The sequence below is a fragment of the Mycobacterium sp. genome, assembly GCF_046330795.1.
Lineage (GTDB): Bacteria > Actinomycetota > Actinomycetes > Mycobacteriales > Mycobacteriaceae > Mycobacterium.
In genome coordinates this window covers 1-115,343 of sequence record NZ_JAXLSA010000006.1, presented here as the reverse complement: position 1 = coordinate 115,343, position 115,343 = coordinate 1, and the positions used below count along the sequence as shown (strand labels likewise).

Sequence of the window (115,343 nt, the reverse complement as noted above, 5' to 3'; positions counted from 1 at the left end):
CTACGAGGCGGTCATCGCGGCGCGCGCGGCGGCCTGACCACTAGTCTCACCGAGCAACCGATCGGGGTGGTGGTAATCATTGACCCCGCCGCCGGGTAACGCGAGTTGCGGTGGCGGTATCCACTCCATCCGCCCGTCCTCGCGCCTTCGGACCTTCCATCCGCCGGTGGCTTTCAGCTTGTGGTGCGGACCGCATCCTGTCCAGTTTGTTGCCACGGAGGCCAAAGTGGCGCATGGGCCTTCTGGTTGCCCCTTCCAAGGACCTTCGTCCCCTTGACCACGATACCCACTGGGGTATATTCGAACCGAGAAGTAGATACCCCAGTGGGTATATCGGAGGAAGGTCGAGAATGAAACTCATCCAGTACTACCTGGACTGCCTGTCACACGCGTCGTACCTGCTCGGCGACGAGAACACCGGCCGCGCCGTGGTGATCGACCCCCAGCGCGACGTGTCGGAGTACCTGGCCGACGCCGCGGAACTCGGCATGACGATCGAGTTGGTCATCGAGACCCACTTCCACGCGGATTTCCTGTCGGGCCACCTCGAACTCGCCGATGCCACCGGGGCAAAGATCGTGTACTCCGCTGTCGCGCAGCCCGAGTTCGACTTCCTGCCGGCCGCCGACGGGCAGCGCTACTCACTCGGCGACGTGACGCTGGAGTTCCGCCACACGCCCGGTCACACCCCTGAGTCGATGAGCATCGTGGTGTACGAGCATGCCGACGACGCCACCCCCTACGGCGTGTTCACCGGCGACACCCTCTTCATCGGCGACGTCGGGCGGCCCGACCTGCTGGCCTCCATCGGCTTCACCCGCGAGGAGCTGGCCGACAAGCTGTACGACTCACTACACACGAAGCTGATGACGCTGCCCGAGGCCACCCGGGTGTACCCGGCCCACGGTGCCGGCTCGGCCTGCGGCAAGAACCTGTCCACCGATCTGGTGTCGACCATCGGCGAGCAGAACCGGACGAACTACGCGCTGCGCGCCCCCGACAAGGCGACCTTCATGGACCTGGTCACCGCGGGCCAGCCGCCGGCGCCCGGCTATTTCGTCTACGACGCCATCCTCAACCGAAAGGACCGGCAGCTGCTGGACGAGCACGCCGCCCCGCCGGTGATGTCCTTCGATGAGGCCATGCGAGCGGTCGAGAAGGGCGCGATCCTGGTCGACGGGCGCAGCCCCGAGGAGTTCGCCCTCGGTCACCTGAAGGGCGCGGTCAACATCGGCCTGGAGGGCCGTTACGCCGAATTCGCCGGATCCGTCGTCAAACCCGACATCGACATCGTCCTGATGACCGATCCCGGTCAGGAGCTCGAGGGTAAGAACCGGTTGGCGCGCATCGGTTTCGACCGGGTCGTCGGCTGCCTGCCCGACCCCGAGCGGGTGATGTTCACCCACCGCGGCGAGGTGCGCACGGCATCGCGGTTGACCACCACCGCGTTCGGCGAACGACGGGCCGATGTGCCCGGTCTGCAGATCGTCGACGTCCGGAATCCGGGCGAGGCCGAGGCCGGCATGATCCCCGGCGCCGTCAACATCCCGGTGGGCCAGCTCCCGGACCGCACCGGCGAACTGGACCCGGCCCGGCCCACCGTCGTCTACTGCGCCGGCGGCTACCGGTCCTCGGTGGCGGCCAGCCTGCTGCGTCAGCGCGGCTTCACCGACGTCAGCGACATCCTGGGTGGCTACAACGCCTGGGCCGAGGCGGTCCAGAATGCCTGAGCCACAGCGAAATAACGGCCAGCACCGGATCCTGATCGTCGGCGGCGGCACCGCCGGCATCACCGTCGCGGCCCGGATGCTCCGCAAGGGCCACCACGACGTCGCGGTCATCGAACCCTCGGAATCGCACTACTACCAACCGCTGTGGACGTTGGTCGGCGGCGGCGAGGCCACGGCGGGCGAAACCCGCCGGGCCGAAGCCGCGGTGATGCCGAAGCACGCCACCTGGATCAAGAACACCGCGTCGTCGGTCGACCCGGACAACAATCAGGTCACCTGCGCGGACGGCGCGGTCTACGGCTACGACGCACTCGTCGTATGCCCCGGCATCCAGCTGGACTGGAACCGGACCGACGGGCTCGAGGAAGCCATCGCGTCCGACGGCGTATCGTCGAACTACCGCTTCGACCTCGCCCCCAAGACGTGGGACCTGGTCCGCCGTACCCGAAGCGGTTCAGCGGTTTTCATGATGCCGTCGGGCCCCATCAAGTGCGCCGGGGCACCGCAGAAGATCGCCTATCTGGCCGCTGATCATTGGCGCCGCCAGGGCGTGCTCGACAACATCGACGTGCATCTGGTACTGCCGACCCCGCGCACCTTCGGCATCGCGCCGATCGCCGACAACCTCGACAAGGTGGCCGCCGGCTACGGCATCACGGTGCACACCAACTCCGAGATCACCGGCATCGACGCGGCCACCCAGAAGGTCACGCTGTCGGCGACGGCCGAAGGCGGAACCGATGCGACACTCGGCTTCGACATGCTCCACGTGGTGCCCAAACAGTCGGCGCCCGATTGGATCAAGGCCAGTCCCCTGTCCACCGGCGACGCGAACGGGTACGTCGACGTCGACAAGCACACGCTGCAGCACGTGCGTTACCCGAACGTGTTCGCCCTCGGCGACGCCGGCTCGACGCCCAACTCGAAAACCGGTGCGGCGATTCGCAAACAGGCGCCCGTCGTCGTCGCGAACGTCGATGCGGCGCTGGCCGGCCGACCTCTGCCCGCACGCTATGACGGCTATGCGTCCTGCCCCATCGTGACGTCATCGCACGACATGCTGCTGGCCGAGTTCGACTACGACTTCCAGCTGAAACCGTCCTTCCCCCTGCTGGATCCGACCAGACCGCACCGCGCGTACTGGTACCTGAAGCGCTACGGGCTGCCCGCCCTCTACTGGAACCTGATGTTGAAGGGACTCGCGTGATGACCGCACCCACCCTCGACGGCGGGATCCGCGCCTGGCAGGACCAGGGTTTCGACGTGGCTCGACTCACCGACGCCCGGCCGGCGAAATGATCGCGCTCACCGTCGCTCTGGCGGTCCTGGTCGGCGTCTCGCTGGGACTCCTGGGCGGCGGCGGATCGATCCTGCTGGTGCCGTTGCTGACCTACGTCGCGGGGCTCCCGGCCAAGGATGCCATCGCGGTCTCGCTGCTGGTGGTCGCGGTCACCAGCGCGGTGGCCGCCATCAGCCACGCACGGGCCGGCCGAGTGCAGTGGCGCACCGCCCTGTTGTTCGGCTCGGCCGGTATCGTCGGCGCATATGCCGGCGGCCTGCTGAGCCACCTGGTGCCGGGCACCGTGTTACTGATCGCTTTCGCGGCGGTGATGGTGGCCGCCGGTCTCGCAATGCTGCGCGGCCGCCGGGAATGTCCTGCCGGTCACCGTATTCCGGTGGCCAAGGCGATCGGCCAGGGTGCCGCGGTGGGCATGCTCACCGGACTGCTCGGAGCCGGCGGCGGCTTCCTGGTGGTGCCCGCCCTGGCGCTGCTGGGTGGGCTGGCCATGCCCGCCGCGATCGGGACGTCACTGGTGGTCATCGCGATGAATTGCGTTGCGGGACTTGCCGGGCACCTGTCCGGAGCCGCGCTGGACTGGCGGCTGGCGGGCGTGGTGACCGCGGCGGCCGTCGTTGGCGCCCTGCTCGGATCACGCCTGGCCGCCCGCATCGACCCGGACAGCCTGCGGGCGGGCTTCGGCTGGTTCGTCCTGCTGATGGCGTCGCTGATCCTGGCCGAGGAGGTGGACCCGGCCCTCGGGCTGACGACCGCGGGCCTGACGGCGGTGGCCGCGGCGATGTGGTTGGGCTGCCGCACCGACGTGTACTGCCCGATCAGGACACTCCTGCACCGGACGTCCGCCGCGGCCGTGCGCTGACCGGGGTCAGGCGTCGGCCAGCACCTCGCCGACGGGCGCAACCTGCGCATCGCCCGCGATCGGCGGAACTCGGGTGGCCCGCACATAGACCGTCTCGCCGGCCTTGATACCCAACGCCTCCGCGTCACCGCGGGTGATCTGCGCGGTGAACGGTGCACCCGTTGTGGCACTGGTCAATTCGACCCGAACCTCGAAGCCGAGATAGACGACGCGGTCGACGGTTGCCTTGGTGACCCCGGTGGACTCCGCGGTGCCGTCGCCGGCGGCGATCGCCATCTCCGGGTTGCGGCCAACGCGAATGTCATGCGGGCGCACGAGGATTCCGTTCAACGAGGACACCGTGCCCAGGAACGACATGACGAAGGCGTTGGCCGGTGAGTCGTACACCTCGGTAGGCGTGCCGACCTGCTCCACCCGACCCTTGTTGAGCACCGCGATCCGGTCGGCGACGTCGAGCGCCTCGGCCTGATCGTGCGTGACCAGCACGGTGGTGACGTGGACCTCGTCGTGCAGCCGGCGCAGCCAGGCGCGCAGATCCTCGCGCACCTTGGCATCCAGCGCGCCGAACGGCTCGTCGAGCAGCAGCACCTCGGGATCGACGGCCAGTGCGCGCGCCAGCGCCATGCGCTGACGCTGGCCACCGGAGAGCTGATTGGGGTAACGAGTCTGGAATCCGGCGAGGCCGACCACCTCGAGCAGGTTGTCCACCTTCTCGGCGATCTCGGCCTTGGGACGCTTACGAATCTTCAGGCCGAAGGCGACGTTGTCGCGCACCGTCAGATGCTTGAACGCCGCATAGTGCTGGAAGACGAAGCCGATGCCGCGCTTCTGCGGCGGCACATGCGTGACGTCCCGACCGTTGATCACGATGCTGCCGGTGTCGGGTTCGTCGAGGCCCGCGATGGTCCGCAGCAGGGTGGACTTACCCGAGCCCGACGGCCCCAACAACGCGGTCAGCGACCCGGACGGCACCACGAAGTCGACGTTGTCGAGCGCGGCGAACTCGCCGTAGTGCTTGTTGGCACCGCTGACGGTGATCGCGTTGGTCATGAAGTCTCCTTGCAACATCGCTATTTTGCCGCCCTTGCCCGCCGCGCGTCGAGCACCACCTGAACGATCAACACCAGCACCGCCACCGCCATCAACACCGTCGACACCGCGTAGGCGCCGTACTCGTTGCCGCGGTTGTAGCGATCCGCCACCAGCAGGGTCAGGGTCTGCGACTTGCCCGGCAGGTTGGACGAGACCATGATCACCGCGCCGAACTCCCCGAGGGTGCGGGCGATGGTCAGCACGATGCCGTAGGTCAGACCCCAGCGGATCGACGGCAGGGTGATGCGCCAGAACGTCTGCCACCACTGGGCGCCCAGGGTCGAGGAGGCCTCTTCCTGCTCGGTGCCCAGCTCGTGCAGCACCGGCTCGACCTCGCGGATGACGAAGGGCACGGTGACGAAGATGCTCGCCAGCACGATGCCCGGGAAGCTGAAGATGATCTTGAGCCCGAAGTCGTTCTCGACGAAGCCGAACAGCCCGGCCGATCCCCACAGCAGGATCAGCGCCACACCGACGACGATCGGGGACACCGCGAACGGAAGGTCGATGACGGCCTGCAGAACGTTCTTTCCACGGAACTTGTTGCGCGCCAGCACAAGTGCGGTGGGAACACCGAAGATGACGTTCAGCGGCACGACGATCGCGACAACCAGCACCGAGAGCTGCAGCGCGGAGATCGCCGCCGGGGTGGAGATCGACGCGAAGAACTCACCGACCCCCGGGGCGAACGTGCGCCACAGGATCAGCGCGACCGGCACGATCACCAGCACGCCCACATAGGCCAGCGCCGTCCAGCGCAGCAGGTGCTTGACCCACGGCGAGAGCGTCACGGCGCCAGCTCCTCACGACGGGCGGCCCGCGATCCGACGGCCCGCAGGATGAACAGCACGACGAACGAGATCAACAGCAACACGATGGAGATGGCAGCCGCACCGGTGCGATCGTCGTTCTCGATCAGGGTGCGGATCCACTGCGAGGACACCTCGGTCTCCCCCGGCACCGCGCCGCCGATCAGCACCACCGAACCGAACTCGCCGATGGCGCGGGAGAACGCGAGTCCGGCACCGGACAGCAGCGACGGCAGCAGGGCGGGCAGCACGACGTGGGTGAAGATGGTCGGGTTGTTGGCGCCCAGCGAGGCGGCCGCCTGCTCGACCTCCTGGTCGAGCTCGAGCAGGACCGGCTGCACCGACCGGACCACGAACGGCAGCGTGACGAAGAGCAGGGCGATCCCGACGCCCCAGCGGGTGTGCTGCAGGTGCAGGTCGATCGGGCTGTTGGGCCCGTAGAGGGCCAGCATCACCAGGCTGGCCACGATGGTCGGCAGCGCGAACGGCAGATCGATGACCGCGTCGACCAGACGCTTGCCGGGAAAGTCGTCCCGCGTCAGCACCCAGGCCACCAGCAGCCCGAACACCGCGTTGATCAGCGTCACGCCGATCGAGATGGTGAGGGTGACCCGGAACGACTCCAGGGCCGAATGCGATGTCACCGCCGCCCAGAACGCCGCCCAGCCGCCCTTGGCCGACTGCCACACGATGGCGGCCAGTGGCAGCAACACGATCACCGACAGCCACAGTGTCGCCGCGCCCACCCGCAGCGTCGTGCTGCCGTGACGGGTGCCCAGGAAGGCCGGACGGGAGGGCGGCGGACTGCCACCCTCCCCGCCCGTGCCGGTGATCAGAGTGGATGTCATCCAGTGGCCTGCTTGTAGATCTTGGTAATGGTGCCGTTCTCCTTGTCGAACAGCGCGGGGTCGACCTGGCTCCAGCCGCCCAGATCATCGATCGTCCACAACTTCTCCGGGGTCGGGAAGTCCTTGGCGAAATCCGCGGCCACCGCCGGGTCCACCGGGCGGAACCCGGCCTCGGCCCACAGTTTCTGGCCATCGGGCGTGAAGAGGAAGTTCTTCAGCGCGGTGGCCTTGTCCTGATGGCTCGACGAGGTCACCACGGCCACCGGGTTCTCGATCTTGAACGTCTGCGGCGGGTTCACGTGCTCGACGGGCTTGCCCTGCCGTTCGACGTTGATGGCCTCGTTCTCGTAGCTGATCAGCACGTCGCCGGTGCCCTGGAGGAACACGTCGGTGGCCTCCCGGCCCGACCCCGGACGGGTCTTGACGTGCTCGTTGACCAGCTTGGTGACGAAGTCGACGCCGGCCTGCGCGTCCTTGCCGCCGTTGCTCTTGGCCGCGTACGGCGCCAGCAGGTTCCACTTGGCCGAACCGGAGCTCAGCGGGCTGGGGGTGACCACCTCGACGCCGGGCTGCAGCAGGTCGTCCCAGTCCTTGATGTTCTTCGGATTGCCCTGGCGCACCACCAGTGACACCACCGAGCCGAACGGGACGCCCTTGGTGGCGTCGGCGTTCCAGTCCTTGGCCACCTTGTCCGCCTTGACCAGACGCGTGACGTCAGGCTCGACCGAGAAGTTCACGATGTCGGCGGGCTTACCGTCGACCACCGCGCGGGACTGGTCGCCCGAGGCGCCGTAAGAGGTCGTGACGGCGACGCCCTTGCCCTCGGGGGTGGCCGCGAACGCCGGGATGATCTTGCTCCAGCCGGGCTCGGGCACCGCGTAGGCGACCAGCGTCAGCGTGGTGTCGGCCTTGGCGCCGCCGGTATCGCCGGCGACATCGCTCGCGCCGCCGCCGCAGGCCGCCAGGACCGATGCGGACAGGGCGAGCGCGGCGGCTGCTTGCAGCCGGCGCGGCCGGGACACCTTGGTCGTGATCTTCATCAATTGCCTTTCCGGGGTGAGTACACAGGTGAACGGGTTTGATCGGGGTTACCCGTACTCGCGAAAAGGGGGGCGGATCAGTCCTCGGGCGTACGCGCCCCAGCCGTCACCGACACCAGACCGCGAACGGGCTGAGAGTCAGCGACAACAACAGACATCGGCGACGGCGGAAAAACCCACGGCAATGAGGGCCAGGATGTGGCCACTCTTGTTGCCGGACGCCGTTTGCATGGCGGGAAGCCTAACAGGTCAGCGGGTGAGCAACCACATGACGACCACCAGTAACAGCAGCAGCACCAGCGCCGCTGTAACCCGTGACCGGGGCATTCCCGTCATGGCTGATTTTCCTCACGACGACCGAAACGCCGCGCGAGAACCCGGCGAGCGGTGATCGACCGGCCGAGCAGCCCGTCGAGGACCACCGCGGTGCCGTAGGCGAGGGCCAGCACCACCGGCATGACGACGATGACCTGCAGGACGAACCCGCGACCCGTCAGCCACAGCTCGACGCCGTCCCACCAACTCAGAATCCCGGTCATCACCGTCCACCTTAGAACCATCTGTTCAGCGGTCCCTGCGAGATCCACTCGACGTTCGTGTCGGTGCCGGCTGAGCAGATCCCGGGGAGCGCTCCGCCGATTCCGCTGGCGCGCCCCGTGTCACCGGCAGATGATGTCCGGATGACCACAGACGCCCTGAACGGGGAACTGCCCGAGACCGCGCCGCTGATCAGCAGTGCACCCGCGGCGCACACCTCCGACGGGCCACTGCGCAACCCGTTCCCGCCGATCGCCGACTACGGCTTCCTGTCGGATTGCGAGAACACCTGTCTGATCTCATCGAGCGGGTCGGTGGAGTGGCTCTGCGTCCCCCGGCCCGATTCCCCCAGCGTGTTCGGCGCCATCCTCGACCGCGGAGCAGGGCATTTCCGGCTGGCGCCCTACGGGGTGTCGGTCCCCTCGGCCCGCCGCTACCTCCCCGGCAGCCTGATCCTGGAGACCACCTGGCAGACGCACACCGGCTGGCTGGTGGTCCGCGAGGCCCTGGTGATGGGCCCGTGGCACGACCTGGAGGCCCGGTCGCGCACCCACCGGCGCACCCCGATGGACTGGGACGCCGAGCACATCCTGCTGCGCACCGTGCGCTGTGTGTCGGGCACGGTCGAGTTGGTGATGAACTGCGAGCCGTCGTTCGACTACCACCGCATCCCGGCCACCTGGGAGTACTCGGCGCAGGCGTACGGCGAGGCCATTGCGCGGGCGTCGCGCAATCCCGATGCGCATCCGACGCTGCGGCTCACCACCAATCTGCGCCTCGGCCTCGAGGGCCACGAGGCCCGCGCCCGCACCCGGATGACCGAGGGCGACACGGTGTTCGTCGCGCTGAGCTGGTCCAAACACCCGGCGCCGCAGACCTTCGACGAGGCCGCCGACAAGATGTGGAAGACCAGCGAGAGCTGGCGGCAGTGGATCAACATCGGTGACTTCCCCGATCATCCGTGGCGGTCCTATCTACAGCGCAGCGCGTTGACGCTCAAGGGCCTGACCTACTCGCCCACCGGCGCACTGCTGGCGGCCAGCACCACGTCGTTGCCGGAAACCCCTCAGGGCGAACGCAATTGGGACTACCGCTATGCGTGGGTGCGCGACTCCACGTTCGCGCTGTGGGGCCTGTACACCCTCGGACTGGATCGCGAGGCCGACGACTTCTTCGCCTTCATCGCCGATGTCTCGGGCGCCAACAACGGTGAGCGGCACCCGCTGCAGGTGATGTACGCCGTCGGCGGCGAACGCAGCCTCGAGGAATCCGAACTGCACCACCTGTCCGGCTACGACTACTCGCGGCCGGTCCGGATCGGCAACGGCGCCTTCAATCAGATGCAGCACGACATCTGGGGAACGATGCTCGATTCGGTGTACCTGCACGCCAAGTCGCGTGAACAGATCCCGGAGAACCTGTGGCCGGTGCTCAAGGAGCAGGTCGAGGAGGCCATCAAACACTGGCGCGAACCCGACCGCGGGATCTGGGAGGTCCGCGGCGAACCACAGCACTTCACGTCGAGCAAGATCATGTGCTGGGTGGCCCTGGACCGCGGCTCCAAACTCGCCGAGGTGCAGGGCGAGAAGTCCTACGCCCAGCAGTGGCACGCCATCGCCGAGGAGATCAAGGACGACATCCTCGCCCACGGCGTCGACGACCGCGGTGTGCTGACCCAGCGGTACGGCGACGACGCGCTGGACGCCTCACTGCTGCTGGCCGTGCTGACCCGGTTCCTGCCGCCCGACGACCCGCGGATCCGGGCGACGGTCATGGCGATCGCCGAGGAACTCACCGAGGACGGGCTGGTCCTGCGCTACCGCGTCCAGGAGACCGACGACGGGTTGTCCGGCGAGGAGGGCACTTTCACCATCTGTTCGTTCTGGCTGGTGTCGGCCCTGGTCGAGATCGGCGAGATCCATCAGGCCCGGCACCTGTGCGAGCGGCTCCTGGGCTTCGCCTCACCGCTGCACCTCTACGCCGAGGAGATCGAGCCGCGCACCGGCCGGCACCTGGGCAACTTCCCGCAGGCGTTCACCCATCTGGCGTTGATCAACGCCGTCGTGCACGTGATCCGTGCCGAGGAGGAGGCCGACAGCTCCGGGGTGTTCCAGCCCGCCAACGCCCCCATGTAGCACCTGCTCCTCTCCCCGCGAGCGGCCGTGTCTGTACACCGACACGCCGCGGTTTGCGTACAAAGGCGGACGCTCGCGGGCCGAATTCGGCTCACCGCGATCACAATTCGCCCGGCGGGCGCCGCGGTGGCGCAATCGCCGCACCCGTCCCGATCTGCCCAGGTCCGCCCGATGGCCGGGCGGCGCAATGCCGCGCGGCGAGATCGCCGGGTCGTTCCGGCGATTCACCGCGGGCAGTTCGCAGACCTAGCGTTTGAGCATGGCCGAAGCCGACTACGCCGCAGCTAGCCCGCTGCGCCGCCCGCGCGCCGACCAGGCCCGGCTGGTCGCAGACGTCCTGCGGCACCAGATCCACTCGGGGGGCTATCCGGACGGCCTGCCCGCCGAGGCCGAACTGGCGGCCGAATTCGCCGTCTCGCGCAACGCGATACGCGAGGCGCTGTCGACGCTGAAGGATGAGGGTCTGATCGGCCGCGCCACCAAGGTCGGCACCCACGTCGCCGTCCGCAAGTACGACCACGGCCTGGATGCACTGGTCGGCCTCAAGGACACCTTCAAGGACTACGGCGAGGTCCGCAATCAGGTGCGCGCGGCCATCACCGTCGCCGCTCCACCGTCGGTGGCCAGCCGGCTGAACCTGGCGCCCGGTGACCCCGTCGTCTTCGTCGAACGCCTGCGCTATCTCGGAGACCTGCCGCTGAGTCTGGACATGACCTACCTGTCATCCGACATCGGCGCCCGGGTGCTCGAACATTCGCTGGAGAGCAACGACGTATTCAGTCTCATCGAGCACGTCACCGCGCAGCGGCTCGGTGCGGCGGCGCTGGCCGTTGAAGCGGTCAGCGCCGATCCGCACACCGCGGCGATCCTGCAGGTGCCCCATAGTGCCGCGGTCCTGCTCCTGGAGCGTCTCACTCATCTGGACGACGGCCGTCCGGTCGATCTCGAATACATCCGAATGCGTGGGGACCGAATCACCCTGCGCGGCAACATTTCGAGGGGAGACACATGACCCTGGTCAACAACCGCGTGGACGTGCCCGTCACGATCGACGAGTCGCTGTGCATCGACGGCTGCACCCTGTGCGTCGACGTCTGTCCGCTGGATTCCCTGGCCATCAACCCGGCCAACGGCAAGGCCTTCATGCATGTCGACGAGTGCTGGTACTGCGGCCCGTGCGCCGTCCGATGCCCCACCGGCGCCGTGACCGTCAACATGCCCTATCTGCTCCGCTGAAAAGAAGGACGTCCATGAAGAAACCGCTCGCCATCCTGCTCGCCGGAGCCACCGTGGCCGCCGCCGGCTGCTCGCTGGATTCCGAACCGAAGGCCGACGGCCAGGTCGACGTGGTGGTCGGCTACCAGTCCAAGACCATCAACACCGTGACCGCCGGAACACTGCTGCGCGCCAAGGGATTCCTGGAGAACCGGCTGGCCGACATCACCAAGCGGACCAACACCAAGTACAACGTCACCTGGCCGGATTACGACACCGGTGCACCGATCACCGCGCAGATGGTCGCCGAGAAGATCGACATCGGCTCGATGGGTGACTACCCGCTGCTGATCAACGGCTCGAAGACACAGGCCAACCCGCGCGCCAGGACGGAACTGGTGTCGATCACCGGCTACAACCCCAGGGGCGGCCTCAACATGGTTGTGGTGCCGCCCGGTTCACCGGCCAGAACACTGACCGATCTGCGCGGACAGAAGATCTCTGCCAGTGTCGGATCGGCCGGACACGGCACCCTGGTGCAGGCACTGTCCCGCGCCGGCATCGATCCCACGAGCGGCGTCGAGGTGCTCAACCAGCAGCCACAGGTGGGCGCCTCGGCACTGGAATCCGGTCAGGCCCAAGCCCTCTCACAATTCGTGGCATGGCCGGGACTGCTGGTGTTCCAGAACAAGGCGAATCTACTCTACGACGGTGCGGAGCTGAACGTACCGACCTTCCACGGCGTGGTGGTGCGCCGCGACTACGCCGGTCAGCATCCGGAGGTGCTCGACGCCTTCCTGCAGGCGCAGTTGGACGCCAACCAGTTCCTGCACGACAAACCCCTGGAGGCGGCGCAGCTCGTCGCCGAAGGCAGCGGGCTGCCCGAGGAAGTCGTCTATCTCTACAACGGGCCCGGTGGGACGTCATTCGACCCCACCGTCAAACCGTCCCTGGTGACGGCGTTCAAAGGTGATGTGCCGTACCTGAAGTCGATCGGCGACTTCGCCGATCTCGACATCGACGGCTTCGTCTCCGACACCGCCCTGCGCAAGGCGTACGCCGATCGAGGCCTGAACTATGAGCAGGCACTCAACGCGACCGCCAACCCGTTGCCGATCGGCGGGCAGGATCCCGTGTGCAACACCGCGGTCACCGACGCGGCCACCGCCGGCGAGCTCTGGATCGACGGCCGTGCCTCGACCCAGCCGGCCGCCAACCCGAATTGCCTGCTCAAGGCCATCCGCGAAGCCACTGCGCACGGCCAGAAGGTCCGCGCCGCCTACGTTTCCGACGCGGAACTGGGCACCCGCTGGTTCGCCGACCACGCCGTGTGGGTCCAGGACGGCCCGAACTACCTGCCGTTCGGCACGCCGGCCGGCGCACAGCGATACTCGAGCGCACACCCCGGGGCCGTCGCCGTCGACTATCAGCAAGCGCTGGCGGGTGCGGTGTGACCGCCCCGGCAGCGGCCCTGGACGCGGTGGCACCGCGGCTCACCGATGCCGCCGCCATCCCTCGGCGAACGCGGCGTCCGTCGTGGGCCTGGGCGGTTCGAACTGTCTCCGTTCTCGCCGCCGTCGCACTCTGGCAGGTGTTGACCGCCAACGACATCCGGCTCTGGCTGCGGTTCGACACACTCCCCACCGTCAGCGAGATCGTCGCGGCGTTCACGCACCAGCTCGGCACCCAGCAGTACTGGCTGGACCTCGGGCAGTCACTGATCCGCATCCTGACCGGTTTCGCGCTGGCGGCGATCGCCGGTGTGGTGACCGGCATCCTGCTCGGCCGTTCGCCGTTGTTCGCCAACATCTTCGGGCCGTTGACCGAATTGGCCCGGCCCATCCCGGCCATCGCCATCGTCCCCGTCGCCATCCTGCTGTTCCCCACGGACGAGGCCGGCATCGTGTTCATCACCTTCCTGGCGGCGTTCTTCCCGATCATGGTCAGCACCCGGCACGCGGTCCGGGCGCTACCCACCCTGTGGGAGGACTCGGTGCGCACGCTCGGTGGCAGCCGGTGGGACGTCCTGGTCCGCGTGGTACTTCCGGGCGTCCTGCCCGGTGTGTTCGGCGGACTGTCCGTCGGCATCGGTGTTGCCTGGATCTGCGTGATCTCCGCCGAGATGATCTCGGGACGACTGGGCGTCGGGTACCGGACCTGGCAGGCGTACACCGTGCTGGCCTATCCCGAAGTGTTCGTGGGCATCATCACCATCGGTGTGCTCGGATTCCTGACGTCCGCCGCGGTGGAACTGGTCGGCCGCCGCGTCACCCGCTGGCTGCCCCGGGGTGGGGAGAGCAATCGATGACGGCGACCGGCATGGGCCTACAACTGCACGACGTCACGCTGTCCTACGGCGGCCCAGCCGTCGTGCGCGACCTGAACCTGACCGTGACCCCGGGTGAGATCCTGGTGCTCACCGGACCGTCGGGCTGCGGGAAATCGACGGTACTGCGCGCCGTGGCGGGACTCCTCCATCCCGACGCGGGAACGATCACCGCCGACGGCAGCCCTGTCACCACCACCTCGCGCGACCGTGCCGTTGTCTTCCAGGACAACGCGCTGTTGCCCTGGCGCACAGTGCAATCCAATATCGAACTGGCCCTGAAGCTTTCCGGGCAGCCACGCTCCGGACGACGTGAACGGGCGCGCCGCTGGGTGGCCGACGTCGGGCTCGCGGAGTTCGCGGACTATCTGCCCAAGAGCCTGTCCGGCGGTATGCGTCAACGGGTGCAGCTGGCCCGGGGCCTGGCCGGCGCGCCGCGGGCGGTTCTGATGGACGAACCGTTCGGCGCTCTGGACGCCCAGACGCGAGGCACCATGCAGCGACTCCTGATCGACACCTGGCGGGCGCACCCCACCACGGTGGTGTTCGTCACCCATGACGTCGACGAGGCGCTGCTCATCGGTGACCGGGTCGCGGTGCTCGGCCGTGCGGGCCAGCCGCTGCGGGCCGTGCTGGAGGTGCCGGACCCCCGCACTCCCGGCGCGGACCGAGCTGCGCTACGCACACAAGTCTTTGCCGCCCTGGACCATTCGGAGTTGGTGCACTGATGGAGATTCCCGCAATCACGGACGCCATCCGGCTGGACTGTGACGTCCTGGTTATCGGGGGCGGCACCGCCGGCACCATGGCCGCGCTGACCGCGGCGGAGAACGGCGCCCAGGTCCTGCTGCTGGAGAAGGCGCACGTGCGCCATTCAGGCGCCCTGGCAATGGGAATGGACGGCGTCAACAACGCCGTCATTCCCGGTAAGGCCGAGCCCGAGGACTACGTCGCCGAGATCACCCGCGCCAATGACGGAATCGTCAACCAGCGCACGGTGTATCAGACCGCCACGCGTGGTTTCGCGATGGTGCAGCGACTCGAACGTTACGGCGTGAAGTTCGAGAAGGACGAACACGGCGAGTACGCCGTGCGCCAGGTCCACCGGTCGGGCTCCTACGTCCTGCCGATGCCGGAGGGCAAGGACGTCAAGAAGGCGCTCTACCGGGTGTTGAGGCAGCGCAGCATGCGGGAGAAGATCCGCATCGAGAACCGCTTCATGCCGGTGCGCGTGCTGACCTCGCAGGGCCGCGCCGTGGGTGCGGTCGCCTTCAACAGCAGGACCGGGGAATTCGTCATCGTCGGCGCCAAGGCCGTCATCCTGGCCACCGGTCCGTGCGGCCGCCTCGGACTACCGGCGTCGGGATATCTGTATGGGACGTACGAGAATCCGACCAATGCCGGCGACGGCTACTCGATGGCCTACCACGCGGGCGCCGAACTGTCGGGCATCGAATGCTTCCAGATCAATCCGCTGATCAAGGACTACAACGGTCCGGCGTGCGCCTATGTGGCCAACCCGTTCGGCGGCTATCAGGTGAACGCCCTCGGCGAGCGGTTCGTCGACTCCGACTACTGGTCGGGCCAGATGATGGCCGAGGTGAAGACGGAGATCGAATCGGCGCGTGGGCCGATCTACCTCAAGGTAACCCATCTGCCCGATGAGACGCTGACGTCGCTGGAGAACATCCTGCACACCACCGAGCGCCCGACCCGCGGCACCTTCCACGCCAATCGCGGACACGACTACCGCACCCACGACATCGAGATGCACATCTCCGAGATCGGTTTGTGCAGCGGGCATTCCGCATCCGGAGTGTGGGTGGACGAACATGCGCGGACCACCGTGCCGGGCCTCTACGCGGCCGGCGACCTGGCGTGCGTGCCGCACAACTATATGATCGGCGCGTTCGTCTACGGTGAGCTGGCCGGCGAACACGCGGCCGGCATCTCCGCCGATCTGCCAGCCCCGCAACACCTCCCAGCGAATCAGATCGCCGATGCGCATGAGCTGATCTACCGGGCGGCCCGGCAACCCGACGGTCCCCCGCAGCCGCAGGTCGAGTACAAGCTGCGCCGGTTCGTCAACGACTACGTGGCGCCGCCGAAGACCGCGACCAAACTGTCGCTGGCCGTGCAGTCATTCGAACGCATGCGTGCGGAGGTCGCCGCCATCGGGGCACGCACCCCGCACGAATTGATGCGGGCGGTCGAAGTGTCGTTCATCCGGGACTGCGCGGAGATGGCCTCGCGGTCGTCACTGACCCGTGACGAATCTCGTTGGGGGCTCTACCACGACCGTTCCGACGCCCCGGAGCGCGACGACGAAGGCTGGCGCTACCACCTGAACCTGCGCAAGGCCGCCGACGGGTCGATGGAGTTCCGGAAGCGTCCGGTGGCACCGTATTTCGTACCGGTACCCGAACTCGACGGACTGCCCAGCGGTGAGACCGAGCCGATACCCGTCGCCCAGCCGGAGCTGATCGAGTCGCATGCGCCGGCCACCGAGCGATCTCGCATTCGCGAGGCGACCCAGCCGCCGTCGCCGCGCATTGCCGCCGTACTGGGTCTGGAGTCCCCCACCCTCGACGACCTCGCCGCCTTCCTGGCCGACGACGACCCCGGCGTGCGTCGAACCGCGGTGAACACACTGACCGAACATCTGCCGGACGGATATTCCGCCGCCCTGGTGCCCGCGCTGGGCGATCCGGATGTCACGGTTCGGCGGGAGGCCGCCAGCGGATTGCGCGAGCTCGTGGAGGTGATCCCGAATCCCACGGCGACGGCGGCATTCCTGGGATCGACCGACCCGGTGGTCCGCGCGATCGCCGTGTACGTGCTGAGCTTCCGCGGCGCCGGCGATCCGCAGCAGTACCGCGCCGCGCTGACCGACGACGATCACCACGTCCGCATCGAAGCCGTCCGCGCGCTGGTGTCGGTGGACGACGTGGCCGGCGTGGAACAGGCCGGGTCGGACGCCAACCGTGAGGTCCGGATCGCCGCGGCCAATGGCCTGGCCACTCTGGGTGGCGGCGGCGACGTCGTGCGCGCATTGCTCGCCGACCGCGATCCGTTGGTCCGGGCCGCCGCCCTGGCCGCACTGGCCTCCGTGGGTTACACCGACTCCGATGCGACCGCGATGCAACGAGCGCTGACCGACAACGCGTGGCAGATCCGTCAGGGCGCGGCCCGGGGAATGGCGGGCGCACCGGCCGATATCGCCGTGCCGGCGTTGAGCGGAGCGATCACCGATCCGCACCTGGATGTCCGCAAGGCTGCCGTATTGAGCCTGACCCGTTGGGCGGCAGCCCAATCCGGTGCCCGCGATGCGCTGAGCACCGCCCTGGACGACGGTGACGCCGATGTTCGGGCCTACGCGCGGCACGCGCTGACCCCCACTTCTCACGTCGCGAGCGGCTGACTACTCCAGCACGACGTGGGGGCGGCGCGCCGCGATGCCGGCTCCCACTGCGAACACCGCCACCAACAACACGACAACTCCGATGGCGATCGGCGTCGAATTGCCGACCAGGCCGGGCAGGTTCTTCAGGATCAGCGCGAAGGAGAAGACCAGACCGACCAGGCCGAGACCGGGCGCGACGAACGCCCGCCAGGCCGAAACCTCGAGGTCGCCGGCCCGTCTCCGGCGCGCGAAGAACACCAGCACCGCGACCGTCGTCGCGATCAGCAGGATCACGATGCCGACCGTGGAGATGCCGGCCAGCCAGGTGTAGAACTGCGTCACCGGGTCGATCCCGATCAGCGCGGCCACGACGATGAACACCGCCACCACGATCGAGTCCGCCCCGGACGCCAGGTGCGGGGATCCGTGGTTGGCGTGCGCCTCCCCGAGTCGACCGGGGAAGACCTGGCGGTTGGACAGGGTGAAGACGTACCGGGCGACGATGTTGTGGAACGACAGGATGCAGGCGAAAAGGCTTGTCACGAACAGCACCTGGACGATATGCAGACCTACCAGCCCGAGGTACTGCTCGGTGGCGCCGGGCAGCAGGCCGGACGGATCGGCGACCGCCTTGTCGACCACCTGGCTCTCACCCCACGCGGTGATCAGCGCCCACGTCGAAACCGTGTAGAACACGCCGATCAGGATCACCGACAGGTACGTGGCCCGCGGGATGGTGCGCAGCGGATTGCGAGCCTCGTCGCGAAAGACGGCGGTGGCCTCGAATCCGATGAAGCTGAGGATCGCGAACAGCAGGGCGATTCCGGGTGCGCCCGACACGATCTGCGCCGGGTGCAGGAATCCGGTCGAGAGCCCCTCGTGTCCGCCGGTGAACACGACGGCGGCGTCCAGCGCCAGGACGATCGCGACCTCGGCGATCAGCAGGACGCCGAGCACGTTGCGCGACAGGTCGATGTTGAAGTGGCCCAGGGAGGTCACGATCGCAAACGCGGCCAACGCCCAGACTCCCCAGTGGATCTGGGGCAGGCCGTAGGAGGCGAACAACGCCTGAGCGCCCTGGCCGATCAGGCCGTAGACGGCGATCTCCAGAGCCAGGTAGGAAATCAGCGCGACGAATGCGAACCCGAAACCGGTCACCCGGCCCAGGCCCTTGCCGATGTAGGAGTAGAACGCGCCGGCATCCGGCACGTACGGCGTCAGCGCGGTGAATCCGACCGCGAACAGCAGGATGATCACGGTGCTGACGACGAAGATGGCGGGGAACCCGACGCCGTTGCCGCCGGCGATACCCAGGGGCACCGGACCGCCGATGACGCCGAGCGGCGACGCCGCGGCCACCACCAGGAACACGATCCCCCAGACTCCCAGGGTGCCGCGCAGTTTGCGGTGCGGGCGATCCACGGCCACCGTGTCACCCGCGACCGGCGCTACGCCGGAGGCCTCATCGATCTGATTCGACATGCTCATCTCCCTGCTGTTCTCCTGCGACGCAGGAAGTTTGATTGCCCGAACGGTAGGACCGCGTCGTGATCGCGGAAATGGTTGCGCTCAGCGCGATTGCAGATGACTCAGAAATACCCGCTGGCCGGCGGCGGAGTGTCGTTTACGACGTAGTCGCCGACGGCGTGCGCCTTGTAGTCCAGCGGGCTGTGGCTGCCGATGGCACGGGCATTGCGCCAGTGCCGGTCGAGGTTCAGCTTGCGCGCGGTGGCCGACGCTCCTCCGGTGTCGAAGAGTCGTTCGGCCGCGGCGATGGTCAACCGTTCGGTCACCAGCTGGGCCTGCGCGACAGTGACAGCGGCCTGTGCCACCGCGTCGGCATCCAGCTGGGAATTGCTGTCCACCAACGCATCCAAGGCATCGGCGGCAGCCAGCACCAGCGTTTCGGCGGCCGTCGCCGATGCGGTGATCTCCCCGACGGCACGCAACACGAACGGGTCCTGCGCGGCCTTCTCGGCCAGCGAATGCGCGGCGGGCCGCGCCCGGTGCCGGACGAAGTCGACCGCGTCGTTGCACACCGCGGCGGCGATGCCGGCCGTCACCGCGGCCAGATACAGCTGCAGGAACGCGGTGCCGTGGCCCAGGAACATGCCGCTGCTCACCGTGGTCACCTCATCGGGATGCACAACCACATCGGTGAACCGACTGGTTCCCGTGGCCGTGGTGCGCTGACCGAAACCATCCCAGTCGTCGAGCAATTCGACACCGGCACGGTCGGTGGGCACGATCACCTGCAGATCATTTCCGGCCGCATCGACGGCCGATACCGCAACCACATCGGTGAACAGCGTTCCGGTGGAATAGAACTTCACGCCGTTGAGCCGCAACACACCGTCGGCGTCGGCCAGCACCGTGGTCGCGCCGCTACCGGGCGTGCGTCCGACGCTGTCGGTCACGGCGTTGCCGACCACCAGGCCGACGTTGATCCGCGGGTACCACGTCTGGCGCTCGGTCTCGGTGGCCCGGTTGCTCAGCAGGCGTTCGACGAACCCGAAGTGCGGCCGAAGCGCCTGCGCCACATTGGAGCTACCGCTGGCGATATGGATGACGGCGGTCAGGACATCGCGGACCCGTCCTCCCGGGCCACCGTAGCGGGTGGGGACCCGGATGTTGAGCACCCCGGTCGCCCGCAACGCGCGGATCGCGTCGTACTGCAGCACCCGGTCACGTTCGGCAACGGGATCGCCGGCCCGGAGTTCGTCGACGATGCCGGTGATCGCGGCCAGGCGCTCGGACACCGACAGGCTGTCCACCTGATCGAGAACGGTCATGAAAGCTCCTGACTATCAACGGAATCGGGGGATGATGTGCTCGGCGAAGCGGTGCAGCTCGGCCTCCAGGGGCTGGAACTGGAGCATGAACAGTTCGATCCCGGCATCGTGGAACACCGCGATGCGCTCGGCCACCTGTTCGTGACTGCCCACCAACCCGGCCAGGGTGCCGCCGTTGGAACCGACCCGGCTGGTGTCGGCCAGCACCCGGTACATCTGGGTCTTCGGATCGGTGCCGCCGGAGATCTCCGGTCGCCGTTCGGCGTCCACCAGCGACTGCAGGTGCCGCAGTTCGGCCAAGGCCTCCTCCTCGGTGTCCCGGGCGATGACGAACGCCGACAGCCCGAACCGCAGCGGGACGCCGTCGCGGGGACGGGAGCGCAGATCGTCGATGACATCCACGACGTCACCGAACGGGCGGCCGTTGATGAAGAACACATCCGCGGTCGCGGCGGCCAGCGCGCGGCCGGGCTCGGATTCACCACCCACATAGACGGGCGGCACTACCGCGGGAGCCGGGCGCACCAGGGCGGGCTGACGGTCACCGCCACCGATGGTCACCGGCTTTCCCGCCCACAGCGCGGTCACGGTCTGCAGCCACTGCCGGGTGTGGACGTAGCGGTCGTCGTGCTCGGGCACCTCGATACCGAGTGCCTCCAACTCGGGCAGGAACCAGCCGGACACCACGTTGATCGACAGCCGGCCCTCCGCGATCTCAGCGATGTTGCCCGCCAGCTTGGCGAACACCAGCGGATTGAACAGCAGCGGCTTGATCGCGCCGATCAGTTCGATCCGCGAGGTGGCTTCGGCCAGACCGGCCAGCGTGGACCAGGTTTCGAGGACATCGTCCTCGACGGCGCTGGGGTGCACGACGTGCTGGGCCACCAGGGTGGAGTCGAACCCGGCGGCCTCGGCGGTGACGATCAGATCGCGGGTGCGCCGATAGCTCGCGTCGGGCGCGTCCTCGGGATGATCCCGGGCGCCGTGGTTGCCGTAGACGGGCGCCCAGACCCCGAATCGCGGGCCGGTCATGATCGGGTCAGGTAGCGGTCGCGCTCCCAGTCACTGACGTGGCCGATGTACTGCAGCCATTCACTGCGGGCCAGCGCGGCGAAGTCGTGTACCGAGTCGGCGCCCAGGATCTCCAGGATGGTGTCGTCCTGGGTGGCCAGGGCCACCGCGGTGCCCAGCGAATCCGGCAGCGGCGCACCCTTTCCGTAGAGGTTGCCGGTGGCGGCCTGCGGCGGCTGTCGGCCGGCTTCCAGGCCCGCGATGACGGCGGCCAGTGCCGACGCGATCAGCCAGTACGGGTTGGAATCGGATGCCCCCGAGCGCAATTCGATACGCGACGCTTCCGGTGTCTCCTCGACCAGTGAGCGGATCGCGGCGCTGCGATTGTCGCGGCTCCAGTTGACGGTGTCGGGAGCGAAGGTGTCCGGGGCGAACCGGCGGTAGGCGTTGACCGACTGCGCGCCGAACAGTGCAATGGAGGGCAGGTGCTCGAGCAGCCCGGCGATCGCATGCAGCGCCACCGGACTCTCGGAGCCGTCGACCGCGGCGAAAGCCGGCCGGCCATCCTGCCAGAGCGAAATGTGCAGGTGCGCCGAACTACCCGAGTGGTTCGAGAACGGCTTGGCCATGAAGCTGGCCAGCTTGCCGTGCCGGCGAGCCACCTCCTTGGCGGCGTACTTCAGTCGGGCACTGTCGTCGGCGGCGGCCAGCGCATCGGTGTACACCAGGTTGGTCTCCACCTGGCCGGGCCCGTACTCGGTCTGGATGCCCTCCAATCGGGTGAAGGCGGCCAATGTTTCGTTCAGTTCACTGATCAACGGCTCGAGCGCGTTGGCGTTCTCCAGCGAATAGGCCTGGATCGCCTCGATGATCGGTGACCCGTCGGCCTCGAGCAGATAGAACTCGAACTCGACCCCGATCTTGGCGGTGTAGCCGAGACCGGCCAGCCGGTCGAGCACCCGGCGCAACACGGCGCGGGGGTCGAGCAGCGACGGAGTTCGGTGGTGCGTGACGACGTCGGAGATGACGTGGCCCACGCCGGGACGCCACGGCAGCGGGGTGAAGGTCGAGAAGTCCGGCACCGCATAGACATCCGGATACCCACCGTCCCAGTTGGTCAGGCGCAGGGAGTCGATGACCGTGCCGTCGGTGTTCCAGCCCAGCGCCGCCTCGCAGAACGCGAATCCGGTTCCGGTGGCCCGCTCGAGGAACTGCGCGGCCGGGATCCGCTTTCCGGCTGCGTGGCCGAACGGATCGCTCCAGGCCACCTCGATCTCGCGCAGCGAACCGTCGGCGATGCCCTGCCGCAGAGCGGCTTCGGCGCCCCGGCCGGCGGTCTCCAGAGCCGTTGCGGACAGCGTTGTTTCCGACATGCCGAGGACCTTAGGTCCGTCGGGCGGACCCGGCCACGGTTGCGGTCAGCGTGAATCGATCTACGCCTGGGCGCGCTTCAGTGCCTCGAGCACCTGGGCCACCAGTTCCTCGATGTCGGCACCCGCGGTGTCGAGAACGAGATCGGCATCATCCGGTGGCTCGTAGGGCGCATCCACCCCGGTGAGTCCCCTCAGCTCCCCGGCGCGCGCCCGCGCGTAAAGCCCCTTGGGATCCCGTCGTTCGCACTCGGCCGCCGCGGTGGCGATGTACACCTCGACGAAGGGCAGCTTGGCGGCCTCGTTGAGCTGCCGGGCGATCTCGCGGTCGGACTTCAGCGGCGAGACCAGGGCAGCCAGTGCCACCACGCCGGAGTCGGCCAGCAATCGGGTGAGATGCCCGACCCGGCGGATGTTCTCGGCCCGGTCGCCGGCGGAGAACCCGAGATCGTCGGACAGGCCGTGCCGCAGGTTGTCGCCGTCGAGCAGGTACGCCACCTGACCCGACTCGACCAGCGCACGTTCGACCGCAACCGCGACGGTGGACTTGCCGGAGGCCGGCAACCCGGTGAACCAGATGGTCGCACCACGCTGTCCCGTCTTGCCCCAGCGATAGTCGCGGTCCAATGACGAGGGATGCCAACGGATGTCGTTGCGGGTGGCCGCACCGGGTTTGACCTCCCGGGCCTCGGCGATGGTGCCCGCGCCCACGGTGTCGTTCGAGGTTTCGTCGATCAGGATGAACGCACCGTTGTCCCGGTTGTCGGTGTAGGTGTCCGCGACGATCACCGAGCTGGTGCGCAGCGTCACCAGCCCGATGTCGTTGAGCGCCAACTCGACCGGGCCGTCGAGATCGTCGAGCGTTTCTGGGTCGAGTCGGGTGTGCAGTGCCTGCACGGTCGCCCGCACGGTCCGGGTGCCCTGCTTGAGCGCGACGCGATCACCCGCTCGCAGCGGGGTCTCGTTGAACCAGCACACCGTGGCGTCCACCTCACGGGCCAGGACCGGTAGCACCGCGTGCTCGGCGGCGCTGACGAACACGTCACCGCGCCCGACGTCGATGTCGTCGGCCAGCTCTATCGACACCGACAGCGGCGCCACCCCGGTGGTCCGGGCATCGTCGAGGGTGTCCAGAGCGGTGACGGTGGACCGGGTACCGGCAGGCAGCGAGACGACCTCGTCCCCGACCCGCAGCGTGCCCGCCGCCAGCCGGCCCGTGTAGCGGCGGCGTTGTTGTGCGGTGGGTCGCGACACCCACTGCACCGGCAGGCGCAGATGTCCGGGTTCTGGCTGGGGTGCCGTCAGTTCGATGGCCTCGAGGTACCCCAGCAGTGTGGGTCCGGTGTACCACGGGGTGTTCTGCGAGCGGTGCACGACATTGTCGCCGAGCTTGGCGGCGATCGGGATCACCGTCAGTTCCGCTTCCGAACCGCTGATGCCGAGCCGGTCGGCCAGCAGCCGCAGTTCGCGCTCCACCTCACCGAACCGCACAGGGTCGAAACCGACCAGGTCGATCTTGTTGACCGTTGCCACAAAGTGTTTGATGCCAAGTAGTTTCGCGATGCGGGCGTGCCGGCGGGTCTGGCGCAGCACCCCGGCACGAGCATCGACGAGCAGAATGGCCACGTGCGCGTTGGACGCGCCGGTGAACATGTTGCGCGTGTAGCGCTCGTGCCCGGGTGTGTCGGCCAGGATGTAGCTGCGGGACTCGGTGGAGAAGAACCGGTATGCCACGTCGATGGTGATGCCCTGTTCGCGTTCGGCCCGCAACCCGTCGGACAGCGCCGCGAGATCGGCGACGCCTTCGTCGTCGGTGACGGCCTCCAGATGATCCAGGGGCAGGCTGTCGGTGTCGTGCAGCAGGCGACCGATCAGCGTGCTCTTGCCGTCGTCCACCGAACCCGCGGTGGCGATGCGCAATAGTTGGCGTGTCATCAGAAGTACCCCTCACGCTTGCGGTCTTCCATCGCGGCCACCGAGGTCCGGTCGTCGGCGCGGGTTTCGCCGCGCTCGGAGACCGTCGCCGCCGAGATCTCGGCGATAACCCCGGCAATGTCGGTTGCCCGCGACCGCACCGCGCCGGTGATGGTCAGATCCCCCACCGTGCGGTAGCGCACCCACTCCACCGCTGAGGCTTCATCACCCTGCGGCACAACGTATTCCGACACCGCCAGCAGGATGCCGTCGCGTTCGAGCACCTCCCGTTCGTGCGCGAAGTAGATCGACGGCAGCTCGAGGCCTTCGAGTTCGATGTAACGCCAGATGTCCAGTTCGGTCCAGTTCGACAGCGGAAAGACCCGGACCTGCTCCCCCTTGCGGATCCGGCCGTTGTACAGCGACCAGGGCTCGGGACGCTGGGCCCGCGGATCCCACTGCCCGAACTCATCACGGAAGCTCAGGATCCGCTCCTTGGCCCGGGCGCGTTCCTCGTCACGTCGCGCTCCGCCGAACGCCGCATCGAAACCGCCGGCCTCCAGGGCATCGAGCAGGGTTCGGGTCTGCTGCCGGTTGCGCGACGCTCCCGGACCCGGATCGGCGACCCGGCCGGCGTCGATGGTCTCCTGCACCGAGCCGACGATGAGCGTGTGCCCCTGCTCACTCACCCGGCGATCCCGGAACGCGATGACCTCGTCGAAGTTGTGCCCGGTGTCGACATGCAGCACCTGGAACGGAAGCGGTGCCGGCCGAAATGCCTTCTCCGCCAACCGGAGCAGGACGATGGAATCCTTACCGGCGGAGAACAACAGCACCGGTTTGGTGAGTTCGGCGACGACCTCGCGGATGATGTGGACGGCTTCGGCTTCCAGCAGCCGCAGCTCATCGACGTGGGTCGAGTCATGGGTGGTGTCCAATGTGGTACTCACACCGGCAGTCCTTCCTTCTCGGCATCGACGCGGTAGCGCTCCACCCATTCGTCGGAGCGCTGATCGGCCTGACGTTCCAACACCGGCGCCGGCGCCAGCCGGCGGTCCTGGCCGATCGCCTCCAGCACATCCCCGACCACCTGGGTCAGGTTGCGCCACAACACCGGATAGGGCACATCGATGTAGTCGACGTCCTCCTCGACGAACCAGGTGCGCCAGCCCTCCTCCTGGTCGCGCAGCATCTTCACGACATGTGCGATGGCACCGGCGTGATACTCCGCACGCGCATCGCGGACCGGGTCCGGACGACCCCGCCAGACCCGGGTCTGAACCGCGCGCCAGAACGACACCGCCTGGGACACCACGTCGGGCCGATAGATGTGCACCAGCACCGGATCGGACCCCACGACGTCGCGGATCGCCGCGAGCAGGCCGTCGCCCGAACGATTCGGCAGATCCTCGGCGCGCTGCAGCAGCAGTGGCGCCTGATTCCACATCAGCTTGCCGCCCCACACCCCGTTGGGCGTCCGCCCGACCGTGCGGATGTAGTCCCGCCAGATCTCGGCGGGCGCAATATCGGGCTTGCCCTCCACCAGCGGATCGAGCAGCCGCAGGATCGACTCGTCGGTCACATCGGCGAACCACTCCCGCGGCTGCGGGGACATCGACGTCTCGGGCAGATACTGGAAGAACTCCTGCGGTTCCCCGGCGACGCCGGTTGCCCGCAGCGATTCCACCAAGAGTGTGCTGCCGCTGCGCTGCGACGCGAGCACCAGATAGGCGGTGGGATTGTCCGGCATGATGGCAGCCTAATGGCAACCGAAATCATATGCAGCCCAAGGGTTTTAATTCTCCCCGATCGAAACTATTGTTCCGTCTCGCTCAGGATGCCGCGATGAACGGCATCGGCCGCCCGGCTCGGATACTCAATCTCGTTGATCCGAGCATAGGTCTGGGTGTAGCGCTCGGAGATCCGGTTCCCAGCGAACTCCGAGGGAATGACGTCGTTGGTCTTGGTGCGCCAGTCGTTCAACTGCACTGCCAGATCCTTGGCGAACAGTTCCGCATTTTCGGCATCTCCCGAGGTAAGGAGGTTGTTCTGCTCGGTCGGGTCGGCCACCAGATCATAGAGTTCACGGGCAGGGCGGGGTCCGGCGACGTCCGCCGCCACCGCCTCACCCGGCGCGCTCTCCTCGATGTCCCACGGCAGGTCCAGTAACGGTCGCTGCGCGTAATTCTCGATATAGCTGTATTCCTTGGTCCGGATTGCACGGATCGGGTCGAAAGAATCGTGATACGTCTTCGTCGTATATACCGCCGAACGGATTTCGCCCGAATACTCCAGCAAATTCGCGGCGTGCGAAAGCCCCTGGACCTCATCGGGAATCGGCACACCCAGCAGGCCCAGCAGGGTGGGTAGCAGGTCCACCCCGCTGAACAGATCGTCGTAGACGACCGGCGCGATGCGGCGGCCGCGCGGCGGCCGGATGATCAACGCGATCCCGGTGCCGGCGTCGTACAGCGTGGATTTGGCCCGGGGCAGCGCCGCGCCGTGGTCGGTCAGGAACACCACCCAGGTGTTCTCCGCCAGCCCGGTCTCGTCCAGCACGTCGAGCAGCCGGCCCACCGCCGCGTCGGCAACGGTGATCGATCCGTGGAAGTCGGCGAGGTCCTGACGGACCTGCGGGGTGTCGGGCAGGCTGTCGGGCACCCGTACCCCGGCTGGGTCGGCGGGTTCGTAACGGTCATGCGGGTATGGCCGGTGGGTCTCGAAAAAGCCGGTGGTGAGCAGGAATTTTCGGCCGGCCGGTGCCGCGCGCAGCCATCCGGCGGCGCGCTCGACCACGTACTCGCAGTACGAGTTGGTGACATCGAACTCGTCGAACCCCAGCCGGGCCGGCCAGCTGGTTTCGTGCTGCATTCCGAAAAGTGCTGTGCGCCAACCAGCCTCACTCAACAGCGCAGGCAGGGTTCGGACGCCGTCACGGTATTCCCAGCCGTGGTGGGCCAGCCCGATCAGTCCGTTGGATTGCGGATAGCGGCCGGTGAACAGCGATCCTCGCGACGGTGAGCACAGCGGCGCGGTCGCGTGCGCGCGGGTGAACAGGATGCCCTCGGCGGCCAGCGCGTCCATCCGCGGGCTGCGGACATCCGGGTGTCCATAGACACCCAGGTAGCGGCCCAGATCGTGCCAGTGCACGAACAACACGTTGTCGTCGGAACTCACCGCCCCAGCTTGCCCCAACCGGCGCCCGGCACGCTCAACCGGCCAGCCCGAGGCGGCGGTCGGTCGCCCGCTCGCGGGCGGTCATGGCACCCCAGATTCCGTGCTTCTCGCCCACCTTCAGGGCGTGCTCGCGGCAGGTGGCCAGCACCGGGCAGCCGCGGCAGATCGACTTGGCCAACCGTTCGCGTTCGCGCCGTACCGTCTTGCGGGTCTCCTCCTCGGGGAAGAACCATTCACTGGGATGATCCAGGCAGCTGCCGTGCATCTGCCAGCCAACGTAATCGTCCCCCGGTTCTGCCCACGCACTCATCAGGAGATGCTCCAGCCGAGCACGCGCGACGTCAGCAGTACCAGGCCCAGCGACACCGCCGCAACGACCACCAGTCCGATGACCGCCACCACCAACGGGCGCCAGCCGGCGCGCGCGATGGCCCGGATGTCGGTGTTGAGACCGACGCCGGCGAAGGTCAGCAGGAACGCCCACCGCGACACGTTGGCCAGGTTGGTCAGCTGCCCCTTGTTCAGCCAGCCCAGGGTCGCCACCGCCGAGACGGCCAGGAACCCGAGGACGAACTTCGGGAACTTCGCCCAGATGAACGCGGCCCGCGCACGCACGCCCGGTGCCACCTGGTCGGCTTCGCCGCGCGATGCCCAGTACAACGCGAATCCCAGTACCACGAACCCGATCAACGCGTTGCGCACCGACTTCACCAGGACCGCGATCTTGCCGGCCTCGTCGGAGAACAGGTAGCCGGTGGCCGTCGTCTCAGCGGTGTTGTCGACCGCCAGGCCCGCCCAGAGGCCGAACTCGTGGTCGGTCAGGCCGATGGCGTGGCCCAATGGCGGCAGCGTGAACAACGCCACCGCGCCCAGACCGAGAATGGCTGCGATCGCATAGCTGACGTCGGAGTTGCGCGCGCGAATCGCACCCTTCGACGCGACGATCGCCGATACTCCGCAGATCGAGGTTCCGATCGCCAGCAAGGACCCGAGCTTGCCGGACAATCCGAAAAGCCTGGCGGCGAAGAGAATTATCGCTCCCGCGATGGTCATGTCGATGAGAATCTGCACCAGGATCGGACCGCCGAGCTTGCCGATGTCACCGAGCAGGAACCGGGAGCCCAGGGCCACGATGCCAACCTTGAGCCAGAACTCGTACGTCGCGACGCCGGCCCGGAAGATCGGGTGCAGGCCGATCGTGTTGGTGATCAACAAGCCGATCACGATGGCCCACAACACATATTCAATGTCGGGCACTGTCCAGTGCTGGTGCTTGGCCAGCGCCAGCCAGCCCTTCTCGGCGTACTTGCCGGCCAGCCCGACGGCAATCAGCAGCAGAATACCGGGCAGGTAGTCCAGGGGGCGCCGACTGGTGAACGCGGAATGGTCGGCCTCGTCGGCGGTTTCGGCGATCTCGCGCGCATTATCGGTGACGCTCATCGGATCACCACGGAATCTTCGGCAGCAGATTGGCGATCGCCAGTACCACGACGATCCCCACCAGCAAATTGGCCCAGCCGTCCACGCCGAGGCGCAGGCCCGGCGAGCGTGGTTCGGCCACGGCGGAATGATCGGGTATGTCGGTGTCGGCCACGTTGGTTCTCCCCTCGGTCACGTTGTGCGGAACCGCAATTCGCGGTCGATCTCATCGTGCCGGTCGGCCCGTCGTCCGCCCAGATATCCGATCCGCCTGAGCTTTTGGTCGATCAGGACCAGTCGATCTCGAAGTCGACCACCAGATCAGCGGGGATCGCCAACGCCAGAGGCGTGTAGCGGCTGGAGGATTCGTCCCGCGCGACACCGGTGAGCACCCGTCCGCCGTAGCCGTCCGGGTTACCCGGCACGGTCATGGTCACCGTGGCCGACGTGACCCCGTGCTCGACCCGCAGGTAGAACCCCGCGCCCGGCTGCACCGGTCCGACAAGTTCAGCGCGGGATGCGTTGTCCACCAACACCGCATCGGTGGTCCGCAGCGCCACCTGATCGGTCGCAGCGAGCCGGAACGGCCCGATGAGGCCGTCGGATGCGGAGGCATGTCCCGCCGTCAGCCGCGGCCCCGTGGTCCGGGCCCGCGCCCGGGCGGCACCGGCCAGCAGGTAGTCGTAGAGATGCACGATGCGTGCTGGGTTGCGGTAGGTGCCGCTGCCGTGCAGCGAGAAGCGGACGGCGGCGACGGTGGCGCCACCCGTCACGGTCAGGCGGTAGTGCCGATAGCCGACATGACCGCTGCCCCGGGTGGCACCGGAGACCGTCGACCCGACGCCCAGCCCCTTGTGGTGGGTCCCGGTACCAGCCGCGAGCGTCAGCCGGGACCCGTCGACCGGCTGCCACACCGAACCGTCATCGGAGCGGTGTAGTTCCACTTCGACCACCGAACCCGCCGCGATCAGATCAACCTCGTAGCCGCCCAACACGCGTTCTCCGTCGAACTCGACCGTGACTCCCTCGGGGCCGTGCACCACCGAGGCGGGCACGTTCAACGGACGGTTGTCGAGCTCCAGTGAGTTGGTGAATCTCCAGATGGCAGCCTGCGTCCCGGCGATCGCCTCATGCTCGCTGATGTTGGCCGCACCCAGCGGGTAGCCGGCGGCGCGCAACCGGCGACTCAGCTCGGCCGCGGTCAGCCGCGGGAACGAGTTGCGCAGGATCCAGTCGACCTCGGCCTCGAACGCGTGCGCCCGCAGGTTCGGCACCGCCGACCAGGTGTCCATCCGGTAGTGCGACGGACGTGTCGGCGACTCCCCCGTGAAGTCCAGCGAGTACGCGTCGACACCCGGGTTGAGCCGAATCAGGTCGGTGCGGGCGGTGCTGCCGTCGACGAAGGTGACGGTGTCGACGGTCGCCGAGTAGGTGCCGCCGCGATAGCGCGTCAGGCGGGGCAGGTCGACGGTGGGCCGTGGGCGTACGCGGCGACGCACGGTGACCGCAGGACGGGAGGGCGCGAGCGGGTGGCCCGCGGGTATGGCGGAAAGATGTGGACGGATCATGCGAAGTTGACTTTCTGGGTTCTGAGCAGCGCGTTCGAGCGAACCGCCGGATACGGGCGGGCGAACGCAGAAGGGGATCGCAGCGTCAGAAAATCAACAACAACAGCGCACGACGAGGCAGCGCGAGAAGACCATGCGCGGCTGTGCGAGCTGATGCATGGGTCACACCCTACGGCACCCACGTCGTGACGAGCAAAGAGTTCGGCTCACGGTGCGCGGTTATGTTGTGCGCCGCAATCGCGCGTGCATGATCATGGGGGCACAAATTCACACGGTCGGGAGAGGACTTTTCATGACGTCGGCTCAGAACGAATCACAGGCACTCGGTGATCTCGCCGCACGGCAGCTCGCCAATGCCACCAAGACCGTTCCGCAGCTCTCGACCATCACGCCGAGGTGGCTGCTGCACCTGTTGAGCTGGGTCCCGGTCGAGGCCGGCATCTACCGGGTGAACCGGGTGGTCAACCCCGAGCGGGTGGCGATTCACGCCGAGGAGGCCGGGGAGGGCGAGGCGCCCCTGCCGCAGACCTACGTCGACTACGAGACCGCACCGCGCGAGTACACGCTGCGCTCCATCTCGACCCTGCTCGACGTGCACACCCGGGTTTCGGACCTGTATTCGAGCCCGCACGACCAGATCGCCCAGCAGCTGCGGCTGACTATCGAGACCATCAAGGAACGCCAGGAATCCGAGCTGGTCAACAATCCCGAGTACGGGCTATTGGCGCAGGTCACCCCCGAGCAGACCATCGCCTCGCGCGACGGCCGTCCCACCCCGGACGACCTGGACTCACTGATCACCAAGGTGTGGAAGACCCCGGGCTTCTTCGTGACCCACCCGCTGGGAGTGGCCGCGTTCGGCCGCGAGGCCACCCGCCGCGGCGTCCCGCCGGTGGTGGTCAGCCTGTTCGGCGCGCAGTTCCTGACCTGGCGCGGCATCCCGATCATCCCCAGCGACAAGGTGCCGGTGGAGAAGGGCAAGACCAAGTTCATCCTGGTGCGCACCGGCGAGGAGCGCCAAGGCGTCGTCGGCCTTTTCCAGCCCGGCCTGGTCGGCGAGCAGGCCCCGGGTCTGTCGGTCAGGTTCACGGGCATCAACCGCTCGGCAATCGCCTCCTACCTGGTGACCCTCTACAACTCGTTGGCCGTGCTGACCGACGACGCGCTCGCGGTGCTCGACGACGTCGCCGTGGACAAGTTCTATGAGTACAAGTGAGTACCGCTCGCTGAACGCCGAGAGCGAACTGCCGATCAGCGAGGCCGAACTGGCCGCGCTGGCCGGTCAGCTCTTGGCGGCGAGCTTCCGGCCGGGACCCGACACCCCGCCGCAGAGCGCCCCGGTGGCACCGCGCGGCAACGTGCCCGACGTGACTGCGGCGACGTCCGCGGGCACGAGTGCGGTCGGCGCCGCGAACCCGCTGACCCCGGCGGCACCGTTGGTACCCGCGGGCGGGGCCGAGTTCGCCGCGATCCCCAGCCCGACCTCCCCGGGTCCGGAAGCCGTTCCACCGCAGACGGTTCCGGTCGCCCCGCGCGGCCAGGTGCCCGATCTGACTTCGTTCGCGGTGCCCACGGGAATCGTCCCGACGACACCGGGTGTGATCGCCGGCGGCAGCCCGTCGGTGCCCGTCACCCAGCGCGGGCTGGCCACACCGGGCTGGCCGGCTTCGGCGCCGACCCTCGAAGAACGGAACCGGTTTGCCGACCCATCGACGGCCGAGCACAGCGATCCGGGGGACGAGCCGGACTATTACTTCCTGTCCCGGCCGAGTGCACCGGACCCGGTCTCCGTTCCGCAGATCCCCGACCAGCACGAGATCTTCGACGTCGACACGTTGCGCGCCGACTTCCCGATCCTGGCCGAAACGGTCAACGGCAAACCGCTGATCTGGTTCGACAACGCGGCCACGACGCAGAAGCCGCAATCGGTGATCGACCGGCTGAGCTACTTCTACGCGCACGAGAACTCCAACATCCACCGCGCCGCGCACGAGCTGGCGGCCAGGGCCACCGATGCCTACGAGGACGCCCGCGAGTCGGTCCGGCGATTCATCAATGCCCCGCGCAGCGAACAGGTCATCTTCGTGCGGGGAACCACCGAGGCCATCAACCTGGTGGCCGCATCGTGGGGCCGCAAGCACCTCGGTCCGGGTGACGAGATCGTGATCACCCACCTCGAGCACCACGCCAACATCGTGCCGTGGCAGGCGATCACCCAGCAGACCGGCGCGGTGCTGCGGGTGGCCCCGGTCGACGACGACGGCAACCTGCTGATGAACGAGTTCGAGCAACTGCTCGGCCCGCACACCAAACTCGTTGCCGCAACCCAGGTTTCCAACGCCCTGGGCACCATCACCCCGGTACAGCAGATCGTCGAACTCGGACACCGCTATGGCGCCCGGGTGCTCATCGACGGCGCGCAGTCCATCCCGCACATCCCGATCGACGTCCAAGCCCTGGGCGCGGACTTCTTCGTCTTCTCCGGGCACAAGATCTTCGGGCCCACCGGCATCGGAGTGCTCTACGGCACCGAGGAGGCCCTGGCCGACACTCCGCCGTATCAGCTGGGCGGCAACATGATCGCCGATGTGACGCTGGAACGGGCGATCTACCAGGGCATCCCGAACAAGTTCGAGGCCGGCACCGGCAACATCGCCGACGCCGTCGGGCTGGGAGAGGCGATCCGCTACGTCGAGAAGGTCGGCATCGAGCGGATCGCGGCCTACGAGCACGCGCTGCTCGAGTACGCCACTCCCCGGCTGGCCGACATCCCGGGGGTACGGCTGGTCGGCACCGCCCGGGAGAAGGCCAGTGTGCTGAGCTTCGTGCTCGCCGGTCACGAACCGCTGGACGTCGGTAAAGCGCTCAACGCCGAGGGCATCGCGGTGCGCGCGGGCCATCATTGCGCGCAGCCGATCCTGCGGCGGATGGGCCTCGAGGCCACGGTGCGGCCGTCGTTCGCGTTCTACAACACCTTCGACGAGATCGACGTGTTCATCCGGGCAGTTCGGCGCCTCGCCGAAGGCGGCGCATAACATCGGAAGAGTTCCGCGTATTCGCGGGTTGTTGCTTGAAGACTCGAGACGGGCACGGCGAGGAGACCTCAGCTATGGGCAAGATCTACGACAACGTCACCGAACTGGTGGGGCGCACCCCGCTGGTCCGGCTCAACCGGCTGGCCGACGGCCTGGGCGCTCAGGTGGTGGCCAAGCTCGAGTTCTACAACCCCGCCAACAGCGTCAAGGACCGGATCGGGGTGGCGATCATCGACGCCGCCGAGGCGTCCGGCGAGTTGCGGCCCGGCGGCACCATCGTCGAGGCCACCAGCGGTAACACCGGTATCGCCCTGGCCATGGTCGGGGCGGCGCGCGGCTACAAGGTCATCCTGACCATGCCCGAGACCATGTCGGTGGAACGCCGGGTGCTGCTGCGGGCGTTCGGCGCCGAGATCGTGCTGACCCCCGGTTCCGAGGGAATGGCCGGCGCGGTGGCAAAGGCCAAGCAGATCATCGCCGACACCCACAACGCGGTGGCGGCCGATCAGTTCGCCAACCCGGCCAACCCGGCCATCCACGAGAAGACCACGGCCGTCGAGGTCTGGGACGACACCGACGGCAAGGTCGACATCTTCGTCGCCGGCATCGGTACCGGTGGCACCCTGACCGGGGTCGGCCACGTCCTCAAGGAGCGCAAGCCCGGGGTGCAGATCGTCGGTGTGGAACCCAAGGACTCCCCGATCCTCAACGGCGGCGATCCCGGCCCGCACAAGATCCAGGGGCTCGGGCCGAACTTCATTCCCGAAATTCTCGACCGCGACGTCTACGACGAGATCGTCGATGTCCAGTTCGACGACGCGATCCGGGTGGCGCGCGCATTGGGCACCGACGAGGGCATCCTCGGCGGCATTTCGGCGGGCGCCAACGTGTGGGCGGCGCTGGAACTGGCGAAGCGCCCGGAGAACGCCGGCAAGCTGATCGTCGTCGTCGTGCCGGACCTCGGCGAGCGGTACATCTCCACCGCCCTCTTCGAACACATCAGGGACTGACCCACGGTGGCCCTGACCTCAGCGATCGCGTGCTTACGTGAGGATCTGGACAACGCGCGTTCGCACGACCCGGCCGCGCGCGGTGATCTGGAGAACGCGCTGGTCTATTCGGGTCTGCACGCCATCTGGTCCTATCGGATTGCGCACCGCCTGTGGGCGCGGCCGGCGACCAAGGGGTTGGCCCGGATTCTGGCCCAGGTGACCAGATTCCTCACGGGCATCGAGATTCATCCGGGAGCCACGATCGGGCGACGATTCTTCATCGACCACGGCATGGGCGTCGTCATCGGCGAGACCACCGAGATCGGCGACGACGTGATGGTCTATCACGGCGTGACGCTGGGCGGGCGGTCGCTGGCCCACGGAAAGCGCCACCCAACGATCGGCAATGGTGTCGCGGTCGGCGCCGGCGCGAAGGTGCTGGGGCCCATCACGATCGGCGACGGTAGCGCGATCGGTGCGAATTCCGTTGTCACCCACGATGTTCCGGCGGACTCGATCGCCACCGGCATCCCCGCAGTGGTCCGACACCGGACCGAGAAGCAGCGCGAGCCCCTGGTCGACCCCACCACCTACATCGACCCCGCGATGTATATCTGACACTCCGTCATCTCCATCTGTTCAGCGTCCTCTGCGAGGTTCACTCGCACAACGCCGCAGCCACCGCTGAACAGATGGAGATCCGGGTCAGCCCGGCGACACCAGCATCGACTGCCAGCTGCGCGGGCCGGGTTCCACCGCCAGATCACCCTGGGTGTGCGGCCTGCCGTCCGGCCCGGTGTAGTTGCCGGTCGCGGGATCGTAGGGCACCAGCGCCGGTCGGGAATCGATGGGCGGCGGCGGATCACCGGGGGCGGTCACGCCCGGCGGGTACTGCGGGATGGGCTGACCCGAGTACGTCGCGTTCGGGTCGCCCTTCCAGTTGTAGCCATCGTTGAGTGGCACGTACTGTTCGTCGCTCTCGCACATCTCCACCGTCGGAGCACGCTTGCCGGGCTTCGTCTCGCACGGAATGTTGCGCACACCACGGACATTCAGCGCGGAGTCCTGCGGCACCCGGCAGTACAGCTCACCGGCCGGCCGGTCGGGTGCGTCGACCTCGCTGGGCGCACGCTGCTGGCGCACCGGCAGGAACCCGGTGTTGCACGGCGGCGGCAGGTTCAGGTTCAGGTTGAAGTCCAGATAGATCCCGCGGTAATCCTGCTTGACACCGGAGTCGGCCAGGGCGATCGCCGACATCACGGCGGTGCCCTGCGGGTAGAGCACCAACAGCTGCTCGAGGTCCGACCGATACGTCACTGCGATATCGCCGAGGCTCACGAAGTTCGCCAGCAGCACCGGCAGGGCGGGCGCGATCCGGTCGAACAACTGCTCACCCTCGTTCAGCGCGGGGCCACCGGCGTCGAGCAGACCCGCGAATGCGGCGTCCTGCGCCCGCAGCTGACCGGTGATGTCGGCCATCCGGTTGGCCCAGGTTCGGATCGAATCCGCGGTTCGCACCTGGGAATCCAGCACCGGCGGCGACTGGTCGATCAATGTGGTGATCGGTCCGGTGTTCTTGCCGGCATCGATCGCCAGCGCGGAGAAGCCGTCGACGATGCGACCCAGCTCCGGGCCCAGCCCGCCGACCGCGCGGGCCGATTCGTCCACCACGGTCCGCAGGTTGTCCGGCGGGATCGCCGTCAGCGCGGTGTTGGTGGCATCGAGCAGATGGCCGATGTCGACCGGCACACTGACCCGGGCCGTCGGGATGACCGCGCCGTCGGCCAACAACTTCGAGCCGTCGGCATCGGCGGCCGGGGTCAGCTCCAGGAACTGCTCCCCGACGGCCGAGCGACTGTGCACCGACGCCGACACATCGGCGGGTACCTCGATGTCCGAGTTCAGGCTCAGCACGGCCCGCACCCCGGTGGCGGTGACGTCGACGGATTTCACCCGACCGATCTCCGAGCCGCGGTAGGTCACCACCGACGTCGGATACAGCCCGCCGCCGGCCGGCAGGTCGACGGTCACCGTATAGCGCCCGATGCCCAGCAGCGCAGGCACTTTCACGAATCCGAACGCCATTACCGCAGTCGCAACCACGGTGACCGTGGCGAGGATCGCCAGCTGGGTCCAGACCTTGCGGGACAGTCTCAGCATCTCAGTACCCGCCGAAATGGTAGGGCGCGATCAGCGGGTTGCCCGACGTGTACGGGCTGGGCATCTGGCCGATCGTGCGTCCCCACTGCATCTCGAGTTCGGTCAGATCGCCCTCCCAGCGGGTGCCCGTGAACAGGCTGCTGTCGAGCCGGCTGAGGGTCAGATCGATGACGAGGGTGATGTTGGCGAAGTCGCCGCGGAACCAGTTCGGGATCGTGCTCTTGACCCACGGGTACGTCGACAGGAAGTCCAGCCCCTTGGTCAGTGCCGGCCCCGCGTCGGCCAGCGACCGCAGCACCGGCGCGATGTTGCGCAGGTTGTCGACGAGGGCCTGCCGAGACTGCTGGATGGCCGAGGCCGCGATGGCACTGAACTTGCCGAGCGCATCGATGGCATCGGCGATCTTGGTCCGCTGCTCGGCGAGCACGGCCAGCGCCTGCGGAATGGTGGTCAGCGCGTGGTCGACGGTGGCGTCCCGGGCGGCGACCTGACCGGCCAGTGCGTTCAGGCTGTCGGTGGCGGCGATGATGTCGTCGGTCTGCGCATTGACGTTCGCGATGAACGTGTCCAGTTGGGTGAGCAGGCTTCGCATTTCGTCCTCGCGGCCGGCCAGCGCCCGCGCGAAGGTCTGGTTGATCTCCTGTAGCTGCGCCAGTCCCCCACCGTTGAGCAGCACCGACACCGAGGCGAGGGTTTGTTCGGTGGTCGGGTACGCCCCCGCCGATTCCAGGCCGATCACCGAGCCGTCGTGCAGCTGTCCCTGCGGGGCCAGGCCCACGGGCGGCGCGAGTTCGATGTGCATCGACCCCAGCAGGCTGGTCTGGCCGACCTTCGCGGTGCTGTTGGCCGGCAGCTGAATGTCGCCGTTGATGCGCATGGTCACCAGGGCATGCCAGTCCTGCACCTCCACCCTCGTGACATTGCCGACGTTGACGTCGCCGACGCGCACCCGGGTGTTGGGCTGGATGGCGACGACGTCGGAAAGTTGCGCGGAGATGGTGTAGGACCCCGGGCCGTTGCCCTGGGTTCCCGGCAGCGCCAAGGAATTCGGGCCCCGCCATTGGCAGCCGGGCAGCGCGACCAGTGCCGCCAGCGTCAGGATCGCGGCGAGCACACGCTTCATCGTGTGCCTGCCGGAATCATCAGGCCGGGTAGGCCGGCGGCCGGGTCGGTGCTGACCGCGGGCGGCGGCGGCTGATTCGTCGGGGGCGGCAGGTCGGGGCGCAACCGGTCTTCGCTGTAGGTCAGCTCATTGGGCCGCGCCGAGGCGCCCGCGAACGGGTTGACGCCCAGCGGCGGGAAGTTGTACTGCCGGTTCTTGACGATCGGGGCCAGATATTGCACGCACAGCTTCGACGACCGCTCGTAGTTCTCCCGGGACGCGGCTTGGATTGCGCTGCAGACGAATTCGACGGTATTGGCGAAGTTGACCGGCGCGAGGATGCCGGTGACCGCGCTCTGGGCCGGCTGATAGATGTTCATGAAGTTCTGGAACACCGTCGGCGCGATGTGCAGGACTTGCTTGACGTCGCCCTGGCGGTCGTTGAGCGCCGTGGTGATCGACGCCAGGTGGTCCACCGTGGTACCGATGCCCTCCCGGTTGTCGGCCACGAAGCCGCGCAGATCGTGCACGGCGGCGTCGAGTCCCTGTGTGGCGTAAGCGATTTCGCCGGGCGTGTTGGACAGCACGGTGCTGACCTGCGCCAGATTATCGTTGAAGGCGCCCAACAGATCGGCGCTGGACGACAAGGCCGACACCAGCAGTTGCAGGTTGCGCACGGTGCTGAAGATGTCGGAGCTGTGGTCACCCAGCGCGGAGGCGGCCTGCGACAGTTTCAGGACGGTGTCGCGGGCGGTGTCACCCTGGCCACGAAGGTTTGCCGCCGCGGTGTTGATGAATTCGCCCACCGGACTGGGTCCCCCCGGCGTCGTGGGCTGCAACGAGTCGGTGAGCTTTTCGAGTTGGCCGCGGAAGTCGTCCCATTCGACGGGAACCGCGGTGCGGCTCTGGGGGATGACACCGCCGGCGGCCAGTGTCGCGCCACCGGTATAAGCGGGGACGAGCTGGACCGCCCGCGCGCTGACCAAAGACGGCGACAGGATCGCCGCCTGCACGTCAGCCGGCAGCGATACGTCCCGGTCGACCGAGAAGGTGACCTTGGCGGCCGCGGGTTGCGGCTCGATGCGGTCGACGGTACCGACGGCGACGCCGAGAACACGGACCTCGTCGCCGACGTAGAGGCCGTTGGTGTTGGCGAAGTAGGCCACGAAACTGTTGCGGCTGGCACTCTTCCACCACGGGGTGGCCACCACCGTCACTGCGGCAACCAGTAGCACCGCCAGGGCAGTTCCCAGGACACCACGAATCACTCTGTGCGACAACGTCACTGCCCCTGTCCCGGACCGGCGGGAAGTGCGGGGGGTCCGGGTGGCGGCCCTCCCAGGGCCGGAGCCGGCTCGGGAGCGCGGTAGGGGTAGCGCGGATCCCCCGGATTGCCCGTGATCGCATCCGGCAGCGTCAGATGTGGTTCACCGCCCTGCCCCGTCCGGGGGTACGGCACCGGCAGCGGCGGGGTCCCGGGCTGGCCGGTCTGCGGTTCGTCGAGCTGGGACGGCAGCAGAACGTTGGGGTCCAGTCCGAGGTCGGAGAACGCGGCATCGATGAACGGCTGGCTGAATTGTCCCGGCGCCAGGTTCACCAGCGACGCCTTGAAGAACGGGCCGGACCCGAGCACCTCGCCGAACGACATCGCGTAGCGGCGCAGCAGATACATGGTGCGCTGCAGTTCCTGTTTGCGGTTGTCCAGGATGCCGAGCACGCCGTTGAGCTTGTCCAGCGCCGGCGTGATCCGGCTGCGGTTGTCGTCGACCACCCCGGAGATCTGATGGGTGGCGGCGGTGATGTTGGTCATCAGTGCGTCGACCGAATCCCGTTGGGAAACCAGCTCGGCCAGCAGCGCGTTGGCATTCACGACGAGTCTGGCGATCTGGTCACTACGCTTGGCCAGCACACCGGTGACGGTGTTCGCGTCGGCGAGCAGGGCGCGCAGTTTGGCGTCCCGGTTGTTCAGGGTGTCGGAAAATCGTGACACCCCCTCGAGCGCCAGCTTCAGGTTGGGCGGTGTGTCGGCGAACGTGTCGGCGATGGTGGTCAGCGCCTTGGACAACTGGGTGGTGTCCAGTCCACTGATCGTGGTGGTCAACTCACCCAGGGCGGTGGGCAGGTCATACGGCGAAGTGGTGCGTTCCAACGGGATCGGGCCGGACAGCCCGCCACCTCCCCGCGGCGTCAGTTCGAGCATCTTGGTGCCCAGCACCGTTTCGGTCTTGATGGCCGCCTCGGTACGGTCGCCGAGTTCCACCCCGTCGCGCACGGTGAAGTCGACCCGCACCTTGGCGCCCTCGAGGTGGGCGCCGGACACCTGCCCGACGTTCACCCCCGACACCCGGACCTGGCTGCCGGGTTTGATGCCGCCGGCCTCGGCGAAATACGCCGAATAGTCGCTGGTGCGTTTGATGAAGGGCAGTCTGTCGTACGAGAACGCGGCGGTCACCAGTCCGGCGAGGATCAGCGTCCCGACGATGCCGACCGCCACGCGGTTGCGCTCGGCCAGGGGTTTGATGCTGGGTCGTCTCATTTCGGTTGGCACCGTCCTGTGTCCTGGCCGGCGAGCTTGACGTAAACCGGTTGGCCGCCCTTGCCGTTGACCTTGAGAATCGCGTCGCACAGATAGAAGCCGAAGTAATCGCCGTAGAGGCCCTGCCGGGACAGGATCTGGTAGGCGTCCGGCAACGTCCTGACCAGATCGTCGACGTAGTCCCGATCGGCCATGATCTGCCCCGCGAACCGGTCGGTCTGCACCACGGTGTCGTGCAGCGGTTGACGGGCCTCGGCGAACAGGTCCGCCACCGTACCGGCCGCCGCGTTGACATAGGCCGTGCCGGTGGCGATATCGGAGCGGCGATCTGCCAGTCCCGCAACGAGTTCCGACAGCTTGTCCAGCCCTTCGGCGAACTGGTCGTCGCGCGTGGCGAAACGTGCGAGCACGGTGTTGAGGTTGGTGATCACCTGGCCGATCAACTCGTCGCGGTCGGCCAGGGTGGTGGTCAGCGCCGACGTCTGCCCCAGCACCGAGGAGATGGTGGCGCCCTGGCCCTGGAACACCTTCAGCAGTTCCCCGGACAGCGCGTTCACCTGATCGGGGTCCAGCGCCCGGAACAGCGGGCGGAAGCCGCCGATCAGTGCGTCGACGTCGAGCGCCGGTGCAGTCTGGCCCAACGGGATCGTCCCGCCCGGTTGGAGTTTGCGCACCGACCCGGGTCCTCCTTCGAGCGCCAGGTAGCGGTCGCCGATCAGGTTCTCATACCGCACGACCGCGCGGGTGCCCTCGGTGAGCGGCAGGTTCCGATCCACCGAGAAATCCACCGTGACAGTGCCGTCCCGATGCAGTTCGATTGCCGTGACCTTGCCGACCTCGACGCCGGCGATGCGCACGAAGTTGCCGCCCTCGAGTCCCGAGACGTTGCTGAACACCGCGTGGTACTGCGCCCGGGAGTCGAACCGGAACTGCCCGAAGACGGCGATCAGGGCGAAGGTGAACACCGCGCAGGCGACGCTGAAAATCAGCACCCGAACCAGGGTGCGCACGGTCCGGCCTCTCATGGTTGGCCGCCGGGCGGTGGCGGGTACAGCGGGGTGCCGTCGGGGCCGAATTGCGCTGCGCCGTAAGCGGGTCCACCCGGATAAGCCGGCGCCGGACCCGGCGCGGGCGGCCCGGGGTAACGGATTCGCGGGGGTTCGGGGTTGGCCTTGGTGACCGGGAAGTAGTTGGCGAAACCGGGGAAGCCGATGCCGGGGTTGGGCCGCAGATCCAGCCCGGTGCCGAAGCCGGTGTCGGTGACGAGGTACTTCACCGGGAAGTTCTTGCTGACGTCGGGCAGCGAGCCGCAACCCGGGCGGCCCCCGGGCCCCCCGGTGGCGTTGACGACCGGCAGGTTGTCCGGGAACCGGTATGGATCGTCACCGGCCAGCAGCGCGGCATCCATGATGACCGATTTCCCGTTGCCGCCCAACGCATCCCGGCCGCCGTTCTCCAGGAACCACTGCGCACCCTGGAACAGGCACGTGTAGGTGGGTGAGTACTTCGCCAGCAACGCGGTGGTCGGGTCCAGCGTGTTCATCGAACGCACCAGGTTCGGCTGGTTGCCACCGATGGTGTCGATGCCGGAGCGGGAGAAGCCGACCGCGGCGAGCAGCAACTCGTCGAGCGCCCCGGCATGGCCGCCGATGGTCGAACTCGTGGTCGAGAAGGAGTCCAGGATCGACAGGATGTCCTGCGCGGCATCGGAATACGTGCGGGCCGCTACACCGAATTTCTGCCAGTCCGCGCGTACGGTGTCCATCCGCGGATTGACCGCCGACAGCACGGCGTTGGCGCCGCTGATCGCCTGGCCGATGCGGTCGCCCTTGCCGCGCAGCGATTCCGCGACCGCACCGAGCACCGAGTTGAGCTTGGCCGGGTCGATGGCCTGCACCACGTTCTGCAGGTTCTCGAACACGGTGTTGACCTCGACGGTGACATTGCGCGACCGCAGGACGGCCCCTGCGGCCAACGGCCCGGGACTCGGATGATCCGGGGCGATCAGGTCGACGTACTTGGCACCGAATGCCGTGCTGGACTTGATCTCTGCTTCGACGTCGGCCGGCAGGTAGCGGAACGGGCCCGGGTCGATGTTCAGCGCGAGGCGCGCCTGGGTGCCCGCGACGACGGACTGCGCGCCGATGCTGCCCACCTCGCCGATCTGGACGCCGCGGAACTTGACCTTGGCGCCCGGTTCCATCACCAGCCCGGCCCGGTCGGACACCAGCGTCAGCGGCACCTGCGCGCGCAGCGTCCCGGAGAACAGCAGTGCGGTGAGGACAACCAGGGCCGCGATCACCAGCAGGAGCACCGGCGCCCACCAGATCGGGTCGATGCCGTCGCGGCGTCGTAATGTGTTGCTGTCCGGGGCCATATCCGTCAACCCGACAGGTGGAAGTTGCCGGACTGCCCGTACACCGACAGCGTGATGGTCAGCAGGACGAACACGGTCGCCGTCACCGAGGTGCGCACCGCGCGCCCGACGGCCTCACCCACCCCGGCCGGACCTCCGTCGGCGGTGAAGCCGTAATAGGTGTGGACCGCCATCACCGCGGCGGCCATCGACAGCGCCGCGATGAACGACCACATCAGGTCTGCCGGTTGCAGGAACGTCGAGAAGTAGTGGTCGTACACGCCGCGGGACTGTCCGTAGACCACCGTGGTGCCGAACCGGGTGGCCAGGAAGGACATCAGCACCGCCACGGTGTAGAGCGGGACCACCACCAGCACCCCGGCCACGATCCGGGTGGACGCCAGGTAGGTCACGGTGCGGATGCCCATCACCTCGAGGGCGTCGATCTCCTCGTTGATGCGCATGGCCCCCAGTTGTGCGGTGGCCCCGGCGCCGATGGTCGCGGCCAGCGCCACACCCGCGGTGGCCGGCGCGATGAAGCGGACGTTGAGGAAGGCGCCGAGAAAGCCCGTGAGCGCCTCGATCCCGACGTTGGACAGGGTGTTGTAGCCCTGCACCGCGATCAGCGCACCGGTGGACAGGGTGAGGAATCCGATGATCACCACGGTCCCGCCGATGACGGCCAGCGCGCCGGTCCCCATCCCCATCACCGCGATCAGCCGCAGCACCTCGGCCGGGTAGCGCCGGACCGCGTCGGCGGTGGCCACCAGTGCGTTGCCGTAGAAGGCGGTCTGCTCCCCCAGCTTGCGGGTGGCGTGGATGGCGTCGGAGACGATGGTCACGGCGCCACCTTGACGCCGAACGCGGTGGCCAGGATGTTGATCAGGAACAGGGCCATGAACGCGAACACCACCGTCTCGTTGACCGCGCTGCCCACACCGGTCGGGCCGCCGCCCACGTGCAGGCCCTTGTAGCAGGCGATCAGGCCCGCGGACAGGCCGAACAGCAGGGCCTTGACCAGAGAGACGATCACCTGCGGCAGGCCGGTCAACAGGGTCAGCCCGGCCACGAACGCTCCCGGGGTGACGTGCTGGACGAAGACCACGAACAGGTAGCTGCCCGTCAACCCGACGACGGCGACCACCGAGTAGAGCATCAGTGCGACGAAGGTGGCCGCGATCACCCGGGGTACCACGAGCGCCTGGATCGGGTTCACGCCAATAACTTTCATGGCGTCGATCTCCTCGCGGATGGTGCGGGCACCGAGATCGGCGCACATCGCGGTGGCACCCGCGCCGGAGACGACGATGGCCGTGACGACCGGACCCACCTGGGTGACCGACGCCAGGGCCGCGCCGGCGCCGGACAGATCACCGGCCCCGACCTCGAGCAGCACGATGTTGAGGGTGAACACGATCAGCACCGTGTAGGGGATGGACAGCATCAGAGTGGGGACGATGGATACCCGCGCCACGAACCAGATCTGGTCGATCAGTTCCCGCCAGGCCAGCGGCCGGCGGAACATCGCGCCGAACGTCTCACCGGCCAGGACGAAGAAGTCACCCATCGCCGTCATGGGTCGCCCGAACGGGCCTGCTGCCGTCGTCAAGGGGACTCCACTTCCATCGGTGCCGGGCGATGGGGAGTCTAGGAGCGCCCGCTGGCACCGGCGAACGGGCAAGCCGGCCCGACGGCCCGATTTCAGCAACGACAACTCGGTGTCACCGCCGGGCGCATGCTTCTACGCTGGCCGTACCCGGGCGGCGCCGGGCGCGGCACCCGGTGGTCGCCGGTACCGATCACGACGACTCGAAATGGTGGACCGACGGCCGCCGGCGTTGCGGGCGCACGCCGATGGCGGGGTGAAAGTGAGCTGTGGGCAACGTATTCGGGGCACGTCCTCCAGCTAAGTCCGCACACCACCTCGGCGCGGACGATGACACCCGTCGAGCATTGGTTCCCCACCGGTGTACGACGCCCGGTCCAGCGGAGTGCGCCACCGGCACCACAGCGCAGCACGTGCCGGAGCTTGGCGAGCGGCGCGCGGGCGGCCACCGGAAGGGTTCGGATCAGGCCGATCCGAATGAAGCTGCGCCGGCGCCCCCTTCGGCATGGCGTGTACGCGGCCCTGGATCTATGGGGCCACGCCCTCACCGGCGCCGTCTACCGCTGAATCACTTGATCTTCGAAGCGATCTCGGTCGCCAGCCGGAGGGCCTGACCGTCGGTGTCCGTGCTGCATGCCATCACCTCGACGATGTGATTGGTGGCCGCGCCCAGCGCGTGCTGGCATGCCCAATCCCCGGCGTCGCGCTGCCTGGCGGTCTGCGACATCATGTGGCCGTCGATGCCGATTCCCTCGATGCTGAACACGAATTCGCTGTCGGCGTCGTTCACCGTGACGTCCTTGCCGATGCAATTGGTCCATTTCTGCACCGAGCGGTCGAAGAAGTCGACGGCCTGCTGGGCCGAGCCGAATTCCACGACCGACTGCTGCACCCAGTGGCCCTGCTCGGCATCCTCGTCGTCAACCTGGTCGGCGAGCACCTGGTCGGCCACACCGGTCCAGCCGGTGCCGTCGTAGACCGACTGCTCGGCGTTGTACAGCGCGCCGAGGCACTCCGGGTCGGAGATGTTCGACTGGTTGTCGTCGAGCGTGGTGGCCGAATCGCTCACCTCGATGTCCTGCGAACCCACGATCTTGTCGACGCGATCGGGCGCCAGGAGGTAGCTCTCCAGATCGGCCACGGCCGTCGGATTGGTGCCGCCGGCACGGTGCGCCTGCCCGGCGGTGGTGTGCACGCAACCGCTCAGGGTCACGGCCGACGTCACGGCCATCGCCCCGATCAGCACCCTCACCGCTGTCCCCCGCATCGCCCCAGCCTATTTCTTCGGCTTGTCGGCAGCGGCGTCGGTGGACAGCGCGGCGACGAAGGCCTCCTGCGGAACGTCGACCCGCCCGATCGTCTTCATCCGCTTCTTGCCCTCCTTCTGCTTCTCCAACAGCTTGCGCTTGCGGGTGATGTCACCGCCATAGCACTTGCTCAACACATCCTTGCGGATCGCCCGGATGTTCTCGCGGGCAATGATCTTCGAGCCGATGGCCGCCTGCACGGGAACCTCGAACTGCTGGCGCGGGATCAGCTCCTTGAGCTTGGTGGTCATCTTGTTGCCGTAGGCGAACGCGCTCTCCTTGTGAACGATAGCGCTGAAGGCGTCGACGGCCTCGCCCTGCAGCAGGATGTCCACCTTGACCAACTGCGCCTCCTGCTCGCCGGCCTCCTCGTAGTCCAGCGATGCGTAGCCACGGGTGCGCGACTTCAGCGAGTCGAAGAAGTCGAAGATGATCTCGCCCAGCGGCATCGTGTAGCGCAGCTCGACGCGCTCGGGCGACAGGTAGTCCATGCCGCCGAGCTCACCGCGCCGGGACTGACACAGCTCCATGATGGTGCCGATGAACTCACTCGGCGCGATGATCGTCGTCTTGACCACCGGCTCGTACACCTCGCGCACCTTGCCCTCGGGCCAGTCCGACGGGTTCGTCACGACCATTTCGGTCCCGTCGTCCTTCACGACGCGATAGACGACGTTGGGCGAGGTGGAGATCAGGTCGAGGCCGAACTCGCGTTCCAGGCGCTCACGGGTGATCTCCATGTGCAGCAGGCCGAGAAAGCCGCAGCGGAAACCGAATCCGAGCGCCACCGACGTCTCCGGCTCGTACGTCAGGGCGGCGTCGTTGAGCTGGAGCTTGTCCAGCGCGTCGCGCAGGTTCGGATAGTCCGATCCGTCCACGGGGTACAGCCCGGAGTACACCATCGGCTTGGGTTCGCGGTACCCCGTCAGCGCCTCCTTCGCGCCGCCGCGGGCGGTGGTCACCGTGTCACCCACCTTGGACTGCCGGACGTCCTTCACCCCGGTGATGAGGTAGCCCACCTCCCCGACGCCGAGGCCCGCCGAGGCCTTGGGTTCCGGGGACACGATGCCCACCTCGAGCAGTTCGTGGGTGGCGCCGGTGGACATCATCGCGATGCGCTCGCGCGGCATGATCTTGCCGTCCACCACGCGGACGTAGGTGACCACGCCGCGGTAGATGTCGTAGACGGAGTCGAAGATCATCGCGCGGGTGGGGGCATCGGGATCGCCGACGGGGGCCGGAATCTGCCGGACCACCTCGTCGAGCAGCTCGGCCACACCCTCGCCGGTCTTGCCGGACACCCGCAGCACATCGGACGGCTCGCAACCGATGATGTGGGCGAGCTCGCCCGCGTACCGCTCGGGGTCGGCGGCGGGCAGGTCGATCTTGTTGAGCACCGGGATGACGGTCAGATCCCGGTCGAGTGCCAGGTACAGGTTGGCCAGCGTCTGCGCCTCGATACCCTGCGCGGCATCGACCAGCAGCACCGCACCCTCGCAGGCCTCGAGTGCACGCGACACCTCGTAGGTGAAATCGACATGCCCCGGAGTGTCGATCAGGTGCAGGACCACTTCCTGTCCGGCGGCGTCGCCACCCCGGACCTTCCACGGCAGCCGGACGTTCTGGGCCTTGATCGTGATGCCGCGTTCCCGCTCGATGTCCATCCGGTCCAGGTACTGCGCCCGCATCGAACGCTCGTCGACCACACCCGTCAGCTGCAGCATCCGGTCGGCCAGCGTGGATTTGCCGTGGTCGATATGGGCGATGATGCAGAAGTTCCGGATCTGCTCCGGCGCGGTGAACGTCTTGTCCGCGAAGCTGCTGATGGGAATCTCCTGGTCAGGGTGAGCACTGGGCCCGTTCAGCGTATCGACCCGGACCCGCTGCAGCACAATCACGCGGACGCGGGCGTCGCTATGCTTGGCGGCTATGGCGTCGCAGTGGAAGACGTTGCAGCAGGTTTTCCGGGTCACCGAGAATCTGGTGTTCAATGAGGCCCCCAAGTTCATCAAGCAACTGCAGAATCCGCAGGAACTGCAGCGCAACCTCCAGCAGGGGCTGGTGTTCGGCATCCGGCTGGGCCTCGAGGTGCTCGCCGGCGGGCAGTTCGACCCGCCCAAGGCCATCGCGGCCGGCCGGCCGATCACCGATCGGATGGTCCCCACCGCTCAGCGCGCCCGCCGGGTTTCCTACGCACCGGATCTCGACGGACAGGCCGACCCCGGCGAGATCGTGTGGACCTGGGTGGTGTTCGAGGACGATCCCACCCGCGGCAAGGACCGGCCCGTCCTGGTCGTCGGCCGCGACCAGCGCACGCTGCTGGGCCTGATGCTCTCGTCGCAGCACTATCACGCCGAGGATCCGCAGTGGGTGAGCATCGGCACCGGCACGTGGGACTACGAGGGCCGGCCGAGCTGGGTCCGGCTGGACCGCGTGCTCGACGTGCCCGAGGAGGGCATCCGGCGCGAGGGCGCCATCCTGGACCGCACCCGGTTCGAGGCCGTCGCGGCCCGGTTGCGCACCGAGTACTCCTGGAGCTGACCGCTCAGCGCGGCTGCCGCCACATGGCCCACATCGTGGGCCCATCGTCGGGCAGCTCCAACTCGCCGACGACCTCGAACCCGAACCGCTCGTAGTACGGCACGTTGTCGGGATTGCTGGATTCCAGGTACACCGGGGCGAACTCGGCGTCCGCGCGGGCCAGTCCGGACTCCATCAGCGCCTTGCCGTACCCCTCACCGCGATAGGTCGGGTCGCTGCCGATGACCGCCAGATACCAGTGCGGTTCCTCCGGGTGATGCCGCTTCATCATCACGTCGAGCTGCTGACCGCGCCGGTACTGCGAGCCGAAGGCGCGTAGGAACGCCGGCAGCATGCGCAGCTCCGCCATCCGCGACGACCGCCACTGCTGCGGCGGCGACCACAGGGCGGCCGCGGCGATGTGCGGGCCGTCGTCGGCGAACTCGACGCCGTCCGACGGCAAGTGGTGGTGGCGGGCCATGGTGGCGAACACCCGAGACAGCGCCCGGGCCCGCTCGCCCGGATCCGGCAGCACCCAGGTCATCACCGGGTCGTCGAAGAAGGCCCGGCCCAGGACATGGGCCAGCTCCTTGATGTCGGCCTTGCCGGCCGTCCGAACGGTGCGCGTAACCACGCGACCACTTTTACATACCGCACGGCCGGGTCAGCCCTGCGTGATGTACGCCTCCAACTGCTGACGCTCGGTCTGCAGCTCGTCCATCCGGGTCTTGACCACGTCGCCGATGCTGACGATGCCGGCCAGTCGGTCGTCGACGAGCACCGGAATGTGCCGGACCCGGTTCTGGGTCATCAGCTCGGCCAGGTCGTCGACGCTGGACTCCGGGCCGCAGGTGGCCACCACCGTCGACATGATCGAAGACACGGAACGTTTCAGCATGTCAGGGCCGTCGTGGTGCAATGTCCGCACGATGTCGCGCTCCGAGACGATGCCGACGACGGTGTCCCCGGCGTCGACGACCACCATCGCGCCGATGTTGCCCCAGGCCAGACCGGCGAGCAGCTCGGTGACCGTCGCGTCCGGGCCGATGGTCGCCACCTCCGATCCCTTGGCACGCAGCACGTCCACAATGCGCATCGGCAGCCTCCCCTTGTGTGACAGGAATCACATACCAGGCTAGGACGGTTCGGGCCGGCGGGAGGCCAACTCACCGAACAATCGGCCCGTGACGATCGAAATCACCCTTGTCGGCACCGGCAGCCCACTGCCCGACCCGCTGCGGGCGGGCCCCGCGACGCTGATCCGGGCCGGCGGGCAGAACCTACTGGTGGATTGCGGCCGCGGCGTGCTGATGCGACTGGCCGCCGCTGGTGTGGGCGCCAACGCCCTGACGGCCCTGCTGCTGACGCACCTGCACAGCGACCACATCGCCGACCTGGGCGATCTGATCATCACCCGCTGGGTCAGCACCTTCACGCCCGATCCGCCGCCGCTGCCGATCATCGGCCCTCCGGGCACCGCCGAGGTGGTGGAGGCGACGCTGCGCGCGTTCGGATTCGACATCGGCTACCGGATCGCGCATCACGCCGACCTGACCGCACCGCCGCCGGTCGAGGTGCACGAGTACACCGACGGCGTGGTGTGGGACGCCGCTGCTGAAGGACATGCCAGCGTGGTGGTCACCGCCGGACCCACCGACCACCGGCCCGTGGAACCGACGATCGGCTTCCGGGTCGAATTCGCCGGCACGGCGGTGGCACTGGCCGGCGACACCGTGCCGTGCGCGGGCCTGGACACCCTGGCACTGGGAGCAGATGCGTTGGTGCACACGGTGATTCGCGCTGACCTCGTCGAGGCGTTACCGATGCAACGGATCCGCGACATCCTCGACTACCACTCGTCGGTGCAGCAGGCCGCCGCCACCGCACAACGCGCCGGTGTCGGCACGCTGGTGCTCACCCATTACGTGCCCGCGATCGCCCCCGGGCAGGAGGACGCGTGGCGGGCGCTGGCCGCCGAGGAGTTCACCGGCCGCATCGAACTGGGCGACGACCTGCACACGGTGACGGTGTAGCCGTACCCCGACCTCCCTGGCGAGCGTCCGCATTTGTACAGCGGGACCGGCGTGCCCCTGTACCAACACGGTCGCTCGCGGGAAGTTGCTGGGCGAGCTACGCCAACCGGGTGATCTCCACGACGACGTCGAGGTCGGTGGACCCCTCCCCGGAATAGATGCCCTTGAGGGGCGTCACGTCGGCGTAGTCGCGGCCCACCCCGACACTGATGTACTGCTCGTTGACCTCGGTGTCGTTGGTCGGGTCATAGTTCCACCATTCGCCGGTCCAGGCCTGGATCCAGGCGTGGCTCTGGCCGTCGACGACGTCACCGACCCTGGCGTTGCGTTTGGGATGCAGATAGCCCGACACATACCGGGCCGGAATTCCCATGCCGCGCAACAGGATCAGCGATAGGTGGGCGAAATCCTGGCAAACGCCGTTGCCCTCGCGCAGGGCGTCCAGCCCGGAGGAGTGCACCCCGGTGGTGCCGGGCACGTAACTCAATTCGGCCTGCACCCAGCGGGCCGCCTCGATCACCGCCTGCTGCGGGTCGTTGTACTTCGCGATCCGCCGGCCCACCCGTTCGATGCGCTTGCTGGCCGGGGTGTACTCCGTCGGCGTGAGCAGTTCGTAGAACCGGTCGATCGCGGCCTCGGATCCCAGGTCGTCCCAGGACGCCTCGACCTCCGGCGGCTCCGGCTTCTCGGTCTCCACCACCGAGGACGCGGTGACCTCCAATTCGGTGTGCGGGGCGTGCAGATCGAACGACGTCACCGCGGTGCCCCAGTAGTCGGTGTACCGGTAGGACCGGGTGGCGGGCACCGTCTCGACCCGGTTGAGGATGACGTTCTGCCGCGAATCCGACCGCGGGGTGAGCCGGGCCTCGTTGAACGACGCGGTCACCGGCGACTTGTAGGCATAGCCCGTCGCGTGCACCACGCGCATGCGCCACATCAGATCTCCCCCTCTTCGATGACCAGCGAGCGATGCCCGGCGTCGGTCCAGGCCACCCACGGCGCGGAGTGGAAGTACTGCTTCGCCAGTGCCTCCCCGACGTCGAAGCAGGTCTTCTGCAGGCTGGCCAGCCGGCTCTCCAGGGACTCGAGCAGATGCCCGGGCGGCAGGAACTCGAGCTCGCTACGGGCCCGGCCGAGCAGGCGTTGGGCCTCGGCCGTGGAGCCCACCCGGTTGTGCTGGCGGTGCAGCAGTTCGTCCAGGCTGTGCTCGGCCAGCTTCAGCGAGTAGAACACCGATCGCGGAAAGAGCCGGTCCAGCAACATGAATTCGACGACCCGGACGGCGTCGAGCACACCCCGGTAGGTACGCAGATAGGTGTCATGCGCACCCGCGGACCGAAGCACCGTCACCCAGGCCGGCGATGACGCGCTGTCGCCCACCCGGGACAGCAGCATCCGGACCGTCATGTCCACCCGCTCGATCGCGCGGCCGAGCACCAGGAACCGGTACCCGTCGTCGCGCGACAACGTCGAATCGGCCAGCCCGGCGAACATGGCGGCCCGGTTCTCGATGAACCCCAGGAACTCGTGCGGGCCCAACCGGCGCGCGGCGCGTTCGCGCTCACCCAGCGCGTTGTAGGTGGTGTTGAGACACTCCCACATCTCCGTCGAGGTGACTTCCCTTGCGCCGCGGGCATTTTCCCGGGCCGCCGAGATCGCCTCGACGATCGAGCAGCCACCGGAGGTGTCCCGCGAGAACGCCACGATATCGGTCAACGACCAGACATCCAGCGGTTGGTCGGGCGCTTCCATGCCCAACACCTTCAACAGCACCCGGGAGGTCTGGTCGGGGTCGACACTGGAGTCCTCGAGCAGCTGGTGCACGGTGACGTCGAGGATGCGCGCGGTGTCATCGGCACGTTCGACATACCGCCCGATCCAGTACAGCGATTCGGCGTTGCGGGCGAGCATCAGCGCATCACCCCCTGCTGCTGCTGCTGGCTCTGCTTGACACCGGGGACGGTCGGCACGCTCTGCGCCTGCTGCTGTTGGCGCTGCCGGCCACCCCCATCGGAATCGGTTGCGGGCCGGGCCTTTCCGTTCCTGGAGTTGCTCTTGGCAGCGGCCTTCTCGGACTTGGGTTTCTCGGTCACGTCCTCGTCGGGCAGCATGCGCACCACCTCGGCGGCCGCGAGCTCACGGTCGGCGACCGATGCCCGCGATGCCAGCACCCAGGTGTCCTTCGACCCGCCACCCTGGCTGGAGTTCACCACCAGCGAGCCCTCCGGCAGCGCCACCCGGGTGAGCCCGCCCGGCAGCACCCACACGTCGTCACCATCGTTGACGGCGAACGGGCGCAGGTCGACGTGCCGCGGCGCCAGGACGCCGTCGATCTTGGTGGGCACCGTGGACAGCTGCACGACCGGCTGGGCGATCCAGCCGCGCGGATCGTTCTGCACCTTGCGCCGGATGGTCGCGAGTTCCTTCTCGTTGGCGTCCGGACCGAACACGATGCCGTAGCCACCGGACCCCTCGACCGGTTTGATCACCAGTTCCGCGATCCGGTCGAGCACCTCCTCGCGCTCGTCGTCGAGCCAGCACCGGTAGGTGTCGACGTTCGCCAGCAGCGGCTTCTCCCCCAGGTAGTACTCGGTGATCGTGGGAACGTAGGTATAGACCAGCTTGTCGTCACCGATGCCGTTGCCGACCGCACTCGAGATCACCACGTTGCCGGCCCGGGCGGCATTGAGGACGCCGGCCACGCCCAGCACCGAGTCGGGCCGGAAGTGCATCGGATCCAGGTACTCGTCGTCGATGCGCCGGTAGATGACGTCGACCTGACGCTCACCCTCGGTGGTCCGCATGTAGACCGTGTTGTCCCGGCAGAACAGGTCGCGGCCCTCCACCAATTCCACGCCCATCTGGCGGGCCAGCAGCGAGTGTTCGAAGTAGGCCGAGTTGTAGACCCCGGGGGTGAGCACGACGACGGTGGGGTCGGCCTCGTTGGTGGCGGCGGCCTTGCGCAGCGCCCGCAGCAGGTGCGACGAATAGTCGCCGACGGCCCGCACCCGGTGGGTGGCGAACAGGTCCGGGAACACCCGGGCCATGGTCCGGCGGTTCTCCATCACATAGGACACCCCCGACGGTGAGCGCAGGTTGTCCTCGAGCACCCGGAAGGTGCCCTGGCCGTCCCGGATCAGATCGATCCCGGCGACGTGGATGCGCACCCCGTTCGGCGGCACGATGCCGGCGGCCTCGCGGTGGAAGTGCTCGCACGAGGTCACCAATCGGCGCGGGATCACGCCGTCGCGCAGGATCTCCTGGTCGCCGTAGATGTCGTCGAGGTACATCTCGAGGGCCTTGACCCGCTGTTTGATGCCCTTCTCCAGCCGCGACCATTCGGCGGCCGAGATGACCCGCGGCACCAGGTCGAGCGGGAAGGGCCGTTCCTGGCCGGACAGCGAGAACGTGATGCCCTGGTCGATGAAGGCCCGGCCCAGCGCGTCGGAGCGGGCCTCGAGGTCCTCGGCGTCGGCGGGTGACAATTCGGCGAAGATGCCCTTGTAGGGTCCGCGCACATTGCCCTGGGCGTCGAACATCTCGTCGAAGGCCTGCAGGTACTTGCCGCGTTTGTTGTAGCCGTCGAAAATCTTGTCGTGGTGCTTGGCCGCACGCGAGCTGCTCTGTGACTGGCGTCTGGCCTGACTGGGCAAGGTTCGAAGACTCACCTGTCACATGCTGCATCATGTCGGCCGTTTCGGCAGGCCAGGCGGCGCAGTCGGTGGGTCCTTCGCGGCCGCATTTTGGGAGTTGGCGGACCCGGCTGGTAACCTGAACAGTCGCTGCACACGGCGATGACCGAAGTGCGCACCCATCCAAGCTTTGAGAAACAGAAGGAACAAACGCGCGTGGCCAACATCAAGTCGCAGGAAAAGCGCATCCGCACCAATGAGCGCGCCCGTCTGCGCAATCAGTCGGTGAAGTCCGCGCTTCGCACGGCTGTCCGCGGGTTCCGTGAGGCCGTCGAGGCCGGCGAGAAGGACAAGGCAGCCGAGCTGCTGGTGTCCACCAGCCGCAAGCTCGACAAGGCGGCCAGCAAGGGCGTGATCCACAAGAACCAGGCGGCGAACAAGAAGTCCGCTCTGGCGGTGGCGCTCAACAAGCTCTGATCCCGCCCGGCCTCGAACGTGAGCCACCTCCCGTCGGTCGACGGAGGTGGCTTTCGTGTTTCGCGAGTGATTCTGGCCCGTCCTACCGGCCGCGGTCGGCCAGTTCGGCGACGCGGCGAACGGCGCTCTCGAGCGCATGATCGGCGTCCGCGGCGGCGCCCTTGACGTCGGCGTTGAGCGCCGCGACGATCCCCACCGCGGTGGCCACCGTGTCGCGGCTCCAGCGCCGGGCCTGTTTCTGGGCCTTCTGCACCCGCCAGGGCGGCATCTTCAGCTCCCCGGCCAGCCGGTACGGATCGCCGGACAACGGGCCGACCCGGGCGATGGTGTGAATCGCCTCGGCCAGCGCATCGGCCAGCACCACCCGCGGTTCGCCCGCCATCATGGCCCAGCGCAGGGATTCGGCGGCACCGGCCACGTCGCCGCTGACGGCCCGGTCGGCGATGTCGAAGCCCTTCACCTCGGCCTTGCCGCTGTGATATCGACGGACAGCGGCGACGTCGACCCGGCCCCCGGTGTCGGCCACCAGCTGCGAGCAGGCCGAGGCCAGCTCACGCAGATCGGAGCCGACAGCGTCGAGCACGACGGTGACGACGTCGTCGCTCACCTTCACCTTGTGTGCCCGGAATTCCGAACGCACGAAGTCGGCCCGTTCGGTGGCCTTGGTCAGCTTGGCGCACGCATGCACCTCGGCGTCGAGTCGGCGCAGCGTGTCGGCCAGCGCCTTGGCGCGGCCGCCGCCCGAATGCACCACGACCAGCACCGTGCCCTCGGGCAGTTCGGCGGCGGCCTCCTCGATGAGCGTCACCGCATCCTTGCCGGCCTCACCCGCGGCCTCGAGGACCACCACGCGCTCGTCGGCGAACAGCGACGGGCTGAGCAGCTCGGCCAGTTCGCTGGTGCTGACCTCGCCGGCCCGCAGCCGGTCCACCGGCACGTCGCCGGCACCGGCACCCGTGCCCGCATCGGCCCGGGCCGCGCGGAGCACGCCGGAGATCGCGCGCTCGACCAGGAGCTCTTCGTCCCCGAGAACCAGGTGCAGCTGACTGCTCACCCGACGATGGTGCCACGGGCGGCGGACACATCGGTGACCACCCAGGCCGCCGCACACAGTCCGGCCGCGCCGATCATCGCCCGGCGCCAGCGGGTCCGCCACAGCACCGGCACCGCCACCGCGGCCAGCCCCACCACGACGACACCGGCAGCCCCTGCCGGCACCGGGACGGTGGCCCCCGGGGCGGCCGCCGCCCACCGGGCGACCGTCAGCAGCCACCAGACGGCGGGTCCGCAGAACCGGATCAGCAGGGCCGCGCCGCCGGTCCACCACGTCGAGATGGCGGCCGCCGCGGTGCCGAGCACCGTGATCGGTGCGATCACCGGCGCCGCGGCCAGGTTCGCGGCCACCGCGACCAGACTGAACCGGCCCGAGATGCCGGCGATCAGCGGCGCGGTGACCAATTGTGCTGCCGCCGAGACGCTGACCGCGTCGGCGAGCGGTTTGGGCCAGCCCCGGCCGGTCAGCCGTGCCGACCATGCGGGGGCGATCACCACCAGGGCGGCCGTCGCCGACACCGACAGCGCGAAGCCGGCGTCGATCGCCAGCTGCGGTGCCACCGTGAGCAGCGCCAGCACGGTCCCGGCCAGCGCCGGGACGGCCTGGCGGCGCCGCGCCGTCAACACCGCCAACAACGACAAACCACCCATCAGGGCGGCGCGCAACACGCTGGCCGTGGGCTGGACCACCACGACGAAGGCCAGCAGCGCCACGCCCGCCAGCAGCACCGCGGCGCGCGGCCCGATGAACATCGCCGCCAGCAGCGCGGCACCGCAGACGATGGTCACATTGGCCCCCGAAACGGCCATCAGATGCGTCAGCCCGGCCGCCTTGAACTGCGCGGCGACCGGTGGACTGACACCACTGGTATCGCCGAGTACCAGACCCGGCAGGATGGCCGCCGGACCGGCGGGCAACGTCTCACGGGTGACCGCCGCGAACCGGTCGCGGACCACACCGGCCAGGCGTTGCACCGGCGAGGCGGTACCGAACGCCGGATCCCCCACCGCCGTCAGCGCGGCCACCGTGAGATCCCGGCGCCGCGGCCGGCCGACGCGCGCGCGGAAGCGCACCGGCCGGCCCGCCGTGACATCACCGAACGCCGTGCCCGAGGCAAAGACGACGACCATGCCGCCGGACCCCTGGGGGCCCAGCCGGTTCAGGTTCGCCCGGAACATCAACCGGCCGTTGCCCAGCGGGCGGGGATGCTCGCTGGGGGTCACGGTGACCTCCGCGGCCGCGCCGTAGCGTGCCGCCAACGGGTGGTCGCGGATCATGTTGTTGCGCACCATGATCGCCGCGCCGAAGCCGGCGCCCACGACACCGGCGGCCAACACCGCGGCGACCACCGGGGCAGGCAACCGGCGCCGTGCCAGCGCGGCCGCTGCGGCGGTGAGTGTGCACAGTGCCGTCAACGCGGGACCGGCGGGTGTCAGGACGCCCAGCGCGCTCATCAGCCAGCCGGTCAGCGCGGCGGGCACCAACCGGACGTCGAGTGCCGGGCCGTCGCGCGGGGCGGGGTGGCTCACACCCGAACCAGATCCCGCAGCCGGTCCAGCCGCGCCGGACCGATGCCGTCCACGTCGCCGAGCTGCTCGACGCTGGCGAACCGGCCGTTCTGCTCCCGCCAGGCGACGATGGCCGCCGCGGTCACCGGGCCGATTCCGGGCAGTGCGTCGAACTGCTCGACGGTGGCGGAGTTGAGGTCCAGCGGGGCGCCCGGGCCCGGCGACGCGGCGGTAGTGGTGGGTTTGGGTCCGGCCGAGGCCGGCGCCCCGCCGCCCACCGAGCTGCCCAGGACCCGCGGCCCGTCGGGTGCCGGTGCGATCCCGACGAGGACCTGCTCGCCATCGGACAACCGGCGAGCCAGGTTGAGCCCGACGCTGTCGGCGCCGGCCAGCGGACCACCGGCCGCCGACAGCGCGTCGGCCACCCGGGCGCCGGGCGCCAATGTCACCAGTCCCGGTGTCCGCACCAGGCCGACCACGCTGACCACAACGGGCACGCCGGCCGGGGGCGCCGCGGAGGTGGGCGGGCCGGGTCGCGAAGAGGTGGTCGAAATCGGTTGCACCGGAGGTAGTTTCGCCGATACGACCGGGTGTGGGTCGGATCGGACCAGCGTGAAGACGGTGACGAGCACCGCCACGACCGCCAGAGCGCCCAGGGCGAGTACACCGGCCCGGCCCGGATCGGCGCGAACCGCTGTGAGCCAGCTCGTGCCACTGCCCGGCGCGCTGTCGGGCAGCCACCGCGGCAGCAGCGACCGGCCGTCTTCCGCGGCACCGTCGGCACTGGACTCGGCGGCGTCGCCGGCACCGTCGTGTTCCCGATCCGGATGGTCCGCACCGGCAAGGCGGCGCCGCAGCAGGCGCGCGGGTGGTTCGGTTGGCATGCCCCGACCGTAGGGCCGGCCCGGGTCGCCGAAGGTCCCCGTCGCGGCGCGCGCGACCACGGCTGTGGAGAAGGTCCGAACTGTGCAACAAGCGACCGCGAAGTCCGCCCCGAAGTGCCGGTCACGGCGAGTAACGTCGGGTCTGTGGTGACCCATACGCAGCGGCGGAGCCCAGGACTGCGGGAGCGCAAGAAGCTCAAGACACGCAGCTGCCTCATCGAGGCGGCGCTGACCGTAGCGGAGCGGCAGGGTTACGAATCGACCACCGTGGAACAGATCGCCGACACCGCCGAGGTCTCGGCGCGGACCTTCGCCCGGTACTTCCCCACCAAGACCGGCGTGTTCGAGTCGCTGCTGCACGAAGTCACCGTCGCGACCACCGCCGAACTCGAACGCGTGCCCGCCGACGTCGCCCCGTTGCGCGCACTGCTCGCCGCGAAGCTCGCGGTGCTCCGGAGCAGTCCGGAGACACCCGGCCGGCTCTCACCGCACCGCCTGGTCCGACTGCTTCATATCCTGAGCAGTTCGCCCAGTCTGCGGCTGCTGGCCGTACAGGTGCGCACCCGGGACACCACCAGGGCCATCGCCCGGCGGCTGGACAAGCCCGTCCACGACCGCAGGGTGCGGCTGACCGCCGAGATCTGGGCCATCGTGGTCGGCGACGCTCTCGAAGGGCTCGGCGAAAAGCCATTCCGGACCGCCGACGACTCCGGGGTCATCGCCAAGTTCGAGCGGCTTCTCGTCGCGAACTTCGACGCGCTGATCGGGATCGCCGACGAACTACACGAGGAGACACGTGACCGGTAAGCCCCTCCGCGTCATTCAGTGGACCACGGGCAATATCGGGCGCCGCTCCCTGCACGCCATCATCGGCCGGCCCGATATGGAACTGGTGGGGGTGTATGCCCACGGCGCCGACAAGGTGGGCCGTGATGCCGCCGAGCTGGCCGGCCGGTCGGAGCCCACCGGTGTGCGGGCCACCAACTCCATCGACGACCTGATCGCCCTGGCACCCGACGCCTGCTGCTACAACCCGCTGTGGCCGGACATCGACGAGCTGGTCCGGTTGCTCGAGGCCGGGGTGAACGTGTGCTCCAGCGCGGCGTGGATCACCGGGGGCAAACAGACGCCGGCCGACCGGGAGCGCATCCTGATCGCCTGCGAGACCGGGAAGTCCACCATCTTCGGCAGCGGCGCGCACCCCGGGATGACCAATATGGTCGGGATGGTGCTCTCGGGCGCGTGCGAACGCGTCGACGAGATCCGCATCACCGAATCGGTGGACTGCTCCACGTACGAGTCGGCCGGCACCCAGTCCGCGATGGGCTTCGGCTGCGATCCGGACACCCCCGGGCTGGCCGACAGTGTCCGCCGGGAGAGCGAGGTGTTCGCCGAGTCCGCCGCCATGATGGCCGACGCGATCGGCGCCGACCTGGACCGGATGACGTTCGACGTCGAATTGACCACGGCCACGGGCGATTCCGACCTGGGCTTCATGAAGATTCCGGCGGGGACGGTCGGCGGTGTGTACGGCTATCACCGCGGCTGGGTCGGTGAGCGCAACGTCGTCTCCGTCGGCTTCAACTGGACCATGGGCCAGCACGTGACGCCGCCCAAGCCACTCGAGCACGGCCACGTCATCCAGGTGTTCGGGGTGCCCAACATGCGGACGGTGCTGCATTGCCTGCCCCCGCGGGACTGGACCGAGCCCGGCTTCATGGGGCTCGGCATGATCTACACCGCGATGCCGGTGACCAACGCCGTGCCCGCCGTCGTCGCCGCCGCGCCGGGCATCGTCACGCTGGCCGACCTGCCGCCGATCACCGGCCGCTTCGCACCCTGACCTCACACGCCGAAACGTACGAACGGGCGGAGAAGTACGAGAGCCGCCCGCCGAAACGTCGAACTCGGTCGGTGGATCCACCCGCGGCGCACGGTGGCAGCGTGGTGTGGGCGACCCCGAAATAGCGGATCAGACCGATCGGCCGGTCAGTCACTCCTCCAGGACGGCGACGGCCAGCGCCCCGGCACCCACGTGCAGAGCGAGTACCGGACCCAGGTCGGTGACGATCACCGGCGAGCAGGCCGGCAGCCGCCGCTCGAGCACCTCGGCGAGCCCCGCGGCACCCCCCGGGTCCGCGACGTGATGCACGGCGATGGCGGCGGATCGGTCCCCGACCACGCTCTGAACCTGGTCGAGCATTGTCGAGACCGCCTTGCTCGCCGTCCGGACCCGCTGCGCCAGAACGAGTTTCCCGTTGTCCACCCGCAGCAGTGGTTTCAATGAGAGCGCGGTTCCCAGCCAGGCCGCCGGACCGCCGAGCCGTCCGCTGCGCCGCAGGTTGTCCAGCCGTTGCACGACGATGTAGGCGTGCGTCCGATCGACGGCCGCACGGGCCACGCTCAGTACGGTCTGCAGGTCGGCGCCGCCGGCGGCTGCGCGCGCCGCGGCCAGCGCGATGAAGCCGGTGCCCATTGCCGCGGACCGCGAATCGACCACGGCCACGCCGTCCCCCAGCTGACGCGCGGCCTCCTCGGCGGCCGAGAAGGTGCTCGACAGCTCGGCCGACAGGTGCACACCCAGCACCCCGTCGCCACCGCTGGCCGCCAGCGCGCGTTCGTAGGCCGCGCAGAGTTCGGCGGGCGTCGCCCCGGCGGTGCTGGCGTGACGGTCGTGGATGTCGGCCGGGATCTGATCGACACCGTCGCGCAGATCGATACCGTCGACCAGGATGTGCAGCGGCACAACCCGAATCCCGTTGGTCGCCAACAGTTCTTCCGGCAGCCGGGCACTGGAGTCGGTAACCACCATGACGGCCATCTCAGGCCCCGGCACCGGGCGGAACGACGCCGGTTTCGGCCAAGGCCTTCAACATCAGGTCGGCGACGTTCTCGTGCGCGGCGAAGTTCCAGTGGATGCCATCCGGATTGCCCCGGCCGGCATACATCTCCGCGGCCACCGCGGCCTCGAGGTCCACCAGCGGAACATCGTGTTCGGCAGCCCACCCGGTGATCGCGGCCACGGTGCCCGCCCGCCCCCGGTGCGCCCGACCGTAGGTGTCGGCGACGTGCACACTCGGCAACGATGCCACCACCGGTATTCCCGGCCGGTTGAAATCGATTGCCGCCCGGGTCATTTCCAGATACTCGGCGGTAAGATGCGGTGGCAGCGCGGCACGTGCGATCGGGGACAGCCGGGGTTGCACCCAGCCGTAGCCGTCCCGGACCCATCGGCGCAGCGTCGCCGGACGGACATACCGGATCAGTTCGCGCATCGCCGTCGGCAGCGGTGAGGGCAGTGAATCCATCCCGCCGGTGGCGAACACCACCGCGCCGGCATGCCGCAACGCGGCCCACGACCGCGGGTCCTGGGTGGCGGCCCACCACACGTCGCGGCAGGTCCAGCCGATCCGCCCGATCAGCTCGACATCCCAACCGAGTTGGGCCGCAACGATATTCGGCCAGATTCGGGGGTCGTCGGACGGCAGACCGCCGGTGGGGCCGTAGTACGACAGCGAATCACAGAAGATGAGCAGCTTGGGCCGCTCGGGCGGCTCAGAGGACATCATTGGCGACCTGCGCCGAGGCGTTCCACACGTCCAGGCGCCACCTGATGTCGGTGAATTCGACCGGGCGGGCTGCTGTCGGACCGTGGCCCGAGAGTTGGACCCAGCTGGCGTTGCCCATCCCACCCAGGACGGGCCAGTTGTCCACCGGAAGGTCGAGCAGCGCCGCCGTGAGCGCCGCGATCAATCCGCCATGGGCGACCAGCACCACCGGACGGTCGGACTCGTCGGCACCCCATTCCGGCTGGCGTGCAACGAGTTCGGCGACCAGCGGTACGCTGCGCGCGGCGACGTCGACCCGGCTCTCCCCGCCGTGCGGGGCCAACCGCGCGTCGTCGCGCCAGGCCGCCCGGACTCCCGGCGACAGCGCGTCGACCTCGGCGTGGGTGAGCCCCTGCCAGTCCCCCAGATGGGTCTCGCGCAGCCGGGTGTCGACGTCGACCTCGACCCCGGCTCGCATCCCCAGCGCGATCGCCGTCTCATAGGCGCGGCGCAGATCCGAGGAGACGATCAGCAGTGGCCGGCGTTTGGCCAGCACGTCGGCGGCGGCGACAGCCTGCGCGCGCCCCAGGTCGGTCAGGTCGGTGTCCAGTTGGCCCTGCATGCGGCTGCCGGCATTCCATTCGGTCTGGCCATGCCGCAGCAGCACCAGACGACGGATCCTCACGACCCGTCCTGCGGCGGCGCACCGAGATCCACGTCGATCACCGGGCAGTCCCGCCACAACCGGTCCAGGGCGTAGAACGCCCGCTCTTCCTGGTGCTGGATGTGCACGACGATGTCGACGTAGTCCAGCAGGACCCAGCGTCCCTCCCGGGTGCCCTCGCGGCGGGCGGGCTTGTACCCGGCCAGGCGCATTTTCTCCTCGACCTCGTCGACGATCGCGATGACCTGCCGGTCGTTGCTACCCGAGGCCAGCACGAAGCAGTCGGTGATGACCAGCTGCTCGGACACGTCGATGACCAGGATGTCGTCGGCGAGTTTGGCGGCGGCGGCGCGGGCGGCCACCTCGGCCATCCGGACGGCTTCGGCGGATGCGGTCAATTGGTGCCGCTCCTCTCCTGTCGATAGAGCCCCCGTTTGGAGACGTACTGCACGACCCCGTCGGGAACCAGGTACCAGATCGGCCGGGAGCCCGCGGCGCGGCGGCGGCAGTCGGTGGACGAGATCGCCAGGGCCGGGATCTCGACGAGGGTCAGGGCTTCGGGCGGCAGCTCGGCCATGGCGTCGGAGATGTGCTTGCTGTCCAGTTCGAAGCCCGGCCGGCTGACGCCGACGAATCGGGCCATCGCGAACAGGTCCTCCCAGTTCTGCCAGCTCAGGATCGAGCCGAGGGCGTCGGCGCCGGTGATGAAGAACAGTTCGGCGTCGGGCTGCGCGGCCTGCAGATCCCGCAGGGTGTCCTTGGTGTAGGTGGGCCCGCCGCGATCGATATCGACCCGGCTGACGGAGAACCGCGGATTGGACGCCGTGGCGATGACGGTCATCAGGTACCGGTCCTCGGCGGCGGTGACGTGGCGTCCCTGCTTCTGCCAGGGCTCGCCGGTGGGCACGAACACCACCTCGTCGAGTCCGAAGAGATCGGCCACCTCACTGGCGGCGACCAGGTGCCCATGGTGGATGGGATCGAACGTCCCGCCCATCACGCCCAGCCGTCGGCCGGGGCCTGTCCTGGCCGTTTGCACGATAGGGCAGCTTACTGGAGCGCGCGCCCCCGCGGTCGGCGGCGACGGCCAGCAACGTCGTATGACTATGCTTGGGTCGTGCGATCACGGCTTCGCGCGTCCTGGTTCCAACAGCTGGGGATCTCCGCCGGTTTCGCGCTGCTCGTCTTCTCGGCATGTCTGGTCGGCATCTACAGCCGCTTGCCCGGGACACTTGCGGTCTTCTGGCCTGCGAATGCGCTCCTGCTGGGCCTGCTCGTGCGCTTTCCCTCGACGGCCACCGTCACCACCTGGCTGGCCGCGGCGGCGGGCTACCTCGGTGCCGATCTGGCGACCGGTTCGACGATGGTCAAGGCCGTTCTCCTGAACTCGGCAAATCTGGTGGGCGTGCTCGCCGGCTTCGTCATGGTCCGCCGGATCTTCACCGCCGATCTCCGACTCACCAGTATGAAATCGGTGGGGTGGCTGGCCATCGTGGCGTCACTGTCCGCCGCGACGGCCGGAGTGGTCGGCGGCATCGCGCAGACCGTGCTGTTTCGCGATCCGTTCGGGTCGGCATGGCTGGGCTGGTACGCCGAGGAGGTCCTCAACTACACGGTGATCCTCCCGGTCATCCTGACCTTCCCGACCCACGGCACCGCGCCGTGGCGCCGGGTCAACGGCCGCCGGTTGGTGGTTCCCACCGTCTTCCTGCTGACGTCCGCCATCCCCGCGTGGTTCATGCCGGGCATCGGAACGGTGGGGTTCAGCGTGCCGGCGATGATCATCGTGGCGTTGATGTCCTCCGTGTTCGTCACCACGCTGTTCCTGGTGGTGACCGCGGGGTGGTCCCTCAACCTGATCGTGCATCACGGCGCCGAACTGGCGGACGGGACGGCGATTCCGATCCAACCGTCGGCGATGATCGGCTTGGCCATGCTGAGTTTCGCCCCGTTGACCATCGCCGCCGTGACCGCGGAGCGCCGGCGCGCCTACCGGGTCCTGCGGACGGCCATGGAGCAGGACGATCTGACGGGAGCGTTCCGCCGTGGCGAGTTCCTGCGGCGCGCCGAGGCGGCCCTGCCGGTCGACGGCGGCCGTCCAGCGGCCCTGCTGATGATGGATCTCGACCACTTCAAGCGACTCAACGACACCCGGGGCCACCTCACGGGCGACCAGGCGCTGGTCGACTTCGCCACCGCGGTGCGGGAAATGATCGGCGACGAGGCGCTGTTCGCCCGGATGGGCGGCGAGGAGTTCGCCCTGCTGCTACCGGATACCGGTCGCGCGGGCGCCGTCGAGATCGCCGAACGCATTCGCTCGCGGCAGCAGAAGTACGCGGCCACCGATTTCGACGGTGAGACGGCGACGGTCAGCATCGGACTGGCGTGGACGGCGGGCAGGACGGTCGCGCTCGGCGAGCTGCTGGTGGTCTCCGACGAAGCGCTCTATCGGGCCAAGACGAACCAGCGCAACACCGTGGTGGTTGCCGAGATCACGCCGCGGAACTGACACCCACTCACACGGGCAGCAGTGCGTCGATCACCGACGCCAGCTGTTTGGCCGAGCGGCATTCGTGCATGGCGATGACGTCCTCGTAGCGTGGCACCGCCGAATCCCCACTGCCCCAGAGGTGCCGGGGCTCGGGGTTGAGCCAGTGCGCGTGCCGGCTGGCCGTCACCATGTGCGTGAGCAGCTCCGTCTCCGGATTTCGGAAGTTGTTGCGGGCGTCGCCGAGCACCAGCAGCGAGCTGCGTGGCGAGAGCACGTTGGGATACTTGTCCAGGAACGACACGAAGGCGTGCCCGTAGTCGCTGTGCCCGTCGCGGGTATAGACGCCGGCCTCCCGGGTGATGCGCTGCACCGCGACGGCCAGATCGGCGTCCGGGCCGAACAAGTGGGTGACCTCGTCGGTGGTGTCGATGAAGGCGAACACGCGGACCCGGGAGAACTGCTGGCGCAACGCGTGCACCAGCAGCAGCGTGAAGTGGCTGAATCCGGCCACCGATCCCGAGACATCGCACAGCACAACGAGTTCCGGGCGCGCCGGCCGCGGCTTGCGCAACACGACGTCGATCGGCACACCGCCGGTGGACATGGACTTGCGCAGTGTCTTGCGCAGGTCGATCTGCCCGGCCCGGTGCCGGCGGCGCTTGGCGGCCAGCCGGGTGGCCAGGGTGCGCGCCAGCGGCGCCACCGTTTTGCGCATCTGCTTGAGCTGTTCGCCGGAGGCGCGCAGGAACTCGACGTTCTCACTCAGCTGCGGGATGCCGTACATCTGGACGTGATCGCGACCCAGCTGTTCGGCGGTCCGGCGTTTGGTCTCCGCTTCGACCATCTTCCGCAATTGCGTGATGCGTTGGGCGGCAAGCGCTTTGGCAATCTCCTCCTGGGTGGGGGTCGCGTCGTCGCCGTAGGGTGCCAGCAGCCCGGCCAGCAACTTGCCCTCCAGCTCGTCCAGCGCCATCGCCTTGAGCGCCTGATAGCTCGAGTACGACGCGCCGCGGCTGGAGTTGTACTTGCCGTACTGCTCGACGATCTGGGCGATCATCGCGGTCATCCGCTCGTCCATGTTGGCCAGGTCTTCGTTCTGCGCCAACAGGTCGAGCAGCATCTTGCGCATGGCCTCGACGTCCTCGGGGGGCAGTTCGAGCGCGTCGGCGGCGGCCTCACCATCTTCGGCAACCAGCACCGTGCGCTCCCCCAGCGCGGCGGGCCACCACAGATCGAACATCGCGTCGTAGGTCTCGCGATGGTCGGCGCGGCGCAGCACCGCACACGCCAGGCCCTCCCGCAGCACGTCGCGGCCCGCCAGGCCGAGCGTCGCCAGCACCTGCCCGGCGTCCACCGTCTCCGACGGCCCGACCGAGATCCCCTGCGCACGCAGCGCGTCGACGAAGTTGACGAGATGTCCCGGCAGCCCGTGCGGGGCCAGCGGTTGCGGCGGGCGGGTGCGGCGCATCGGTTCGGCTCCTCTAGTTCAGGCGAAGCTCGCCGGAGGCCTTCTGCTGATCGGACTGATGCTTGAGGATCACACCCAGGGTCGCGGCGATGGTGGCGTCGTCGATGGTGTCCAGGCCCAGGGCCAGCACGGTGCGGCCCCAGTCGATGGTCTCGGCGACCGACGGCAGTTTCTTGAGCTGCATGCCGCGCAGCACGCCGATGATGCGCACCAGTTCCTCGGCCATCTTCTCGGGCAACTCCGGGACCCGGGACAACAGGATGCGCCGCTCGAGGTCGGCGTCGGGGAAATCGATGTGCAGGAACAGGCACCGACGTTTGAGCGCCTCGGACAGTTCGCGGGTGGCATTGGAGGTCAGCACGACGAACGGTTTGCGCTGCGCGGTCATGGTGCCCAGCTCGGGAACGGTGACCGCGAAGTCCGAGAGCACCTCGAGCAGCAGGCCCTCGATCTCGATGTCGGCCTTGTCGGTCTCGTCGATCAGCAACACGGTCGGGTCGGTGCGCCGGATGGCGGTCAGCAGCGGGCGCTGCAGCAGGAACTCCTCGCTGAAGACGTCCATCTTGGTCTGATCCCAGTCCCCCGAGCCCGCTTGGATGCGCAGGATCTGCTTCGCGTGGTTCCACTCGTAGAGCGCGCGGGCCTCGTCGACGCCCTCGTAGCATTGCAACCGGACCAGCCCCGAACCCGTGCACTGCGCCACCGCCCGGGCCAGTTCGGTCTTACCCACCCCGGCCGGTCCTTCGACCAGCAGCGGCTTGCCGAGCCGATCGGCCAGGAAAACCGCTGTGGCCGTTGCGGTGTCGGGCAGGTAGCCGGTCTCGGCCAGCCGGCGGGACACGTCGTCGATGTCGGCGAACAGCGGCGTCGTCGTTGCGGGGGTGTCCAATTGGGCTCCTCGGTTCGATATCCGTTCAGCGTTGCCTGCGAAGGTCACTCGCACATCGTCGCAGTGGGCGCTGAATAGATTGATGTTAAGCGGGTCGCACGTGGCCGTCTCCCCAGACGATCCACTTGGTCGAAGTCAGTTCCGGCAGACCCATCGGGCCGCGTGCGTGCAGTTTCTGGGTGGAGATGCCGATCTCGGCGCCGAAGCCGAACTGCTCGCCGTCGGTGAAAGAGGTTGCCGCGTTGACCATCACCGCGGCGGCATCGACGCGTTCGGTGAACCGTTGCGCCGCAGCCAGATCGCGCGTGACGATGGCCTCGGTGTGACCGGTGCCGTACTCGTTGACGTGTGCGATGGCCGCGTCCAGACCATCGACCACCGCCACCGCCAGGTCCATCGACAGGAATTCGGCGCGCAACTCGTCCTCGGACGGGTTGTCGTGCACCGTCACCCCGGCCCGCTGCAGTGCGGACACCAGCCGCGGCAGTGCCACGTCGGCGACGGCGCGGTCGACCAGCAGCGTCTCGGCGGCGTTGCACACGCTGGGCCTGCGGGTCTTGGAGTTCAGCAGGATCCGTTCTGCCACATCGAGATCCGCGGCTTCGTGGACGTAGACGTGACAGTTCCCGACCCCGGTCTCGATGGTCGGCACCATGGCGTCGCGGACCACCGCGTCGATCAGGCCGGCACCACCGCGCGGGATCACCACGTCGACCAGACCGCGGGCCTGGATCAGGTGCGTGACACTGGCGCGGTCGGCGCTGGACAGCAATTGCGCCGCATCCGGCGGCAGGCCCTCGGCGGTCAGGGCACCGCGCAGGGTCGACACGAGCGCCTCGTTGGAGCGGGCCGCCGAGGAGCTGCCGCGCAGCAGCACGGCGTTGCCGGATTTCAGGGTCAACCCGAAGGCGTCGACGGTGACGTTGGGCCGGCCCTCGTAGACGATGCCGACGACGCCCAGTGGGACGCGCTGTTGACGCAACTGCAGGCCGTTGGGCAGGGTCCGGCCGCGTAGCACCTCGCCGATCGGATCCGGCAGCCCGGCCACCTGCCGCAACCCGGCGGCGATCCCGTCGACCCGCTGCGGGTTGAGCGCCAGCCGGTCGAGCATCGCGTCCGGGGTGCCGGCGGCGCGGGCGGCATCGAGATCCTCGGCGTTGGCGGCCAGGATCGCATCGACCGCGCCGAGGACGGCGTCGGCGGCGGTGTGCAGCGCGCGGTCCTTGACCGTGGTGGTCAGGGTGTCCAGTTCGCGGGCGGCGGCGCGGGCGCGCCGCGCGGCGTCGTGCACCTCGGCCCGCCGATCGGTATCCGGAAGCGTCGATGCTCGCAGACTCATTAGTGCAGCTTATCGGCTCGCCGTCGGGTTCGGCGAGCGGTGCAGTTCCGCGAGCGCGAGGCCCGGCGACAACCACACCGGCGGGTTCGGCGAACGGTGCACTTCCGCGAGCGCGAGGCCCGGCGACAAGCACACCGGCCGGTTAGCCTGGGCAGGTGGCTCGGGTGGTCGTGGTGGGCAGTCTGAACATGGATCTGCTGTTCGACGTGACCGCGCTGCCGGGACCCGGCCAGACCGTCCTGGCGTCGGCGCTGCACCACCAGCCCGGGGGCAAGGGCGGCAATCAGGCGGTGGCCGCCGCCCGGGCCGGCGCCGACGTCGCGGTGGTGGCCGCGGTCGGCGACGATGCGGCCGGTCGCGCACTGCTGGACCACCTGAGTGGCAACGGTGTCGACGTGGGCGCGGTGGTCCGGCTGCCCGTTCCCAGCGGCACCGCGGCGGTGGTGGTCGGACGGTCGGCGGAGAACCTGATCGTGGTGGCGCCGGGTGCCAACGCACATCTGACGATGGGCTCGGCCCAGGTGCGCGACATCGTCGCGGCCGCCGATGTGCTGTTGATGCAGCTGGAGATCCCGCCGGCGACGGCGCTGGCCGCCGCGCGCCAGGCCCGCGCCGGCGGTGTCACCGTCATGCTGAACGCCTCGCCGGTGACGGACGATGATCTCGGCGAGTTGGCCGCGGTGTGCGACGTCGTCATCGTCAACGAGACGGAGGCTGCCGGTTGGCGCTGGCCGGTGCCCTACCTGGTGACCACACGCGGCCCCCGGGGTGCCGGCTGCGTGGGTCCCGAGGGTGAGCTCACGGTTGCCGCCCCCGGGGTCGAGGCGGTCGACACCACCGGCGCCGGTGATGTTTTCGCCGGCGTGCTGGCGGCGGGCTGGGGCGCCGACCCTCATCACGCACTGCGGCGCGCGGTCACCGCCGGCGCGCTGGCCACGCTGGTTCCGGGCGCCGGAGACTGCGCCCCGACGGACGAGGCGATCGAGGACGCACTCGTATAGTTCGCCCCCATGACACCGCGACCGCCCGACGGCGACTGGCTGGGCACCCCGTACCTGACATTCGAACGGCAGGGCCCGTTCGGTGTGGTGACGCTGGACCGCCCGGCGGCGCGCAATGCGATGACACCCGCGATGTATTTCGGGATCCGCTATGCGGTGGGTCTGGTGGACGCCGACGCCGACCTGGCCGGCCTGTTGATCACCGGCACCGGTGACGTGTTCGCCCCCGGCGGCGACCTCGGTGGTGGCGACGGCTCCGACAATTGGCTCGGTGCGGTGGGCACCGGCATGGACATGGACATCACGCCGTTCGAGAAGCTGCGCCAGTCGATCAAACCGGTGGTCAGCGCGGTCAACGGGCTGGCACAGGGTGGTGGGCTGCAGATCGCGCTGTGCAGCGACATGGCCGTCGTCAGCGAGCGCGCGACGTTCCGGGTGCCCGAGCTCTACCGCGGCATCGCCGACACCTACTACAGCCAGATGCTCGCCCGGTTGATCGGCCCGGTGCGGGCCCGGGACCTGATGTTCACCGGCCGGGTGCTCTCGGCGAAGGAGGCCCTCGACTGGGGCATGGTCGCGCGGGTGGTGCCGCACGATGATCTGATGCCGGCGGCCCACGAGGTGTTGACCGCGTGCTGTCGCACCGCACCGCGGGCCCGCGGGGTGGTGAAGGCCAGCCTGGATGCCTACCTGGGTCTCTACGACCGGATCGGGATGAAGGCCAGCTACAGCGGGGACGAGGCGCGGCAGGGCTTCATCGCGTTCAAGGAGCGCCGCTCCCCCGACTGGGTGCATCCCGATCTGCGTGGCGACGGCCGCCTTTGATTCAGCATTTTCTGAATACATCTTCTGCTGTACTGTCGGCAGTGTGCAGACGATCACGCAGCGCGATGGGCTGACCCGATTCGGGGCCGCATTGTCCGACCCCACCCGCGTCGAGATCCTCCTGGCGCTGCGCCAGGGCCCCGGCTACCCGGCCGACTTGGCCGACCGCATCGGCGTGTCCCGCCAGATCCTGTCGAACCATCTGGCCTGCCTGCGCGGCTGCGGACTGGTGGTGGTCGAACCCGAGGGCCGCCGGCAGCGCTACGAACTCTCCGACCCGCGAATCGGCCACGCGATCGATGATCTGCTGGGGCTTGTGCTCGCCGTCGATCCGGGATGCTGCCCGTGAGCAACACCGCCATTCGATCACGTCGGGAGCTGCTGAAACACCGGATCCGGCTGCTGGTGGCCGCCACCATCGCCTACAACGTCATCGAGGCCGTCATCGCGCTGACCGAAGGCACCCGGGCGTCCTCGGCAGCTCTGTTCGGCTTCGGCCTGGATTCGCTGATCGAAGTGTCCTCGGCCGCCGTGGTCGCCTGGCAATTCTCCACCAGCGACCCCGAAGCTCGCGAGCGAATCGCGTTGCGCCTCATTGCTTTTTCATTCTTCGCCCTGGCCGCTTACGTCTGCCTCGACGCCAGCCTGACGCTACTGGGCATCAGCAGCGAAGCCCAGCACTCGCCGATCGGCATCGGCCTGGCGGCCGCGAGCCTGCTGATCATGCCGATGCTCTCGTTCGCGCAGCGGCGCACCGGCGCCGAACTCGGATCCCGTTCTGCGGTTGCTGATTCGAAACAGACGCTGTTGTGCAGCTACCTGTCAGCGGTGTTGCTCGTCGGCCTGCTGCTGAACAGTCTCGCCGACTGGTGGTGGGCCGACCCGCTGGCCGCACTGTTCGTGGCGGCATTGGCGGCATACGAGGGCGTGCAGGCCTGGCAGGGTGATACGTGCTGTGCGCCAACGACGCAGACGCACGACTGCTGCGAGGAGGACTCATGCCGTTGATCGCCCTCGTCCTGTTCGCGGTCTTCGCAGTGCTCGGATTTGGCTGGCGCAGTTGGCTCCAGCATCGGCGGACCGGATCGACCGGATTCAAGGGCGTCAGCGGGCGGCCCGGCTCGGCCGAGTGGTTCGCCGGCGCCGGGTTCGTCCTGGCCCTGTTGATCGCGGTGGCCGCACCCGCGCTGCAATGGGCGGGCCGAGTGGCGCCCGTGCCGTGGCTGCACGCGCCGTGGATCCAGGTCACCGGAATTGCGTTGGCGCTGTTGGGAATCGCCGGCACCGTGTACGCACAGATCGACATGGGCAACTCGTGGCGGATCGGCGTCGACCCGGCCGAGCGGACCGAGCTGGTGCGCAGCGGGGTGTTCGGCCGGGTCCGGAATCCGATCTTCACGGCCATGTTGACCTTCGGCCTCGGCATCACCCTGGTCACGCCCAACGTCGTCGCATTGGCCGGATTCGTGCTGCTGCTGGCCACCATCGAGATGCAGGTGCGGATGGTCGAGGAGCCGTATCTGGCTGCGGTACACCAGGATTCCTACCGGTCCTACACCCAGGAAGTCGGCCGGTTCGTGCCCGGGCTCGGCCTATCCCGCTGACCCCGCCCAGAAGTCAGTAGCTGGGCCAGAGCAGATCGCCCAGATCCTGCGGCGGGCCCGCCGACGCCCCCACCCCGGCCGTCGGCGGAGTGAACGGCTTCGCCTGGGCCGCGATCGGCAGGGTCACCTCGACGGACGAGATCTGGATGGCGCCGTACGAGATGTAATTCTCGTAGGCCGTGGCGGAGTCGACGATCTGCAGCTGCAGCGATGCACCGGGTTTCATCGTGTACGCGATGTCCTGCAGGTCGACCGTGACCGGGTGGGTCCGGCCGTCCAGGATCACCGGGATCGGGGTCACGTTGTTGCCCAGCACCAGACCCGTGGCGGTGTCGACCAGCTGGGCATAGACGTTGCGACTCGTCCCCAGCCCCGAGTAGTCGAACGTCACGGTCGGGGAACCCACCAGGTGATAGGTGGCGTTGCGGGTGTTGAACACCGTGGTGTCGATGGCGCCGGGGGCGTCCGCGCCCAGCGTGTAGGACAGCGGGAAGAAGGTCTTGGTCTGCGGACCGGAACCCCCCAGGCCCGGGACGATGAATCTGAACCCTCCGGTGCCCGTCGACCGCAGCCGGCCGCTGACGAACTCCGGGTCGTTCGGCAGCCTGTCGGAGGTGAACCAGCTGTTGTCCTGGTCGACCCAGGTGAACTTGGGCCCGGTGGCTGCGGCGGTGGTGTCGCCCTTGTGCGCGACGTAGGTGTCCAGCCAGGCCATCGTCTGGTCGCGCAGGAACTTCGCCTGGGTGTCCTGCTGTTGGGTACTCATGGTCAGGCAGGAGCCGTGGCCGCCGCAGTACCAGATCATTCGCACCGGGACCTGCGGGTCCATCGCCCCGGCATTGGCCAGCGACTCCGACAGGGGGAACAGGTTGTCGACGGTGCCCTGGATGAACAGCGTCGGCGTCGTGCTGTCGCCGACCACGGTGCCCGGGCTGTTCTCCTTCAGGAAATCCTGTTGGGCGGGGAAGACGAAACCGAGCAGCGCCCCGGTGAGGATACCCAGGTACACCTGGGGATCGACCCGCGCGCCGCGCAATGTCAACGACAACAGCAGGATCTCGGCCCAGGTGGTCTTGAAGCCGTGATTGGGGTAGAGCGCGGAATCCAGTGAGTTCCAGGCGATCACCGGCACGATGGCGTCGACGCGGTGATCGATGCCCGCGGTCGACAGCTGGATGCCGCCGCCGTAGGAACCGCCGACCATGCCGATCAGCGGATCCGTTGTGCTGTTCGGGTCGAACTTCGTCCCCGGCTGGGTGGTGAGCCAGGTGATGATCGACGACACGTCCTTGCCCTCGAACAGGGGCGAATCCAGGTGCATCAGCCCGCCGGAATCGAACTCACCGCGTGGATCCCAGGTCACCACGTTGTAGCCATCCCGCAGCAGCGCCAGGCCCGGCACCGCACCCAGCAAGGTGCTCTGCTGGTTGGGGTCGATGTAGCCGGCGGTGGCCAGGCTCGGGCCGTTGAGGATCGTCGGTGCCGTCCGACCCGCCGTCAGATCGAGCGCCGGGAAGTAGTTGACGCTGATCATGGTGCCGTCGAAGGACTTCATCATGGTGGTGAACGCGATGGGATCCTTATCGGCACCGACGAACGAGCCGACGTCGATGTTCACGGGAACCACAACGGAGCGGCCGATCAGCGGCGAGAGGATCACGTTGAGGATCGGGATCTGGTGCAGGGTCACCAGGACCGCCGGCACGAGGTACTTGCCGAGCGGTATCGCCGACTCCAGCATCTGGTTGAACGCGGTGTCCTCGGCAACCAGAACGTTGATCCGGTCGTGGCCGCCGGGCACCATCTGGGTGGAGTTCGGCAGGTAGGAGAAGTCGCCGGTGGTCGCGTCGAGGTACACCTTGCCGCCGGTGAGGGTCTTGCCGACGACGTTGTAGGTGAGTTCGGTGCCGCTGATGGACGTGACCGGGGCGTCGTTGGTGCCGGTGATGACGCCCTTGGACACGCCGACCGTCGGCGCATAGCTGATCGGGGCGGTGGCTTCGGCGACCTCGCGTCGGGCCACCGCAGCCAGCGCCAGCGTCGCCGGCGGGTCGACCGGCACCGGCGTGGCCGGATCGCCGGTGGCGGTATCGGTGGTCGACGGGGTGGCCGTCAGTTCGACCGCGGCCTCCCGCGGTGCCGGCGACCGTGGTTCCGGCGCGGCCTTCTCCGGTTTCTCAACGGGCTCGGATTCCGGGCTGTCCTCGGGGTCGGCTGCTTCTGCGGACTGGTCGACAGCCTCCTGAGAGGCCTTCTCGGCGTCCCGGTCCGCCTCGGCGGAATCGTCGCCGCCCTTGTCCGAGCCTCCGGTGACGACGGCCCGGTCATCCGCCTCCTGGCTGGCATTCGAATCATCCTGCGGTGCCTGGTTTTTCGAGTCCGCCGAGGGCGAGGTTGAATGCGTCGTCGAGGAGGAGTCGGAAGCGGCCGCCGAGTCACCGTCCGTCGCCGCGTACGCCACGCCGGCACCGACGAAGACCGCACCGCCGATGCCCAGCGCCAACGCCAATCCACCGACCCGACCCACATAGCCCGCAGCACCCACCGGTGTTCTCCCGACTTCCGTCCCCGGTATCCCGGCGGACACTACGCCCGGTTGATCATGATCACCTTGGGTTCGAGCCAAATCCACGGTCGGGTCGGATTCGGTCCGGCCCATCGGACGCACCCGAGATCGACGTTCTGCACGTTCCTTCTCGCGTTTTCCCGCCCGAACGTACGTTTCGGCGTGGTTACTCAGGCGGCACGTTGCGGTCGATCTCGTCGAGCCAGATCCGCGCCGACATGTCCGAGGGCGCCCGCCAGTCCCCGCGTGGCGACAGCGCCCCACCGGCGGACACCTTGGGCCCGTTCGGCAGGGCCGAGCGCTTGAACTGGGCGAAGGAGTAGAACCGCTGCACGAACACCGTCAGCCAGTGCCGGATCTCCCCCAGCGAGTAGGACGGCCGCTCGTCGAGCGGGTAGCCCAGCGGCCAGTGCCCCTGCTCCGTATCACGCCAGGCGTGCCACGCCAGGAACGCGATCTTCGACGGCCGGAATCCGTGACGCAGCACCTGGTACAGCGAAAAGTCCTGCAGCGCATAGGGTCCCACCTTCGCCTGACTACTCTGCACCTGCTCGCCGGCATCGGCGGGCACCAGTTCGGGCGTGATCTCGGTGTCGAGCACCGACTGCAGCACCTCCCCGACCGCCGGCTCGAACTGACCCGAGGAGATGACCCACCGGATCAGGTGCTGGATGAGGGTCTTGGGCACCCCGCCGTTGACGTTGTAGTGCGACATCTGGTCGCCCACCCCGTAGGTGGACCAGCCCAGCGCCAGTTCGGACAGGTCACCGGTGCCCAGCACGATGCCGCCGCGCTGGTTGGCCAGCCGGAACAGATAATCGGTGCGCAACCCGGCCTGCACGTTCTCGAAGGTGACGTCGTACACCTTCTCCCCGCGAGCGAACGGATGGTCCATCTCGGCCAGCATCACCCGGGCGGTGTCCCGGATATCGAGTTCGGCGAAGGTCACCCCGAGCGCCTTGCACAGCGCGATGGCGTTGCCCTTGGTCCGTTCACCGGTGGCAAAACCGGGCATGGTGAACGCGAGAATGTCTGTGCGAGGGCGGTTTTCACGGTCCATCGCGCGGGCCGCCACGATCAGCGCGTGGGTGGAGTCCAGACCGCCGGAGACGCCGATCACCACCTTGGGATATCTCAGTGCCCGCAGCCGCTGCTCCAGCCCGGAGACCTGAATGCTGTAGGCCTCGTAGCAATCCTGTTGCAGCCGTGCGGGATCCGACGGCACGAACGGGAATCTCTCGACGTTGCGCCGCAGGCCGATGTCCTTATCGGGCGGGTCCAGCACGAAGTCCACGCGACGCACGTCCGGGTCGTCGATCCCCAGGGTGCGCCGATTGTCGTCGAAGGTACCCATCCGGAGCCGCTCGGCCTGCAGCAGCTCGACGTCGACGTCGGCGACGCTGCGCCGGGCACCCTTGGGGAAACGCTCGGATTCGGCCAGCAGCGCACCGTTCTCGTAGATCATCGTCTGACCGTCCCAGGCCAGGTCGGTGCTGGACTCGCCCTCGCCGGCGGCGGCGTACACGTAGGCCGCCAGGCACCGCGCCGAGGCCGAGCGGGCGAGCAGCTTGCGGTCCTCGGCGCGCCCCACCGTGATCGGGCTGCCGGACAGGTTCGCCAGCACCGTCGCGCCGGCCAGCGCGGCCCCCGCACTGGGGGGGACCGGCACCCACATGTCCTCGCAGATCTCGACGTGCAGCACGAAGCCCGGCACATCGGCGGCCCCGAACAGCAGGTCCGGGCCGAAGGGCACCGATGCACCGCAGACGGTGATCTCGCCACGCACGTCGTCGCCGGGGGCCATCTGCCGGCGCTCGTAGAACTCCCGGTAGGTCGGCAGGTACGACTTGGGCACGACGCCGAGCACCGTGCCGCGATGGATGACCACGGCGGTGTTGTAGAGCCGGTTGCGGTGCCGCAGCGGCGCCCCGACCACCAGCACCGGCAGCAGCTCGGCGGAGGCCGCCACGATGGTCGCCAGCGCGTCCTGCACGGCCTCGAGCAGGGCTTCCTGCTGGAGGATGTCGTCGATCGAGTAGCCGGACAACGTCAGCTCGGGGAACACCGCCAGCGCCACGGCGTCGTCGTGGCATTCGCGTGCCGTGGCCAGCACCGCCGCGGCGTTGGCGGCGGGGTCGGCGATGGTGGTGTGCAGCGTGCACGCGGCCACCCGGACGAAACCGTGCCGGTAGGCCGAGTGGAACCTGTCGGGGCAGCTCACCGTCCCATTGTCGCACCCGGGGGTCGCCGGCCGGGCCTACCCTGGCAACCGTGAACCGCCCCGCACCGTGCGCCGAGGCCCCCGAATTGGTCTCCGCACTGATCGGCCGGCGGCTCGCCGTGCTCACCGGGGCCGGACTGTCGACCGATTCCGGGATCCCCGATTACCGGGGTCCGGACTCGCCGCCGAGCAATCCGATGACCATCGGTCAGTTCACCGGCGATCCGGCGTTCCGGCGACGCTACTGGGCCCGCAATCACGTCGGGTGGCGGCACATGGCGGCCTGCGAGCCGAATGCCGGGCACCGCGCCCTGGCCGATCTGGAACACGGCGGTGCCCTTACCAGGGTGATCACCCAGAACGTCGACCTACTGCACACCAGGGCCGGCAGCCGGCGGGTGCTGAACCTGCACGGCACCTATGCCCGGGTGGTGTGCCTGGCCTGCGGGTACACCCTGGGCCGAGCGGCGCTGGCCGACGAACTTGAGACCCTGAACCCGGGGTTCCTCGAGCGCGCCGAACGGGGCGGCGAGGACCCCTTGATCCGGGTGGCGCCCGACGCCGACGCCACGGTGGCCGACACCGACACGTTTCGCTACCTGGACTGTCCGCGCTGCGGCGGGATGCTGAAACCCGACATCGTCTTCTTCGGCGATAGCGTCGCCAAAGACGTTGTCGAACAAGCCTATTCGCTGGTAGATGAGTCCGATGCACTGCTGGTGGCGGGCTCGTCGCTGACGGTGTTCTCCGGCTACCGGTTCGTCCGCCATGCCGTCGCGCGGGCCAAGCCGGTGGCGATCGTGAACCGCGGGGCGACCCGGGGCGACCCGCTGGCCACCGTCAAGGTCGACGCCGGCTGCTCGGAGATGCTCGCCCTGTTGCGCGACGAACTCGTCTGATCCGAGCGATTTCGGTGCGCTGACCGTCGCCCAGCGACGGCTCCTGCACCGAAATCCGTCCACCGATCGGGGGACAGCCGAATCCCCCTGCGCATCCACCGGTCACCCGATCCCGATCCTCCCTGTGCCGCGGCATTGTTGGGTCATCGCCGAAGAACACCGGCCCGACAGACCAGAAGCCCACTCAGCCAAGGAGATTCACATGAACACCATCGCCCGCCGGATCGCCGCCGGAGCCACCCTGGCCATCGCCCCGGCCATCATCGCCCTGGGCACCGCCACCGCCGGCCACGCCGCCACCTCCACGGTCAACGACGGCCCCTCGGTCAGCAGCACCCACGCCGACCAGACGCAGCACTGGAACCCCAACACCCCCGGCGCCCGGCAGTTCCCGAACCACCACAACAAGCACTACTTCCACGCCGGCTGACGCGGCGACACCGGAGAGCGCACGGGTGACCGAACCCCGTGCGCTCTCGTCGTCTAAACGGCCACCAGGTCGTCGGCGTGGACCGCGGGACGACGCAGTTCGGGCGGCAATTCCGATGTCGACCGGCCGATCATCGTCGCCAGTTCGCCCGCGTCATAGGCGACCACGCCGCGGCCCACCATGGCACCGTCGGGGCCCCGCAGCTCGACGACGTCACCGCCGTGGAACCGGCCGGACAGCGCGGTGATCCCCGCCGGCAGCAAGGAGCGCCGCTGCTTCGCAACCGCTCGCACCGCCCCCGCATCGAGTGTCAGCGCGCCCGCCGCTTCGGCCGCGTGCCGCACCCAGAACCGGCGGGCGGACATCCGCTCCGCGCGCGGCGCGAACACCGTGCCGACGGACGCATCGCCCAGGGCGGCGGCGGCATCAGCGGCGGCCGCCAGCAGGACGGGCACCCCGGCGTCGGCGGCCAGCAAGGCCGACGACAGTTTCGAGGCCATCCCGCCCGTGCCCAGGTTGCTGCCGGCACCCGCGGTCACGCCGGTCAGATCCTCGGGTGCGGCGACCTCCGGGATGAATCGGGCGGGGCTGTCCGGGGACGCCTTACGGGGGTCGCCGTCGTAGAGCCCGTCGATGTCGGACAGCAGGATCAGCGCGTCGGCGCCGACCAACTGCGCCACCAGCGCCGAGAGCCGGTCGTTGTCGCCGAACCGGATCTCGTTGGTGGCCACGGTGTCGTTCTCGTTGACGATGGCCACCGCGTGCAGCGCGCGGAGCCGGTCGAGGGTGCGCTGGGCGTTGGTGTGCTGGACCCGCATCGAGATGTCGTGCGCCGTCAGCAGCACCTGCCCGACGGTGCGGCCGTAATGGCCGAAGGCCGCACTCCAGGCGTTCACCAGGGCCACCTGCCCGACGCTGGCCGCGGCCTGCTTGGTCGCCAGATCCGTTGGGCGCCTGGCCAGTCCGAGCGGTTCTATACCCGCCGCGATGGCACCCGAGGAGACGATGACGACATCGGAGCCGCCCTTCATCCGAGCCTCGATGGCGTCAACCAGATACTGCAGCCGATTGGCGTCGAACCGTCCCTCGCGGGTGGTCAGCGCGGTGGTGCCGATCTTGACGACGACCGAGCGCGCCGAACGGATGGCGTCGCGGTGCGCGCTGCTACTCGCTCCGGCGCTCGTCGAGTCGCTGCCGCCGCCCGACGGGTTCGCTCCTCCTCGCGCCCTCGTACCTCGGGCGCTCGTCGAGTCGCTCACTCCTGCGGGTCGCTCTCGCGGCGCTGTTTGCGCGCCACCTTGCGTTCGGCCGCACCCACCCGGTCGTTGCGCTCCAGGCGGATGTCCGTGCCACGGCCGGTCATCGTGACGTCCACGCCGGCGGGGGTCTGCGGCTCCCAGTCGAACGTCATATCGCCGATGGTGACCGCGCAGCCCGGTTTGGCACCGAGTTTGAGCAGTTGATCCTCGACACCGAGGCGTGCCAGTCGGTCGCCCAGGTAACCGACGGCCTCGTCGTTGTCGAAATTGGTCTGCGCGATCCAACGCTCGGGCCGGGCGCCGCGCACCACGAAGCCGCCACGGCCGTCGGACTCGACCGAGAAACTGGTCTCGTCGACCGGGATGGGCCGGATGACGGGACGGCGCGGCGCCACCGCCGGCTGCGCGGCGCGGTGCGCCGAAACCATGTCCCACAGCGCAAAGGTCAATGGCCGCAAGCCTTCCCGGCTCACCGTGGATACCTCGAAGACGGGCCAGCCGCGCGCCTCGATGTCGGCGCGGACGAAGTCGGCCAATTCCTTGCCGTCGGGGATGTCGATCTTGTTGAGCACCACCGCACGCGGCCGATCCGCGAGGTCGCCCAGCGTCGAATCGCCCTGCAGCGTCGGCTGGTAGGCCGCCAGTTCGGCTTCCAGGGCGTCGATGTCGGAGATCGGGTCGCGGCCGGGTTCCAGCGTCGCGCAATCCACCACGTGCACCAGCACCGCGCAGCGCTCGATGTGGCGCAGGAAGTCCAGACCCAGCCCCCGGCCCTCGGATGCTCCCGGGATCAGACCCGGTACGTCGGCGACCGTGAAGGTGTGATCCCCGGCCGACACCACGCCGAGGTTGGGCACCAGCGTGGTGAACGGGTAGTCGGCCACCTTCGGCTTGGCCGCCGAGATGGCCGACACCAGCGACGACTTGCCCGCCGACGGGAAACCGACCAGACCGACGTCGGCGACCGTCTTGAGTTCGAGGGTGAGTTCGCGTTCCTCACCCTTCTCGCCGAGCAGCGCGAAACCGGGCGCCTTGCGGGCCCGCGACGCCAGCGCCGCATTGCCCAGGCCACCGCGGCCGCCGGCGGCGGCTTCGAAACGGGTGCCCTCCCCCACCAGATCGGCCAGCAGGCGGCCATTCGCGTCGAGGACGACGGTGCCGTCGGGAACCTTGAGTTCGAGATCGGTACCGGCCGCGCCGTCACGGTTACTGCCGGCGCCCTGCTTGCCGTTGGGGGCGTTGACGTGGGGGTGGAAATGGAAGTCCAGCAGGGTGTGCACCTGCGGGTCCACCACCAGGACGACGCTGCCGCCCCGCCCGCCGTTGCCCCCATCGGGGCCGCCGAGCGGTTTGAACTTCTCGCGGTGGACCGAGGCGCAGCCGTGGCCGCCGGAGCCGGCCCGCGCGTGGATCACGACGCGGTCGACGAAGCGGGGCGCCATCAGGAACCACCTTTCCTCGCCGAAACGTACGTTTGGGCGACTAATCGCGAGTGCGGGCCGCCATAACGTCGATCTCGACGGGAGAGATTAGGCCTCCGCAGCTACCGGCGGGACGATGTTGACAACCTTGCGGCCGCGCTTCACGCCGAACTCGACGGCACCGGCCGCCGTGGCGAATAGGGTGTCGTCGCCGCCACGGCCGACGTTCACGCCGGGATGGAAGTGAGTGCCGCGCTGCCGCACCAAGATCTCGCCGGCCTTGACGACCTGGCCGCCGAAACGCTTGACGCCGAGCCGCTGGGCGGCGGAGTCGCGACCGTTGCGTGAGCTGGAAGCGCCCTTCTTATGTGCCATGTCTCTTCGCTCCTGCGACTACTTGATTCCGGTGACCTTGAGCACCGTCAGCTGCTGACGGTGGCCCTGGCGCTTGTGATAGCCGGTCTTGTTCTTGAACTTGTGGATGCGGATCTTGGGGCCCTTGGTGTGCTCGAGCACCTCACCGGTGACGGCGACCTTGGCCAGGTCCTTGGCGTCGGTGGTGACCTTCGCGCCGTCGACGACCAGGGCGACGGGCAGCTCGACCTTGGCGCCGGGCTCGGCGTCGAGCTTCTCGACCTTCACCACGTCGCCGGCGGCCACCTTGTACTGCTTGCCGCCGGTCTTCACGATTGCGTATCTGGAATCGCCAGCCATCGTCCTTGGTCCTTCTGCTTCGTCTCGTCTAGCGGGCGCGCGCCACCCGAAGGCTGCGTGCACGGGTCTGGGGTGCGGGCGATGAAGCCCCGCGTCGCCGGGTGCTCCCCTGGCGACAACTGCTCAAGGTTACGTGACCAGCGGGTATCGGGTCAAACCGCGCGGCTGGACGCCTCAGCGGGGCGGACCCGCAGGTCGGGCGGCCGCGCGACGCCGCCGGGGCCGACCGGCCGACACGACGGGTTCGGCTCCCACGTCCTCGTCGTCCTCGTCGTCAGAATCCTCGTCCTCGGAATCCTCGGAGTCCTCGTCGGAATCCTCGTCGTCCTCGTCGTCGGAGTCCTCGTCGTCGGAGTCCTCGTCGGTGTCCTCGTCGTCGGAGTCCTCGTCGGTGTCCTCGTCGGAATCGTCGAGGTCGATGTCGTCGAGATCGTCGTCGGAGTCCTCGTCGTCCTCGTCCAGATCCAGTTCCGAATCGTCGACGTCATCGGCCTCGTCAGTCGCAGCAGCCTCGTCGGCCGGCTCATCGATGGTGTCATCGACGTCGTCCGCGGGCACCTCGGCGGCGATCTCCTCGACGTCCTCGACGTCCGCGATGTCGGGCTCGCCGTGCTCGTCGTCGTGCTTACCGTTGGCCGCGGCCATCGCCTTGAACATCGGGTGGTCGCCGACGGTGTGCGGGGGAACCTTGGCCACCGCGGGGGCCGGCTCGTCGGCACGGGCCTTCTTGCCGCCGCGCTTGCCCCGGCGGCCGGTGCTGCCACCGCCCGGCTCGGACTTGCGGTTCGACGGTGAGCCGCCCGCCCCGGCCGCGTTGTCCACGGGATCGGCGTGCAGGACGATGCCCCGGCCCGCGCAGTGCGTGCAGGTGGTCGAGAACGCTTCCACCAGACCGGTGCCCAGCCGCTTGCGGGTCAGCTGGACCAGACCCAGCGAGGTCACCTCCGACACCTGGTGGCGGGTGCGGTCCCGGGCCAGTGCCTCGGTCAGCCGGCGCAGCACCAGATCGCGGTTCGATTCCAGCACCATGTCGATGAAGTCGATGACCACGATGCCGCCGATGTCGCGCAGCCGCAGCTGGCGCACGATCTCCTCCGCGGCCTCGATGTTGTTCTTGGTGACGGTCTGCTCGAGGTTTCCGCCGGCGCCGGTGAACTTGCCGGTGTTGACGTCGACGACGGTCATCGCCTCGGTCCGGTCGATCACCAGGGTGCCGCCCGAGGGCAGCCACACCTTGCGGTCCATGGCCTTGGACAACTGTTCGTCGATGCGGTGCACCGCGAACACATCCGGACCCGGCACCCCCTCCGACGACACCGGCTCGTACTTGGTGAGCTTCGAGACCAGTTCTGGCGCAACCGAACTCACGTATTCATTGATGGTGTCCCAGGCGTTGTCGCCGGACACGATCAGGCTGGAGAAGTCCTCGTTGAACAGGTCGCGGATGACCTTGACCAGGACGTCGGGTTCCTCGTAGAGGGCAACGGCGGCGCCGGCCTTCTTCTCGGTGATCTCCTTGGCCTTGGCGTCGATCTCGGTCCAGCGTTCCTGCAGCCGCGACACATCGCCGCGGATGTCCTCTTCCTTCACGCCCTCCGACGCGGTGCGGATGATGACACCGGCGTCGGCCGGGACGACCTCGCGCAGGATCTCCTTGAGCCGCTGGCGTTCGGTGTCGGGCAGCTTGCGGCTGATACCCGTCGACGACGCCCCCGGGACGTACACCAGGTACCGGCCGGCCAGGGAAACCTGGGTGGTCAGCCGGGCGCCCTTGTGCCCGACCGGATCCTTGCTGACCTGGACGACGACGTAATCGCCGGGCTTGAGGGCCTGCTCGATCTTGCGTTGGGCGCCGCCGAGCCCGGCGGCCTCCCAGTTGACCTCACCGGCGTACAGCACCCCGTTGCGGCCGCGGCCGATGTCGACGAACGCCGCCTCCATGGACGGCAGGACGTTCTGCACGATGCCGAGGTAGATGTTGCCCACCAGGGATGCCGAGGCCGCCGAGGTCACGAAGTGCTCGACCACGACGCCGTCCTCGAGCACGGCGATCTGCGTGTAGCGGGCCCCCTCGTGCGGGGGTTCGGTGCGGACCTTGTCGCGGACGATCATGGTGCGTTCGACGGCCTCGCGACGGGCCAGGAACTCGGCCTCGCTCAGGATGGGCGGACGTCGCCGGCCGGCGTCGCGGCCGTCGCGGCGGCGCTGCCTCTTGGCCTCGAGCCGCGTCGAGCCGCTGATGCCCTGGATCTCGTCGGTGTCACCCTTGCCGCCCTTGCCCGATTTCGCGCGCGGAGCGCGTTCGTGCACCACTGTGTTGGGCGGGTCGTCGGGTGATCCGGAATCACCGTCTTCACCAGATCCGGACTTGCGGCGCCGGCGGCGCCGGCGGCGCCGGCTCGACCCGTCCCCGCCCGCGGCGTCGTCGTCGCCCTCGTCGTCGTCCCCGCCGCCGTCACCGTCGGAGTCGGCCTCGTCGGCCGTCGCGTCGCCCTGGTCGTCGCCATCGCCTTCGGCGTCGCCATCGCCGGTTCCGTCCCCGCCCTTGCCGCGGCCCCGGCCACGACGGCCGCGACGGCGCCGCCGGTTGGCCGGCTTCTCGGACTGGTCGTCCTGGTCGTCCTGGTCCTCGTCGTCCGCCGAGTCCGTGTCGTCGCCGGGTTCGGAATCGTCACCGGACCCCGAGTCGGCCAACGGGCCGGCCGGCGGTGCGGACACCGGCACGGGTGCGACGAACAGGGGCAGATAGTCGGCGGCCGGGCCGGACTGCGGCGCGTCCGGTTCGGGGGTCTCGAGCAGCAACCGGGATTCCGGCTCGGCGTCGGCGACCGCCGCTTCGTCGGCGGCACCGCTGGGCTGTGAGTCGGCGGATTGCGCCAGCACGTCGCGGACCCGAACGGCATCGGTGCGGTCGACGCTGGAGTGCGCGCTGCGGGTGCGGCCGTCCAGCTCGCTCAACGCGTCGAGCACCTTGCGGCTGGTGGTTCCGAGCACCCGGGCCAGCGAATGCACCCGCAGGCGTTCGGGCAGGTCGGCATCCGCGCCGGGCGGGGTCAGTTCCCCCGATTCGGCGAGGTGTTCGGTGTGATCTTGGATTGAGGCATCGTCGGCCACGTAGTCTCCTCGAGCCCTCGGGCGCGTCCGATTCGGACGCGGCCGCGCAAGGGCTTCCGCTATTCACCCGACGGGGCTCGCCGGGCTTGTATGGTCTCGCCCCGGGCTGCTCTCGGAGTTCTCCGAGGAACTACACCCGGTGCCTGGGTTGAATGATCACTTCGACGGTCGGCGCCGCATCGCAGGAAGCGGTGGTCGCGCTCGTCAGAGTTTTCATCCGGGGTTACGACGCCCGTGTGACGACGTACACCCGGGGCCAGTATCCCACATCCCCGACGGTCTGAAGACCAGGCTGACGATTTGCCGGAGCGATCAGGCGAAGTTCGGGAACCAGAGGCCGATCTCGCGGGCGGCCGATTCCGGTGAATCCGAGCCGTGTACCAGGTTGAACTGAGTCTCCAGGCCGAAGTCGCCACGGATGGACCCCGGGACGGCCTTCTCCACCGGGTCGGTACCACCGGCGAGTTGCCGGAACGCCGCGATGGCCCGGGGGCCCTCGAGGACCAGCGCCACCACCGGGCCGCCGGTGATGAACTCCAGCAGCGATCCGAAGAACGGTTTGCCCTCGTGTTCGGCGTAGTGCGCCCGGGCCAGTTCGTCGCTGACGTTCTTCAGCTCCAGCGCGGCGACCGTGAGGCCCTTGCGCTCGATCCGGCTGATGATCTCCCCGACCAGCCGGCGCTCGACGCCGTCGGGCTTGATCAGGGCAAGAGTCCGCTCGGTCACGGCGACAGCGTACCGGTCCCGCGCGACCGGGCGCGACCAAGTAGCACCGGCCGGTGCAGCCCAAAGTGCAGTAGCGCACTACTGAACCGGTCTCCGGATTCGACACCCACGATGAGGTCCAGGCGTTGACGACCGACTTGGGGAGGCTCTCGTGAATGGTGGACGTTTCATCGGTCGTGTCGGCGGACTGGCGATGGCGCTGGGGGTCGGCGTTGCGCTGGCGAGCGGGCAATGGGTGGCGTGGGCCGAGGACGGCGGTTCCACCGACGCCGATGCGAGCGCGGCTTCGTCGCCCGCCGCGGGCCCAGCGCCACGTGCCAACACACCGTCGACGCCGGAGAGTTCCGCATCCGAGAAGGACGACACCACCGCACCCACCGGAGAATCGGACAACGCGGATCCGGAGACGGCCGTACCGGACTCGGGCGATCCCGAGCCCGTGGATGATTCCGGGCGGCACAGTTCGCGGCGGCTCTCGACGAAGCCCGACCGAGCCGCGCGCGATATCAGCGATGCGACGACCGAGGTGGATTCCGACGACACCCGGCCCGACACCGGCTCGGGTCAACACACGCGTGAGCCGAGCCCCACGTATCGCCGTCAGGAGATCGACGAACGACCCGAGGCCACCTGGCGTGAGGTCGCTGCACCAGCGCAGTCCCGACTCACTGATGCAGTGCAGAGCCCGCCGGCCGCGGACCGTGCCGCCGTGCGGGCAGCCACCGCTGATGCTGTTGCCCTACAGCAGATCTCGACGCCGCAGGATGACGAGTCCGTCCCGGATACCACCGTCGGCGAGGCGGTGGTCACCGTGCTGGTCGCCGCAACACTGGGGCCACTGACGTCCGATGACCCGGCCACACCGGTCGACTCGCCCGTGGAACTGGCGCTGCTGGCTGTCGGCACGCGCCTGCGCACGTCGGGGGATCCGACGGCCGGGGCGCCCTCGAGCTCCCCGGCCGTCGCTACACTCAGCAACGAAAGCATCGCGCAGGCAATGACATTCGAGGCATCCGCACTGGCCCTGCCCAACTCGGCACCGACCGTGCCACCCCAGCCCATCGGGGTGCCGAACTCGGTGACGGGTGTGGTGGCCGGCACCGTAACCGCCACCGATCCGGAGAACAACCCACTGATCTACGCCGTGGTGACCGGACCCGCGAAGGGCACCGTGGCGCTGAATCCGACCACCGGCGCCTACACCTACACGCCGAGCGAGACCGCGCGGATGGCTGCCGGGCTCACGGCCACGCCGGACACCGACTCGTTCACCGTCGCCGTTAGCGACGGCCAGCAGACCACCAATGCGGCTGTGTCCGTGTATGTCTCGCCGCTGCAGTATTCGACGAGCGCTTCGTTGACGACGGGGCCCGCACCATCGGCCATGGCCGTCACCACCGACGGGCGGATGTTCGTGGCCAACACGGCCAACTGGACGGTCTCGGTGATCGACACCGCGACCGGGAAGCAGATCGATGCCCAACCGAACAACTGGTTCTCCAACGACATTCAGGCGGGGCCCTGGCCCGGCGCCCTGCTGCTCAGCCCCGACGGCAAGAAGCTCTACATCGCCAACACGGGCTGGCTCACCGTGTCGGTGATCGACACCACCACCTACAAGCCCATCGACGCCGACCCCGGCAACTGGTTCTCCAACGACATCGCCGTCGGATCCAACCCCAGCGCAATGACTCTCGGCGCCGACGGCCGGCTCTATGTCGCGAACCGGGGCGGGGCGTCGGTGTCGGTGATCGACACCACCAACTTCAAGCGCATCGACACCCAGCCCAACAACTGGTTCTCCAACGACGTCGCGGTCGGATATTCACCCAGCGCGCTGACGCTCACTGGGAGCCAGCTCTACGTCGCCAACCGCGACAGCAACACCGTGTCGGTGATCGACACCACCACCTACCGTGTCACCAAGACCCTGGCGGTCGGCAAACAACCGTCCGCCATGACACTCGGGACGAACGGCCGGCTCTATGTCGTCAACACCGGCGCGAACACGGTGTCGGTAATCGACACCATCACCAATACCGTTGGCGCCAGCACCATCCCGGTGGGAACCGCACCCACCTCGATCGCACTCGACCCCGCGACCGGACGCGCATTCGTCGCCAACGGCAACGACACCGTCTCGGTCATCGACACTGCCACCAACACCGTGATCGGTACGGGCGTGATCGACACCGACACGACCGGTGGCCACGCTCTGACCGTCGGGCCCAACGGCACCGTCTACGTCGCCGACACCAACGACAACATCGTGCGCGTGCTGGGCCTCACTCGCGGCAACACCGCGCCCGTCGTGAGCCCCCCCGTCGTCGGAACCCCCGACCCCGACGACGGGAGGGTCTCGGTGAGAGTCACCGCTAGCGACCCCGACGGCGACCCGCTGAGTTGGAGTTGGGTCTCGAGCGACCCGTCGATCGGAAGTTTCGGCTCTGACAGCTGGGTCGGCGATACGCGCAGCTTCTATCTATTCCCCAATCAGGCTGCCCGCGACGCGGCCGCGAGCGGAGGTCCCACGACCACGAAGGTCACCATCACTGTGACGGACAACCGAACCTCGGTCCCGGTCACCGTCAGCCTGCCGATCCTGCCGACCGTCGGACCGACAACGGCCTCCATCATCGGCGCCGTCACACTGCCCGGCTCCGTCCTCCAGCCCCGCACGGCGACAATGAGCCCGGACGGCACCCGGGCCGTGGTTATCACCGACTCGCAGTACGGGACGCTGATCGGCGCGACCGCGCAGGTAACGGTGATCAACGTCAGCACCGGCAAGCAGATCGGCACCACGCTGACGTTGCCGGGCCGTACGGGCTACAGCGATCCGCAGTACAGCGCCGACGGCACCCGAGTGGTCATCACCACATCGGTCACCGACATCAACCACGTCACAACGCTCCAGACGACGATGGTCGACCTCAACACCGGTGCCCGGGCCACCGGCGCCGGGATTCAATCGGTCGGCAACGCAACCATTGGCGGCGCATCCGGCACACTGTCGCTGGTGACGTCCACCACCGGTGGCCTCGTGCAGGCGGCAGTGTTCGACACCGCCACTGGCCAGCAGGTGGGCCAGACACTCGCGCTGCCCGGCGAGGGCTCGGTCGACGTCAGCCGCGACGGCTCCCGTGCCGTCCTGCGGGCCGTCGCAACCGACGAGCAAACGGGTGTCACGACAACGCGATTCGCATCGCTGAACACCACCACCGGTAACCAGATCGGCACCACGACGGTGCGTTCGGGTTCGTGGGACTATCCCTACTTCACCGGACCGTTGGGCGACGACGGGAGTCGTGCCGTCATCATCAGGGGCCTCAATGAGTCGACGCCGTACCTGAGCATCGAGGCGCAGGTCATCGACACGGCTTCCGGAGTCCAGATCGGCGATACCCTCGCCCTGAGTGGCTGGTCGTACGGTGGGTTCGAGGTGAGCGACGATGGAAGCCGCGTCATGTTGATCACGAACGCCTACGCCGACGGCCCGTACCTCGGTTACCTCTCCCGGCTGACCGTCATCGACACCGCTGCCGGAGTGCAGATCGGTTCGACCACAACGCTGGACGGTTTCCCAGACGGCGGGGTGAGCTTCGATGCCGACACGAACCGTGCCGTCGTCACGGCGCTGGGCTCCGTATATGTCAACGGTGAGCGCATATCCACCACTGAGGTCGCCATCATCAACCCGGCCACCGGGCTCCAGCTGGGTACGACGCTCACCCTCTTCGATGAGGTCCGCAGCGGAAGCCAGGTCAGCGGCGACGGCAGCATCGTGGTCACCTCGACGGGCACGAAACTGGCGGTGCTCAGCACTGCCGACGGCCGTCAGCTCGGCAACACCATCACCAGGGGGTCCATTGGAGGGGTGGTGGTGAGCGCCGACGGCGACCACGTGGTGTTCCTGACCGGGCCGAGCAGCATCTTCGGATGGGATCCGATCCAGGCGGTGACCCTGAAGATCACCTGAATCAACGCTCGGTCTGTTGCCCCGGCAACAACCCACGCTGCTGACGACGCAGCACCTCGGCGCGCAGGTAGACGATCAGCAGCCAGACCACAGCGAACAACAGACCGACGACGCCGATCCCGGGATAGATGAACCAGCCGGCAACGAGAATCACCTGCACCCCCAGGTTCGCCCAGATGGCCCAGGGCCGGCCCTGGACGCCGGCCATCAACACGAGCAGGACCGCGAATCCGATCAGATAGGCCATGGACAATCCGGTCAGCCCACCGCCGACGGTGGCCACCACCGGAAGGGCCAGCAGCACCACGATCGCCTCGAGAATCAGCGTGCCGGCCATCACGCCGCGGAAGCTCTTCCACGGGTCCGGCGCCTGGGGCTGCTCGTTCATCGGCTCCTCGCTCATCGCGGGTCCTTGCCGAACAGCGTGCGCGCCGCCCCGGCGGTGACGACGGACCCGGTGATCACCATGCCCGCCCCGGACAGGCCTGCCTCGGCGCCGGCCTCCTCGACGAGTGCGGTGGCGGTCTCGACGGCGTCGGCCAGCGTTGCGGCGGTCAGCACCCGGTCCGGGCCGAAGCGTTCCTCGGCCAGCATCGCCAACTCGGCGACGTCCATCGCCCGTGGCGACCCGTTCTGGGTGATCACGATCTGGTCGAACACCGGCTCGAGCGCGGTCAGAATGCCGCTGGCGTCCTTGTCGGCCATCACTCCGACCACCCCGACCAGGAACCGGAAGTCGAACTCGTCTGCCAGGGCCGAAGCCAGCGCGGCCGCCCCGGCCGGATTGTGTGCGGCGTCGATGAAAACAGTTGGCGCGCTGCGCATCCGCTCCAGCCGACCAGGACTGGAGACCGAGGCGAATCCGGCGCGCACGGTGTCGACGTCGAGCTGGCGGTCGGCACCGGCGCCGAAGAACGCCTCGACGGCGGCCAGTGCGACGACGGCGTTGTGGGCCTGATGCTCACCGTGCAGCGGCACGAACACCTCGGAGTACACCCCGCCCAGGCCCTGCAGTTCGAGCACCTGGCCGCCGATGGCGGTCTGCCGACCGAGCACGGCGAACTCCGAACCCTCCCGGGCCACCACCGCATCAGCGGTAACCGTCTGCGCCAGAATCACTTCCATCGCTTCGGGCGCCTGCAGCGCGACGACGGCCACGGTATCGGTCGGGACCAGATCCTCCGGTTGCTTCTTGATGATCCCGGCCTTCTCGCCGGCGATGGCCGCCAGATCGGTGCCCAGATACTCGGCGTGGTCCATCCCGATCGGGGTGATCACGGCCACGGGCGCATCGACCACGTTCGTGGCGTCCCAGCGGCCGCCGAGGCCGACCTCGATGACGCCGACGTCGACCGGTGCGTCGGCGAACGCCGCGAACGCCATGGCGGTGACGACCTCGAACTTGCTCATGCGCGGTCCGCCGGCCTCCTCGGACTGCGCGTCCACCAGGTGCACGAACGGCTCCATCTCACGGTAGGTGTCGACGTAAACCGCTGGGCTGATGGGCTTTCCGTCGATCGAGATGCGTTCGACCGCCGACTGCAGGTGCGGACTGGTGGTCCGGCCGGTGCGGCGGCTGAACGCGGTCAGCAGCGCATCGACCATCCGCGCGACCGACGTCTTGCCGTTGGTGCCGGCGATGTGGATGCACGGGTAGGTCAACTGCGGGTTGCCCAGCAGCTCCATCAGGGCCGCGATCCGCGCCGTCGACGGTTCGATCTTGGTCTCGGGCCAGCGCTGATCGAGCAGGTGCTCGACCTGCAGCAGCGCGGCGATCGCGGTGATCTCCTCGGGCGCGGGTTCGGTGCTCATCGCAGGGCGGCCAGCCGGGCCGTGATGCGGTCGACCTCCTCGCCCGCCACCCGTTGGCGCTCCCGGATCTTGGCCACCACGTCCTCGGGCGCCTTGGCCAGGAACGCCTCGTTGCCGAGTTTCGCCGTGGTGCCGGCCATCTCCTTCTGCGCCACCGCCAGGTCCTTCTCCAGCCGACGGCGTTCGGCCGCGACGTCGACGGTGCCCGACGTGTCGACCTCGACCAGCACCGTGCCGCCGGACAGCCGGACCTCGATGGATGCGGTTGGAGTGAAGCCGTCGCCGGCCCCGGTCAGCCACGCCAGTGCGGTGACGGCCGGAACCTGGGTCGACAGATCGGCATCGGCGACCCCGGACAGCCGGGCCGGCACCTTCTGCCGGTCGGCCAGGCCCTGGTCGCTGCGGAACCGGCGGACCTCCGTCACCAATTTCTGCATATCGTCGATCCGTTGCGCGGCAACGGTGTCCAGCGTGATCCCGGAGGACTGCGGCCACGCGGCGATCACCACCGACTCCTGACCCGTCAATGCCTTCCACAGGGTCTCGGTCACGAAGGGCATCACCGGGTGCAGCAGCTTGAGCAGCGCGTCCAGCACCGTCGCGAGGACCGCCGTGGTTCCCGAAATCCCCTCCCCCAACTGCACCTTCGCCAGCTCGACGTACCAGTCGCAGAACTCGTCCCAGGCGAAGTGGTAGAGCGATTCGCAGGCCCGGTTGAACTCGTAGGCGTCCAGGGCCGAATCCACTTCGGCGCGAACCTCTTCGAGGCGTCCCAGAATCCACCGGTCGGCGTCGGTCAGGTCGGCCGGCAGCGGCGCCGGCGCGGCACCGTTCATCAGGGCGAACCGGGTGGCGTTGAAGATCTTGGTGGCGAAGTTGCGCGACGCGCGGGCGTGGTCCTCGCCGATCGACAGGTCGCCGCCGGGGCTGGCACCGCGGGCCAGGGTGAACCGCAGCGCGTCGGCGCCGAAGGTCTCCACCCAGTCCAACGGGTCGATTCCGTTGCCCTTGGACTTGCTCATCTTCCGGCCGAACTCGTCGCGAATCAGGCCGTGCAGGAACACGTTCTCGAACGGCACCTGCGGACCGCGTTGTCCGCCCAGGGTGATGACGTCGTCGTCGCCGACGAAGGTGCCGAACATCATCATCCGGGCCACCCAGAAGAAGATGATGTCGTAGCCGGTCACCAGCACGCTGGTCGGATAGAACTTGGCCAGTTCGGGGGTGGCGTCCGGCCAGCCCATGGTCGAGAACGGCCACAACGCCGAGGAGAACCAGGTGTCCAGCACGTCGGGGTCCTGTTGCCAGCCATCCGGCGGGGTCTCATCGGGTCCCACACACACCTTCTGGCCGTCCGGCCCGTGCCAGATCGGGATGCGGTGGCCCCACCACAGCTGCCGTGAGATGCACCAGTCGTGCATGTCGTCCACCCAGCCGAACCAGCGCGGCTCGAGGCTCTTGGGATGAATCACGGTGTCGCCGTTGCGAACCGCATCGCCGGCCTTCTCGGCAAGGGACTCGACCTTGACCCACCACTGCAGGCTCAGCCGGGGTTCGATCGGCTCGCCGCTGCGCTCGGAGTGCCCGACGCTGTGCAGATACGGCCGCTTCTCGGCGACGATGCGGCCCTGGGCGGCCAGCGCCTCACGCACCGCCACCCGGGCCTCGAAGCGGTCCATGCCGTCGAATTGTGTTCCGGTGTCCGCGATCCGGCCGCGCTCGTCCATCATGGTCGGCATCGCCAGGTGGTGCCGCAGGCCGATCTCGAAGTCGTTGGGATCGTGTGCGGGCGTGACTTTCACTGCGCCGGTGCCGAATTCGGGGTCGACGTGTTCGTCGGCGACGATCAGGATGTCCCGGTCCTGGAATGGGTGCGGCAGGGACTTCCCGACCAGCCCCCGGTAGCGGTCGTCGTCGGGGTGCACCGCGATGGCGGTGTCCCCGAGCATCGTCTCCATCCGCGTGGTGGCCACCACGATGTGGGGCTCCGCGTCGTCCATCGACCCGTACCGGAACGACACCAGCTCACCCTCGACGTCCTCGTACTTGACCTCGAGGTCGCTGATCGCCGTCTGCAGCACCGGTGACCAGTTCACCAGCCGCTCGGCCTGATAGATCAGCCCCGCGTCGTAGAGCCGCTTGAAGATGGTGCGCACCGCTCGGGACAGTCCGTCGTCCATGGTGAATCGGTCCCGGCTCCAGTCCACACCGTCACCGAGACGGCGCATCTGCGCGCCGATGGTGCCGCCGGATTCACGCTTCCAGTCCCACACCTTGTCGATGAACAGCTCGCGGCCGAAGTCTTCCTTGGTCTTGCCGTCGACGGCGATCTGCTTCTCCACCACCGACTGGGTGGCGATGCCGGCGTGGTCCATACCGGGGAGCCACAGGACCTCGAAACCCTGCATGCGTTTGCGGCGGGTCAGCGCGTCCATCAGGGTGTGGTCCAGCGCGTGACCCATGTGCAGGCTGCCCGTCACGTTCGGCGGGGGCAGCACGATCGAATAGGCGGGCTTGGCACTGGCCGGGTCGGCGGTGAAGTATCCGGCGTCCACCCAGCCCTGGTACAGCTCGCTCTCCACCGCGGCCGGATCCCAGGACTTGGGCAGGGAGTTCGCGGTTCCGGCTTCGGGGGCGTCGGGGCGGGCGCTCGGGGTCACCCGTCGATTCTATTGAGCACGCTGCGGGGACACGAAGGCCCCCGATCCCTGAGGGATCGGGGGCCTTGCGTCAGGTGTGGGGAACGGCCTACTTCTTGCCGCCCAGCAGCCCACCGAGAATGTCGCCGATCGGGTTGCTGCCGCCCTGGCCGCCGCCGAGCACGCTGCCCAGGATGCTGCCCAGCGGGTTGTTGCCGCCACCGGTGGCGCCACCGAGGATGCTGCCCAGCACGTCGCCGAGGCCACCGCCGCCGGACGCCTGCGCGCCGCCGGCCGGAGCGTTCTTGTTGGCGAACTGCTTTCCGATGTAGGCCAGCACGATCGGCGCCAGGATCGGCAGCAGCTTCTGCACCAGACCGCCGCCGCCGGCGCCGCCGCCGGCCAGTGCCGAGGCAACCGCAGCGCTGTCGTTGCCGCCGAAGATCCGCGAGACGATCTGGTCGCCCTCGTTCTCGTCGACGTCGTTGACGTTCACACCGCCGTCGAGCAGACCGCTGACTGCGTGGCTGCTGACCGCCTCCTCCAGCTTGCTGGAGTCGATCTTGTCGTCCTGGACGTTGACCTGGAGGCCGCCGACGAGAGCCGGTACCAGTTGCTGGACAGCACTGGCCACCTCACCCTGATCTGCGCCGAGCTTGCTCGCGATGTCGGCAATCGGGATCTGCGAAATGAGATCGTCGAGACCGGCCATGGTGTTCACTTCCTTTGGTTTGCTGACGTTGGTTGAACTTCGACGCCACAGTAGTCCAACGATTGCGGCTACGGGGTGAGATGCCGCCCGTCAGCCAGCCGGTCGACGGTCAACGTGGCGCCCGCCGCCGGAAGGCGCTGACACAGCACATCGCCCATGGCCGCGGCCGGGGTCAGCACCCCGCGCAGATCCGAGAGCCGGTCCCGGTCCAGCGCGAGCGCGAGCGCGCTCTCACCGAGCAACACCGCGGTGGCCTTGTAGCCGGGGTCGCCCTGCTGCGCCATGGTGGCGCGGTACCGGGCACCGCTGGTCGTGGTGGTGTACGTCTCCACGGTGTAGTGACCGTTTTCGCGCGTCTGCTCGCTCGGGCCAGTGCCGGGTTTGGGCATGATGCGGTTGACCAGTGACCGCGGCAGGAACCGGAAGAACCGGGCACCCAGGCCCAGGGTGGCGGCGTTGGCCGCGGTGACCGCCGCAGCCGCCACGGGCGCCAGCGGGGAGGAGCCGACGCTCATCTGTTCGCCATAGGCGAAACGGCGGCCGTAGGGATAGCCCAGTAATGCGTTGCTGCGCCGCACAATTCGGCTGTTCGGCAACGCCATGGCGAACGCCGCCGTCCAGATGCCGCGCAATTCGGGTGCGATCTCCGCACCCCGGTGCCACCGCGCATCGGGTTGGCCGCCGAGTTCGGGTTCGGCACCGCGATCCGGGGTCAGGGTGTACGGATCGCTGATCTGGTCGCGCAGACCGGCGTCCTTGCTGCTCGCCGCCAGCACCTCCAGCATCGAGGCCAAGGTGCCTCCCGACAGGCCGCCGGAAAAGCGGCGCACCACCAGGTTGGTGTCGAGCAACTCGCCGCTGCCGTCGTCACGCGCCTGCCGGAACAGCGTGTAGACCGTCAGATCCGACGGGATCGAGTCGAATCCGCAGGAGTGCACGATGCGCGCACCGGTGTCGACGGCCTGTTTGTGATAGAGGTCGATGCTGTCGCGGATGAAGTTCGGCTCGCCGGTCAGATCGGCGTAGTCGGTGCCGGCCGCGGCGCAGGCTTCCACCAGTGGCAGCCCGTATTTCGCGTAGGGACCGACGGTGGTCACCACCACCTGGGTGCGCGCGGCCATCTCCTGCAGGGTCGACGGTGCCGACGCATCGGCGGTCAGGATCGGCCAGGACCGTGCCTGCCCGGACAAGCTCTCGCGAACCTGCGCGAGGCGCTCGGGTGAGCGCCCGGCCAGGGCGACCCGGGCCCCCTCGCCGGCACGCGACAGGTATTCCGCGGTCAGCTTTCCGACGAATCCCGTTGCGCCGTAGATGACAATGTCGAATTCGCGTTGCGCTGTTGACATTCCCCGAACCTCCCTACACTTCCTCGTTCTGCGGCAGGCGGAACGCCGAGCGCGCCGCCACCCAGGCTAGGTGGCGCGTCAGAACAGCCTCGGGTATTACCGCCGTCGCCCGCGTGAGCCCCGCGGCCAGGACGGCCGGGCGCACATTGAGCACAGCGCCGACGGTACGAGACTCCCGGACCAGCGCCCGCACCCGGGGGCGGCGGTATCTCTCGAAGCGGGCGAACGCCGTCGCCGGATCGGATGCCGAGCCCAGCAGCCGGGCCAGCACCGCGGCGTCCTCGATCGCCTGACAGCCGCCCTGTCCCAGATGCGGGCGCATCGGATGGGCGGCGTCGCCCACCAGAACCACGGGACCGCGGGCCCAGCGCCTGGCGGTGGCGCGATCGTAGAGATCGTTGCGCAGCAGTCGGTCGGGCGGCGTGGCCGCCAGGATCGCGGGCACCGGATCGGCCCACTCGGCGAACGTCGAGCGGAGGTGCTCGAGCGCGCAGGCTCCGGCCGTGCCGCCCTCGGCGACGCGCTCGGTGGCGAACCAGTAGGTCTGGTTCACGCCCATCGGCACATGGCCGACCTCGACACCCATGCCGAACGTCTCGCCGGCCAGGTCGGGATCGAGCCGGTGGTCGGCCACCCCGCGCCAGGCGGTGTACCCGACGTAGCGCTGCGCGAGGTCGCCGTTGAGGAGCCGGGCCACCACCGAATACGTGCCGTCGGCACCGACCAGGGCGTCGGCCTCGCGGCGCGAACCGTCGGCGAGGTCCGCCCGCACGCCGGCGGCGGTGTGTTCGACGGCCGTGACGGCGACGCCGTGCTCGACGGTGCCGGCGGGCAGGGCACCGGCCAGGATGTCGCGCAGGATCGCCCGCTCGATGACGACGAGCGGTTCGCCGAGGGCCGTGACGATGCGCTGCGCCGACGGCCGGCGGATCCACGTGCCGTCACGCCAGCGCACGGCGCCCGCGCTGATCCGGCCGCCGGCCTCGCGCACCTGGTCGCCGAGGCCGATCCGGTCCAGGGCGGCCAGCGCATTGGGCCAGATGCTGATCCCGGCTCCCGAGGAGGTGTCGGACCGCTCTTCGAACACGGTGACGAGATGACCGCCGCGGTGCAGTGCCACCGCCGTGCTGAGCCCGGCGATCCCCGCACCCACCACGATGACCCGATGTGCCATCGCTCGACCGTAGTCTCCCCGTCCGCGCGGAAGTCCGCGCGAGCGTCACTCGAAACGGCGCCACGGACAACGAAAGAAGGTGCCGGGCGCATCAGCGCCCGGCACCTTCCGGAAGTAATCGCTCGTCGATCAGCCGCGACGGCCGCACACCGGCCACGCGCCGATGCCCTGCGAACGCAGCACGTTCTCCGCAACGCGGATCTGCTCGGCCCGGCTGGCGCCGGCGGGCGAACCGCTGCCACCGTTGGCATGCCAGGTGCCCAGCGTGAACTGCAGGCCGCCGTAGTAGCCGTTTCCGGTGTTGATCGCCCAGTTGCCGCCGGACTCGCACGCGGCGATCGCGTCCCAGTTGACGCTGTCGGCATTCGCGGTAGCGGTGCCCAGGGCAATCGGGGCGACCGACAGGGCGCCACCGATGACAGCCATACCGATCGTCTTGCGGAAATTCTTCAACGTGCTTCCTTTCGCTACGCGCGCGCCAGGACAACGCCCGCGCGGCGGGCGTTGGATACCTCGACGGTGAGGTGGCCGGGGGTCTCGGGGCGTGCCGTCTAGGTCAGGCACGACAGCGGGAGGCAATCTGCTGCCCCGCAGAGGCAATGTCACCCTGCGATTGGAAGGTCCAACGGATCCGTACCAATCCCGCTCACACGCGGTCATTCAGTTTGTTCAGTTATCTGATCCCCTTGCGGGTTGCATTTGACAGTACGGACGGGCCACCCGTTAGTCACATTGGTCGAGTGGGTATTTCGTTTAGATCACGGGACGATCACAGCGGAACCTGAGAGGAGTCTGTGCAGGTCAATGCACGGAACTCAGCAGGGTCTGCACGCTGCGCGAACAGCCCTCTTTATGACGCAACTCACAGGCATTTTGTGAGCTGGAGCACGCCTGGTCGACATCTTCGAATTGGCGAGGCACGCACGCTGGATAACTCGTGTTATCGAGGTGACGGATGTGACTGCTGTGAATCGAGACCATTCCACGGAAAGAATGCAATACCTATTCCGATAGCATATTCAACAATGGTATTGCGTCAGCGACACGCCATTAATTCACCAATTATCCGGAATCCGGGGACCGGGTAACTCCAACGGGTCGGATTTCACCTCGAACCCGTTGTCGCACAAGTGATTTCGGCCCTAACGTACCAACTCGACGGGCGTGTTGACGTTCGTCAACGCCGCCGTCGGGGCCATCACGATGCGCTGGGTGTTCACGGTGTCGACCAATGACCGCATACTGCGTTCCCCCGCCATGACGAGCGCGTCGCCGCGGTCGGCCAATCCGGTGCGGTACACGCCGGCCAGATAGTGGTCACGACCATCCCAGGGCAGCACGACATCGGCTCCGTCGTGCGCGGCGAGGTCAGTGATCAGTTCGGGGGTCAACCGTGGCATGTCGACGGCGCACACGAAGGCGCGCTGCGCTCCCGCATCGGCGGCGGCCCGCAGCCCGCGCGCGGTGGCCAGCAGCGGACCGACACCGCGCACCTCGTCGCGCAGCACCATGACCCCGGGCAGATCAGGGAGCGCCTGGCCGGGCGCGGCGACGACGAATACCGGTGCGCAGCACTGCTTGACGACGGCCACCACCGTCTCGATCATGGTGCGCCCGTCGTACACCGCGGTGGCCTTGTCGCGCCCCATCCGGCGCGAGGCACCGCCGGCCAGCACCACACCGGCCAGCGAGCAAGGGGCGGACATGGCGGTCACATTAGTGCCATCCCAGGCCGGGCAGACGCAAAAGCCCACGTTTCCGGCTGGAAAACGGGGCCTTTGCGTCTGCTCGCGCTGGTTAGTCGGTGCTAGTCGACGGTCCAGGTGTCCCGGCCGCGTAGCAGCGACTGCAGGGCGGCCGTGTCGTGCGGCATGGTCTCCCGTGCCATCGCGACCTGCGCGCGAGCCTGATCGTTGTACGTCGGGCGGTTCACCTGACGGAAGATGCCCATCACCGTGTGCTCGAGGCTCTGCTCGCTGAGCCGCGACAGCGCGAACGAGTACGCCGGGTCGTTGAGCGTCGGATCGTGCACCACGATGTCGGCGGCGGCGACGTCGGCCGTCTTGGCCACGTCCAGGCTGAATCCCGACTGCACGACGCAGTATTCGCCGTCGTTACCGAACGTGATGGGCTCGCCGGGCGTCACCTTGATGACGCGCTCTTCGGCACCCTCCTTGCGCAGCAGGTCGAAGGAGCCGTCGTTGAAGATCGGGCAGTCCTGCAGGATCTCCACGATCGCGGCGCCCCGGTGGGCGGCGGCGGCACGCAGCACTTCGGTCAGTCCGGCGCGGTCGGAGTCCAGTGCCCGACCGACGAACGTGGCCTCGGCGCCCAGCGCGAGTGACACGGGATTGAACGGCTGATCCAGCGAGCCCATCGGCGTCGACTTGGTGATCTTGCCGACCTCCGACGTCGGCGAGTACTGGCCCTTGGTCAACCCGTAGATCCGATTGTTGAACAGCAGGATCGTGATGTTCATGTTGCGGCGCAGCGCGTGGATCAAGTGGTTGCCGCCGATGGACAGCGAGTCGCCGTCACCGGTGACCACCCAGACCGACAGGTCGTCGCGGGCCAGCGAGAGGCCGGTGGCGATGGTGGGGGCGCGGCCGTGGATCGAGTGGAACCCGTAGGTCTCCAGGTAGTACGGGAACCGGCTCGAGCAACCGATGCCACTGACGAACACCATGTTCTCGCGCTTCAGGCCGAGTTCGGGCAGGAAATTGCGGATGGTGTTGAGGATGACGTAGTCACCGCACCCGGGGCACCAGCGGACCTCCTGGTCGCTGGTGAAGTCCTTGCCCTTCTGGGGCTCGTCGGTGGTCGGTACGCCGCTGTTCTTGGATATCGGCGTCAGGCCCAGTTCTTGGTGGCCGACGCCGTTGATGCTGGACATCAGATCGGTCATGCGTCAGCTCCTATCGTGGCTGCTGCCAGACGCGCGAATTTGGCCTTGTCGCTTTCCTTTTCGGCCAGCGTTCCGTCGAGTGCGGCGTCGATGATGCCCTCGAGTTCGTCGGCGAGGAAGGCCATGCCCTCGACCTTGCTCACCGACTGTACGTCGACCAGGAACCTGCCGCGCAGCAGCAGGGCCAGCTGGCCGAGGTTCATCTCCGGCAGCACGACCTTCGGGTAGCGCGTCAGCACCTCGCCGAGGTTGGCCGGGAACGGATTGAGGTGCCGCAGCTGAGCGTGGGCGACCTTGATGCCGTTGCGGCGGGCACGCCGGCACGCCTCACCAATGGGGCCGTAGGACGAGCCCCAGCCCAGCAGCAGCAGTTCGGCGTCGCCGGTGGGGTCGTCCACCTCGAGATCCGGTACCTCGATGCCGGCGATCTTCTCCTGGCGGAGCCGGACCATCAGGTCGTGGTTGGCCGGTTCGTAGGAGATGTTGCCCGAGCCGTTGGCCGATTCCAGTCCGCCGATGCGGTGCTCGAGCCCGGGGGTGCCGGGGACGGCGAACTGGCGGGCCAGCGTCTGCGGGTCGCGGGCGTACGGCGCGAACGGCTCGCCCTCGCCGACGAACGTGTGCTCGATCGGTGCATAGGTGCTGATGTCGGGGATGCGCCACGGCTCCGAGCCGTTGGCGATCGCGCCGTCGGACAGCAGGATCACCGGGGTGTGGTACTTGATCGCGATCCGGGCGGCCTCGACGGCGATGTCGAAGCAGTCGGACGGCGAGCGCGGCGCCAGCACGGCCACCGGCGATTCGCCGTTGCGGCCGAACATCGCCTGCAGCAGGTCGGCCTGCTCGGTCTTGGTGGGCAGACCCGTGGACGGGCCGCCGCGCTGGACGTCGACGATCACCAGGGGCAGCTCCGTCATCACGGCCAGGCCGATGGCCTCGGACTTCAGCGAGATGCCGGGCCCCGACGTGGTGGTGACACCCAGTGCGCCTCCGTAGGAGGCGCCGATGGCCGAGCCGATGCCCGCGATCTCGTCCTCGGCCTGGAAGGTCAGGACGTTGAAGTTCTTGTGCTTGGACAGCTCGTGCAGGATGTCCGACGCCGGGGTGATCGGGTAGCTGCCCAGCATGACCTGCAGGTTCGCCAGTTGGCCGGCGGCGACCAGCCCGTAGGCCAGCGCGGTGTTGCCCGAGATCTGCCGGTATTCACCGGACTTCAGCTTCGCCGGTGACACCTCGTAAGTGGTGCCGAAGGCCTCGGTGGTCTCGCCGTAGTTCCAGCCCGCCTTCAGCGCCAGCACGTTGGCCTCGGCGACATCGGGCTTGCGGGCGAATTTCTCCCGGATGAAGTTCTCGGAGGTCTCGATGGGCCGGCCGTACATCCACGACAGCAGCCCGAGCGCGAACATGTTCTTGGCGCGCTGCCCGTCCTTCTTGGTGGCCCCGATCTCCTCGACGGCGCCCAGGGTGAGGGTGGTCATCGCCACGGCCTGCACCACATAGTCCTCGAGGCTGCCGTCCTCGAGCGGGTTGGCCTCGTAGCCGACCTTGGCCAGGTTCCGCTTGCTGAACTCGTCGGAGTTCGCGATCACCAGTCCGCCGCGCGGCAGGTCAGCGATATTGGCCTTGAGTGCCGCGGGGTTCATCGCCACCAGGACGTCGGGGCGGTCACCGGCGGTCAGGATGTCGTAGTCGGCGATCTGGATCTGGAATGACGAGACACCGGGCAGGGTGCCCTGGGGGGCCCGGATCTCGGCGGGATAGTTGGGCTGCGTCGCCAGGTCGTTGCCGAAAAGCGCTGCCTCGGAAGTGAATCGGTCTCCGGTGAGCTGCATGCCATCGCCGGAGTCGCCCGCGAATCGGATGACGACCTTCTCGAGTTTCTCCCGAGGATGTGCCCCGTTCACGTTGACGGTGTCACTGGGACCCACGTCGTCGCCTTTCGTCCTTCTCTTCGCGTACCAGGCCGCCGCCGGCGGGCTGTCGCCGCCCCGGATCGGGGGCGCCAACCTGACACGTGTCACGGCCGTCCGAGTTTGGTGTCACTCGAAGTACCGATTATTGCACTTCTCTTAGGTGTGCCTATACGCCAACCCCCGCCGACACGCCGGTTACGTTGAGATGAATCCGCAGATCAACGGGCCGGTTGGGTCACCTGTACGACCATACTGTGGTCTTGGTCACTTTTGCTGGCAACCAGAATCTAAGAATCCATGCCTACTCGCCGGTAAGTTTGCGGACGCCCTGCTGAGCGACCGCTCAGCGTTACATTCTCAGCCGGGAATGTTGTACGGGGTGACGATTTGGACCGGCACGGGACGGACCGGCTCGGGCGGCAGGGCGCCCCGCTGTTGAAGGATCAACCGCAGCGCCAACCGGGCGTCGGATCGCAGATCGTTGTGCAGCACCACCGACAGCCGGCCCTCCCGCAGCAGTCGCCGGTTGTCCACGTCGAGGTCGTGGGCGACGAACACCCTGCATTCGCGGTCCAGCTTCTCGAATGCCGCGACCGTCGCGGCGTTGCCGCCACCCGCCGAGTAGACCCCCACCACCCCGGGATGTCGTCGCAGCGCGTCGAGCACCAGACCTTCGTTGGTGGCGTCGATACCGTCGCTATCGGTGACATCGACCACCCCGATATTGGACCCGCGCAGCGCCGAGCGGAATCCCACCTCGCGTTCGCCCTCGCCCCGGAAGACGTTGCTGCTCAACGTGATCAACACATGTGCGGGATCCCCACCCAGCCACTGACGGATCAGGTAGGCTGCCGTCGCACCGGCAGCGTGGTTGTCGATCCCCACGTAACCGCACCGTGCACTGGCCGGCACATCGGTGGTGTAGGTGACCACCGGTATCCCGGCGGCGACCAGGGCGTCGACGGCCTCGGCGACCGCCGGCTCGTCCGGCGCCTTGAGGATCACGCCGTGACTGCCGCGCAGCCGGCCCAGCTGCTCGACCGTCGCCGAGGTCGCGCCGCTCTCCCAGAGGTGGAACCGGGCCCGCAGCATGGCCGGGGCGAACGAGGCCAGCTCGGCCTCCACGGCGGTGCGGAACGCGTCGGAGAACCGCCGCGGGGTCTGCATCACCACGTCGATGAGATAGCGCCGGCCGTTGAGGCGCAGCTGGGCGCGCTGTTTGTCCAGGTCATCGATCGCTTGCCGAACCTCGGCCCGGGTGTTCTCCCGCACCCCGGGACGCTCGTTGAGGACCCGGTCGACGGTGGCCTCGCTCAGGCCGGCCTGCTGGGCGATCTCGCGGACCTTGTACCGGTGCGACATATCCAGGCGACCTCCCGTTTCTGGGATTTCGGTGCGTACACCGTCGCTGAGCGACGGCCAGTGCACCGACATCACACCATGGCTGATGGCTTTTTGATGGGTTTCTGGTGTTGATTGTGTCCCAGTGCACAGCAAGACTTGCGTCATGTCCAGCACACTCCTCCAGCGTCCGGCGTGGATCGAGGACGCCGACTGCGGCCTCGACGCCTTTGTCGCCTCCCTGCAGCGGAGCGCCGACCTCGCCGACTATCCGCACGCCCACGACCTCCGCGGCGGCGTGCTGATCTATTCGGCCGCGGCACTGGCCGGTGCCGACCGGCGCGCCGTCCAGGCCGAACTGATCCGCGCCCTGACCGACGGCCCCGGCGTCGTGGTGTTCGAGGGCGCGTTCACCGATGACGTGCTCGACCCCGCCAGCGTCGCCTTCACCGAGATCATCGCGGCCCAGCGGGCAGCGGGCGCCGCCGCGGGCGACCACTTCGGCAAACCGGGTGCCAACGACCGGATCTGGAATGCCGCGCAGAAGCTGGCGCTGCACGCCCCGCAGGTGTTCGCCGACTACTACGCCAACGACACCGTGGCGCTGATCTCGCAGGCCTGGCTGGGACCCCGCTATCAGGTCACCTCACAGGTGAACGTCGTCAATCCCAGTGGCGCGGCGCAGGTTCCGCACCGCGACTACCACCTCGGCTTCGTCGACCCCGATCAGCTGGCCGCCTACCCCGCGCACCTGCACCGCATGTCGGCGGTCCTGACCCTGCAGGGCGCAGTCGCGCACTGCGACATGCCGCTCGAGAGTGGACCCACCATGCTGCTGCCGTACTCGCAGCGCTTCGAGGCCGGGTACATCGCCTTCTACCGGCCCGAGTTCCTCGAGTACTTCGCGGCCCACCACGTGCAGACCCAGCTGCGCAAGGGTGACGCGGTGTTCTTCAATCCGGCGCTGTACCACGGCGCCGGCGAAAATACGTCCGGCGATATTCGCCGGATGGCCAACCTGCTGCAGGTGTCCTCGCCCTTCGGGCGGGCGATGGAATCCCTGGACCGCACCGCGATGGTCCGCGCGGTGTATCCCGCGCTGCGGGCGATGAAGTCCGCCGGCCGGGATCGCGACGTCCACAACGCCGTCGTCGCCACCGCCGAGGGCTACGCCTTCCCCACCAATCTCGACCGCGATCAGCCGATCGGGTCGCTGGCCCCGCCCAGCCAGGTCGACCTGGTGCTGGCCGCCCTCGAATCCGATCACACCCCGACAGAACTCGATGCCGCACTGAGCGGCCAGGCAGAACGGAGAATCCCATGACCACCCTCGGACTGATCGGCCTGGGCCGGATCGGTGCCTTCCACTCAGAGACGCTGATGAATCTGCCGGAGCTCGACGGCCTGGTGATCACCGACGAACGTCCCGACGTGGTGGCACAGGTGGCCGCCAAATACGGTGCCACACCGGTGAATTCGGTTGCCGAACTGCTGGCCTGCGGGGTCGACGGCGTGGTGGTGGCCGCGGCCACCCCGGCTCACGCGGCACTGACCCTGGCCGCCGTCGAGGCCGGCTTGCCCACCTTCTGCGAGAAGCCCGTCGCCGCCACCGCCGAGGAGAGCGCCCACGTCGCCGAGGTCATCGGCCGGTCCGGGGTGCCGGTGCAGATCGGCTACCAGCGCCGGTTCGATGCGGCCTTCGCCGCGGCCAAGGCCGCCGTCGACGGCGGAACCCTCGGTGCCCTGCACACCGTCCGCAGCACCACGATGGATCCCGCTCCCCCGCCGTTGGACTACATCAAGGGCTCCGGCGGCATCTTCCGGGACTGCGCCGTCCACGATTTCGACACCGTGCGGTGGATCACCAACCAGGAAGCCGTCGAGGTCTACGCCACCGGCAGCGTGCAGGGTGATCCGTTGTTCACCGAGTACGGCGATGTCGACACCGCCGCGGTGGTGGTCCGCTTCGACGGCGGTGCACTCGGGGTGATCTCCAACGCCCGATACAACGGCCGCGGCTATGACTGCCGACTGGAGGTGCACGGCTTCGAGGACACCGTCGTCGCCGGCTGGGATCACGGCGTCCCGATGCGCAACGTCGATCCGCGCCTTGGTGATTCCGGGTTCCCCACGGGAATGCCGCACCACTTCTTCATGGACCGCTTCACCGAGGCGTTCCGCACCGAGCTGGCCGCCTTCGTCGACGTGGTGCGGGGCGGGCCCGTTCAGGGAGCCACCGTCGCCGACGCCGTCGAGGTCGCCTGGATCGCCGAGGCGGCCACCGAATCCCTGCGGCGCGGCACACCGGTACGAATCTCGGAGGTCCGCCGATGAAGATCGCCGGAGCTCCTATCTCGTGGGGCGTGTGTGAGGTACCCGGCTGGGGTTACCAACTCGATTCGAAGCGCGTGCTCTCCGAGATGCGCGACGCCGGACTGACCGCCACCGAACTCGGCCCCGACGGCTTCCTGCCGACCGATACAACCGAGTTGGTCGAACTGCTCGACGGCTTCGGCCTGTCCTGCGTCGGCGGGTTCGTGCCCGTGGTGCTGTTCCGCGCGGACCACGACCCGGCCGAGGACCTCGCCGGTCCGCTGGAATCGCTGGTGGCCGCCGGCGCGGGTGTGGTGGTGCTGGCCGCAGCCACCGGCGCCGACGGCTACGATGAACGTCCCGAACTGGACGAAAACCAGTGGGAAACCCTGCTTTCCAATCTCGACCGGCTGGCGCAGATCGCGGCCAAGCGTGGATTGCGCGCCGTGCTGCATCCGCACGTCGGCACCATGGTGGAGACCCGGGCCGAGGTGGATCGCGTGCTCGCGGGATCGCGCATCCCGCTGTGCCTGGACACCGGCCACCTGCTGATCGGCGGCACCGATCCGCTGGAGCTCACCCGGCAGGTGCCCGACCGCATCGAGCACGCTCACCTCAAGGACGTCGACGCCGCACTGGCCACCAAGGTGCAGTCCGGTGAGCTGACCTACACCCAGGCCGTGGCCGCTGGGATGTACGTGCCGCTCGGGGCCGGCGACGTCGACGTCGCCGCGATCGTGAAGACGTTGGAGGACAGCGGGTATGACGGCTGGTACGTGATGGAGCAGGACCAAGTCCTACAAGCAGATCCTGGGGTCAACTCGGAAGGTTCCGGGCCGCTGGCCGATGTGCTGGCCAGCGTGGCGTTCCTGCATGGGGCCGCCGCGACATGAGGATCGGGATCCTCGGCGCCTCCCGGATCGCCGAACTGGCCATCGTCGGGCCGGCGCAGGAACTCGGCCATCGGCTGGTGGCCGTCGCCGCCCGGGACCGCGGCCGGGCGGAGCTGTTCGCCGAGAAATACGGCGTGGAACGCACACTCGACTCCTACCGAGCTGTGCTGGACGACCCCGACGTCGACGTGGTCTACAACCCGCTGGCCAATTCGCTGCACGCGCCGTGGAACCTCGCCGCAGTGGCGGCGGGCAAGCCGGTACTGGCCGAGAAGCCGTACGCGCGCAACGCATCCGAGGCACGTGAGGTGGCCTCGGCATCCGACGCGGCCGGAGTTCCGGTTGTCGAGGCGTTTCATTACGCATATCACCCGGTGTTCAGACGGCTGCTGGATCTGGTCGCGGGCGGTGACCTGGGTGAGCTGCACCATGTCGAGGTCGATATGGGCATGCCGGAGCCGTCCCCGGACGACCCACGCTGGCGGCTGGATCTCGCCGGCGGCGCGCTGATGGATCTGGGTTGTTACGGAATCCACGTGGTGCGCACCATCGCAGCCCTGTTGCGTGCCGATGTCTCCGTCGTCGGGGCCCACGCGGTCGAGCGCGATCTCGGGGTGGATGCCTCCTGCACCGTGGACATGAAGATCGGAGCGGCCGGTGCCCGCAGCCGCAACAGCATGGTCGACGACCACTACCACTTCAGCATCCGGGCGATCGGGTCGCGGGCAGAAGCCTTGGTGCACAACTTCATCAAGCCGCACGAGGACGACCGGCTGACGGTGCGTTCGGCAGCCGGTGAACGAGTGGAGCGCCTCGGGACACGAACGTCGTACAGCTATCAACTGGAGGCGTTCGCCGCCCACGTGGTCGACGGCGACCCGCTCCCGGTGGACGGCAACGACGCCGTCGCGAACATGACGTTGATCGACGCGGCCTACCGGGCCGCGGGCCTTGATCGTTGCCCGTGAACGCTCACCCACGTACCGAATTGGGCGCTGGCACCGTCCCTGGCCGAGCGCTCGCGCCCTGCGCAATGGCCGTCACGGTCGCGGCGGCGCCGTCTCGCCGAGGGCCTCTACCGTCACAATGGCCTAGAAACGTTCTAGCAAATGGAGAGCACATGTCCGAACCACTGCGCATCGGCCTCATCGGGGCCGGCTGGATCGGCCGCTTCCACGCCGGGTCCATCGCCACCCGGGTCGCCGGCGCCACCCTGGCCGCCGTTGCCGACCCCGACGTCGACGCCATCGCGGCGGGCACGATCGGAACCCCGCAGCTACTGCGTTCGCTGACCCGTGATCCCGGGGTTCGCACACTTCGCCAGCGTGCGGGCCGACAGCCAGCGGTGACGCGCCACGACGCTCGGATTACACTCGAAATCGCGCTCGCCGCAGCCGAATCCGTGCGAACCGGCGCACCGGTCGAGTTGGCGGAGGCGGTGCCCGCATGAGCTTCGACCTGGCCGTCTGCAGTGAGATGGTCTTCACCGACCTCGACATCGTCGAGCGCGCCAAGCGCATCGACGATCTCGGCTTCCAGGTGGAGATCTGGAGTTTCCACGACAAGGATCTGGACGCGCTGGCCGCCACCGGTGCCACCTTCTCGTCGATGACGGGATACCTGCACGGCGACCTCTACGATCCCGAGGGAGCCCAAGAGGTGGTGCGCACCGCCCATCGGGCTGTCAAAGCCGCTGCGGTGCTGGGTGTTCCGCGGCTCGTCGTCCACCCCGGCGAACTCGTCGACGGGCAGGCGGCCCGTCCCCGGAGCCGGGTCTCCGGCGACATGTGGTTCTCGGCGCTGCGCGGGCTGGAGGCCCTGGGTGAACTCGGCGCCGACGCCGGGGTCACGTTCTGCCTGGAAAATCTGAACACCATCGTCGACCATCCCGGGATGCCACTGGCCCGCGCCAAGGACACCCTGGCGCTCATCGAGGCCGTCGGGCACCCGAACGTGAAGATGATGCTGGACCTCTATCACGCGCAGATCGGTGAGGGGAACCTCGTCGAGTTGGTGCGCCGCGCCGGCGACGCCATCGGCGAGATCCAGGTCGCCGACGTGCCCGGCCGCTGCGAACCCGGAACCGGTGAGATCCACTACCCTGCGATCGCAAAGGCGTTGCGCAACAGCGGTTATGCGGGAACTGTAGGGATGGAGGCGTACGCGGCCGGCGACAGCGTCGTCGCGCTGGAGGCGTTCCGCGCCGCGTTCACCGTCTGATTCCGGCGCGGTACATCAGCGCCTGCCGAACGCCGGCCACGATTTGTTCCTGGAAATTTTCCGGAACCACAGTGACCATGAGCCAGCCCGCGAGTGCCAACCGGAGGTCGACGAGGTGTTCGACCACCGCATGCTCCGGTCGGACGGGCTCAGCTCGATAGTGCAGCCCCACCCGGAAGTTCCGCCATCCCATGGGGACTCGCACCGCCTCCGGCCCGGAGCCCACCACGATGCCGGTTTCCGGACGCGGAATTCCGTGGTCGACGAGGATCACCCGAATCCGGCTCTCCTCCGGTGAACCGGCCCCACCGTCCATGTCCCACAGGCTGGCTCGCGCCACCGCGGCACCCCGCGCGCCGGGGTAGCGTCGCGCCAGTTCGAATACATCTTCCCGGGATATCCGCGTCGCGGCGGCAAGGGCGTCGAGCTGGATGATCGCTTCTCGACGTTCGACATGTCGTGCGAGATCCCACGCGGTCCGCACCGGCGTGGTTACCGAAATTCCCCGACGGACGACGATCTCGTCCTCGGCGATCCGTTCATCTCGCACAATGACACCGGATTCGCGTCGACGAACCCGGCCGATCAACTCCACCGGTCCGTCAGGGTTCGTCGGGCGGCAGTAGAACGCGGCCGCCGCCCGGCCGGCGACGATGCCGCGGCGCCGAGTCCACAACCACGCAGCGCGCGTCCGCACGTCCAGGTCCTGTGTCGCGCCGCTACGCAGATACACATCCGGGTGCAGCGCCGTGTAGCCCCAACGCAGTTGGCCGCGGGTCAGTCCGCCACCCGCAACGACCTCGCTCCCGATGAACGGTTCCATGACGCTCAGGCTCGCGGCCCTCACCGACCGTCCGGCGTCTCACGGCCGAGCTTCTCACCTCGGTTGGGGATCAACCGCCGACTGGGGACAGTCACGATCCAACGTCATGGTCTGTTCCGCGTCCTACCACCGAGACCGCCACCAGGGCGCCTCCGACACCCGGTCCATCTGCCAATCGCAGCCATGCGCGCACATTTCGTCGACGAAACCACCACGGACGGCCGTGGCGATGACCGGGCGTCCCGACGAGCACGACCACCGTGGCGGGTTCGCCCATAAGACCCCAGACGCATCCCTGACTTGGAGCGGGCGCGATCGAGCCGGGTTCGGTGTGTTACTTGCGGCCCAGCTCGTGGGCCAGCGCCTCGAGGTCGTTCCCGCCGGCCATCTCCTGGGTCAGGTGCTCGAGCGTGATCTCGTCATAGGTGCAGTCCAGCTTCTGGCGGCCACGATTGAGCAATACGAAATGGTCGCCCACCATGTGCGCGTGGTGCGGGTTGTGGGTGATGAAGATGACCCCGAACCCCTGTTCCTTGGCCGCGGTGATGTAGCGCAGCACCATCCCGGACTGCTTGACACCCAGAGCGGCCGTCGGTTCGTCGAGGATCAGAACCCTGGCCCCGAAGAAGATCGCCCGGGCGATCGCCACGCACTGACGCTGACCGCCGGACAGTGAGCCGATGGGCGCGTCCACGTCCGGCAGGTCGATGCCCATTTTGTGCAACTCGGAGATCGTCGTCGCGCGCATGCCGTTGATGTCCAACGACTTCAGAAAGCCCTTCTTGCGCAACTCGTTTCCGAGGAAGAAGTTGCGCCAGACCGGCATCAGCGCCACGACCGCCAGGTCCTGGTACACCGTGGCGATGCCGGCTTTGAGCGAATCCTTGGGCGACTCGAAGGTGGTGGGCGCACCGTCGATGAGCAACTCGCCCTCCGTGGGCTTGTGCAGGCCCGCGATGATCTTGATCAGCGTCGACTTGCCGGCGCCGTTGTCGCCCAGCACGCCGGTGACCTCGCCGGCGCCCACCCGCAGGTTGATGTCCTTGAGCGCGATGATGTTCCCGTAGCTCTTGCCGACGCTCTTCAGCTCCACCAGCGGGGTCTCCCCGCCCGAGGGAATTTCGGCGACGTGCGCTTCGACCGTTGTCGTCATTCGGACTCTCCTATCGCTTCGCCGCGAAGTTGCGGACCACGTTGTTGGCGATGACGGCGAACAGCAGCATGGCTCCGAGGAAGAACTTGAACCAGTCCGGGTTCCAGCCCGCGTAGACGATGCCCTGGTTGGTCATGCCGAAGATGAACGCACCGATCAGGGTGCCGATCGCGGTGCCGTAGCCGCCGGTCAGCAGGCAGCCGCCGATGACCGCCGCGATGATGTAGAGGAACTCGTTGCCGATGCCCTGGCCGGACTGAATCGTGTTGAACGCGAACAGCAGATGCATTCCGACGAACCAGGCGCAGAAGCCGACGACCATGAACAGGCCGATCTTGACCTTGGTGACCGGTACGCCCACCGCCCGCGCGCTCTCCTGGTTACCGCCGACGGCGAAGATCCAGTTGCCCACGCGAGTCTTGAACAACACGTAGGTGGCGATGACGGTGAACAGGATCCACCACAGCACGGTGATCCGCAGCGACACCGGGCCCAGGGAGACCGACGAGGCGAATACGGCCCTGCCGGAGTCGAACCCCTGCATATCGGACACGCTGGGCGTGGCGACCTGGCCGGCGACCAGCTTGGTCACCGCCAGGTTGATGCCGGTGAGCATCAGGAAGGTGGACAGCGTGATCAGGAACGAGGGGATCTTGGTGCGCATCACCATGTATCCGTTGAAGAACCCGACGGCCAGCGAGATGCACAGTGCCAGAAGGGCTCCCACCCACAGGTTGAGATGCAGGTTGTAGGACAGCATCGAGGCCGCCAACGATGCGGTGGTGACCGCCACGCCGGAGGATAGGTCGAATTCGCCGCCGATCATCAGCAGGCCCACACCCACCGCCATGATCCCGATGGTCGAGCTGGCGTACAGCACGGTCGCCATCGCCTCCGGCGAGCGGAACGGCGGCGCGACGATGAGGAACAGGATGAAGATGCCGACGGCTCCGATCAGCGCACCCATTTCGGGGCGAATCAGCAGGCGCTGCAGCTTGTTCTGTTCCTTGACCCGTTCATCATGGACGACCTTGTGGGTGTCCAGGTCGAGGTCTGCCTGGGTGGTCATCAGCGGGTACCTGCTTTCGCATATTCGGCGACGGCGTCGATGTTCGACTTGTCGATGAACGACGGCCCGGTCAGGGTCGGCTGCCCGCCGCCCAGCACGTTCCCGTTGTTGAGGTACAGCCACAGGGAGTCGACCGCGAGGTAGCCCTGCAGGAACGGCTGCTGATCGACGGCCCATTGCACGTCACCGTTCTTGATGGCATCGACGAGCGCGGCGTTGGTGTCGAACGTCACCACCTTGGCCTGGCTGCCGGCGTTCTTCACCGACGACACGGCAGTCAGCGCGAACGGAGCGCCAAGGGTCAGCACGTGGTCAATGTCCTTGTCCTGCTGCAACTTTGCGGTTATGGTAGCCTCGACCGACGGCATGTCCTTGCCGTTGACGTTGAGAACCTCGGTGGCCGGGAAGGAGTTCTTCACACCGGCACAACGGGATTCGAGGCCCACGTGGCCCTGCTCCTGGATCACGCAGATGGCCTTCTTGGCGCCGTCGGCGGCCAGCCGCTTGCCGGCCTCCTGGCCCGCGATGTACTCGTCCTGGCCGAAGTATTCCTTGACCCCCATGGCCTGCCAGGCGTCGAGGCCGGAGTTGAACGCGACCACCGGGATGCCCTTGGAGTTGGCGTTCTCGACGGCGGCCTTCATGGCGTCGGGCTTGGCGAGTGTGATTGCGATGCCCTTCACGCCGCTGTCGATGGCCGTCTGGACCAGGTTGGCCTGGTTGGGCGCCTCGGGGTCGTTGGAGTAGCGCAGCTCGATGTTGTCCTTCTTGGCCGCCGTCTCGGCGCCCTTGCGGACCAGATCCCAGAACGAGTCACCCGGTACCTCGTGGGTGATCATCGCAATCGTGGCCCGTGGCGTGTCGGCGCTGCCGGCGCCCATTCCGCCGCCGTTGCTCTGTGGCTTTCCGCCCGTGCTGGAGCAGGCTGCCACCCCGAGCACCAAGACGCTCGCCCCGGCTGCCGCCGCGAGACGCGTGAACTTCATTGCTTCTCCTGTCCTAGACATTGCCCGGCAGTCGGATCCGACCTGTGTTCAGTGGTCCGTGCCAGGGCGTCAGCTCGATGTAACCCCGCTCACATCTGAATGTCAAGACTTTGTTCTGACATTAGGACTGCAGGTCAAAGTTGGGCGACCTTGGGCGTCGTCGGGTGCAGCTCACGCGGACGGCCGTTCGGGCGAACGTGCGAAATCCGCGGCACGGGCCGACGGCAGATCAGCGGTCGACCAGAGTGGTGTCGAAGAAGTAGCGCGACGCCCGATACACGTGACTGCCGTACTCGACCACGCGGCCCGAGTCGTCGAAGGCCGTGCGTTCCATCACCAGCAGCGGGGACTTCGGCTTCTCGTCGAGCAGTCGCGCCTCCTCGCGGTCGGCAGCCTTGGCGCCGATGCGCTGCCGGGCCAACCGGATGTGCACGCCACGCGCCCGCAGCGCCTGGTAGAGACCGGCGCGCTCGAGTTCCTCCCGCTCGGGCGCCAGCGCCACCGGCAGGTAGTTCGTCATGACCGCCAGCGGCTGCCCACCCGATGACCGCAGCCGCCGGATGGTCGCAACCTCGGTGCCCGCCGGCAGATTCAGATGGCCGGCGATATCCGCCGGCGCGTGGTCCACACCGTAGGCCAGCACCGTTGTGCTCGGCTCCTGGCCGGCGCGGACCAGGTCGTCGAACAGGCTGGTCAGCTCGACCGGACGATGCACCGGCGTCTGCACCACCTGGGTGCCGACGCCCCGCTTTCGCACCAGCAGGCCCTTGTCCACGAGTTCCTGGATCGCGCGACGAGTGGTCGGCCTCGACAGGTTCAGCCGGTCGGCCAGCGCCAGCTCGTTCTCGAAACGATCGCCCGGTTTGAGCACGCCCTCCAGGATCGCCTTCTCGAAGACCTGGGCGACCTGGAAGTACAGGGGCACCGGACTCGAGCGGTCGAGGTCGATCTGCAGTGTCGTGGTCACCCTGGCTCCGATCGTCATTGTCTCGGTACCGACGTCGCATCGGCAGTGCGATCAAGGTTACATGCGATTGACTATAAGTAAGAATGTCAGAACAAAGTCTTGACACGCGCCGTGTCGTGGAGCACAGTCTTCTACGAGACCCGTCGCCCCCGGCCGACGGAGGTCCCCACCACCAAACTCTGCACAACAGCCACATCGCATTCGGGAGTCTGACGTGACAGCACCACATTCGAGCGGGTCCAACCGGTCCGGCCTGGACGTGCTCGCCATCGGACGCTGCGGCGTCGACATCTACCCCCTACAGGTGGGTGTCGGCCTCGAGGACGTCGAGACGTTCGGCAAGTTCCTCGGTGGCAGCGCCGCCAACGTGGCCGTCGCCGCCGCCCGCCTGGGCAACACCAGCGCACTGATCTCCGGTGTCGGCGACGATCCCTTCGGCCGATTCGTCCGCAATGAACTGGCCCGCCTGGGCGTGGACAACACCTACGTCACCACCCACGGCCAGTACCCCACCCCGGTGACGTTCTGCGAGATCTTCCCGCCCGACGACTTCCCGCTGTACTTCTACCGCAAGCCGTCGGCACCGGATCTGCAGATCCGGCCCGACGAGATCGACGCCGACGCCGTCCGCGCCGCCCGGCTGTACTGGTCAACGGTCACCGGACTGTCCGAAGAGCCCAGCCGCACTGCGCATTTCGCAGCCTGGGAAGCCCGGGACCGGGCCCCGTTGACGGTGCTCGATCTGGACTACCGGCCCATGTTCTGGGAGTCCCCGGCGGCGGCCACCGAGCAGGTCCAGCGCGCCCTGCACCACGTCACCGTCGCGGTGGGCAACCGTGAGGAGTGCGAGATCGCCGTGGGTGAATCGAACCCGCAGAAGGCCGCCGACGCGCTGCTCGATCTCGGCGTGGAGCTGGCGATCGTCAAGCAGGGCCCGCGGGGCGTGCTCGGCAGGACCCGGCACAGTTCGGTCACCGTTCCACCCAACGAGGTCGACGTGGTCAACGGCCTGGGAGCCGGAGATTCGTTCGGCGGCAGCCTGATCCACGGGTTGCTGCACAGCTGGCCGCTGGAGAAGACCCTGCGCTACGCCAACGCCGCGGGTGCCATCGTGGCCTCGCGACTGGAATGCTCCACCGCCATGCCCACCGCCGCCGAGGTCGCCGAACTCGCCGAACAAACCGCCGTGGAGGCAGTCAATGTCTGACGCCGTTTGCACCGACTACGCCGCCGTCACCGAGGTCCGCGCCGCCGACCCGGGTGCCATCGCCCGCGCCTGGCAGAACCGCGTCACCCGCGAAACCGTGCGCGGCGACGGCAAGCTGATGATCGTCGCCGCCGACCACCCGGCGCGGGGTGCGCTGGCGGTCGGCAACCGTCCCACCGCCATGAACAGCCGGACCGACCTGCTGGACCGGCTGCGGACCGCACTGGCCGATCCCGGCGTCGACGGCGTGCTGGCGACCTCGGACATCCTCGACGACCTGGTCCTGCTGGGCGCGCTGCAGGACAAGGTGGTGTTCTCGTCGTTCAACCGGGGCGGTCTGGCCGGCGCATCCTTCGAGTTCGACGACCGGATGACGGGCGCCACCGCGGCCTCGACCGCCGCGGCCCGGATGAACGGTGGAAAGATGTTGTGCCGCATCGCGCTCGATGATCCCGGCACGGTCGCGACCATGGCCGCGTGCGCGCAGGCGGTGGACGAGCTGGCCGCGCACGGCCTGATCGCGATGCTCGAGCCGTTCCTGTCCCGGCGGGTCGACGACAAGGTCCGCAATGACCTGACCCCCGATGCGGTGATCAAGTCGATCCACATCTGCCAGGGCCTCGGCTCGACCTCGGCCTACACCTGGATGAAGCTGCCCGTCGTCCCCGAAATGGACCGCGTCATGGAGTCGACCACCATGCCGACCCTGCTGCTCGGCGGCGATCCGACCGATCCCGACGAAGCGTTCGCCAGCTGGGAGAAGGCCCTGGGCCTGCCGGCGGTGCGCGGCCTGATCGTCGGGCGCACACTGCTCTACCCCGCCGACGACGACGTTGCGGCCGCGGTGTCGACGGCCGTGGCGATGGTGCGCTGATCATGCACAGCACGCTCTACATCCCGGCCGGCAGCGCCACCCTCCCGTTCACCGTCGACGTCACGCCGGAATCGGCGGGCTGGGCCGAATC

104 protein-coding genes and 2 pseudogenes (1 of these 106 running past the window's edge) are annotated in these 115,343 nt (G+C 68.3%); 38 read left to right on the top strand and 68 right to left on the bottom strand.

Translation table 11 applies throughout. From position 1 onward, the window contains the following. The 4 genes from U0R18_RS18715 to U0R18_RS18700 all read left to right on the top strand — a co-directional run. On the top strand, window positions 1-37 hold the 3' end of the coding sequence (locus tag U0R18_RS18715; protein ID WP_526371276.1) for a sirohydrochlorin chelatase. The gene continues 680 nt to the left of window position 1, outside the view; the window shows 37 of its 717 coding nt (coding positions 681-717); the start codon falls outside the window, past its left edge; its stop codon occupies window positions 35-37. Window positions 38-350: 313 nt separating this feature from the next. Further along, window positions 351-1,730: an MBL fold metallo-hydrolase gene (locus U0R18_RS18710; protein WP_526371171.1), complete on the top strand. Its 1,380-nt coding sequence runs from the start codon at window positions 351-353 to the stop codon at window positions 1,728-1,730. After that, a complete protein-coding gene (locus tag U0R18_RS18705; RefSeq protein ID WP_526371169.1) occupies window positions 1,723-2,937 on the top strand; it encodes an NAD(P)/FAD-dependent oxidoreductase in 1,215 nt (404 codons plus the stop codon). The genes U0R18_RS18710 and U0R18_RS18705 overlap by 8 nt, the downstream gene beginning before the upstream one ends. Before the next feature lie 88 nt (window positions 2,938-3,025). Next, on the top strand, window positions 3,026-3,889 hold the full coding sequence (locus U0R18_RS18700) for a sulfite exporter TauE/SafE family protein (protein ID WP_526371167.1): 864 nt from the start codon (window positions 3,026-3,028) through the stop codon (window positions 3,887-3,889). A gap of 6 nt (window positions 3,890-3,895) precedes the next feature. Here U0R18_RS18700 and U0R18_RS18695 read toward each other — a convergent pair whose 3' ends face one another. The 6 genes from U0R18_RS18695 to U0R18_RS18670 all read right to left on the bottom strand — a co-directional run bounded on the left by U0R18_RS18695 (window position 3,896) and on the right by U0R18_RS18670 (window position 8,217). Next, complete coding sequence (locus U0R18_RS18695) at window positions 3,896-4,939, bottom strand: sulfate/molybdate ABC transporter ATP-binding protein (protein ID WP_526371165.1); 1,044 nt, start codon at window positions 4,937-4,939, stop codon at window positions 3,896-3,898. A 20-nt stretch (window positions 4,940-4,959) separates the two neighbouring features. Beyond that, window positions 4,960-5,772, bottom strand: coding sequence for a sulfate ABC transporter permease subunit CysW (gene cysW, locus U0R18_RS18690; RefSeq protein WP_526371163.1), 813 nt, complete (start codon window positions 5,770-5,772; stop codon window positions 4,960-4,962). Continuing rightward, entirely contained in the window at window positions 5,769-6,638 is an 870-nt protein-coding gene (gene cysT, locus U0R18_RS18685) for a sulfate ABC transporter permease subunit CysT (protein WP_526371161.1), read from the bottom strand. Before cysT ends, cysW begins: the two co-directional genes overlap by 4 nt. Beyond that, window positions 6,635-7,678 carry a sulfate ABC transporter substrate-binding protein gene (locus U0R18_RS18680; RefSeq protein WP_526371159.1) on the bottom strand — a complete coding sequence of 348 codons (1,044 nt, stop codon included), beginning with the start codon at window positions 7,676-7,678 and terminating at the stop codon, window positions 6,635-6,637. Before U0R18_RS18680 ends, cysT begins: the two co-directional genes overlap by 4 nt. Window positions 7,679-7,816: 138 nt before the next feature. Next, entirely contained in the window at window positions 7,817-7,909 is a 93-nt protein-coding gene (locus tag U0R18_RS18675) for an Ms4533A family Cys-rich leader peptide (RefSeq protein ID WP_353378917.1), read from the bottom strand. Between the two features lie 101 nt (window positions 7,910-8,010). Continuing rightward, window positions 8,011-8,217 (bottom strand): hypothetical protein, encoded by a 207-nt coding sequence (locus U0R18_RS18670; protein ID WP_526371156.1) that lies wholly within the window; start codon window positions 8,215-8,217, stop codon window positions 8,011-8,013. 141 nt (window positions 8,218-8,358) lie between these two features. Between U0R18_RS18670 and U0R18_RS18665 the strand changes: the two genes are divergently transcribed. The 7 genes from U0R18_RS18665 (at window position 8,359) to U0R18_RS18635 (ending at window position 17,312) form a co-directional block, all read left to right on the top strand. Next, window positions 8,359-10,350 carry a glycoside hydrolase family 15 protein gene (locus U0R18_RS18665; RefSeq protein WP_526371154.1) on the top strand — a complete coding sequence of 664 codons (1,992 nt, stop codon included), beginning with the start codon at window positions 8,359-8,361 and terminating at the stop codon, window positions 10,348-10,350. A 259-nt stretch (window positions 10,351-10,609) separates the two neighbouring features. Further along, entirely contained in the window at window positions 10,610-11,362 is a 753-nt protein-coding gene (locus tag U0R18_RS18660; RefSeq protein ID WP_526371152.1) for a GntR family transcriptional regulator, read from the top strand. Next, the gene (locus U0R18_RS18655) at window positions 11,359-11,586 is read left to right on the top strand and encodes a 4Fe-4S dicluster domain-containing protein (protein WP_526371150.1); all 228 of its coding nucleotides are present in this window, start codon (window positions 11,359-11,361) and stop codon (window positions 11,584-11,586) included. Before U0R18_RS18660 ends, U0R18_RS18655 begins: the two co-directional genes overlap by 4 nt. Window positions 11,587-11,600: 14 nt before the next feature. Beyond that, window positions 11,601-13,019, top strand: a complete 1,419-nt coding sequence (locus U0R18_RS18650; protein ID WP_526371148.1) for an ABC transporter substrate-binding protein — start codon at window positions 11,601-11,603, stop codon at window positions 13,017-13,019. Window positions 13,020-13,045: 26 nt separating this feature from the next. Further along, the gene (locus tag U0R18_RS18645) at window positions 13,046-13,873 is read left to right on the top strand and encodes an ABC transporter permease (RefSeq protein WP_526371274.1); all 828 of its coding nucleotides are present in this window, start codon (window positions 13,046-13,048) and stop codon (window positions 13,871-13,873) included. Continuing rightward, window positions 13,870-14,619: an ABC transporter ATP-binding protein gene (locus tag U0R18_RS18640; protein WP_526371146.1), complete on the top strand. Its 750-nt coding sequence runs from the start codon at window positions 13,870-13,872 to the stop codon at window positions 14,617-14,619. The genes U0R18_RS18645 and U0R18_RS18640 overlap by 4 nt, the downstream gene beginning before the upstream one ends. Beyond that, on the top strand, window positions 14,619-17,312 hold the full coding sequence (locus U0R18_RS18635; RefSeq protein ID WP_526371144.1) for a fumarate reductase/succinate dehydrogenase flavoprotein subunit: 2,694 nt from the start codon (window positions 14,619-14,621) through the stop codon (window positions 17,310-17,312). The genes U0R18_RS18640 and U0R18_RS18635 overlap by 1 nt, the downstream gene beginning before the upstream one ends. On the opposite strand, the gene U0R18_RS18630 is transcribed toward U0R18_RS18635, so the two are convergent. From U0R18_RS18630 to U0R18_RS18575, 12 genes are all read right to left on the bottom strand, one after another. Then, a complete protein-coding gene (locus U0R18_RS18630) occupies window positions 17,313-18,776 on the bottom strand; it encodes an amino acid transporter (protein WP_526371142.1) in 1,464 nt (487 codons plus the stop codon). Between the two features lie 107 nt (window positions 18,777-18,883). Further along, window positions 18,884-20,086, bottom strand: coding sequence for an acyl-CoA dehydrogenase family protein (locus U0R18_RS18625; protein ID WP_526371140.1), 1,203 nt, complete (start codon window positions 20,084-20,086; stop codon window positions 18,884-18,886). A gap of 15 nt (window positions 20,087-20,101) precedes the next feature. Next, window positions 20,102-21,118 (bottom strand): LLM class flavin-dependent oxidoreductase, encoded by a 1,017-nt coding sequence (locus tag U0R18_RS18620; RefSeq protein WP_526371138.1) that lies wholly within the window; start codon window positions 21,116-21,118, stop codon window positions 20,102-20,104. Next, window positions 21,115-22,470: a glutamine synthetase family protein gene (locus U0R18_RS18615; protein WP_526371136.1), complete on the bottom strand. Its 1,356-nt coding sequence runs from the start codon at window positions 22,468-22,470 to the stop codon at window positions 21,115-21,117. Before U0R18_RS18615 ends, U0R18_RS18620 begins: the two co-directional genes overlap by 4 nt. A gap of 60 nt (window positions 22,471-22,530) precedes the next feature. Next, window positions 22,531-24,402 (bottom strand): sulfate adenylyltransferase subunit CysN, encoded by a 1,872-nt coding sequence (gene cysN, locus U0R18_RS18610; RefSeq protein ID WP_526371134.1) that lies wholly within the window; start codon window positions 24,400-24,402, stop codon window positions 22,531-22,533. Beyond that, a complete protein-coding gene (gene cysD, locus U0R18_RS18605) occupies window positions 24,402-25,319 on the bottom strand; it encodes a sulfate adenylyltransferase subunit CysD (RefSeq protein WP_526371271.1) in 918 nt (305 codons plus the stop codon). Before cysD ends, cysN begins: the two co-directional genes overlap by 1 nt. Before the next feature lie 8 nt (window positions 25,320-25,327). Then, a complete protein-coding gene (gene stf0, locus U0R18_RS18600; protein WP_526371132.1) occupies window positions 25,328-26,131 on the bottom strand; it encodes a trehalose 2-sulfotransferase in 804 nt (267 codons plus the stop codon). A gap of 65 nt (window positions 26,132-26,196) precedes the next feature. Then, complete coding sequence (locus U0R18_RS18595) at window positions 26,197-27,576, bottom strand: sulfatase family protein (protein WP_526371130.1); 1,380 nt, start codon at window positions 27,574-27,576, stop codon at window positions 26,197-26,199. 16 nt (window positions 27,577-27,592) lie between these two features. Next, on the bottom strand, window positions 27,593-27,868 hold the full coding sequence (locus U0R18_RS18590) for a WhiB family transcriptional regulator (RefSeq protein ID WP_526371128.1): 276 nt from the start codon (window positions 27,866-27,868) through the stop codon (window positions 27,593-27,595). Continuing rightward, entirely contained in the window at window positions 27,868-28,998 is a 1,131-nt protein-coding gene (locus U0R18_RS18585; RefSeq protein ID WP_526371126.1) for a YeiH family protein, read from the bottom strand. The genes U0R18_RS18590 and U0R18_RS18585 overlap by 1 nt, the downstream gene beginning before the upstream one ends. Before the next feature lie 4 nt (window positions 28,999-29,002). Beyond that, complete coding sequence (locus U0R18_RS18580) at window positions 29,003-29,152, bottom strand: hypothetical protein (protein ID WP_526371124.1); 150 nt, start codon at window positions 29,150-29,152, stop codon at window positions 29,003-29,005. Window positions 29,153-29,264: 112 nt separating this feature from the next. Continuing rightward, entirely contained in the window at window positions 29,265-30,476 is a 1,212-nt protein-coding gene (locus U0R18_RS18575; protein WP_526371122.1) for a thioester domain-containing protein, read from the bottom strand. 361 nt (window positions 30,477-30,837) lie between these two features. Between U0R18_RS18575 and U0R18_RS18570 the strand changes: the two genes are divergently transcribed. From U0R18_RS18570 to epsC, 4 genes are all read left to right on the top strand, one after another. Further along, window positions 30,838-31,761 carry a family 2A encapsulin nanocompartment shell protein gene (locus U0R18_RS18570; protein ID WP_526371120.1) on the top strand — a complete coding sequence of 308 codons (924 nt, stop codon included), beginning with the start codon at window positions 30,838-30,840 and terminating at the stop codon, window positions 31,759-31,761. A 10-nt stretch (window positions 31,762-31,771) separates the two neighbouring features. Then, the gene (locus tag U0R18_RS18565; protein ID WP_526371269.1) at window positions 31,772-33,580 is read left to right on the top strand and encodes a family 2A encapsulin nanocompartment cargo protein cysteine desulfurase; all 1,809 of its coding nucleotides are present in this window, start codon (window positions 31,772-31,774) and stop codon (window positions 33,578-33,580) included. Between the two features lie 74 nt (window positions 33,581-33,654). Beyond that, complete coding sequence (gene cysK, locus U0R18_RS18560) at window positions 33,655-34,590, top strand: cysteine synthase A (protein ID WP_526371267.1); 936 nt, start codon at window positions 33,655-33,657, stop codon at window positions 34,588-34,590. Window positions 34,591-34,602: 12 nt separating this feature from the next. Further along, a complete protein-coding gene (epsC, locus tag U0R18_RS18555; RefSeq protein ID WP_526371265.1) occupies window positions 34,603-35,190 on the top strand; it encodes a serine O-acetyltransferase EpsC in 588 nt (195 codons plus the stop codon). An 87-nt stretch (window positions 35,191-35,277) separates the two neighbouring features. Here epsC and U0R18_RS18550 read toward each other — a convergent pair whose 3' ends face one another. From U0R18_RS18550 to lepA, 10 genes are all read right to left on the bottom strand, one after another. Further along, window positions 35,278-36,732: an MCE family protein gene (locus U0R18_RS18550; RefSeq protein ID WP_526371118.1), complete on the bottom strand. Its 1,455-nt coding sequence runs from the start codon at window positions 36,730-36,732 to the stop codon at window positions 35,278-35,280. Window position 36,733: 1 nt separating this feature from the next. Then, the gene (locus U0R18_RS18545) at window positions 36,734-37,855 is read right to left on the bottom strand and encodes an MCE family protein (RefSeq protein WP_526371116.1); all 1,122 of its coding nucleotides are present in this window, start codon (window positions 37,853-37,855) and stop codon (window positions 36,734-36,736) included. Next, window positions 37,852-39,069 carry an MCE family protein gene (locus tag U0R18_RS18540; RefSeq protein WP_526371263.1) on the bottom strand — a complete coding sequence of 406 codons (1,218 nt, stop codon included), beginning with the start codon at window positions 39,067-39,069 and terminating at the stop codon, window positions 37,852-37,854. Before U0R18_RS18540 ends, U0R18_RS18545 begins: the two co-directional genes overlap by 4 nt. A 47-nt stretch (window positions 39,070-39,116) precedes the next feature. Further along, window positions 39,117-40,370, bottom strand: coding sequence for an MCE family protein (locus U0R18_RS18535; protein WP_526371114.1), 1,254 nt, complete (start codon window positions 40,368-40,370; stop codon window positions 39,117-39,119). Beyond that, window positions 40,367-41,395, bottom strand: coding sequence for an MCE family protein (locus U0R18_RS18530; RefSeq protein WP_526371112.1), 1,029 nt, complete (start codon window positions 41,393-41,395; stop codon window positions 40,367-40,369). The genes U0R18_RS18535 and U0R18_RS18530 overlap by 4 nt, the downstream gene beginning before the upstream one ends. Next, window positions 41,392-42,747, bottom strand: coding sequence for an MCE family protein (locus U0R18_RS18525; protein ID WP_526371110.1), 1,356 nt, complete (start codon window positions 42,745-42,747; stop codon window positions 41,392-41,394). The genes U0R18_RS18530 and U0R18_RS18525 overlap by 4 nt, the downstream gene beginning before the upstream one ends. Window positions 42,748-42,752: 5 nt before the next feature. Continuing rightward, window positions 42,753-43,568, bottom strand: a complete 816-nt coding sequence (locus U0R18_RS18520) for an MlaE family ABC transporter permease (RefSeq protein WP_526371108.1) — start codon at window positions 43,566-43,568, stop codon at window positions 42,753-42,755. Further along, window positions 43,565-44,302: an MlaE family ABC transporter permease gene (locus U0R18_RS18515; protein WP_526371261.1), complete on the bottom strand. Its 738-nt coding sequence runs from the start codon at window positions 44,300-44,302 to the stop codon at window positions 43,565-43,567. Before U0R18_RS18515 ends, U0R18_RS18520 begins: the two co-directional genes overlap by 4 nt. 598 nt (window positions 44,303-44,900) lie before the next feature. Beyond that, entirely contained in the window at window positions 44,901-45,599 is a 699-nt protein-coding gene (locus tag U0R18_RS18510) for a sensor domain-containing protein (RefSeq protein ID WP_526371106.1), read from the bottom strand. Between the two features lie 9 nt (window positions 45,600-45,608). Beyond that, window positions 45,609-47,537, bottom strand: coding sequence for a translation elongation factor 4 (gene lepA, locus U0R18_RS18505; RefSeq protein WP_526371104.1), 1,929 nt, complete (start codon window positions 47,535-47,537; stop codon window positions 45,609-45,611). A 31-nt stretch (window positions 47,538-47,568) separates the two neighbouring features. Here lepA and U0R18_RS18500 point away from each other — a divergent pair, with 31 nt between their 5' ends. Further along, on the top strand, window positions 47,569-48,180 hold the full coding sequence (locus tag U0R18_RS18500) for a type II toxin-antitoxin system PemK/MazF family toxin (protein ID WP_526371102.1): 612 nt from the start codon (window positions 47,569-47,571) through the stop codon (window positions 48,178-48,180). A 4-nt stretch (window positions 48,181-48,184) separates the two neighbouring features. Here U0R18_RS18500 and U0R18_RS18495 read toward each other — a convergent pair whose 3' ends face one another. Together U0R18_RS18495 and U0R18_RS18490 are read right to left on the bottom strand one after the other, a co-directional pair. Further along, complete coding sequence (locus U0R18_RS18495; protein WP_526371100.1) at window positions 48,185-48,793, bottom strand: GNAT family N-acetyltransferase; 609 nt, start codon at window positions 48,791-48,793, stop codon at window positions 48,185-48,187. Window positions 48,794-48,823: 30 nt separating this feature from the next. Continuing rightward, window positions 48,824-49,255: a CBS domain-containing protein gene (locus tag U0R18_RS18490; RefSeq protein ID WP_526371098.1), complete on the bottom strand. Its 432-nt coding sequence runs from the start codon at window positions 49,253-49,255 to the stop codon at window positions 48,824-48,826. Window positions 49,256-49,343: 88 nt separating this feature from the next. Here U0R18_RS18490 and U0R18_RS18485 point away from each other — a divergent pair, with 88 nt between their 5' ends. Further along, entirely contained in the window at window positions 49,344-50,192 is an 849-nt protein-coding gene (locus U0R18_RS18485) for a ribonuclease Z (RefSeq protein ID WP_526371096.1), read from the top strand. A gap of 97 nt (window positions 50,193-50,289) precedes the next feature. Here the strand turns inward: U0R18_RS18485 and U0R18_RS18480 are convergent, their stop codons facing one another. Genes U0R18_RS18480 through U0R18_RS18470 form a run of 3 tightly spaced genes read right to left on the bottom strand, consistent with a single transcriptional unit; the run spans window position 50,290 to window position 53,731 of the window. Beyond that, window positions 50,290-51,129 carry a transglutaminase-like domain-containing protein gene (locus U0R18_RS18480; RefSeq protein WP_526371094.1) on the bottom strand — a complete coding sequence of 280 codons (840 nt, stop codon included), beginning with the start codon at window positions 51,127-51,129 and terminating at the stop codon, window positions 50,290-50,292. After that, entirely contained in the window at window positions 51,129-52,103 is a 975-nt protein-coding gene (locus U0R18_RS18475) for an alpha-E domain-containing protein (protein WP_526371092.1), read from the bottom strand. The genes U0R18_RS18480 and U0R18_RS18475 overlap by 1 nt, the downstream gene beginning before the upstream one ends. Continuing rightward, on the bottom strand, window positions 52,103-53,731 hold the full coding sequence (locus U0R18_RS18470) for a circularly permuted type 2 ATP-grasp protein (protein ID WP_526371259.1): 1,629 nt from the start codon (window positions 53,729-53,731) through the stop codon (window positions 52,103-52,105). The genes U0R18_RS18475 and U0R18_RS18470 overlap by 1 nt, the downstream gene beginning before the upstream one ends. 309 nt (window positions 53,732-54,040) lie before the next feature. On the opposite strand from U0R18_RS18470, the gene rpsT reads away from it, so the two are divergent. Next, entirely contained in the window at window positions 54,041-54,301 is a 261-nt protein-coding gene (gene rpsT, locus U0R18_RS18465) for a 30S ribosomal protein S20 (protein WP_526371257.1), read from the top strand. A gap of 82 nt (window positions 54,302-54,383) precedes the next feature. Here rpsT and holA read toward each other — a convergent pair whose 3' ends face one another. The 3 genes from holA to U0R18_RS18450 all read right to left on the bottom strand — a co-directional run bounded on the left by holA (window position 54,384) and on the right by U0R18_RS18450 (window position 57,747). Further along, a complete protein-coding gene (holA, locus tag U0R18_RS18460; protein ID WP_526371255.1) occupies window positions 54,384-55,343 on the bottom strand; it encodes a DNA polymerase III subunit delta in 960 nt (319 codons plus the stop codon). A gap of 8 nt (window positions 55,344-55,351) precedes the next feature. Continuing rightward, window positions 55,352-56,809 carry a ComEC/Rec2 family competence protein gene (locus U0R18_RS18455; protein WP_526371253.1) on the bottom strand — a complete coding sequence of 486 codons (1,458 nt, stop codon included), beginning with the start codon at window positions 56,807-56,809 and terminating at the stop codon, window positions 55,352-55,354. 71 nt (window positions 56,810-56,880) lie between these two features. Next, window positions 56,881-57,747: a ComEA family DNA-binding protein gene (locus tag U0R18_RS18450; protein ID WP_526371090.1), complete on the bottom strand. Its 867-nt coding sequence runs from the start codon at window positions 57,745-57,747 to the stop codon at window positions 56,881-56,883. A gap of 147 nt (window positions 57,748-57,894) precedes the next feature. On the opposite strand from U0R18_RS18450, the gene U0R18_RS18445 reads away from it, so the two are divergent. Both U0R18_RS18445 and U0R18_RS18440 read left to right on the top strand, forming a co-directional pair. Then, a complete protein-coding gene (locus U0R18_RS18445; RefSeq protein WP_526371088.1) occupies window positions 57,895-58,554 on the top strand; it encodes a TetR/AcrR family transcriptional regulator in 660 nt (219 codons plus the stop codon). Then, window positions 58,544-59,590: an NAD(P)H-dependent amine dehydrogenase family protein gene (locus U0R18_RS18440; RefSeq protein WP_526371086.1), complete on the top strand. Its 1,047-nt coding sequence runs from the start codon at window positions 58,544-58,546 to the stop codon at window positions 59,588-59,590. The genes U0R18_RS18445 and U0R18_RS18440 overlap by 11 nt, the downstream gene beginning before the upstream one ends. 150 nt (window positions 59,591-59,740) lie before the next feature. On the opposite strand, the gene U0R18_RS18435 is transcribed toward U0R18_RS18440, so the two are convergent. Genes U0R18_RS18435 through nadD form a run of 5 tightly spaced genes read right to left on the bottom strand, consistent with a single transcriptional unit; the run spans window position 59,741 to window position 62,959 of the window. After that, window positions 59,741-60,568 (bottom strand): DegV family protein, encoded by an 828-nt coding sequence (locus U0R18_RS18435; RefSeq protein ID WP_526371251.1) that lies wholly within the window; start codon window positions 60,566-60,568, stop codon window positions 59,741-59,743. A 1-nt stretch (window position 60,569) separates the two neighbouring features. Further along, on the bottom strand, window positions 60,570-61,313 hold the full coding sequence (gene octT, locus U0R18_RS18430) for a diglucosylglycerate octanoyltransferase (protein WP_526371084.1): 744 nt from the start codon (window positions 61,311-61,313) through the stop codon (window positions 60,570-60,572). Then, entirely contained in the window at window positions 61,303-61,980 is a 678-nt protein-coding gene (gpgP, locus tag U0R18_RS18425; RefSeq protein ID WP_526371082.1) for a glucosyl-3-phosphoglycerate phosphatase, read from the bottom strand. Before gpgP ends, octT begins: the two co-directional genes overlap by 11 nt. After that, a complete protein-coding gene (rsfS, locus tag U0R18_RS18420; protein WP_526371080.1) occupies window positions 61,977-62,357 on the bottom strand; it encodes a ribosome silencing factor in 381 nt (126 codons plus the stop codon). The genes gpgP and rsfS overlap by 4 nt, the downstream gene beginning before the upstream one ends. After that, a complete protein-coding gene (gene nadD, locus U0R18_RS18415; RefSeq protein ID WP_526371249.1) occupies window positions 62,354-62,959 on the bottom strand; it encodes a nicotinate-nucleotide adenylyltransferase in 606 nt (201 codons plus the stop codon). Before nadD ends, rsfS begins: the two co-directional genes overlap by 4 nt. 117 nt (window positions 62,960-63,076) lie before the next feature. Between nadD and U0R18_RS18410 the strand changes: the two genes are divergently transcribed. Continuing rightward, a complete protein-coding gene (locus U0R18_RS18410; RefSeq protein ID WP_526371078.1) occupies window positions 63,077-64,468 on the top strand; it encodes a GGDEF domain-containing protein in 1,392 nt (463 codons plus the stop codon). Between the two features lie 7 nt (window positions 64,469-64,475). On the opposite strand, the gene U0R18_RS18405 is transcribed toward U0R18_RS18410, so the two are convergent. The 3 genes from U0R18_RS18405 to U0R18_RS18395 all read right to left on the bottom strand — a co-directional run bounded on the left by U0R18_RS18405 (window position 64,476) and on the right by U0R18_RS18395 (window position 68,146). Continuing rightward, window positions 64,476-65,918 (bottom strand): vWA domain-containing protein, encoded by a 1,443-nt coding sequence (locus tag U0R18_RS18405; RefSeq protein WP_526371076.1) that lies wholly within the window; start codon window positions 65,916-65,918, stop codon window positions 64,476-64,478. Window positions 65,919-65,931: 13 nt separating this feature from the next. Next, window positions 65,932-66,807 carry an AAA family ATPase gene (locus U0R18_RS18400; RefSeq protein WP_526371074.1) on the bottom strand — a complete coding sequence of 292 codons (876 nt, stop codon included), beginning with the start codon at window positions 66,805-66,807 and terminating at the stop codon, window positions 65,932-65,934. A gap of 85 nt (window positions 66,808-66,892) precedes the next feature. Then, the gene (locus U0R18_RS18395; protein ID WP_526371072.1) at window positions 66,893-68,146 is read right to left on the bottom strand and encodes a glutamate-5-semialdehyde dehydrogenase; all 1,254 of its coding nucleotides are present in this window, start codon (window positions 68,144-68,146) and stop codon (window positions 66,893-66,895) included. Between the two features lie 188 nt (window positions 68,147-68,334). On the opposite strand from U0R18_RS18395, the gene U0R18_RS18390 reads away from it, so the two are divergent. Genes U0R18_RS18390 through U0R18_RS18370 form a run of 5 tightly spaced genes read left to right on the top strand, consistent with a single transcriptional unit; the run spans window position 68,335 to window position 71,576 of the window. Then, a complete protein-coding gene (locus tag U0R18_RS18390; RefSeq protein ID WP_526371247.1) occupies window positions 68,335-69,147 on the top strand; it encodes a PfkB family carbohydrate kinase in 813 nt (270 codons plus the stop codon). Between the two features lie 9 nt (window positions 69,148-69,156). Continuing rightward, window positions 69,157-69,972: an enoyl-CoA hydratase/isomerase family protein gene (locus U0R18_RS18385; protein WP_526371070.1), complete on the top strand. Its 816-nt coding sequence runs from the start codon at window positions 69,157-69,159 to the stop codon at window positions 69,970-69,972. 43 nt (window positions 69,973-70,015) lie between these two features. Then, a complete protein-coding gene (locus tag U0R18_RS18380; RefSeq protein WP_526371068.1) occupies window positions 70,016-70,321 on the top strand; it encodes an ArsR/SmtB family transcription factor in 306 nt (101 codons plus the stop codon). Continuing rightward, on the top strand, window positions 70,309-70,980 hold the full coding sequence (locus U0R18_RS18375; RefSeq protein ID WP_526371066.1) for a cation efflux transmembrane domain-containing protein: 672 nt from the start codon (window positions 70,309-70,311) through the stop codon (window positions 70,978-70,980). Before U0R18_RS18380 ends, U0R18_RS18375 begins: the two co-directional genes overlap by 13 nt. Further along, window positions 70,971-71,576 carry a methyltransferase family protein gene (locus U0R18_RS18370; protein WP_526371064.1) on the top strand — a complete coding sequence of 202 codons (606 nt, stop codon included), beginning with the start codon at window positions 70,971-70,973 and terminating at the stop codon, window positions 71,574-71,576. Before U0R18_RS18375 ends, U0R18_RS18370 begins: the two co-directional genes overlap by 10 nt. Window positions 71,577-71,589: 13 nt before the next feature. Here the strand turns inward: U0R18_RS18370 and U0R18_RS18365 are convergent, their stop codons facing one another. Beyond that, window positions 71,590-74,121 carry a CocE/NonD family hydrolase gene (locus U0R18_RS18365; RefSeq protein WP_526371062.1) on the bottom strand — a complete coding sequence of 844 codons (2,532 nt, stop codon included), beginning with the start codon at window positions 74,119-74,121 and terminating at the stop codon, window positions 71,590-71,592. A 187-nt stretch (window positions 74,122-74,308) separates the two neighbouring features. Continuing rightward, window positions 74,309-76,363 carry an NAD(+) synthase gene (locus U0R18_RS18360; RefSeq protein WP_526371060.1) on the bottom strand — a complete coding sequence of 685 codons (2,055 nt, stop codon included), beginning with the start codon at window positions 76,361-76,363 and terminating at the stop codon, window positions 74,309-74,311. Between the two features lie 50 nt (window positions 76,364-76,413). Between U0R18_RS18360 and U0R18_RS18355 the strand changes: the two genes are divergently transcribed. Both U0R18_RS18355 and U0R18_RS18350 read left to right on the top strand, forming a co-directional pair. Next, window positions 76,414-77,262 carry a Sir2 family NAD-dependent protein deacetylase gene (locus U0R18_RS18355; RefSeq protein ID WP_526371058.1) on the top strand — a complete coding sequence of 283 codons (849 nt, stop codon included), beginning with the start codon at window positions 76,414-76,416 and terminating at the stop codon, window positions 77,260-77,262. A 202-nt stretch (window positions 77,263-77,464) separates the two neighbouring features. Continuing rightward, window positions 77,465-77,692: a hypothetical protein gene (locus U0R18_RS18350; RefSeq protein WP_526371056.1), complete on the top strand. Its 228-nt coding sequence runs from the start codon at window positions 77,465-77,467 to the stop codon at window positions 77,690-77,692. A gap of 53 nt (window positions 77,693-77,745) precedes the next feature. Here the strand turns inward: U0R18_RS18350 and proB are convergent, their stop codons facing one another. The 6 genes from proB to ndk form a co-directional block, all read right to left on the bottom strand. Next, a complete protein-coding gene (proB, locus tag U0R18_RS18345) occupies window positions 77,746-78,837 on the bottom strand; it encodes a glutamate 5-kinase (protein WP_526371245.1) in 1,092 nt (363 codons plus the stop codon). Window positions 78,838-78,947: 110 nt separating this feature from the next. Further along, a complete protein-coding gene (gene obgE, locus U0R18_RS18340; RefSeq protein ID WP_526371054.1) occupies window positions 78,948-80,393 on the bottom strand; it encodes a GTPase ObgE in 1,446 nt (481 codons plus the stop codon). An 87-nt stretch (window positions 80,394-80,480) separates the two neighbouring features. Next, window positions 80,481-80,747: a 50S ribosomal protein L27 gene (gene rpmA, locus U0R18_RS18335; RefSeq protein WP_526371052.1), complete on the bottom strand. Its 267-nt coding sequence runs from the start codon at window positions 80,745-80,747 to the stop codon at window positions 80,481-80,483. Between the two features lie 18 nt (window positions 80,748-80,765). Beyond that, window positions 80,766-81,086 carry a 50S ribosomal protein L21 gene (gene rplU, locus U0R18_RS18330; protein WP_526371050.1) on the bottom strand — a complete coding sequence of 107 codons (321 nt, stop codon included), beginning with the start codon at window positions 81,084-81,086 and terminating at the stop codon, window positions 80,766-80,768. A gap of 174 nt (window positions 81,087-81,260) precedes the next feature. Beyond that, window positions 81,261-84,200 (bottom strand): ribonuclease E, encoded by a 2,940-nt coding sequence (gene rne / locus U0R18_RS18325; protein ID WP_526371048.1) that lies wholly within the window; start codon window positions 84,198-84,200, stop codon window positions 81,261-81,263. A gap of 312 nt (window positions 84,201-84,512) precedes the next feature. After that, a complete protein-coding gene (ndk, locus tag U0R18_RS18320) occupies window positions 84,513-84,926 on the bottom strand; it encodes a nucleoside-diphosphate kinase (RefSeq protein WP_526371046.1) in 414 nt (137 codons plus the stop codon). A gap of 151 nt (window positions 84,927-85,077) precedes the next feature. Between ndk and U0R18_RS18315 the strand changes: the two genes are divergently transcribed. After that, window positions 85,078-88,905 carry an Ig-like domain-containing protein gene (locus U0R18_RS18315; protein ID WP_526371044.1) on the top strand — a complete coding sequence of 1,276 codons (3,828 nt, stop codon included), beginning with the start codon at window positions 85,078-85,080 and terminating at the stop codon, window positions 88,903-88,905. A gap of 1 nt (window position 88,906) precedes the next feature. On the opposite strand, the gene U0R18_RS18310 is transcribed toward U0R18_RS18315, so the two are convergent. From U0R18_RS18310 to U0R18_RS18260, 11 genes and pseudogenes are all read right to left on the bottom strand, one after another. Then, window positions 88,907-89,293 carry a DUF4233 domain-containing protein gene (locus tag U0R18_RS18310; RefSeq protein WP_526371243.1) on the bottom strand — a complete coding sequence of 129 codons (387 nt, stop codon included), beginning with the start codon at window positions 89,291-89,293 and terminating at the stop codon, window positions 88,907-88,909. A gap of 11 nt (window positions 89,294-89,304) precedes the next feature. Further along, on the bottom strand, window positions 89,305-90,717 hold the full coding sequence (gene folC / locus U0R18_RS18305; protein WP_526371042.1) for a bifunctional tetrahydrofolate synthase/dihydrofolate synthase: 1,413 nt from the start codon (window positions 90,715-90,717) through the stop codon (window positions 89,305-89,307). Beyond that, window positions 90,714-93,377: a valine--tRNA ligase gene (locus U0R18_RS18300; RefSeq protein ID WP_526371040.1), complete on the bottom strand. Its 2,664-nt coding sequence runs from the start codon at window positions 93,375-93,377 to the stop codon at window positions 90,714-90,716. The genes folC and U0R18_RS18300 overlap by 4 nt, the downstream gene beginning before the upstream one ends. 88 nt (window positions 93,378-93,465) lie before the next feature. Beyond that, window positions 93,466-94,068, bottom strand: a complete 603-nt coding sequence (locus tag U0R18_RS18295) for a DUF937 domain-containing protein (RefSeq protein ID WP_526371038.1) — start codon at window positions 94,066-94,068, stop codon at window positions 93,466-93,468. Between the two features lie 68 nt (window positions 94,069-94,136). Beyond that, window positions 94,137-95,414 (bottom strand): saccharopine dehydrogenase family protein, encoded by a 1,278-nt coding sequence (locus tag U0R18_RS18290; protein WP_526371036.1) that lies wholly within the window; start codon window positions 95,412-95,414, stop codon window positions 94,137-94,139. A 13-nt stretch (window positions 95,415-95,427) separates the two neighbouring features. Further along, window positions 95,428-96,588 carry an FAD-dependent oxidoreductase gene (locus U0R18_RS18285; protein WP_526371034.1) on the bottom strand — a complete coding sequence of 387 codons (1,161 nt, stop codon included), beginning with the start codon at window positions 96,586-96,588 and terminating at the stop codon, window positions 95,428-95,430. Window positions 96,589-96,717: 129 nt separating this feature from the next. Next, a pseudogene (locus U0R18_RS18280) lies at window positions 96,718-96,951 on the bottom strand (transglycosylase family protein); the annotation flags it as partial. Window positions 96,952-97,730: 779 nt separating this feature from the next. Then, the gene (gene mobA, locus U0R18_RS18275) at window positions 97,731-98,294 is read right to left on the bottom strand and encodes a molybdenum cofactor guanylyltransferase (RefSeq protein ID WP_526371032.1); all 564 of its coding nucleotides are present in this window, start codon (window positions 98,292-98,294) and stop codon (window positions 97,731-97,733) included. 101 nt (window positions 98,295-98,395) lie between these two features. Continuing rightward, the gene (locus tag U0R18_RS18270; RefSeq protein WP_526371030.1) at window positions 98,396-99,493 is read right to left on the bottom strand and encodes a thiamine pyrophosphate-dependent enzyme; all 1,098 of its coding nucleotides are present in this window, start codon (window positions 99,491-99,493) and stop codon (window positions 98,396-98,398) included. Then, window positions 99,490-101,487, bottom strand: a complete 1,998-nt coding sequence (locus U0R18_RS18265) for a 2-oxoacid:acceptor oxidoreductase subunit alpha (protein WP_526371241.1) — start codon at window positions 101,485-101,487, stop codon at window positions 99,490-99,492. Before U0R18_RS18265 ends, U0R18_RS18270 begins: the two co-directional genes overlap by 4 nt. 276 nt (window positions 101,488-101,763) lie before the next feature. After that, entirely contained in the window at window positions 101,764-102,768 is a 1,005-nt protein-coding gene (locus U0R18_RS18260; protein ID WP_526371028.1) for a LacI family DNA-binding transcriptional regulator, read from the bottom strand. 145 nt (window positions 102,769-102,913) lie between these two features. Between U0R18_RS18260 and U0R18_RS18255 the strand changes: the two genes are divergently transcribed. The 6 genes from U0R18_RS18255 (at window position 102,914) to U0R18_RS18230 (ending at window position 108,173) form a co-directional block, all read left to right on the top strand. After that, window positions 102,914-104,071, top strand: a complete 1,158-nt coding sequence (locus U0R18_RS18255) for a phytanoyl-CoA dioxygenase family protein (RefSeq protein WP_526371026.1) — start codon at window positions 102,914-102,916, stop codon at window positions 104,069-104,071. After that, entirely contained in the window at window positions 104,068-105,081 is a 1,014-nt protein-coding gene (locus tag U0R18_RS18250; protein ID WP_526371024.1) for a Gfo/Idh/MocA family protein, read from the top strand. The genes U0R18_RS18255 and U0R18_RS18250 overlap by 4 nt, the downstream gene beginning before the upstream one ends. Beyond that, window positions 105,078-105,953 carry a sugar phosphate isomerase/epimerase family protein gene (locus U0R18_RS18245; RefSeq protein WP_526371022.1) on the top strand — a complete coding sequence of 292 codons (876 nt, stop codon included), beginning with the start codon at window positions 105,078-105,080 and terminating at the stop codon, window positions 105,951-105,953. The genes U0R18_RS18250 and U0R18_RS18245 overlap by 4 nt, the downstream gene beginning before the upstream one ends. Continuing rightward, the gene (locus U0R18_RS18240; RefSeq protein ID WP_526371020.1) at window positions 105,950-106,921 is read left to right on the top strand and encodes a Gfo/Idh/MocA family protein; all 972 of its coding nucleotides are present in this window, start codon (window positions 105,950-105,952) and stop codon (window positions 106,919-106,921) included. Before U0R18_RS18245 ends, U0R18_RS18240 begins: the two co-directional genes overlap by 4 nt. Window positions 106,922-107,073: 152 nt before the next feature. Beyond that, entirely contained in the window at window positions 107,074-107,403 is a 330-nt protein-coding gene (locus tag U0R18_RS18235; protein WP_526371018.1) for a hypothetical protein, read from the top strand. Next, window positions 107,400-108,173: a TIM barrel protein gene (locus tag U0R18_RS18230; protein WP_526371016.1), complete on the top strand. Its 774-nt coding sequence runs from the start codon at window positions 107,400-107,402 to the stop codon at window positions 108,171-108,173. Before U0R18_RS18235 ends, U0R18_RS18230 begins: the two co-directional genes overlap by 4 nt. Here the strand turns inward: U0R18_RS18230 and U0R18_RS18225 are convergent. From U0R18_RS18225 to U0R18_RS18205, 5 genes are all read right to left on the bottom strand, one after another. Further along, on the bottom strand, window positions 108,163-108,996 hold the full coding sequence (locus tag U0R18_RS18225; RefSeq protein WP_526371014.1) for a type IV toxin-antitoxin system AbiEi family antitoxin: 834 nt from the start codon (window positions 108,994-108,996) through the stop codon (window positions 108,163-108,165). The two genes, U0R18_RS18230 and U0R18_RS18225, sit on opposite strands and share 11 nt — an antisense overlap. A 334-nt stretch (window positions 108,997-109,330) precedes the next feature. After that, window positions 109,331-110,149: an ATP-binding cassette domain-containing protein gene (locus tag U0R18_RS18220; RefSeq protein WP_526371012.1), complete on the bottom strand. Its 819-nt coding sequence runs from the start codon at window positions 110,147-110,149 to the stop codon at window positions 109,331-109,333. Window positions 110,150-110,159: 10 nt separating this feature from the next. After that, window positions 110,160-111,218, bottom strand: a complete 1,059-nt coding sequence (locus U0R18_RS18215) for an ABC transporter permease (protein WP_526371010.1) — start codon at window positions 111,216-111,218, stop codon at window positions 110,160-110,162. Next, window positions 111,218-112,204, bottom strand: a complete 987-nt coding sequence (locus U0R18_RS18210) for a substrate-binding domain-containing protein (RefSeq protein ID WP_526371008.1) — start codon at window positions 112,202-112,204, stop codon at window positions 111,218-111,220. Before U0R18_RS18210 ends, U0R18_RS18215 begins: the two co-directional genes overlap by 1 nt. A gap of 229 nt (window positions 112,205-112,433) precedes the next feature. Further along, window positions 112,434-113,189, bottom strand: a complete 756-nt coding sequence (locus U0R18_RS18205; protein WP_526371006.1) for a GntR family transcriptional regulator — start codon at window positions 113,187-113,189, stop codon at window positions 112,434-112,436. A 196-nt stretch (window positions 113,190-113,385) separates the two neighbouring features. Between U0R18_RS18205 and iolC the strand changes: the two genes are divergently transcribed. The 3 genes and pseudogenes from iolC to U0R18_RS18190 all read left to right on the top strand — a co-directional run. After that, the gene (iolC, locus tag U0R18_RS18200; RefSeq protein WP_526371004.1) at window positions 113,386-114,378 is read left to right on the top strand and encodes a 5-dehydro-2-deoxygluconokinase; all 993 of its coding nucleotides are present in this window, start codon (window positions 113,386-113,388) and stop codon (window positions 114,376-114,378) included. Continuing rightward, a complete protein-coding gene (locus U0R18_RS18195) occupies window positions 114,371-115,252 on the top strand; it encodes a Cgl0159 family (beta/alpha)8-fold protein (RefSeq protein WP_526371002.1) in 882 nt (293 codons plus the stop codon). Before iolC ends, U0R18_RS18195 begins: the two co-directional genes overlap by 8 nt. A gap of 2 nt (window positions 115,253-115,254) precedes the next feature. Beyond that, a pseudogene (locus U0R18_RS18190) lies at window positions 115,255-115,343 on the top strand (5-deoxy-glucuronate isomerase); the annotation flags it as partial.

What these genes read in the sequence shown, in the direction of transcription:
- U0R18_RS18205 (WP_526371006.1), bottom strand. Translation starts at nt 113,189, where the DNA reads ATGACGATCGGAGCCAGGGTGACCACGACACTGCAGATCGACCTCGAC.
- stf0 (WP_526371132.1), bottom strand. Translation starts at nt 26,131, where the DNA reads ATGCCGGACAATCCCACCGCCTATCTGGTGCTCGCGTCGCAGCGCAGC.
- rpmA (WP_526371052.1), bottom strand. Translation starts at nt 80,747, where the DNA reads ATGGCACATAAGAAGGGCGCTTCCAGCTCACGCAACGGTCGCGACTCC.
- U0R18_RS18510 (WP_526371106.1), bottom strand. Translation starts at nt 45,599, where the DNA reads ATGCGGGGGACAGCGGTGAGGGTGCTGATCGGGGCGATGGCCGTGACG.
- U0R18_RS18705 (WP_526371169.1), top strand. Translation starts at nt 1,723, where the DNA reads ATGCCTGAGCCACAGCGAAATAACGGCCAGCACCGGATCCTGATCGTC.
- U0R18_RS18490 (WP_526371098.1), bottom strand. Translation starts at nt 49,255, where the DNA reads ATGCGCATTGTGGACGTGCTGCGTGCCAAGGGATCGGAGGTGGCGACC.
- U0R18_RS18245 (WP_526371022.1), top strand. Translation starts at nt 105,078, where the DNA reads ATGAAGATCGCCGGAGCTCCTATCTCGTGGGGCGTGTGTGAGGTACCC.
- U0R18_RS18500 (WP_526371102.1), top strand. Translation starts at nt 47,569, where the DNA reads ATGGCGTCGCAGTGGAAGACGTTGCAGCAGGTTTTCCGGGTCACCGAG.
- mobA (WP_526371032.1), bottom strand. Translation starts at nt 98,294, where the DNA reads ATGTCCGCCCCTTGCTCGCTGGCCGGTGTGGTGCTGGCCGGCGGTGCC.
- U0R18_RS18450 (WP_526371090.1), bottom strand. Translation starts at nt 57,747, where the DNA reads ATGCCAACCGAACCACCCGCGCGCCTGCTGCGGCGCCGCCTTGCCGGT.
- U0R18_RS18390 (WP_526371247.1), top strand. Translation starts at nt 68,335, where the DNA reads ATGGATCTGCTGTTCGACGTGACCGCGCTGCCGGGACCCGGCCAGACC.
- U0R18_RS18675 (WP_353378917.1), bottom strand. Translation starts at nt 7,909, where the DNA reads ATGCAAACGGCGTCCGGCAACAAGAGTGGCCACATCCTGGCCCTCATT.
- U0R18_RS18260 (WP_526371028.1), bottom strand. Translation starts at nt 102,768, where the DNA reads ATGTCGCACCGGTACAAGGTCCGCGAGATCGCCCAGCAGGCCGGCCTG.
- U0R18_RS18530 (WP_526371112.1), bottom strand. Translation starts at nt 41,395, where the DNA reads ATGAGAGGCCGGACCGTGCGCACCCTGGTTCGGGTGCTGATTTTCAGC.
- U0R18_RS18635 (WP_526371144.1), top strand. Translation starts at nt 14,619, where the DNA reads ATGGAGATTCCCGCAATCACGGACGCCATCCGGCTGGACTGTGACGTC.
- U0R18_RS18590 (WP_526371128.1), bottom strand. Translation starts at nt 27,868, where the DNA reads ATGAGTGCGTGGGCAGAACCGGGGGACGATTACGTTGGCTGGCAGATG.
- U0R18_RS18230 (WP_526371016.1), top strand. Translation starts at nt 107,400, where the DNA reads ATGAGCTTCGACCTGGCCGTCTGCAGTGAGATGGTCTTCACCGACCTC.
- U0R18_RS18195 (WP_526371002.1), top strand. Translation starts at nt 114,371, where the DNA reads ATGTCTGACGCCGTTTGCACCGACTACGCCGCCGTCACCGAGGTCCGC.
- U0R18_RS18550 (WP_526371118.1), bottom strand. Translation starts at nt 36,732, where the DNA reads ATGCTGAGACTGTCCCGCAAGGTCTGGACCCAGCTGGCGATCCTCGCC.
- U0R18_RS18615 (WP_526371136.1), bottom strand. Translation starts at nt 22,470, where the DNA reads ATGTCGGAAACAACGCTGTCCGCAACGGCTCTGGAGACCGCCGGCCGG.
- U0R18_RS18470 (WP_526371259.1), bottom strand. Translation starts at nt 53,731, where the DNA reads ATGTTCGACGCCCAGGGCAATGTGCGCGGACCCTACAAGGGCATCTTC.
- U0R18_RS18235 (WP_526371018.1), top strand. Translation starts at nt 107,074, where the DNA reads ATGTCCGAACCACTGCGCATCGGCCTCATCGGGGCCGGCTGGATCGGC.
- U0R18_RS18475 (WP_526371092.1), bottom strand. Translation starts at nt 52,103, where the DNA reads ATGCTCGCCCGCAACGCCGAATCGCTGTACTGGATCGGGCGGTATGTC.
- U0R18_RS18695 (WP_526371165.1), bottom strand. Translation starts at nt 4,939, where the DNA reads ATGACCAACGCGATCACCGTCAGCGGTGCCAACAAGCACTACGGCGAG.
- cysK (WP_526371267.1), top strand. Translation starts at nt 33,655, where the DNA reads ATGGGCAAGATCTACGACAACGTCACCGAACTGGTGGGGCGCACCCCG.
- U0R18_RS18215 (WP_526371010.1), bottom strand. Translation starts at nt 111,218, where the DNA reads ATGACCACCCAGGCAGACCTCGACCTGGACACCCACAAGGTCGTCCAT.
- U0R18_RS18515 (WP_526371261.1), bottom strand. Translation starts at nt 44,302, where the DNA reads ATGACGGCGATGGGTGACTTCTTCGTCCTGGCCGGTGAGACGTTCGGC.
- U0R18_RS18270 (WP_526371030.1), bottom strand. Translation starts at nt 99,493, where the DNA reads ATGACCGATCTGATGTCCAGCATCAACGGCGTCGGCCACCAAGAACTG.
- cysN (WP_526371134.1), bottom strand. Translation starts at nt 24,402, where the DNA reads ATGACACGCCAACTATTGCGCATCGCCACCGCGGGTTCGGTGGACGAC.
- rplU (WP_526371050.1), bottom strand. Translation starts at nt 81,086, where the DNA reads ATGGCTGGCGATTCCAGATACGCAATCGTGAAGACCGGCGGCAAGCAG.
- U0R18_RS18220 (WP_526371012.1), bottom strand. Translation starts at nt 110,149, where the DNA reads ATGACGACAACGGTCGAAGCGCACGTCGCCGAAATTCCCTCGGGCGGG.
- U0R18_RS18370 (WP_526371064.1), top strand. Translation starts at nt 70,971, where the DNA reads ATGCCGTTGATCGCCCTCGTCCTGTTCGCGGTCTTCGCAGTGCTCGGA.
- U0R18_RS18545 (WP_526371116.1), bottom strand. Translation starts at nt 37,855, where the DNA reads ATGAAGCGTGTGCTCGCCGCGATCCTGACGCTGGCGGCACTGGTCGCG.
- U0R18_RS18455 (WP_526371253.1), bottom strand. Translation starts at nt 56,809, where the DNA reads ATGAGCGCGCTGGGCGTCCTGACACCCGCCGGTCCCGCGTTGACGGCA.
- U0R18_RS18570 (WP_526371120.1), top strand. Translation starts at nt 30,838, where the DNA reads ATGACGTCGGCTCAGAACGAATCACAGGCACTCGGTGATCTCGCCGCA.
- U0R18_RS18665 (WP_526371154.1), top strand. Translation starts at nt 8,359, where the DNA reads ATGACCACAGACGCCCTGAACGGGGAACTGCCCGAGACCGCGCCGCTG.
- obgE (WP_526371054.1), bottom strand. Translation starts at nt 80,393, where the DNA reads ATGGCGCCCCGCTTCGTCGACCGCGTCGTGATCCACGCGCGGGCCGGC.
- folC (WP_526371042.1), bottom strand. Translation starts at nt 90,717, where the DNA reads ATGAGCACCGAACCCGCGCCCGAGGAGATCACCGCGATCGCCGCGCTG.
- U0R18_RS18670 (WP_526371156.1), bottom strand. Translation starts at nt 8,217, where the DNA reads ATGACCGGGATTCTGAGTTGGTGGGACGGCGTCGAGCTGTGGCTGACG.
- U0R18_RS18630 (WP_526371142.1), bottom strand. Translation starts at nt 18,776, where the DNA reads ATGTCGAATCAGATCGATGAGGCCTCCGGCGTAGCGCCGGTCGCGGGT.
- U0R18_RS18525 (WP_526371110.1), bottom strand. Translation starts at nt 42,747, where the DNA reads ATGGCCCCGGACAGCAACACATTACGACGCCGCGACGGCATCGACCCG.
- U0R18_RS18660 (WP_526371152.1), top strand. Translation starts at nt 10,610, where the DNA reads ATGGCCGAAGCCGACTACGCCGCAGCTAGCCCGCTGCGCCGCCCGCGC.
- U0R18_RS18395 (WP_526371072.1), bottom strand. Translation starts at nt 68,146, where the DNA reads ATGAGTCTGCGAGCATCGACGCTTCCGGATACCGATCGGCGGGCCGAG.
- U0R18_RS18620 (WP_526371138.1), bottom strand. Translation starts at nt 21,118, where the DNA reads ATGACCGGCCCGCGATTCGGGGTCTGGGCGCCCGTCTACGGCAACCAC.
- U0R18_RS18480 (WP_526371094.1), bottom strand. Translation starts at nt 51,129, where the DNA reads ATGTGGCGCATGCGCGTGGTGCACGCGACGGGCTATGCCTACAAGTCG.
- U0R18_RS18650 (WP_526371148.1), top strand. Translation starts at nt 11,601, where the DNA reads ATGAAGAAACCGCTCGCCATCCTGCTCGCCGGAGCCACCGTGGCCGCC.
- U0R18_RS18405 (WP_526371076.1), bottom strand. Translation starts at nt 65,918, where the DNA reads ATGCGCCGCACCCGCCCGCCGCAACCGCTGGCCCCGCACGGGCTGCCG.
- U0R18_RS18680 (WP_526371159.1), bottom strand. Translation starts at nt 7,678, where the DNA reads ATGAAGATCACGACCAAGGTGTCCCGGCCGCGCCGGCTGCAAGCAGCC.
- U0R18_RS18535 (WP_526371114.1), bottom strand. Translation starts at nt 40,370, where the DNA reads ATGAGACGACCCAGCATCAAACCCCTGGCCGAGCGCAACCGCGTGGCG.
- U0R18_RS18250 (WP_526371024.1), top strand. Translation starts at nt 104,068, where the DNA reads ATGACCACCCTCGGACTGATCGGCCTGGGCCGGATCGGTGCCTTCCAC.
- U0R18_RS18255 (WP_526371026.1), top strand. Translation starts at nt 102,914, where the DNA reads ATGTCCAGCACACTCCTCCAGCGTCCGGCGTGGATCGAGGACGCCGAC.
- U0R18_RS18655 (WP_526371150.1), top strand. Translation starts at nt 11,359, where the DNA reads ATGACCCTGGTCAACAACCGCGTGGACGTGCCCGTCACGATCGACGAG.
- U0R18_RS18310 (WP_526371243.1), bottom strand. Translation starts at nt 89,293, where the DNA reads ATGAACGAGCAGCCCCAGGCGCCGGACCCGTGGAAGAGCTTCCGCGGC.
- U0R18_RS18240 (WP_526371020.1), top strand. Translation starts at nt 105,950, where the DNA reads ATGAGGATCGGGATCCTCGGCGCCTCCCGGATCGCCGAACTGGCCATC.
- U0R18_RS18385 (WP_526371070.1), top strand. Translation starts at nt 69,157, where the DNA reads ATGACACCGCGACCGCCCGACGGCGACTGGCTGGGCACCCCGTACCTG.
- octT (WP_526371084.1), bottom strand. Translation starts at nt 61,313, where the DNA reads ATGTCCTCTGAGCCGCCCGAGCGGCCCAAGCTGCTCATCTTCTGTGAT.
- U0R18_RS18350 (WP_526371056.1), top strand. Translation starts at nt 77,465, where the DNA reads ATGAACACCATCGCCCGCCGGATCGCCGCCGGAGCCACCCTGGCCATC.
- U0R18_RS18710 (WP_526371171.1), top strand. Translation starts at nt 351, where the DNA reads ATGAAACTCATCCAGTACTACCTGGACTGCCTGTCACACGCGTCGTAC.
- U0R18_RS18290 (WP_526371036.1), bottom strand. Translation starts at nt 95,414, where the DNA reads ATGTCAACAGCGCAACGCGAATTCGACATTGTCATCTACGGCGCAACG.
- U0R18_RS18285 (WP_526371034.1), bottom strand. Translation starts at nt 96,588, where the DNA reads ATGGCACATCGGGTCATCGTGGTGGGTGCGGGGATCGCCGGGCTCAGC.
- U0R18_RS18700 (WP_526371167.1), top strand. Translation starts at nt 3,026, where the DNA reads ATGATCGCGCTCACCGTCGCTCTGGCGGTCCTGGTCGGCGTCTCGCTG.
- U0R18_RS18435 (WP_526371251.1), bottom strand. Translation starts at nt 60,568, where the DNA reads ATGGCCGTCATGGTGGTTACCGACTCCAGTGCCCGGCTGCCGGAAGAA.
- cysT (WP_526371161.1), bottom strand. Translation starts at nt 6,638, where the DNA reads ATGACATCCACTCTGATCACCGGCACGGGCGGGGAGGGTGGCAGTCCG.
- U0R18_RS18225 (WP_526371014.1), bottom strand. Translation starts at nt 108,996, where the DNA reads ATGGAACCGTTCATCGGGAGCGAGGTCGTTGCGGGTGGCGGACTGACC.
- U0R18_RS18585 (WP_526371126.1), bottom strand. Translation starts at nt 28,998, where the DNA reads ATGAGCGTCACCGATAATGCGCGCGAGATCGCCGAAACCGCCGACGAG.
- U0R18_RS18640 (WP_526371146.1), top strand. Translation starts at nt 13,870, where the DNA reads ATGACGGCGACCGGCATGGGCCTACAACTGCACGACGTCACGCTGTCC.
- U0R18_RS18375 (WP_526371066.1), top strand. Translation starts at nt 70,309, where the DNA reads ATGCTGCCCGTGAGCAACACCGCCATTCGATCACGTCGGGAGCTGCTG.
- U0R18_RS18210 (WP_526371008.1), bottom strand. Translation starts at nt 112,204, where the DNA reads ATGAAGTTCACGCGTCTCGCGGCGGCAGCCGGGGCGAGCGTCTTGGTG.
- U0R18_RS18295 (WP_526371038.1), bottom strand. Translation starts at nt 94,068, where the DNA reads ATGGCCGGTCTCGACGATCTCATTTCGCAGATCCCGATTGCCGACATC.
- U0R18_RS18625 (WP_526371140.1), bottom strand. Translation starts at nt 20,086, where the DNA reads ATGACCGTTCTCGATCAGGTGGACAGCCTGTCGGTGTCCGAGCGCCTG.